This window comes from Qipengyuania flava, assembly GCF_011762005.1.
Lineage (GTDB): Bacteria > Pseudomonadota > Alphaproteobacteria > Sphingomonadales > Sphingomonadaceae > Qipengyuania > Qipengyuania flava.
This window is the reverse complement of the sequence record NZ_JAASQU010000001.1, coordinates 861,974-973,654: the sequence shown is the minus strand read 5'-3', so window position 1 is coordinate 973,654 and position 111,681 is coordinate 861,974. Positions and strand designations below refer to the sequence as shown.

At 63.2% G+C, this 111,681-nt stretch carries 110 protein-coding genes, 4 tRNA genes and 1 other RNA gene (1 of these 115 running past the window's edge); 77 read left to right on the top strand and 38 right to left on the bottom strand.

What is annotated here, in order from left to right; all coding sequences use genetic code 11:
* Nucleotides 1-163, bottom strand: partial view of a type II 3-dehydroquinate dehydratase gene (locus FHS69_RS04755; protein ID WP_166776725.1) — the 5' end (the start) only. It extends 272 nt beyond the left edge of the window; only the first 163 of its 435 coding nucleotides appear in the window; the start codon lies at nt 161-163; the stop codon falls past the left edge of the window.
* Between the two features lie 94 nt (nt 164-257).
* Between FHS69_RS04755 and FHS69_RS04750 the strand changes: the two genes are divergently transcribed.
* Nucleotides 258-689: a hypothetical protein gene (locus FHS69_RS04750; RefSeq protein ID WP_166776724.1), complete on the top strand. Its 432-nt coding sequence runs from the start codon at nt 258-260 to the stop codon at nt 687-689.
* A 75-nt stretch (nt 690-764) separates the two neighbouring features.
* On the opposite strand, the gene FHS69_RS04745 is transcribed toward FHS69_RS04750, so the two are convergent.
* From FHS69_RS04745 to FHS69_RS04735, 3 genes are all read right to left on the bottom strand, one after another.
* Nucleotides 765-1,178, bottom strand: a complete 414-nt coding sequence (locus FHS69_RS04745) for a 3TM-type holin (protein ID WP_166777064.1) — start codon at nt 1,176-1,178, stop codon at nt 765-767.
* 135 nt (nt 1,179-1,313) lie between these two features.
* Complete coding sequence (locus FHS69_RS04740) at nt 1,314-2,195, bottom strand: hypothetical protein (protein WP_208380077.1); 882 nt, start codon at nt 2,193-2,195, stop codon at nt 1,314-1,316.
* A gap of 98 nt (nt 2,196-2,293) precedes the next feature.
* Complete coding sequence (locus FHS69_RS04735) at nt 2,294-3,514, bottom strand: S8 family serine peptidase (RefSeq protein ID WP_166776723.1); 1,221 nt, start codon at nt 3,512-3,514, stop codon at nt 2,294-2,296.
* A gap of 78 nt (nt 3,515-3,592) precedes the next feature.
* On the opposite strand from FHS69_RS04735, the gene FHS69_RS04730 reads away from it, so the two are divergent.
* Both FHS69_RS04730 and FHS69_RS04725 read left to right on the top strand, forming a co-directional pair.
* Nucleotides 3,593-4,087 carry an RNA polymerase sigma factor gene (locus tag FHS69_RS04730; RefSeq protein ID WP_166776722.1) on the top strand — a complete coding sequence of 165 codons (495 nt, stop codon included), beginning with the start codon at nt 3,593-3,595 and terminating at the stop codon, nt 4,085-4,087.
* Entirely contained in the window at nt 4,084-4,776 is a 693-nt protein-coding gene (locus FHS69_RS04725) for an anti-sigma factor family protein (protein WP_166776721.1), read from the top strand. The genes FHS69_RS04730 and FHS69_RS04725 overlap by 4 nt, the downstream gene beginning before the upstream one ends.
* 142 nt (nt 4,777-4,918) lie before the next feature.
* On the opposite strand, the gene FHS69_RS04720 is transcribed toward FHS69_RS04725, so the two are convergent.
* Together FHS69_RS04720 and FHS69_RS04715 are read right to left on the bottom strand one after the other, a co-directional pair.
* Complete coding sequence (locus FHS69_RS04720) at nt 4,919-5,266, bottom strand: hypothetical protein (RefSeq protein WP_067469676.1); 348 nt, start codon at nt 5,264-5,266, stop codon at nt 4,919-4,921.
* A gap of 170 nt (nt 5,267-5,436) precedes the next feature.
* Nucleotides 5,437-5,513, bottom strand: a tRNA-Pro gene (locus FHS69_RS04715).
* A gap of 201 nt (nt 5,514-5,714) precedes the next feature.
* On the opposite strand from FHS69_RS04715, the gene yajC reads away from it, so the two are divergent.
* The 3 genes from yajC to secF are packed head-to-tail and all read left to right on the top strand — an operon-like array spanning nt 5,715 to nt 8,649.
* Nucleotides 5,715-6,041, top strand: a complete 327-nt coding sequence (gene yajC, locus FHS69_RS04710; protein ID WP_067469678.1) for a preprotein translocase subunit YajC — start codon at nt 5,715-5,717, stop codon at nt 6,039-6,041.
* 18 nt (nt 6,042-6,059) lie between these two features.
* Complete coding sequence (secD, locus tag FHS69_RS04705) at nt 6,060-7,658, top strand: protein translocase subunit SecD (RefSeq protein ID WP_067506681.1); 1,599 nt, start codon at nt 6,060-6,062, stop codon at nt 7,656-7,658.
* Nucleotides 7,659-7,671: 13 nt separating this feature from the next.
* Nucleotides 7,672-8,649, top strand: a complete 978-nt coding sequence (gene secF, locus FHS69_RS04700) for a protein translocase subunit SecF (protein ID WP_166776720.1) — start codon at nt 7,672-7,674, stop codon at nt 8,647-8,649.
* A 5-nt stretch (nt 8,650-8,654) separates the two neighbouring features.
* Here the strand turns inward: secF and FHS69_RS04695 are convergent, their stop codons facing one another.
* On the bottom strand, nt 8,655-9,842 hold the full coding sequence (locus tag FHS69_RS04695; RefSeq protein WP_341801676.1) for a glycosyltransferase: 1,188 nt from the start codon (nt 9,840-9,842) through the stop codon (nt 8,655-8,657).
* Between the two features lie 2 nt (nt 9,843-9,844).
* Nucleotides 9,845-10,417, bottom strand: coding sequence for a helix-turn-helix domain-containing protein (locus FHS69_RS04690; protein WP_166776718.1), 573 nt, complete (start codon nt 10,415-10,417; stop codon nt 9,845-9,847).
* A gap of 95 nt (nt 10,418-10,512) precedes the next feature.
* Between FHS69_RS04690 and FHS69_RS04685 the strand changes: the two genes are divergently transcribed.
* Nucleotides 10,513-10,989 carry a DUF6456 domain-containing protein gene (locus tag FHS69_RS04685; protein WP_166776717.1) on the top strand — a complete coding sequence of 159 codons (477 nt, stop codon included), beginning with the start codon at nt 10,513-10,515 and terminating at the stop codon, nt 10,987-10,989.
* A gap of 79 nt (nt 10,990-11,068) precedes the next feature.
* Here FHS69_RS04685 and FHS69_RS04680 read toward each other — a convergent pair whose 3' ends face one another.
* From FHS69_RS04680 to FHS69_RS04670, 3 genes are read right to left on the bottom strand one after another with little or no spacing between them, the layout of a single operon-like run.
* The gene (locus tag FHS69_RS04680; protein ID WP_425128215.1) at nt 11,069-11,647 is read right to left on the bottom strand and encodes a uracil-DNA glycosylase family protein; all 579 of its coding nucleotides are present in this window, start codon (nt 11,645-11,647) and stop codon (nt 11,069-11,071) included.
* A complete protein-coding gene (locus FHS69_RS04675) occupies nt 11,644-13,449 on the bottom strand; it encodes an ABC-F family ATP-binding cassette domain-containing protein (protein ID WP_166776715.1) in 1,806 nt (601 codons plus the stop codon). Before FHS69_RS04675 ends, FHS69_RS04680 begins: the two co-directional genes overlap by 4 nt.
* Nucleotides 13,450-13,491: 42 nt before the next feature.
* A complete protein-coding gene (locus FHS69_RS04670) occupies nt 13,492-15,051 on the bottom strand; it encodes an amidohydrolase family protein (RefSeq protein WP_166776714.1) in 1,560 nt (519 codons plus the stop codon).
* A 126-nt stretch (nt 15,052-15,177) separates the two neighbouring features.
* Here FHS69_RS04670 and FHS69_RS04665 point away from each other — a divergent pair, with 126 nt between their 5' ends.
* The 4 genes from FHS69_RS04665 to FHS69_RS04650 all read left to right on the top strand — a co-directional run bounded on the left by FHS69_RS04665 (nt 15,178) and on the right by FHS69_RS04650 (nt 18,465).
* Nucleotides 15,178-15,897 carry an SIMPL domain-containing protein gene (locus FHS69_RS04665; RefSeq protein WP_166776713.1) on the top strand — a complete coding sequence of 240 codons (720 nt, stop codon included), beginning with the start codon at nt 15,178-15,180 and terminating at the stop codon, nt 15,895-15,897.
* A gap of 68 nt (nt 15,898-15,965) precedes the next feature.
* Nucleotides 15,966-16,274, top strand: a complete 309-nt coding sequence (locus FHS69_RS04660) for a PepSY domain-containing protein (RefSeq protein WP_067469704.1) — start codon at nt 15,966-15,968, stop codon at nt 16,272-16,274.
* An 84-nt stretch (nt 16,275-16,358) separates the two neighbouring features.
* The gene (locus FHS69_RS04655) at nt 16,359-17,036 is read left to right on the top strand and encodes a response regulator transcription factor (RefSeq protein WP_067469706.1); all 678 of its coding nucleotides are present in this window, start codon (nt 16,359-16,361) and stop codon (nt 17,034-17,036) included.
* Nucleotides 16,987-18,465 (top strand): sensor histidine kinase, encoded by a 1,479-nt coding sequence (locus FHS69_RS04650; protein ID WP_425128214.1) that lies wholly within the window; start codon nt 16,987-16,989, stop codon nt 18,463-18,465. Before FHS69_RS04655 ends, FHS69_RS04650 begins: the two co-directional genes overlap by 50 nt.
* A gap of 6 nt (nt 18,466-18,471) precedes the next feature.
* Here FHS69_RS04650 and FHS69_RS04645 read toward each other — a convergent pair whose 3' ends face one another.
* A complete protein-coding gene (locus FHS69_RS04645; protein ID WP_067469708.1) occupies nt 18,472-18,768 on the bottom strand; it encodes a chorismate mutase in 297 nt (98 codons plus the stop codon).
* Between the two features lie 65 nt (nt 18,769-18,833).
* On the opposite strand from FHS69_RS04645, the gene FHS69_RS04640 reads away from it, so the two are divergent.
* The 8 genes from FHS69_RS04640 to FHS69_RS04605 all read left to right on the top strand — a co-directional run bounded on the left by FHS69_RS04640 (nt 18,834) and on the right by FHS69_RS04605 (nt 28,360).
* Entirely contained in the window at nt 18,834-19,850 is a 1,017-nt protein-coding gene (locus FHS69_RS04640) for a polyprenyl synthetase family protein (RefSeq protein WP_166776712.1), read from the top strand.
* A gap of 20 nt (nt 19,851-19,870) precedes the next feature.
* Nucleotides 19,871-22,297 carry an ATP-dependent helicase HrpB gene (gene hrpB, locus FHS69_RS04635; RefSeq protein ID WP_166776711.1) on the top strand — a complete coding sequence of 809 codons (2,427 nt, stop codon included), beginning with the start codon at nt 19,871-19,873 and terminating at the stop codon, nt 22,295-22,297.
* A 16-nt stretch (nt 22,298-22,313) separates the two neighbouring features.
* Nucleotides 22,314-22,592: an ETC complex I subunit gene (locus tag FHS69_RS04630; RefSeq protein WP_067469714.1), complete on the top strand. Its 279-nt coding sequence runs from the start codon at nt 22,314-22,316 to the stop codon at nt 22,590-22,592.
* 34 nt (nt 22,593-22,626) lie between these two features.
* An RNA gene (gene ffs, locus FHS69_RS04625) (signal recognition particle sRNA small type) lies at nt 22,627-22,721 on the top strand.
* A gap of 60 nt (nt 22,722-22,781) precedes the next feature.
* Nucleotides 22,782-24,623: a DNA polymerase III subunit gamma/tau gene (locus FHS69_RS04620; RefSeq protein ID WP_166776710.1), complete on the top strand. Its 1,842-nt coding sequence runs from the start codon at nt 22,782-22,784 to the stop codon at nt 24,621-24,623.
* Nucleotides 24,620-24,955, top strand: a complete 336-nt coding sequence (locus FHS69_RS04615) for a YbaB/EbfC family nucleoid-associated protein (protein ID WP_067469720.1) — start codon at nt 24,620-24,622, stop codon at nt 24,953-24,955. Before FHS69_RS04620 ends, FHS69_RS04615 begins: the two co-directional genes overlap by 4 nt.
* A 491-nt stretch (nt 24,956-25,446) precedes the next feature.
* Nucleotides 25,447-27,834, top strand: coding sequence for an endopeptidase La (gene lon / locus FHS69_RS04610; RefSeq protein WP_166776709.1), 2,388 nt, complete (start codon nt 25,447-25,449; stop codon nt 27,832-27,834).
* A 253-nt stretch (nt 27,835-28,087) separates the two neighbouring features.
* Nucleotides 28,088-28,360 (top strand): HU family DNA-binding protein, encoded by a 273-nt coding sequence (locus FHS69_RS04605; RefSeq protein ID WP_067469728.1) that lies wholly within the window; start codon nt 28,088-28,090, stop codon nt 28,358-28,360.
* 93 nt (nt 28,361-28,453) lie between these two features.
* Here FHS69_RS04605 and FHS69_RS04600 read toward each other — a convergent pair whose 3' ends face one another.
* Nucleotides 28,454-29,287 (bottom strand): V-type ATP synthase subunit E family protein, encoded by an 834-nt coding sequence (locus FHS69_RS04600; RefSeq protein WP_166776708.1) that lies wholly within the window; start codon nt 29,285-29,287, stop codon nt 28,454-28,456.
* A gap of 26 nt (nt 29,288-29,313) precedes the next feature.
* A complete protein-coding gene (rlmB, locus tag FHS69_RS04595; protein ID WP_067470011.1) occupies nt 29,314-30,102 on the bottom strand; it encodes a 23S rRNA (guanosine(2251)-2'-O)-methyltransferase RlmB in 789 nt (262 codons plus the stop codon).
* Nucleotides 30,103-30,244: 142 nt separating this feature from the next.
* On the opposite strand from rlmB, the gene FHS69_RS04590 reads away from it, so the two are divergent.
* A tRNA-Tyr gene (locus FHS69_RS04590) sits at nt 30,245-30,330 on the top strand.
* Nucleotides 30,331-30,378: 48 nt separating this feature from the next.
* Here FHS69_RS04590 and FHS69_RS04585 read toward each other — a convergent pair.
* A complete protein-coding gene (locus FHS69_RS04585) occupies nt 30,379-31,089 on the bottom strand; it encodes a Crp/Fnr family transcriptional regulator (RefSeq protein ID WP_166776707.1) in 711 nt (236 codons plus the stop codon).
* 96 nt (nt 31,090-31,185) lie between these two features.
* On the opposite strand from FHS69_RS04585, the gene FHS69_RS04580 reads away from it, so the two are divergent.
* The 3 genes from FHS69_RS04580 to FHS69_RS04570 are packed head-to-tail and all read left to right on the top strand — an operon-like array spanning nt 31,186 to nt 33,929.
* Nucleotides 31,186-32,328 (top strand): beta-ketoacyl-ACP synthase III, encoded by a 1,143-nt coding sequence (locus tag FHS69_RS04580; protein ID WP_166776706.1) that lies wholly within the window; start codon nt 31,186-31,188, stop codon nt 32,326-32,328.
* Between the two features lie 39 nt (nt 32,329-32,367).
* The gene (locus tag FHS69_RS04575; RefSeq protein WP_067469739.1) at nt 32,368-33,120 is read left to right on the top strand and encodes a phosphatidylserine decarboxylase; all 753 of its coding nucleotides are present in this window, start codon (nt 32,368-32,370) and stop codon (nt 33,118-33,120) included.
* Nucleotides 33,117-33,929, top strand: a complete 813-nt coding sequence (locus FHS69_RS04570; protein WP_067673172.1) for a CDP-alcohol phosphatidyltransferase family protein — start codon at nt 33,117-33,119, stop codon at nt 33,927-33,929. The genes FHS69_RS04575 and FHS69_RS04570 overlap by 4 nt, the downstream gene beginning before the upstream one ends.
* Here the strand turns inward: FHS69_RS04570 and FHS69_RS04565 are convergent.
* Nucleotides 33,913-34,227, bottom strand: a complete 315-nt coding sequence (locus tag FHS69_RS04565; RefSeq protein WP_166776705.1) for a hypothetical protein — start codon at nt 34,225-34,227, stop codon at nt 33,913-33,915. The two genes, FHS69_RS04570 and FHS69_RS04565, sit on opposite strands and share 17 nt — an antisense overlap.
* A 272-nt stretch (nt 34,228-34,499) precedes the next feature.
* On the opposite strand from FHS69_RS04565, the gene rpsB reads away from it, so the two are divergent.
* The 12 genes from rpsB to rpmE all read left to right on the top strand — a co-directional run bounded on the left by rpsB (nt 34,500) and on the right by rpmE (nt 46,045).
* On the top strand, nt 34,500-35,252 hold the full coding sequence (gene rpsB / locus FHS69_RS04560; protein ID WP_130586353.1) for a 30S ribosomal protein S2: 753 nt from the start codon (nt 34,500-34,502) through the stop codon (nt 35,250-35,252).
* 110 nt (nt 35,253-35,362) lie between these two features.
* A complete protein-coding gene (gene tsf / locus FHS69_RS04555) occupies nt 35,363-36,289 on the top strand; it encodes a translation elongation factor Ts (protein ID WP_166776704.1) in 927 nt (308 codons plus the stop codon).
* Between the two features lie 340 nt (nt 36,290-36,629).
* A complete protein-coding gene (pyrH, locus tag FHS69_RS04550) occupies nt 36,630-37,346 on the top strand; it encodes a UMP kinase (RefSeq protein ID WP_094063340.1) in 717 nt (238 codons plus the stop codon).
* Nucleotides 37,347-37,368: 22 nt separating this feature from the next.
* Entirely contained in the window at nt 37,369-37,926 is a 558-nt protein-coding gene (frr, locus tag FHS69_RS04545) for a ribosome recycling factor (protein ID WP_067469754.1), read from the top strand.
* A 136-nt stretch (nt 37,927-38,062) separates the two neighbouring features.
* Nucleotides 38,063-38,704, top strand: a complete 642-nt coding sequence (gene uppS / locus FHS69_RS04540; RefSeq protein ID WP_243844560.1) for a polyprenyl diphosphate synthase — start codon at nt 38,063-38,065, stop codon at nt 38,702-38,704.
* Complete coding sequence (locus FHS69_RS04535) at nt 38,691-39,404, top strand: phosphatidate cytidylyltransferase (protein ID WP_243844526.1); 714 nt, start codon at nt 38,691-38,693, stop codon at nt 39,402-39,404. The genes uppS and FHS69_RS04535 overlap by 14 nt, the downstream gene beginning before the upstream one ends.
* On the top strand, nt 39,401-40,552 hold the full coding sequence (gene dxr / locus FHS69_RS04530; protein WP_166776702.1) for a 1-deoxy-D-xylulose-5-phosphate reductoisomerase: 1,152 nt from the start codon (nt 39,401-39,403) through the stop codon (nt 40,550-40,552). The genes FHS69_RS04535 and dxr overlap by 4 nt, the downstream gene beginning before the upstream one ends.
* A 9-nt stretch (nt 40,553-40,561) precedes the next feature.
* A complete protein-coding gene (gene rseP / locus FHS69_RS04525) occupies nt 40,562-41,698 on the top strand; it encodes an RIP metalloprotease RseP (RefSeq protein ID WP_166776701.1) in 1,137 nt (378 codons plus the stop codon).
* Nucleotides 41,699-41,869: 171 nt separating this feature from the next.
* The gene (gene bamA, locus FHS69_RS04520; protein ID WP_166776700.1) at nt 41,870-44,569 is read left to right on the top strand and encodes an outer membrane protein assembly factor BamA; all 2,700 of its coding nucleotides are present in this window, start codon (nt 41,870-41,872) and stop codon (nt 44,567-44,569) included.
* A complete protein-coding gene (locus FHS69_RS04515; RefSeq protein WP_067673184.1) occupies nt 44,569-45,249 on the top strand; it encodes an OmpH family outer membrane protein in 681 nt (226 codons plus the stop codon). The genes bamA and FHS69_RS04515 overlap by 1 nt, the downstream gene beginning before the upstream one ends.
* A 21-nt stretch (nt 45,250-45,270) precedes the next feature.
* The gene (gene fabZ / locus FHS69_RS04510; protein ID WP_067503647.1) at nt 45,271-45,723 is read left to right on the top strand and encodes a 3-hydroxyacyl-ACP dehydratase FabZ; all 453 of its coding nucleotides are present in this window, start codon (nt 45,271-45,273) and stop codon (nt 45,721-45,723) included.
* Between the two features lie 94 nt (nt 45,724-45,817).
* Nucleotides 45,818-46,045: a 50S ribosomal protein L31 gene (gene rpmE, locus FHS69_RS04505; protein ID WP_067469774.1), complete on the top strand. Its 228-nt coding sequence runs from the start codon at nt 45,818-45,820 to the stop codon at nt 46,043-46,045.
* Nucleotides 46,046-46,132: 87 nt separating this feature from the next.
* Here rpmE and FHS69_RS04500 read toward each other — a convergent pair whose 3' ends face one another.
* Nucleotides 46,133-46,768: a prolyl hydroxylase family protein gene (locus FHS69_RS04500; protein WP_067503650.1), complete on the bottom strand. Its 636-nt coding sequence runs from the start codon at nt 46,766-46,768 to the stop codon at nt 46,133-46,135.
* A gap of 193 nt (nt 46,769-46,961) precedes the next feature.
* Between FHS69_RS04500 and FHS69_RS04495 the strand changes: the two genes are divergently transcribed.
* The 10 genes from FHS69_RS04495 to FHS69_RS04450 all read left to right on the top strand — a co-directional run bounded on the left by FHS69_RS04495 (nt 46,962) and on the right by FHS69_RS04450 (nt 55,120).
* Nucleotides 46,962-47,038: transfer RNA gene (locus FHS69_RS04495), tRNA-His, on the top strand.
* Nucleotides 47,039-47,090: 52 nt separating this feature from the next.
* Nucleotides 47,091-48,155, top strand: coding sequence for a Glu/Leu/Phe/Val family dehydrogenase (locus FHS69_RS04490; RefSeq protein WP_166776699.1), 1,065 nt, complete (start codon nt 47,091-47,093; stop codon nt 48,153-48,155).
* A 58-nt stretch (nt 48,156-48,213) separates the two neighbouring features.
* A complete protein-coding gene (gene ccmC / locus FHS69_RS04485; protein ID WP_067469782.1) occupies nt 48,214-48,936 on the top strand; it encodes a heme ABC transporter permease CcmC in 723 nt (240 codons plus the stop codon).
* Nucleotides 48,936-49,076, top strand: coding sequence for a hypothetical protein (locus FHS69_RS04480; RefSeq protein WP_166776698.1), 141 nt, complete (start codon nt 48,936-48,938; stop codon nt 49,074-49,076). Before ccmC ends, FHS69_RS04480 begins: the two co-directional genes overlap by 1 nt.
* Nucleotides 49,073-49,543 carry a cytochrome c maturation protein CcmE gene (ccmE, locus tag FHS69_RS04475; protein WP_166776697.1) on the top strand — a complete coding sequence of 157 codons (471 nt, stop codon included), beginning with the start codon at nt 49,073-49,075 and terminating at the stop codon, nt 49,541-49,543. Before FHS69_RS04480 ends, ccmE begins: the two co-directional genes overlap by 4 nt.
* Nucleotides 49,540-51,495: a heme lyase CcmF/NrfE family subunit gene (locus tag FHS69_RS04470; protein ID WP_166776696.1), complete on the top strand. Its 1,956-nt coding sequence runs from the start codon at nt 49,540-49,542 to the stop codon at nt 51,493-51,495. The genes ccmE and FHS69_RS04470 overlap by 4 nt, the downstream gene beginning before the upstream one ends.
* Nucleotides 51,492-52,016 carry a redoxin family protein gene (locus tag FHS69_RS04465; protein WP_166776695.1) on the top strand — a complete coding sequence of 175 codons (525 nt, stop codon included), beginning with the start codon at nt 51,492-51,494 and terminating at the stop codon, nt 52,014-52,016. Before FHS69_RS04470 ends, FHS69_RS04465 begins: the two co-directional genes overlap by 4 nt.
* Nucleotides 52,013-52,420, top strand: coding sequence for a cytochrome c-type biogenesis protein (locus tag FHS69_RS04460; protein WP_243844525.1), 408 nt, complete (start codon nt 52,013-52,015; stop codon nt 52,418-52,420). The genes FHS69_RS04465 and FHS69_RS04460 overlap by 4 nt, the downstream gene beginning before the upstream one ends.
* Complete coding sequence (locus FHS69_RS04455; protein WP_166776694.1) at nt 52,417-53,073, top strand: tetratricopeptide repeat protein; 657 nt, start codon at nt 52,417-52,419, stop codon at nt 53,071-53,073. The genes FHS69_RS04460 and FHS69_RS04455 overlap by 4 nt, the downstream gene beginning before the upstream one ends.
* A gap of 103 nt (nt 53,074-53,176) precedes the next feature.
* Complete coding sequence (locus FHS69_RS04450) at nt 53,177-55,120, top strand: potassium transporter Kup (protein WP_166776693.1); 1,944 nt, start codon at nt 53,177-53,179, stop codon at nt 55,118-55,120.
* A gap of 164 nt (nt 55,121-55,284) precedes the next feature.
* Here FHS69_RS04450 and FHS69_RS04445 read toward each other — a convergent pair whose 3' ends face one another.
* The 5 genes from FHS69_RS04445 to FHS69_RS04425 are packed head-to-tail and all read right to left on the bottom strand — an operon-like array spanning nt 55,285 to nt 60,574.
* Entirely contained in the window at nt 55,285-55,932 is a 648-nt protein-coding gene (locus tag FHS69_RS04445; protein WP_226697716.1) for an inner membrane-spanning protein YciB, read from the bottom strand.
* Complete coding sequence (gene ftsY, locus FHS69_RS04440) at nt 55,932-56,858, bottom strand: signal recognition particle-docking protein FtsY (protein ID WP_166776691.1); 927 nt, start codon at nt 56,856-56,858, stop codon at nt 55,932-55,934. The genes FHS69_RS04445 and ftsY overlap by 1 nt, the downstream gene beginning before the upstream one ends.
* Nucleotides 56,855-58,030 (bottom strand): MiaB/RimO family radical SAM methylthiotransferase, encoded by a 1,176-nt coding sequence (locus FHS69_RS04435; protein ID WP_166776690.1) that lies wholly within the window; start codon nt 58,028-58,030, stop codon nt 56,855-56,857. The genes ftsY and FHS69_RS04435 overlap by 4 nt, the downstream gene beginning before the upstream one ends.
* Nucleotides 58,027-58,836: a diaminopimelate epimerase gene (gene dapF / locus FHS69_RS04430; RefSeq protein WP_166776689.1), complete on the bottom strand. Its 810-nt coding sequence runs from the start codon at nt 58,834-58,836 to the stop codon at nt 58,027-58,029. The genes FHS69_RS04435 and dapF overlap by 4 nt, the downstream gene beginning before the upstream one ends.
* Before the next feature lie 46 nt (nt 58,837-58,882).
* Nucleotides 58,883-60,574, bottom strand: a complete 1,692-nt coding sequence (locus tag FHS69_RS04425) for a putative bifunctional diguanylate cyclase/phosphodiesterase (protein WP_306823373.1) — start codon at nt 60,572-60,574, stop codon at nt 58,883-58,885.
* A 146-nt stretch (nt 60,575-60,720) separates the two neighbouring features.
* On the opposite strand from FHS69_RS04425, the gene FHS69_RS04420 reads away from it, so the two are divergent.
* Nucleotides 60,721-61,128 carry an EVE domain-containing protein gene (locus FHS69_RS04420; RefSeq protein ID WP_067469813.1) on the top strand — a complete coding sequence of 136 codons (408 nt, stop codon included), beginning with the start codon at nt 60,721-60,723 and terminating at the stop codon, nt 61,126-61,128.
* A gap of 23 nt (nt 61,129-61,151) precedes the next feature.
* Here the strand turns inward: FHS69_RS04420 and FHS69_RS04415 are convergent, their stop codons facing one another.
* The gene (locus FHS69_RS04415) at nt 61,152-62,819 is read right to left on the bottom strand and encodes a thiamine pyrophosphate-binding protein (RefSeq protein ID WP_166776688.1); all 1,668 of its coding nucleotides are present in this window, start codon (nt 62,817-62,819) and stop codon (nt 61,152-61,154) included.
* Nucleotides 62,820-62,954: 135 nt separating this feature from the next.
* Between FHS69_RS04415 and FHS69_RS04410 the strand changes: the two genes are divergently transcribed.
* Nucleotides 62,955-63,149, top strand: a complete 195-nt coding sequence (locus FHS69_RS04410; RefSeq protein ID WP_067469820.1) for a hypothetical protein — start codon at nt 62,955-62,957, stop codon at nt 63,147-63,149.
* A gap of 9 nt (nt 63,150-63,158) precedes the next feature.
* On the opposite strand, the gene FHS69_RS04405 is transcribed toward FHS69_RS04410, so the two are convergent.
* The gene (locus tag FHS69_RS04405) at nt 63,159-64,496 is read right to left on the bottom strand and encodes an MFS transporter (RefSeq protein ID WP_166776687.1); all 1,338 of its coding nucleotides are present in this window, start codon (nt 64,494-64,496) and stop codon (nt 63,159-63,161) included.
* 114 nt (nt 64,497-64,610) lie between these two features.
* On the opposite strand from FHS69_RS04405, the gene pgsA reads away from it, so the two are divergent.
* Both pgsA and FHS69_RS04395 read left to right on the top strand, forming a co-directional pair.
* Nucleotides 64,611-65,204 carry a CDP-diacylglycerol--glycerol-3-phosphate 3-phosphatidyltransferase gene (gene pgsA, locus FHS69_RS04400; protein ID WP_067469826.1) on the top strand — a complete coding sequence of 198 codons (594 nt, stop codon included), beginning with the start codon at nt 64,611-64,613 and terminating at the stop codon, nt 65,202-65,204.
* 139 nt (nt 65,205-65,343) lie between these two features.
* On the top strand, nt 65,344-65,715 hold the full coding sequence (locus FHS69_RS04395) for a PilZ domain-containing protein (protein WP_341801664.1): 372 nt from the start codon (nt 65,344-65,346) through the stop codon (nt 65,713-65,715).
* 12 nt (nt 65,716-65,727) lie between these two features.
* Here FHS69_RS04395 and FHS69_RS04390 read toward each other — a convergent pair whose 3' ends face one another.
* From FHS69_RS04390 to rnd, 3 genes are read right to left on the bottom strand one after another with little or no spacing between them, the layout of a single operon-like run.
* Nucleotides 65,728-65,964 (bottom strand): hypothetical protein, encoded by a 237-nt coding sequence (locus tag FHS69_RS04390; RefSeq protein WP_130586368.1) that lies wholly within the window; start codon nt 65,962-65,964, stop codon nt 65,728-65,730.
* Nucleotides 65,965-66,010: 46 nt separating this feature from the next.
* Nucleotides 66,011-66,907, bottom strand: a complete 897-nt coding sequence (locus FHS69_RS04385) for a LysR substrate-binding domain-containing protein (protein ID WP_067469835.1) — start codon at nt 66,905-66,907, stop codon at nt 66,011-66,013.
* A gap of 7 nt (nt 66,908-66,914) precedes the next feature.
* The gene (gene rnd, locus FHS69_RS04380) at nt 66,915-68,117 is read right to left on the bottom strand and encodes a ribonuclease D (RefSeq protein ID WP_067469838.1); all 1,203 of its coding nucleotides are present in this window, start codon (nt 68,115-68,117) and stop codon (nt 66,915-66,917) included.
* A gap of 384 nt (nt 68,118-68,501) precedes the next feature.
* On the opposite strand from rnd, the gene FHS69_RS04375 reads away from it, so the two are divergent.
* From FHS69_RS04375 to FHS69_RS04335, 9 genes are all read left to right on the top strand, one after another.
* Nucleotides 68,502-69,212 (top strand): cupin-like domain-containing protein, encoded by a 711-nt coding sequence (locus tag FHS69_RS04375; RefSeq protein WP_166776684.1) that lies wholly within the window; start codon nt 68,502-68,504, stop codon nt 69,210-69,212.
* Between the two features lie 119 nt (nt 69,213-69,331).
* Nucleotides 69,332-71,119 (top strand): aspartate--tRNA ligase, encoded by a 1,788-nt coding sequence (aspS, locus tag FHS69_RS04370; protein ID WP_166776683.1) that lies wholly within the window; start codon nt 69,332-69,334, stop codon nt 71,117-71,119.
* Nucleotides 71,120-71,185: 66 nt separating this feature from the next.
* Nucleotides 71,186-72,172 (top strand): hypothetical protein, encoded by a 987-nt coding sequence (locus FHS69_RS04365; protein WP_166776682.1) that lies wholly within the window; start codon nt 71,186-71,188, stop codon nt 72,170-72,172.
* A 106-nt stretch (nt 72,173-72,278) separates the two neighbouring features.
* Nucleotides 72,279-72,515: an acyl carrier protein gene (locus tag FHS69_RS04360; protein ID WP_006834437.1), complete on the top strand. Its 237-nt coding sequence runs from the start codon at nt 72,279-72,281 to the stop codon at nt 72,513-72,515.
* Nucleotides 72,516-72,608: 93 nt separating this feature from the next.
* Nucleotides 72,609-73,868 (top strand): beta-ketoacyl-ACP synthase II, encoded by a 1,260-nt coding sequence (gene fabF, locus FHS69_RS04355; protein WP_151885617.1) that lies wholly within the window; start codon nt 72,609-72,611, stop codon nt 73,866-73,868.
* A gap of 1 nt (nt 73,869) precedes the next feature.
* A complete protein-coding gene (mltG, locus tag FHS69_RS04350) occupies nt 73,870-74,841 on the top strand; it encodes an endolytic transglycosylase MltG (protein ID WP_166776681.1) in 972 nt (323 codons plus the stop codon).
* Nucleotides 74,838-75,368 (top strand): 2'-5' RNA ligase family protein, encoded by a 531-nt coding sequence (locus tag FHS69_RS04345; RefSeq protein ID WP_166776680.1) that lies wholly within the window; start codon nt 74,838-74,840, stop codon nt 75,366-75,368. The genes mltG and FHS69_RS04345 overlap by 4 nt, the downstream gene beginning before the upstream one ends.
* A 26-nt stretch (nt 75,369-75,394) precedes the next feature.
* Nucleotides 75,395-76,090 carry a cyclic nucleotide-binding domain-containing protein gene (locus FHS69_RS04340; RefSeq protein WP_166776679.1) on the top strand — a complete coding sequence of 232 codons (696 nt, stop codon included), beginning with the start codon at nt 75,395-75,397 and terminating at the stop codon, nt 76,088-76,090.
* Between the two features lie 67 nt (nt 76,091-76,157).
* A tRNA-Met gene (locus FHS69_RS04335) sits at nt 76,158-76,234 on the top strand.
* A 12-nt stretch (nt 76,235-76,246) separates the two neighbouring features.
* On the opposite strand, the gene FHS69_RS04330 is transcribed toward FHS69_RS04335, so the two are convergent.
* Both FHS69_RS04330 and FHS69_RS04325 read right to left on the bottom strand, forming a co-directional pair.
* Nucleotides 76,247-76,534 carry a hypothetical protein gene (locus FHS69_RS04330; protein ID WP_166776678.1) on the bottom strand — a complete coding sequence of 96 codons (288 nt, stop codon included), beginning with the start codon at nt 76,532-76,534 and terminating at the stop codon, nt 76,247-76,249.
* Nucleotides 76,535-76,585: 51 nt separating this feature from the next.
* On the bottom strand, nt 76,586-77,254 hold the full coding sequence (locus FHS69_RS04325; protein ID WP_166776677.1) for an OmpW/AlkL family protein: 669 nt from the start codon (nt 77,252-77,254) through the stop codon (nt 76,586-76,588).
* Nucleotides 77,255-77,395: 141 nt separating this feature from the next.
* Between FHS69_RS04325 and FHS69_RS04320 the strand changes: the two genes are divergently transcribed.
* The 10 genes from FHS69_RS04320 to hemN all read left to right on the top strand — a co-directional run bounded on the left by FHS69_RS04320 (nt 77,396) and on the right by hemN (nt 87,529).
* A complete protein-coding gene (locus FHS69_RS04320) occupies nt 77,396-78,097 on the top strand; it encodes a helix-turn-helix domain-containing protein (protein ID WP_166776676.1) in 702 nt (233 codons plus the stop codon).
* A 79-nt stretch (nt 78,098-78,176) separates the two neighbouring features.
* Complete coding sequence (gene ccoN, locus FHS69_RS04315) at nt 78,177-79,850, top strand: cytochrome-c oxidase, cbb3-type subunit I (protein ID WP_166776675.1); 1,674 nt, start codon at nt 78,177-78,179, stop codon at nt 79,848-79,850.
* A gap of 13 nt (nt 79,851-79,863) precedes the next feature.
* Nucleotides 79,864-80,628 (top strand): cytochrome-c oxidase, cbb3-type subunit II, encoded by a 765-nt coding sequence (gene ccoO, locus FHS69_RS04310; protein ID WP_166776674.1) that lies wholly within the window; start codon nt 79,864-79,866, stop codon nt 80,626-80,628.
* Complete coding sequence (locus FHS69_RS04305; protein WP_063507159.1) at nt 80,625-80,789, top strand: CcoQ/FixQ family Cbb3-type cytochrome c oxidase assembly chaperone; 165 nt, start codon at nt 80,625-80,627, stop codon at nt 80,787-80,789. Before ccoO ends, FHS69_RS04305 begins: the two co-directional genes overlap by 4 nt.
* On the top strand, nt 80,779-81,690 hold the full coding sequence (gene ccoP, locus FHS69_RS04300) for a cytochrome-c oxidase, cbb3-type subunit III (protein ID WP_166776673.1): 912 nt from the start codon (nt 80,779-80,781) through the stop codon (nt 81,688-81,690). The genes FHS69_RS04305 and ccoP overlap by 11 nt, the downstream gene beginning before the upstream one ends.
* Nucleotides 81,677-83,260, top strand: coding sequence for a cytochrome c oxidase accessory protein CcoG (gene ccoG, locus FHS69_RS04295; protein ID WP_166776672.1), 1,584 nt, complete (start codon nt 81,677-81,679; stop codon nt 83,258-83,260). Before ccoP ends, ccoG begins: the two co-directional genes overlap by 14 nt.
* A complete protein-coding gene (locus FHS69_RS04290; protein WP_166776671.1) occupies nt 83,257-83,706 on the top strand; it encodes a FixH family protein in 450 nt (149 codons plus the stop codon). Before ccoG ends, FHS69_RS04290 begins: the two co-directional genes overlap by 4 nt.
* Nucleotides 83,703-85,826 carry a heavy metal translocating P-type ATPase gene (locus FHS69_RS04285; RefSeq protein WP_166776670.1) on the top strand — a complete coding sequence of 708 codons (2,124 nt, stop codon included), beginning with the start codon at nt 83,703-83,705 and terminating at the stop codon, nt 85,824-85,826. The genes FHS69_RS04290 and FHS69_RS04285 overlap by 4 nt, the downstream gene beginning before the upstream one ends.
* Nucleotides 85,823-85,978: a cbb3-type cytochrome oxidase assembly protein CcoS gene (gene ccoS / locus FHS69_RS04280; RefSeq protein WP_166776669.1), complete on the top strand. Its 156-nt coding sequence runs from the start codon at nt 85,823-85,825 to the stop codon at nt 85,976-85,978. The genes FHS69_RS04285 and ccoS overlap by 4 nt, the downstream gene beginning before the upstream one ends.
* A 237-nt stretch (nt 85,979-86,215) precedes the next feature.
* On the top strand, nt 86,216-87,529 hold the full coding sequence (gene hemN / locus FHS69_RS04275) for an oxygen-independent coproporphyrinogen III oxidase (protein ID WP_166776668.1): 1,314 nt from the start codon (nt 86,216-86,218) through the stop codon (nt 87,527-87,529).
* Between the two features lie 110 nt (nt 87,530-87,639).
* Here hemN and FHS69_RS04270 read toward each other — a convergent pair whose 3' ends face one another.
* Nucleotides 87,640-87,906, bottom strand: coding sequence for a DMT family transporter (locus tag FHS69_RS04270; protein WP_341801663.1), 267 nt, complete (start codon nt 87,904-87,906; stop codon nt 87,640-87,642).
* 275 nt (nt 87,907-88,181) lie between these two features.
* Between FHS69_RS04270 and FHS69_RS04265 the strand changes: the two genes are divergently transcribed.
* On the top strand, nt 88,182-88,607 hold the full coding sequence (locus FHS69_RS04265) for a PaaI family thioesterase (protein WP_166776667.1): 426 nt from the start codon (nt 88,182-88,184) through the stop codon (nt 88,605-88,607).
* A 305-nt stretch (nt 88,608-88,912) separates the two neighbouring features.
* On the opposite strand, the gene FHS69_RS04260 is transcribed toward FHS69_RS04265, so the two are convergent.
* Both FHS69_RS04260 and FHS69_RS04255 read right to left on the bottom strand, forming a co-directional pair.
* On the bottom strand, nt 88,913-90,907 hold the full coding sequence (locus tag FHS69_RS04260) for a TonB-dependent receptor plug domain-containing protein (protein ID WP_341801662.1): 1,995 nt from the start codon (nt 90,905-90,907) through the stop codon (nt 88,913-88,915).
* Between the two features lie 34 nt (nt 90,908-90,941).
* Complete coding sequence (locus FHS69_RS04255) at nt 90,942-91,562, bottom strand: cation efflux transmembrane domain-containing protein (protein WP_166776666.1); 621 nt, start codon at nt 91,560-91,562, stop codon at nt 90,942-90,944.
* A gap of 67 nt (nt 91,563-91,629) precedes the next feature.
* Between FHS69_RS04255 and FHS69_RS04250 the strand changes: the two genes are divergently transcribed.
* Nucleotides 91,630-91,944, top strand: a complete 315-nt coding sequence (locus FHS69_RS04250) for a MerR family transcriptional regulator (RefSeq protein ID WP_243844523.1) — start codon at nt 91,630-91,632, stop codon at nt 91,942-91,944.
* A gap of 202 nt (nt 91,945-92,146) precedes the next feature.
* On the opposite strand, the gene FHS69_RS04245 is transcribed toward FHS69_RS04250, so the two are convergent.
* Entirely contained in the window at nt 92,147-93,319 is a 1,173-nt protein-coding gene (locus tag FHS69_RS04245) for an alpha-hydroxy-acid oxidizing protein (protein ID WP_166776665.1), read from the bottom strand.
* Nucleotides 93,320-93,498: 179 nt separating this feature from the next.
* Here FHS69_RS04245 and FHS69_RS04240 point away from each other — a divergent pair, with 179 nt between their 5' ends.
* The 4 genes from FHS69_RS04240 to FHS69_RS04225 all read left to right on the top strand — a co-directional run bounded on the left by FHS69_RS04240 (nt 93,499) and on the right by FHS69_RS04225 (nt 98,684).
* Nucleotides 93,499-94,140 (top strand): TetR/AcrR family transcriptional regulator, encoded by a 642-nt coding sequence (locus FHS69_RS04240; protein WP_166776664.1) that lies wholly within the window; start codon nt 93,499-93,501, stop codon nt 94,138-94,140.
* A 96-nt stretch (nt 94,141-94,236) separates the two neighbouring features.
* The gene (locus tag FHS69_RS04235; protein ID WP_166776663.1) at nt 94,237-96,531 is read left to right on the top strand and encodes a TonB-dependent receptor; all 2,295 of its coding nucleotides are present in this window, start codon (nt 94,237-94,239) and stop codon (nt 96,529-96,531) included.
* A 3-nt stretch (nt 96,532-96,534) separates the two neighbouring features.
* The gene (locus FHS69_RS04230) at nt 96,535-97,458 is read left to right on the top strand and encodes an MBL fold metallo-hydrolase (RefSeq protein WP_243844522.1); all 924 of its coding nucleotides are present in this window, start codon (nt 96,535-96,537) and stop codon (nt 97,456-97,458) included.
* Complete coding sequence (locus FHS69_RS04225) at nt 97,455-98,684, top strand: cytochrome P450 (protein WP_166776662.1); 1,230 nt, start codon at nt 97,455-97,457, stop codon at nt 98,682-98,684. Before FHS69_RS04230 ends, FHS69_RS04225 begins: the two co-directional genes overlap by 4 nt.
* A gap of 61 nt (nt 98,685-98,745) precedes the next feature.
* Here FHS69_RS04225 and FHS69_RS04220 read toward each other — a convergent pair whose 3' ends face one another.
* From FHS69_RS04220 to FHS69_RS04210, 3 genes are all read right to left on the bottom strand, one after another.
* Complete coding sequence (locus FHS69_RS04220) at nt 98,746-100,665, bottom strand: flavin-containing monooxygenase (protein WP_243844521.1); 1,920 nt, start codon at nt 100,663-100,665, stop codon at nt 98,746-98,748.
* An 89-nt stretch (nt 100,666-100,754) separates the two neighbouring features.
* Nucleotides 100,755-102,380, bottom strand: a complete 1,626-nt coding sequence (locus tag FHS69_RS04215; RefSeq protein WP_166776660.1) for an AMP-binding protein — start codon at nt 102,378-102,380, stop codon at nt 100,755-100,757.
* Nucleotides 102,381-102,392: 12 nt separating this feature from the next.
* A complete protein-coding gene (locus FHS69_RS04210) occupies nt 102,393-103,571 on the bottom strand; it encodes an iron-containing alcohol dehydrogenase (RefSeq protein ID WP_166776659.1) in 1,179 nt (392 codons plus the stop codon).
* 115 nt (nt 103,572-103,686) lie between these two features.
* Between FHS69_RS04210 and FHS69_RS04205 the strand changes: the two genes are divergently transcribed.
* Nucleotides 103,687-104,835 (top strand): CaiB/BaiF CoA transferase family protein, encoded by a 1,149-nt coding sequence (locus FHS69_RS04205; RefSeq protein WP_166776658.1) that lies wholly within the window; start codon nt 103,687-103,689, stop codon nt 104,833-104,835.
* 84 nt (nt 104,836-104,919) lie between these two features.
* On the top strand, nt 104,920-105,357 hold the full coding sequence (locus tag FHS69_RS04200; protein ID WP_067504488.1) for a Ros/MucR family transcriptional regulator: 438 nt from the start codon (nt 104,920-104,922) through the stop codon (nt 105,355-105,357).
* 243 nt (nt 105,358-105,600) lie between these two features.
* Here the strand turns inward: FHS69_RS04200 and FHS69_RS04195 are convergent, their stop codons facing one another.
* Both FHS69_RS04195 and FHS69_RS04190 read right to left on the bottom strand, forming a co-directional pair.
* Complete coding sequence (locus tag FHS69_RS04195) at nt 105,601-108,723, bottom strand: PAS domain S-box protein (RefSeq protein ID WP_166776657.1); 3,123 nt, start codon at nt 108,721-108,723, stop codon at nt 105,601-105,603.
* 281 nt (nt 108,724-109,004) lie between these two features.
* On the bottom strand, nt 109,005-110,660 hold the full coding sequence (locus FHS69_RS04190) for a ShlB/FhaC/HecB family hemolysin secretion/activation protein (RefSeq protein WP_166776656.1): 1,656 nt from the start codon (nt 110,658-110,660) through the stop codon (nt 109,005-109,007).
* A 139-nt stretch (nt 110,661-110,799) separates the two neighbouring features.
* Between FHS69_RS04190 and FHS69_RS13780 the strand changes: the two genes are divergently transcribed.
* Nucleotides 110,800-111,681, top strand: an 882-nt coding sequence (locus tag FHS69_RS13780) for a FecR family protein (RefSeq protein WP_208380068.1), incomplete at its 3' end; no start/stop codon positions are given.

The window sequence follows — 111,681 nt, the reverse complement described above, 5'->3', positions numbered from 1 at the left end:
CGTGATTGGTCTGGCGAAAGTCGATCGCCAGCCCGAGCTCGCGCGCCTTCTCGCCCAGCATCGCCTCGATATCGGCGAGCGTATCGGAGCCGTAGATATCCGGCTCGCGCGTGCCGAGCAGGTTGAGATTGGGGCCGTTGAGGACGAAGACGGTGTCGGTCATGGGGGAGGGGTTAGCCGCTGGCCGCAATATGGCAAAGCGGAAGGTCGGCTCACGACCCGATTGCGGCTGAAAAACAAACAGGTACCTTAGCATCATGCAGACTATGCTTCGTCTTCTTGCGGCAGCTTCGATCGCAATGGCCACTGGTGCCTCCCAGGGCGGCACCCAATGGCTGCAGGGTCCGCCGCCTCCGAGCCTCGTGCATCCGAAACCAGGCCCTTACTATGTTTCTTTTGCTGAGGATGGCAAATTGCCTTCCAACCAAGTTGAGTTCATCAAGTACGTAGTCGATTCTTGGGCAGAACCTGGTTTGCAGGCTTTCTCGATTTGCTATTCCCAAGCACCGGACGAGCAACTCGATTGGGGGTTGGTGGGGGCCGCACTTCAAAACGTCTCAGGCGCCTTGAAAGACTCTGGCGCTCAGCTCGTAGTCGTTTCGGCCAGCAAGTTGTGCGATCAACGTTTGCCTAGAGCGCCGGTTGATCGAGCGCTGGTTAGAGTAATTGGCGTGATGCAAACTATATAGCACAAGATATCACCGCTGTGGCAGCGAAGCCTAGTTCCGACAACGAACGGATCCGTCCAATAGCAATTTTCGCAACTACTGATCGACGCCCTTGACCTTACCCCACTGGCGCGCGGCGGTGTAGCCGAGGTAGCCGGTGCCGAAGAGCGCGTAGAGCGCTTCGGGCAGGGCGGAGAGGTAGCGGGTCATGCCTTCGCCGATCGCGCGGGCGGCGAGGGGGTCGAAGGCGGCGATCACGCCCATCGGCACGCTTAACAGGATCAGCGCATACATGACATAAAGAAAACTTGGTCGCGCGCGGCTGGTCCATGGGTCGGCGCTCTGCGCTTCGGCGACGATCGCGGACAGGCGTGCCTCGATCTGCTTCAATTCCTGCGTACCTTCGAGTGCGAGCAGTTCTAGCTTGGCCCTAGCGCGCGCGTCCTTGTCGGGGATCACCTTGTCGATGATCGAGGCGAGGGGGCCGATGAGGGTTTCGAGCAAAGGCACGGGCATTCTCCGGTTTCTATCGTCAAATGCGAATAACCAAATTGGTTCGTGTAGGAAAATGCTGGCATCTGCAAACGAGCACGGGGCGGCCAGATCTGTGACCCGACCGCCCCGCAATATGGCTCGGTTTGCCTTTTAGCGGTGTGTTTCTTCTGCGGCGGGTTCCGTCGGAGCTTCGGCCGTCGCCGCCTCGTCAGGCGCGGTCTGGCCGCCCGACAGCGTGCCTTCGCCCATCACCAGCGCGGTGCCGTTCGCCGCGAAATGATTGGCGGGGAGTGCGAAGGCGCGACCCTTCGATTCGACCACGACCTGTTCGACCCGGCCGCGCGAATCGCTTACCAGCTGACGAACCTTGCCCACGGCCACACCCTGCGGGTTCATCACCGGCATACCGGGGGCGATAGCGACCGCGCCTTCGCCCGCAGCGGCGCCACTGCCTGCAGCCGCCAGCATTCCGTGCGGGAGGGCCGCAGAGCCGTTACCGCTTGCAGCGCCGCTGCCGGTGGCGGTGAGTGCACCCGCAGAATTCCTGGCAGTATTGGCAGTCGAACCCGCGCGCTGGACCGCATGCGTTCCCAACTGGCGCACCTGTGCGACGCTTCCCTGCGCGCGCGCAATGCCGCGACCCGCGAGATCGCTCACCGTGTCGGTCCCGACGAGCTGCGCATTGGCGCTGCCCGAGCCCGAAGCGGCGGCATTGCCCGACGCCGACTCGCTTGCTTCGCCATGTGGCGTGGTCAGGAGCTGGTCTGCCGTGGCGGTCATGCCCGTATCGAGCGAGCGCTCCAGCGAGACTTCGCCCGAGCGGCGATCGACATTCTCGCTGCCGCGGGTGCGCGTTTCCCCGCGCAATGTGCCGCGAGTGGTCGAGCGCAGCGTGCCGGTCGTGCCGTGCGTCACCGATCCGACGCTGCCGGTGACCTGGCCTAGCCCGGAGCCGGAGAGCAGCTGCGCCTGCGCCGCGGGAGCGAGGGCGATTGCAGTGAGCGCGGCGGCGCCAAGAAGATGCTTTTTCATGATGATGTCCTTTCCAATACAGGCGGAGGAGTGCGTGCCTGCTTCGGAAAGGAAAACGGATCGGTCCCGCGACCTAATCCATGCACATGCGATTTTTTTCAGTGCCCCCGGCAATCGCCGCATACGAGCCCGCGGCCGAACACGGGATCGACGCCCTTGCGGCCGAGATCCACGGCCTCGCGGTCGATTGCCTCGCGCCAGTCGCCGCCTTTCTGCAGTGCTTTGGCCAGCCGTGCGGCCACCAGCGGTGTGGCGAAAGAGGTGCCGCGCACGCGGATGCGTTTGTCTTTCGCATTGATCGCGCGAATGTCTGCCCCCGGTGCGGCATAGTCGAGATGCAATGCGCGGCCCGCCTCGATGAGCGCCCGACGCTTCCCATCCACTGCGGTGACCGCGACCACTCCGTCATAGCTTGCTGGATAGGCGGGCGGGGCAGCGGGGCCATCGTTGCCCACCGCCGCGACCACGACCACGCCGCGACGCCGCGCGGCGGCGATCGCGCGTTCGAGCACGGGGTTTTTCGGTCCCACCAGGCTGATCGTCACAACGCGGCTGCCTTCGCCGACCAGCCAGCCGAGGCCGCGGGCGATCGCCAGCGCGTTGCCGCCTGCCTTATCGGTGCCATAGACGTCCGCAACGCGGATCGGGCCGCCGTGCTCGGAGGCCAGCAGCGAAGCGACCGCGCTGCCATGATTGCTGGGATAGGGAGCGCCTGCCGCAAAGCCGCGCATGCCGGTGATCGCCACCGTCTTGCCCGGCGCCCCGTCGATCATGCCCACCGCGACCCCGCCGGGCGCGCTGCGGGATACGGCACTGGTGATGGCCAGCGCGGGTGTCTCGCCCGCGGGGAAATGCAGATTATCCGGCGCGAAGGTGGCCTCGGGGATGAGCGCGGAAAGATGCTCTTCGGCTTCGTCGAGATCGCGCCCGGCTGGCACCTGCAGGCGCGTGACGCTGAAGCCGAGTTCGGCCAGTTCCACCGTCTCGAGGATCCGGTAGCCCGCACCGCGCGCGGTGCGCAGCGCGTCCGCGCCGGCATCGATCAGCAGCAATTCACCGCGCCGCGCGGGTTCGCCGCGCGCGTCGCGCTCTATGCCCGACCGGTTGCTTCGCACCAGCCGATCGATCCGCTGGAGCCGGCTACGGGCCAGGTCGCGCGCCTGCCGCGCGGTGCGATCGAGCGTCTGACCGGTCAGATCGCCCACTTCGCCCAGCACGCTGCCCACGCGCGGTACTGCAACGCCCGGCAGCGCGACCTGCGCCGCAAGCGGTGCGCCGAGCGCGGCCAGCAACAGGAGAGGGAGGGAAAATCGGGCCATCGGTTGCCTTCCGTGTCGTATTTCGCATTAAGCATGGATGAAACGGGCGGTCTCGTCCGTTTAATCCACGGAAGGCAGATGACGCTAAACCCATCGTTCGAGCAGGACTTGCTGGCCTTGTTGCCCCGGCTGCGCCGTTTCGCAGTGGGGCTGTGCGGCAATCCGGCGGACGGTGATGATCTCTGCCAGATGAGTCTCGAGCGCGCGCTCGCCAATCGCGACAAGTGGCGCGAGGGTACGCGGCTCGACAGTTGGATGTATCGGATCATGCGCAATCTGTGGATTGACGAGGGAAGGGCGACGACGCGTCGCCGCGAAACTTTCGTGGCCGAGGAAGCCGGGCTGTCGGTCGGCGGCGATGGCGCGCAGGAAGCCGTGGTCGAGCTTTCGCTGGTCGACCGCGCGATGCAGCAATTGCCTGCCGACCAACGCGAGGCGGTGCTGCTGGTGATGGTCGAAGGCTACGGCTACCGCGAGGCGGCCGAGATCGTCGGTTGTCCCGTCGGAACGCTCAATTCGCGGCTGGTGCGAGGGCGCGACGCACTGCTCACACTGCTCGGAGAAAAAGCATGACCGTCACGCGCGAAGATATCGCCGCCTATGCCGATGGCGAACTGGCTCCCCAACGAGCGCTGCAGGTCGAGCAAGCGGTCGAGCGCGACCCCGAGCTGGCGCAGCAACTGGCCGCGCATCGGGCGCTGAAAGACCGGCTGGCCAGGCATTTCGCTCCCATCGCCGAGCAAGCCGTGCCCGAACACCTCTCGGCAATGCTGACCCGTGAAACCGCACCGGTGACGGATATCGCTGCCGCGCGCGAGAAACGCGAGGCACGGCGGCGTTCGCCGCATTGGGGCTGGGTCGCGGGCCCGGCACTGGCCGCGTCGCTGGCGCTCGCCATTTTCCTGCCGCGCAGCGGCACGCCCGAAGGTTATGCCGACGCGCAGCTCGCGGGCGCGCTCGATACGCAATTGGTGGCCGAACAGCCTGCCGGGGCGGACACGCGCATCCTGCTCAGCTTCCGGAACAGCGAGGGCGACTATTGCCGCGCGTTCAACGCGGCCTCGGGCAGCGGGATCGCCTGCCGCGATGCGCAGGGGTGGAAGCTCGAGGCGCTGGGCGCGGGCGAAGCGGAAAGCGCCAGCGATTATCGCATGGCGGGCGCCGATGCCGGCGCGATCATGGCGCAGGCGCAGAGCATGGCGGATGGGCCGGCGCTCGATGCGGAGGCCGAAGCGGCTGCCCGCACGGCCGGGTGGCAATAGCGCGCGGTGGTCGCGCAGGCCGGCAGCTCCTCGCGAAAAATCACTCGTCCAAGCAAAAAGGACCGGCGCGCGTGGCACCGGTCCTTCGAGTCGGGCGACCGTCCGGGGGGTGGGACGGGCACGGTCGCCTGTGGCTGCGCGATCAATCGACCAGATAGACGGTGCCCTGGCGATAGCCGCGTTCGGCCATGTCGTGGATATAGTCCTCGCGCTCGTGGCGCAGCTCGTGCGCATATTCGGACCAGGCGTCGCGGCGGTCCTCGATATCGCTCGCGCGGCGAAGATCGCTGGTGAGCTCCTTCTGCGCTTCGGTGACGTCGATGCGATAGTCGAACCAGAGATTGTTCTCGATCCCGGCGATCGGGGTCTTGAGTATCAGTTCCTCTTCGGCGCGCGCGATCTGCTCTTCGTAGAGCGCGGGGATCGCGGCCTGCGCGGCACCCGCGACGAGGCCGAGAGCGAGCAGCGGGAGGATGGCGGTGGTTTTCATCGGTGTGTCTCCGTCATGCCTGGGCCGGCACGCGCCGGCTGGTCGGAGGAGAAACGATTACCCGGCGCGGTTTAATCCGCGGCCGCCGCAAAAAAATGTGCAGATGCAAAGAAGCCCCCGCGTCAAGCGAGAACGGCCGGGGCCAATCGACGATGAAAGGGTAAGTCCACTGGTCGGGATGACTGGATTCGAACCAGCGACCCCCACACCCCCAGTATGGTGCGCTACCAGGCTGCGCTACATCCCGAAACCAGTGGAGGCGGCCCTATAGGGCGGGGATTCGGGCATGGCAAGCACAGTTCGCAGGCATTTCGTTGCCCCCGCATCGCAATGCTGCTAACCGCGCCGCACTTTCGCGGGACGGAGCGTCGCTGCGGCTTGAACAGGCCGCGAGCGCACTCCACCTGCGGGTTCGTCACAACGCCAATTTCCGACAGGTATTCCATCGATGATCGATCTTCTCGCCGCCGCCGGTAGCGCCGCCGCCGAGCCGCCCGCCTGGACCGGCTGGGTCCTCCCGCTGGGCATGCTGCTGATCCTGTGGTTCCTCATCCTGCGCCCGCAGATGCGCCAGCAGAAGCAGCATCGTGAGCGTGTGGCCGGGCTGAACAAGGGCGACGAGGTCGTCACCGCGGGCGGACTGGTCGGCAAGATCACCAAGGTCGAAGACCATTTCGTACATGTCGAACTGGCCAAGGGCATGACCGTGAAGGCGGTGCGCAACACGATCGGCGAAGTGCTGTCGTCGCGCGACAAGCCCGCTGCCAACGACTAAGACGGGACGCATATTTCCATGCTCGATTTCCCCACCTGGCGTAAGGTCTGGCTCTGGCTGGTAACCGCGCTGTGCGTGCTCGCTGCGCTGCCTTCGCTGCTTTCGGCGACTTCGATCCGCTGGCCCGACGTGCTCCCGCAGCCGATGGTCAATCTCGGCCTCGACCTTGCCGGGGGCAGCCATATCCTGCTCGAAGCGGATGCCGGGCAGGTTGCAGCGCAGCGGCTCGAGAACATGGAAGAGAACGTGCGCAACACCATGCGCAGCGCCGAACCGCGGATCCGCATCGGGGACGTCTCGACGCGCGACGGGCGGCTGAGCTTCGTGCTCGACGATCCGTCCCAGATCGACCGGGCGCGCGAACTGCTGCTGCCCTCGATCAATGGCACCGGGCTCGTGCGCGAGTGGGATCTCGCGGTCGAGGACGGCAATCGCATGATCCTCACGCCCACTGCGGAAGGCATCGATCAGGCTGTCAGCGATGCGATGGAAAGCGCCACCGAAGTCGTGCGCAAGCGTATCGACGAGCTGGGTACGCGCGAGCCGACCATCATCCGCCAGGGCGAGACGCGCATCGTGGTGCAGGTTCCGGGACTGCAGGACCCCGACCAGCTCAAGGCATTGCTGGGCCAGACCGCCAAGCTCGAATTCAAGCTGGTCGACCAGAGCGCGCTGCCGAGCGACGTGCAGCAGGGCCTCGCGCCGCCGGGATCCGAAATCTTCGCCTATGCCGACACCTCCGATTTCGCCGGCACCTCGGTCGCGGTCCGCCGCCTCGGCGGAATCCGTGGCGACAATCTGACCGGCGCGCAGCAGAGCTTCGATCCGCAAACCAACGAGCCGGTGGTCAACATCCAGTTCGATAGCGACGGCGGGCGTCGCTTCGCCAAGCTGACAACCGAGAATGTCGGCAAGCCCTTTGCTATCATCCTCGACGACACCGTGCTGTCCGCACCCAATATCAACGAACCGATCCGCGGCGGGACCGCGCAGATTTCGGGTGGTTTTTCGGTCGAGACCGCGAACCAGCTGGCCATTTCGCTGCGTTCGGGTGCGCTGCCCGTCGATCTCGCGGTGATCGAGGAACGCACTGTCGGTCCCGATCTCGGCGCGGACTCGATCAAGCGCGGCATGCTTGCCATGGGCGTCGGCTCGCTGCTGGTCATTTTCCTGATGATCGCCAGCTATGGGCGGTTCGGCGTTTATGCGACGGTCGCACTGGTCATCAACGTTGCAATGCTGCTCGGCATCATGGCAGCGCTCAGCACGACGCTGACACTGCCGGGTATTGCGGGCTTCGTGCTGACGATCGGCGCAGCGGTCGACGCCAACGTGCTGATCAACGAGCGTATCCGCGAGGAACGCAAGCGTGGGCGCCGCGTGATCGCTGCAGTGGAGAACGGCTATAACGAAGCCAGCCGCGCGATCTACGACGCCAACATCACCAACTTCATTGCCGGCGTGCTGCTGTTCCTGTTCGGCTCGGGTCCGATCCGCGGCTTCGCGGTGGTGCTGATCATCGGGCTGTTCACCAGCGTCTTCACTGCGGTCACGCTGACCCGGATGTGGGTCGCCGGCTGGCTGCGCAAGTCCAAGCCCAAAGACATCGTGCTGTAAGGAGGCGGGAAAGATGAAACTGCTCAAACTCGTCCCTGACGACACCAATATCGCCTTCCTCAAGTGGCGCGTGCCCTTCTTCGCGATCAGCGTGCTGCTGATCGCGGCGAGCTGGGCGCTGGTCTTCACCAAGGGGCTCAACTACGGCGTCGATTTCGCCGGCGGTCTCGAAGTTCGCGCGACCTTCACGCAGACAGCGGAAGCTCCCGTGGGCGATCTGCGCGATCAGGTCGCAACGCTCGGCTATGGCGACCCGGTGGTTCAGCGCTTCGGCGAGGACAACCAGGTTTCGATCCGCGTGCGCCTGCCCGACGAGGTCTCGGCCGACAAGGAAGCCGCGCAGGCGGCGGCCAACGACATCGTCGAGACGCTGCAGGCCGAATATGACGACTTCCGGCTCGACGGAAACGACAATGTTTCGGGCAAGGTCTCGGGCGAGTTCCGTCAGACCGCGCTCTACGCGCTGCTGGCCGCAATGGGCGCGATCGCGCTGTATATCTGGGTCCGGTTCGAATGGCAGTTCGGCGTAGGCGCGCTGTTCGCGCTGTTTCACGACGTCAGCCTGACGCTGGGGATGTTCGCGCTGTTCCAGCTCGAGTTCAGCCTCCAGATCATCGCGGCTATCCTCGCGATCATCGGCTATTCGCTCAACGATACGATCGTCATCTACGACCGTATCCGCGAGAACCTGAAGAAGTACCGCAAGATGGAAGTTCCTGCCTTGCTCGACCTCTCGGTCAACGAGACGCTGGCGCGCACCGTGATGACTTCGTTGACGCTGCTCGTGGCGCTGCTGCCCTTGCTGCTGTTCGGCCCCGCCAGCCTGTTCGGCATGGTCGCTGCGATCACGCTGGGTCTGTTCGTGGGGACCTACAGCTCAGTCTATTCGGCCGCACCGATTCTCGTCTGGCTCGGCGTTACCAGCGACAGTTTCGTCCCGCGCGAAAGCGCTGCGGACGAACAGGAAAAGAAAGCCCGCGGGCTCGTCTGACCTGATCAGCGCAGGAGGCTGTCGTAATAGGCGGCCAGCCTCCTGCCGTTGGTTTCCCAGCTGAAATCGTCGACTGTCGCCGCTACGGCTTGCGGCGTGCGCGGGTTCTCGGTCACAAGCCTGATGCCGTCGCGCACGGCGCGGCAATTGCGCGCCACGATGACGCCTACCTCGGGCGCAGTCACCACTTCGCGCGCGCCTCCGGCATCGGTGATGACCAGCGGGGTGCCGCAGGCGAGCGCTTCGATCCACGCATTGGCAAGGCCTTCGCTGGCGGAAGGCAGCACCATGGCGTCCGCCGCGCTGAGGATAGGGGGCAGCATGGCGGGTTCGAGACTGCCCAGGAAATGCACGCGATCGGCCACGCCCACCTCTCTCGCCAACGCGCGCAGGCTTGCCTCGTCTTCCCCCTTGCCGACCAACAGCAGCCGCGCTTGCGGCAGATCGGCCAGCGCCTGGATGACCAGTCCCTGGCCCTTGCGTTCGATCAGCGCACCGACGCTGGCGAGCAGGGTCTCGTCCTCGCGCAGCGGTAGGTCGAAAGTTGCCGCCAGCCGCGTCCGGAGCCCCGCATGGTCGAGCGGGCGAAACAGGTCCCGGTCGAGCCCTGTGTAATGGATCGTGATCGCTTCGCGCGCGATGCCCAGTGTCGCCATGTCGTCGGCCAGCGCTTCGCATACGGCGAGCACGCCTGCAGCCGTGGAAGCGGTGCGCTGCAAGGCCTGGCAGCCATATCCGCGTGCGCCCCAAAAATGGATATCCGCGCCGCGCGCCTTCACCGACAAGGGCAGGTCGAGATCGCTGGCGATGGCCATTGCCGCGGGCCCATCGGGATAGAAGAATTGCGCGTCCACGAGGTCGAACGGGTTTTCGGCATGCAGCTGCCGCACCAGCGGGAGGACCGAACGCGCGATAAGGCGCGGGTTGAGCCGGCCGCCGATCTTGGGAAGCAAGCGGAAGACGGGGCGGTGAACCGGAAAGCCGAACTCGCGCCCGTCCTGCGCGGCGCGGGCAAGCGCGCGATAGCGCCCGAAGGTGATCGGCGGCAGTCCGATCGGGTTGACCAGAGTCACATCCCAATGCGTTTCCTGCTGCAGCGCTTCGAGCGACTTGGCGACGAATATGCCGAAGCGCGGATGCGCGGCATTGGGAAACAGCGTCGATAGCGAAAGGACGCGCTTGGTCTTGGTCACAGTCACAGCCGACGCACCAGCATTTCCGCCACGCCGATCCAGGCGGGGTTCTCGATCACCTGTTGTTTCTCGCCATGGCCAGGCGGCAACAGGCCGACAAGCGTTCCCTGGCGATCGATCAGCCGTCCGAAGGCGAAGCGACCGCCCTTGCGCGGAACCAGCACATCGCGGTTGATCGCGCGGGCCCCGTCCGCCGGATCGATCTGGCGCAGCCACAATTGGTCGCCCGGGCGGTATTCGCCATGCGGGTAGTCGATTGCGAGCACGATAAGGGGCCGTTCGCCGCCGAGCTGGGTGGGCAGGATGGCATCGCTCGTCTCGGGCGGCGCCTCGGCACCCTCGCGCGCGAGCCGCGCAACGATCTGCGGCTGTTCGGCCGCCTCGCTGCGGACAAGCATCTCGAGATCGACTTCGAGCGCGGCGGCGATCCGCTCCATCCATTTGAGCGAGAGATTACGCATCCCGGTTTCGAGCCTGCCGACCGTCTGCGGCGTAGTGGGTGGGACGCAGGCAGCGGCGAGGTCGGCCAGTGTAAGGCCCTTCTGGCGACGGATGTCGCGGATGCGGTTGATCACGGCTTGCCCCCATGGATAACCGATTTGGTTTTCTCTCTTTCCTACATGAACCGAGATTGCGCAAGGGGAACGTCGATCGGGCAAGAGGAGCACCCATGGACCGCAAGTTTGTCGAACGCGAATTGACACCTGCCGGGCCGCGGCGCCGGGGAGCCCCCAAAGCCGGCGCGCGCAGCGTCACGGTCAACCTCGGCGAAAGTCCGCTCGGCTGGTTGCATGCGCGCGGCCATTTGAGCGATCGCCAATTCGACGCGGGCGAAAGGCTGCGCGCCGATTATGAACGCGCTGAGCTGGCACCGTCCGTGACCATGCGCTGGGATCCGGTGCGGGTGGATGGCGGAGGCGGGGCGGATTGCCTGATGCCGGGCGAGCGGCAGATCGCGGCGCGGGAGCGTTTCGATGGCGCGATGGCGCAGGTGGGCAGGGGACTGTCGGATATCCTGTGGCGCGCGGCCTGTGCAGGGGAAAGCCTCGCGACGGCGGAAAAGGCGCTCGCTTGGCCCGCCCGCAGCGGTAAGCTGGTGCTCGGCCTCGCGCTCGACCGGGTCGCCGATTTCTACCGGATAGGCTGAAAGGTGCCGGTGTCGCTCGGATTTCGCATTGCACCGTGTAACACCCGGTCCATGTCACGGGATCGGGCCTCGGCGTTTCCTAAATATGCCGCGCGATCGCCTCGCGCAGGACCGGTAGCACTTCGGCCTCGAACCACGGGTTCTGCCGCATCCACAGCGTCGAGCGCCAGGCCGGGTGCGGCAGCGGGATCGCGTGCGGCAGGTGGTCGCGAAAAGCGCGCACGCGTTCGGTCATCGAGAGCTTGCGGGTCTGCGGCAGGTAGTGTGCCTGGGCATAGGTGCCGACCAGCAGCGTCAACCGGTCGTCAGGCAGTACGTCGAGCACGCGGGCGTGCCATTGCGGAGCGCATTCGCGGCGCGGGGGCTTGTCGCCGCCGCTCGCCTTGCCGGGATAGCAGAACCCCATCGGGACCAGCGCCACGCGCGCCGGGTCGTACATTTGCGCCTTGGTCAGACCGGTCCATTCACGCAGCCGGTCGCCGCTGGCGTCGTCCCACGGGATGCCGCTTTCATGGACCTTCGATCCGGGCGCCTGGCCGATGATAAGCAACCGCGCGGTTGCCGAAAAGCTGGCCACGGGACGCACGCCGTGAGGCAGGTGCCCGGCACAGGTGCGACAAGCGGCGATCGCGGCGCGCAGCTCCTCTTCGGGGCTCACGCCTCGATCTGTTCGGCCAGTTCCAGCCATCGCTCCTCGGCCGCGTCCTTCTCGGTCCGCGCGTTCTCGATCCCCTTGGAGATATTAGCGAAACGCTGCGGATCGGCGGTGTAGAGTTCCGGATCGGACAGGATGGCCTCGCCCTTGGCAATGGCCGCCTCGAGTTCCTCGATCCGCGCAGGCAGCAGCTCGTAGTCGCGCTGGTCCTTGTAGGAGAGCTTGGTCGACTTGGGGGCCGGCGGTGGGGGCGGGGCGGGCTTGTCCGCCGGCTTGGCAGCCTTCGCCTTGCCCGCGACCGGCTCGCGGCGCTTGCGTTCCCAGTCCTCATAGCCGCCCGCGACCACGTCGATCCTGCCGCTGCCGTCGAGGCCCAGCGTGATCGTCACCGTCCGATCGAGAAAGTCGCGATCATGGCTCACGATCAGCACGGTGCCTTCGTAATCGGCGATGACCTCCTGCAGCAGGTCAAGCGTCTCGAGGTCGAGGTCGTTGGTCGGCTCGTCGAGCACCAGCAGGTTCGACGCCTTGGCGAATTCGCGCGCCAGCAGCAGTCGGCTGCGTTCGCCGCCCGACAGCACGCCGACGCGCATATCGACGATCTTCGGGTCGAACAGGAAGTCCTTGAGGTAGGCCTGGACATGCTTGCGATTGCCGCGCACGTCGATCCAGTCGCCGCCTTCGGCCAGCACCTGTCGCACGGTCTTGTCGGCGGTAAGCAGCTGGCGCTGCTGGTCGATCATCACCCCTGTCAGCGTCTTGGCGATCTCGACGCTGCCGCTGTCGGGTTCGAGTTCGCCCGTCAGCATCTTGAGCAGCGTGGTCTTGCCCGCGCCATTCGCACCGACGATGCCGATCCGGTCACCGCGCTGGATGCGCAGGCTGAACGGCTTGATGATTGTGCGATCGCCATAGGACTTGCTGATGTTGTCCGCGGTGATGACCGACTTCGACTTGAAGTCCTCTTCGGTTGCCAGCTTGAGCTTCGCCGTGCCGCCAGCCGATATCATCGAGGCGCGTTGCGCGCGCATCTGCCACAACTTCTCGAGCCGGCCCTGATTGCGCTTGCGCCGCGCGGTCACGCCGCGTTCGAGCCAGTGCGCTTCCAGCTTGAGCTTGGCGTCGAGCTTCTCCGCCGCGCGTGCTTCCTCGGCGTAGACCTGCTCTTCCCACGCCTCGTAGCCGCCGAAGCCGACTTCCTTGCGTCGCAGATTGCCGCGATCGAGCCACAGCGTCGAACGCGTCAGGCGCTTGAGGAACGTCCGGTCGTGGCTGATCACGACGAAGGCGCCGCGATAACGCTCGAGCCAGCCCTCAAGCCAGTCGATCGCGCCGAGGTCGAGATGGTTGGTCGGCTCGTCCATCAGCAGCAGGTCGGGGTCCTGCGCCAGCGCGCGTGCGATCGCTGCGCGGCGCTTCTCGCCCCCGCTTGCGCCCTTGGTCTCGCGCGACATCTCGATGCCGAGCTGCCCGGCGATCGCTTCGACCTCGTGCTCCTGCGGGGCGTGCTCGCCCGCCAGTGCCCAATCCATCAGCGTTGCATGGCCGGTGAGATCAGGATCCTGTTCGAGCAACACCACTCGTAGCGCGGGCTTGGTCTTGCGCTGCCCGGCATCGGTTTCGACGCGCCCGTCGATCATGCGGAACAGCGTGGTCTTGCCAACGCCGTTGCGGCCGATCAGCGCGATGCGGTCGCGCGGACCGATATGCAGGTCCAGCGGGTCGTGATCGGGTCCGCCGAACAGCCATTTGCCGCCCTGCTGCAGGGCCATGCCTTCGAGGCTGAGGATGGGAGGCTGTGCCATAGGCCGCGCGAGGTAGGCGCGCTTGGCCCCCGCCGCAAGCCGTCAGCGCGTAGCGCGCTGCTCCTCGACCATGCGTGCGACGTCGGCAAGCAGCGCCGGCGCATCGAAGAGGATACCGTCCTTGACGGTCCAGCGTACGCCGCCGACCTGCTCGATCGCACCGGTTTCGCGGTTGAGCCGCGTGTGCCCGGTGCCGTAGAGCACCTTGAGATTGGCCAGCGGATTCTCGGGCACGATCACGAGGTCGGCCAGTTGGCCCACGGCGATCCTGCCCATCGGCGGCTCCTTGTCCATCGGTTCGTAGAGCGAACGCGCACCGTCCAGTGTGGCCGCACGGATCACGGCGAGCGGGGAAAGACCCGCTTCGCGCAACATCTCGAGCTCGCCGATATAGGCGAAACCCCACGTCTGGTAGATATAGCCCGGATCCGAACCCGCCGTCACACGACCGCCGCGATCGTGGAAGTCTTTCACCAAGTCGAACCATTTGGCGTAGAACCCGCGCCAGGCGACCTCGTCTTCGCTGGTCCAGTCCTTGTAATAGCTGCCATGATTGGTCGCGCTGGGAGCGTAGAAATTCATCAGCGAGGGCAGGGTGTAACGTTCGTGCCAATCGAAGGTGCGCGCGCGCATCACATCGCGGCTGGCGGAATAGATGTTGAAAGTGGGGCTTAGTGTTACGCCTTCATCCACCAGCAGGTCGACATATTCGTCCCATTTGGCCTCGCCCGGTTCGACCGCCTGCGGGGCGAGCCGTGCGACCCAGCCGAAGCGCGACTGCTCGTCGAAATAATTGTAGTCTTCCGGATAGTAAGGCAGCCCGTCCTTCAGCAGGCTTTCGAAATGGCCGTAGAAATGGGTGACGTCGTCCAGGCCGAGTTCCACCGCCTTGCGCGCGTTCACTTCGGCGACGCCGGTCTGCGCGAGATGCGCCACCGTGCCCATCTGCAACTTCTCGGCTTCGTCGAAGGCGGCCGCGAAAACCTCGGGCGAGGAGCCGTTGAAGAACTTCACGCCCCAATAGCCCTGCGCTTTCGCCCAGCGCACCCATTCGCGCGCCTTGGCCGGGGTGTCGGGCCCACCGCCAGCCCATTTGTCGCCGAACACCGCATAGGGAATCAGTCGCGGCGCGGTGATCGTGTTGGCCGCGCTGCGGCGCGCGTCCGCGATATCGGGTGTGCCCGCCCCGAAATAGAAACTCACCCCGCGCACCGTGGTTACGCCATGCGCCAGCCAAAGCTTGTAACCATAGGACGGGTTGGGCGCTTTCGCAGCGTCGCCATTGTGACCATGCACATCGACGAAACCGGGGAGCGCGTACATGCCATTCGCATCGACCACGCGCTGAGCGGTTTCGAGTTCGCCCGCTGGTGCACCACCCGGATAAAGCGCCGCGATACGGTTGTCTTCGATCACGATGTCGATCGGGCCGGCGGGCGGAGCGCCGCTACCTTCGATAACGGTCGCCCCGCGGATTATCAGCTTGCCGAAGGGGCCTTCGCCTTCGCCCGCCGGGCGATCAGGCACCCGTTCCATCTGCGCTGCCAGTGGTTGCGTGGCGAGGGCGGCGAGTGCCGCCAGTGCGATCTTCAAGGCTTTCATCGGTTCCCCCTTCGCTCGGCCACCGGATTCCACCCGGGCGATACCGGGGTTTGCGGGAACCCTTGCGTTCAGCAAGCCGTAAAGCTGCAAAGCAGATAGTCCGTCCGACCAATGAGGAGCAAGCCCATGATCCGTTTTGCAATTCCCGCTCTCGCCGCCACCGGTATCGCCGCCAGCGCCCACGCCGCAGAAGTACAGGTGCAGGCACAGGGGCCGGTGGTCGAGCTGTCGGTTTCCGAAACTGTCGATGCCAAGCCCGACATCGTCAAAATCGGCGCGGGGGTGACCAGCCAGGCGGACACGGCGGTCGAGGCCATGCGGCTCAATGCGCGCGAGATGACGGCGGTGATCGATCGTATCAAAGCGCTGGGTATCGACGAGGACGATATCCAGACAACCGGCATCAACCTCAACGCGCAGTATGATTACGACCAATCGACCCGGCGTCAGGTTTTCCGCGGCTATCAGGCATCGAACCGCGTGAGCGCGACGCTGCGCGAGGTCGAACGCGCCGGCGAAGTGCTCGATGCGCTTGTCGCCGCGGGTGCGACCGATATCAATGGCCCGAGTTTCTCGCTGGAGAACGACGAGGGGCCTCGCGCCCAGGCCCGTCGCGCCGCCTTCGACAGCGCACGCGAACGGGCACAGGAATATGCGCAATGGTCGGGATATACCGGTGTGCGCCTGCTCGAGGTGAATGAATCCGTCGTCCGCGGCGGACCCGTCCCCTATGCCAAAGCGGATGGCCGCATGATGGCCGAGGCCTCAGCCGCGCCGACCCCGGTCGAACCCGGACTGGTCGGGACGCAGGTCTCGCTTACGGTCAAATTCGAGATGACGCGCTGAACTCGTCTTGGCGGGTCGGCAGGCATTCACCCCTTGTTCAATGCCCTCGGGCTAGGCACACAGGCATCATGTCGCGCATTTTCGCATCCCTTCTTGCCTTCGGTCTCATCGCCGGGCCGATTGCTGCCGAACCCGCTTTTGCGCAGCAGCGTCGCTCCGAACAGGGCGAGGCGCGACGCGAGATGAATGCCGGGAACATCATGGAGTTGCGCGATATCGAGGCGCGGATCCTGCCGACCATGCGCGGGGCCGACTATCTTGGTCCCGCCTATGACTCGGCCGCGATGGCCTACCGCCTGAAGTTCATCAAGGATGGCCGGGTCATGTATGTCGATGTCGATGCCCGCACCGGCAAGGTCCTGCGGCGCAGCCGCTGATTTGCGTCGCGGTGGCCCCGTTCAGGTTGACGCGTTCACCTACATGAACGAAACGCGTCACAAACAATCCGAGGACGGACATTTATGCGTATCCTGATCGTCGAGGACGAGCCCACCCTGGGCCAGCAGCTCAAGTCGACGCTCGAGCAGAACGGCTATGCGGTGGACCTGTCCACCGATGGTGAAGACGGGCACTTCCTTGGCAGTACCGAAGAATACGACGCGGTAATCCTCGATCTCGGTCTGCCCGAGATCGACGGGCTGACCGTGTTGGGCATGTGGCGCAAGGAAGGCCGCAAGTTCCCCGTCCTGGTGCTCACAGCGCGCGACAGCTGGTCTGACAAGGTCGCGGGGCTGGACGCGGGCGCGGATGATTATCTCGCCAAGCCATTCCAGACCGAGGAACTGATCGCTCGCCTTCGCGCGTTGATCCGTCGTGCGTCAGGCAACACCTCCTCCGAATTGACCGCGGGCGACGTCCGCCTCGATACCCGTTCGGGTCGCGTCACGCTCAAGGGCGAACCGGTCAAGCTGACCGCGCAGGAATACAAGCTGCTGAGCTATCTGATGCACCACAAGGGCAAGGTGGTCAGCCGCACCGAACTGATCGAGCATATCTACGATCAGGATTTCGACCGCGATTCCAATACGATCGAGGTCTTCGTTACCCGCATCCGCAAGAAATTGGGTGCGGAAGTGATCACGACGATCCGTGGACTCGGCTACAGCCTCGACGACCCCGCCGACCAGCCGCGCGCCTGATCCGGCGTCGGAGCAGCGGCTGGCGGTCGGGCAAACCCCGTCGACGGATGCTGCTGCCGACGATCCGGTAATTATCGCGAAGCCGCCCGCGCGCCGCAGCCTTGCGCGCCGCATGATGGCGATCGCCGCGGTCTGGATCGGGGTACTGCTGCTCGCGGGTGGCTTTGCACTCGATCGCACGCTGGTACGCTTGGTCGAGGACAATTTCGACGAGCAGCTCGAATATGTGCAGACCGCGCTGATCACTTCCGCCGAAATCGACAGTTTCGGTGACGTGCAGCTTTATCGATCGCTAGGCGACCAGCGGTTTCTCGAACCCAATAGCGGGGTCTATTGGCAGATCACTGGCGAGGGACACCAGCCATTCCCCAGCCGCAGCCTGTGGGACCGCAGTCTCAAGGTCCAGGGCGATCATTTCGACAACGAGCCGCATTTCTACAATTCCGACCAGTTCGAGGATGAACCCCTGCGGATCGTCGAACGTACCGTTATCCTGCCCGACAGCGATACGCGCTGGACCTTTGCCGTGGCTTCGGCGCGGGGCGAGCTGGATTACCAGATCATCCGTATCCGTTCGATCCTGGTATGGAGTTTCGCGGTCCTCGGGCTGGGGCTGATGGCCATGGCGATGCTGCAAAGCTGGTATGGTCTTTCACCGCTGCGGCGTGTGCGCGATGCGATCCAGGCAATGCGCACCCAGGGCACCAACCGGATTACCGAGCCGCTGCCAATCGAGGTCGAGCCGCTGGTCGACGAGATCAACGCCCTGCTGACGCATACCGAACAGCAGGCCGAGGAGGCGCGCATGCATGCGGGCAATCTCGCGCATGCGCTCAAGACGCCATTGACGGTTCTGACCAATGCCGCGACCGCACATGATCCGCGTCTGTCAGATCTCGTCTGCCGCGAGACCAAGACCATGCAACGCCATGTCGAGCACCATCTGGCGCGCGCGCGGGCGGTGGGCCGACGTGCAAGCGGGCATGCACGCGCGGAAGTGTGGCCGAGCGCCGAAAGCGTATTGCGCGCGGTAACCCGGATCTACGATCAGACGCGTTTCGACCTCGACGGCAATCGTGATGCCGCCGTGACAATGGAGCGGCAGGATCTCGACGAAATTCTTGGCAATCTGATCGAGAACGCCGCAAAGTACGGCGGTGGAAGCGTTTTCGTGACGATCGACGCCGACCGTAGCGCCGAGCAATGCATCATTTGGATCGAAGACGACGGCATGGGCATCCCCGAAAGCGAACGCACGCGCATCTTCGATCGCGGTGCACGGCTCGATACGGGCAAGCCGGGGACCGGGCTGGGTCTCGCAATCGTGCGCGACGTGATCGAAATCTATGGCGGGTCGGTCGAGCTTGGCGAAAGCGAGGACCTGGGCGGTCTGCTGGTCAGCCTGAGCCTGCCGCGCAGCGCGCTTTGAAGAAAGTCACCGCCCGGCCGCGCGTTCATGGTGCCGGATCACCTCATCGATGATGAAGCGCAGGAATTTTTCGCTGAATTCGGGGTCCAGTTCGCTGTCTTCGGCGAGCCGCCGCAGCCTTGCGATCTGTTCCTTTTCGCGGTTCGGATCGGCTGGCGGCAGCGTCACCTTCGCCTTGTATTCGCCGACAGCCTGCGTGATCCGGAACCGCTCGGCGAGCATGTGGATCAGCGCGGCATCGATATTGTCGATGCTCTTGCGAAAGCCGGCGAGAACCGGGTCGGGCGTGGGTGCGTCGGACATGCGGGCAGGCTAACAAGAAATCGACGCTTGCCAAGAAAGCTTGCGCAGACCATGGCCAAGCCGAAATGTCTGCCGACGTAATTACATTGCCGCGCAAGGAGCCCGAAGGATCGATCGAGCCGATGCTGGCTCTCACCGCTCCGGGCATGAACCAGGTCAACCAGGTCATCCTCGACCGGATGCAAAGCGAGGTGCCGCTGATTCCGGCGCTTGCGGGGCATCTGATCTCGGGAGGAGGCAAGCGGCTGCGCCCGATGCTGACGCTCGCGGGGGCGGAACTGGTCGGCTACAGCGGCAACCGGCATTACAAGCTGGCCGCGGCGGTAGAGTTCATTCACACCGCGACCCTGCTGCACGACGATGTCGTCGACGGCAGCGATCTACGCCGCGGCAAGGCGGCCGCCAACATCATCTACGGCAATCCCGCGACCGTGCTGGTGGGCGATTTCCTCTTCAGCCGTTCGTTCGAGCTGATGACCGAGGACGGCAGCCTCAAGGTGCTCAAGATCCTCTCTGGAGCATCCGCGATCATTGCCGAAGGCGAGGTCGACCAGCTGACCGCGCAGCGCAAGATCGATACCAGCGAAGAGCGCTATCTGCACATCATCCGCGCGAAGACCGCCGCGCTGTTCGCCGCCGCTAGCCGTATCGCCGCAGTCGTCGCCGAGTGCAGCGACGAGCAGGAGCAGGCGCTCGACGAATACGGCCGCAACCTCGGGGTTGCATTCCAGTTGGTCGATGACGCGCTGGATTACGATTCCAATGCCGCCGCCATGGGCAAGGATCGCGGCGACGATTTCCGCGAAGGCAAGATGACGCTGCCGGTGATCCTCGCTTATGCGCGGGGAAGCGCGGATGAGCGCGAGTTCTGGAAGGCCGCGATCGGCGGGTTCAAGACCAGCGACGCTGATCTCGATCATGCGATCGAACTGATCGACCGCCATCACGCGGTGGACGACACCAAGGCACGCGCGCGGCATTTCGCGCAGCGTGCAATCGATGCGCTGTCGATCTTCCCCGACAGCAGCGCGCGCCAGGCGATGACCCAGGCGGCGCTGTTCGCCGTGGCACGCGGCTACTGATCCGTTCTGGGGGCGCCGGCATGGCCGACCTGCCGATCCTCTCAGTCATCCCCGAATTGCTCGATGCCTTGCGCGAGCAAGGATGCGGCGTGCTGGTCGCGCCACCGGGGGCAGGCAAGACCACCGCGGTTGCTCCCGCGCTGCTGGAACAGGGTTGGTGCAGCGGCACGGTCATCCTCACGTCGCCGCGTCGTGTCGCCGCGCGCGCCGCCGCCGAACGCATGGCGCAGACGTTGGGCGAAAAGCCCGGCGAAACTGTGGGGTATGTGACGCGGCTGGACAGCAAGCGCTCCGCGCGCACACGCGTCCTCGTCGTGACCGAAGCGATTTTCGTGAACATGATCCTTGCCGATCCTGAACTTGCGGGCGTTTCTGCGGTGCTGTTCGACGAAGCGCACGAACGCCATCTGGACAGCGATCTCGGACTGGCGCTGGCATCGGAAAGCCGCGCCGTCCTGCGCGAAGACCTTCGGGTTCTGGTCATGTCGGCGACCATCGACGGCAGCCGCTTCGCCGAATTGCTGGGTGATCGTGCACAGGTCATCGAAAGCGAAGGCCGTGCCTATCCGCTGGAGATCGAATGGCTGGGATCGTCTCCGCAGCTTCCTGTCGAGGATGCAATGGTCGAGGCCATCGTAACCGCCTGGCGCGAGCAGAAGGGCGACATCCTCGGCTTCCTGCCCGGCGTGCGCGAGATCGAGCGTGTTCGCGAACGGCTCGAAAAGAGGCTGCCGGACGCGCTATTGTTGCCATTACATGGGCAGGTCGAACCAGCAGCGCAGCGTGCCGCGATCCGCCGGGATCCGGACGGACGCCGCCGGATCGTGCTGGCAACAGCGATTGCCGAAACGTCGTTGACCTTGGACGGGGTGTCGGTGGTGGTCGATGCGGGCCTGTCGCGGCGGGCCGAGTTCGATCGCGCTGCCGGGACCACGCATCTCGTCACGCACCGGGCGAGCCAGGCGGCAGCGGCACAGCGAGCGGGTCGTGCGGCCCGGCAAGGCCCCGGGGTCGCCTATCGCCTTTGGGAAGAAGGGGGCCATGGCGGTCGGCCACCCTATGATCCGCCCGAAATGGTCACCGCCGACCTCGCTCCGCTCGTCCTGTCGCTCGCGCAATGGGGGACCGCCGATCCAGACAGCCTTGCGTGGCTCGATCCGCCGCCCGCAGCCTCGGTCGATGCCGCTCGCTCGACACTTTCGGCGCTGGGTGCGCTCGACGAGGCGGGGCGGATAACCGAGCGCGGTACCAAGCTCGCGCAACTCCCGCTCGATCCGCAGGGCGCAGCGACCATCCTGTTCGGTGCAGAGCGTGGTGATGCTGAACGCGCGGCAAAAATCGCCTTATTGCTGCAGGAACGGTCGCTGGGAGGACGTGGCGAAGATCTCGACGTGCGCCTGACGCGCTGGAATGGCGAACGCGGACGCAAGGCGGAGGCCAGCCGCAAGCTGGCTTCGCGCTGGGCGCGGCGGGCGCAGGATCTGGTTGATGTGAAGAGTGCGGGGCAGGCGCCGCCGCCCGGAATTCATCTCGCTGCCGGTAGACCCGAGTTTATCGCCAAGCGCCGCGATGCACGGGGAGAGCAGTGGATTGCTGCAGGCGGCCGGGGCTTCGTGCTCGACCCGACCTCGACGCTGGCGCGGGCCGATTTCATCGTTGTGGGGGATGCGCAGGGGCAGGCAAAAGGCGCGCGAATTACAGCAGGCATTGCAGTCGGCGAGGGCGAGCTCGAACGCTGGTTTCCCGAGCGGATAGAACGCCGCAAGCTGCTCCGCTGGACCGGCGAAAGGGTCGAGGCGCGCGTGGAACGCAGGCTCGGAACAATCGTGCTGGCGCAGGGGCCCGACCCGGAACCGGACAGTGACGCGATTGTGGACATGCTTGTCGATAAAGTTCTGGAAAACCCGGCAAGGCTGGTTCCGCAGGATCTTCTCGCACGCGCTGCCTATGCCGGACTCGTTCAGTTCTCGCCAAGCTCGTTGCAAGAGTCTGCGTCGGTTTGGCTGCGCCCGCTGCTGGAAGGCAGGCGCGACCTCAAACTGTCCGGCGGCAAGCTTGCTGACGCCTTGCTCGGCGTGCTCGATTGGGAAAGTCGCAAGAAGCTCGACCGCGTAGCTCCGCGTGAATTCATCTCTCCTGCGGGGACATCGCATCGCATCGATTACGCGAGCGAGGATGCACCGAGCGTGGAGGTGCGCGTGCAGGCGCTGTTCGGGCTCGAAAGGCATCCCGTGATCGGTGAGGTGCCATTGCTGCTCAAGCTGACCAGTCCGGCCGGGCGCTCGATTCAGGCAACGCGCGATCTGCCAGGTTTCTGGCGCGGCAGTTGGGCTGATGTGCGTAAGGAGATGAAGGGGCGCTATCCCAAGCATCGCTGGCCGGAGGAACCGTGGGCCGAGGCGCCGAGTTTGAAGACCAAGAACGCCTTTTCAAAATCGGGAGGCTGAATTAGAGGCTTCGGTCATGTCTGCACGAATCTACCAGCGCCCGAAGAACGCCATGCAGTCGGGCAAGGCACGGACCGATGAATGGGTGCTCGAGTTCGAGCAGTCGGAGGCGCGCCATGCCGATCCGCTGATGGGCTGGACGGGCAGCGGCGATACGCAGGCCCAGGTGCAACTGACCTTCCCGAGCAAGGAAGAGGCCAAGGCTTACGCCGAGAAGTACGGCATCGTTGCACGCGTTCACGCGACCCCGCCAAAGAGCCTCAAGCTCCAGGCATACGCAGACAATTTTCGGTAATTGATTTTCTTCTCCGACGGCGCCATATGGCGCGCCGGGAGTCGGTCGGACGTTTGCGTTCGCTCACCGGGTCAGGTCCGGAAGGAAGCAGCCCAGGTGGATTGCGGCGGGTCGGCCGGCTCCTCTTACCCCCACAATTCGTCGGTTTAGCGGCATGACTTTTGTCACGCCAATGCCTACCTAGTCACCATGGGCGATTCACCGGACAATCCTGACGGCCTCCCGTGGGAGACCGCATCCGAAGAGGACGAGGCGCCGAGCGCTGCGGAGCTCGAGGATGCGGGGCAGGAATCGATGTTCGGCGGTCCGCCACCAGCGACATCTGCAGGCGAAACCCTGGAAGAACCGGCCGAACAGGCAGTTGCGGCATCGCAGCCGAGCGATGCTCCCGAAAGCGCTCAGCCAGAGCCCGCGCAGCCTTATCGTGTCCTAGCGCGCAAGTATCGGCCTCAAACCTTCGCCGAGCTCATCGGTCAGGAAGCAATGGTCCGCACGCTGGCCAATGCGATCGCGCGCGACCGATTGGCGCATGCCTTCCTGATGACCGGTGTTCGCGGGGTCGGCAAAACCTCTACCGCGCGCCTCATCGCCAAGGCGCTCAATTGCATCGGTCCCGACGGGCAGGGTGGCCCGACGATCAGTCCATGCGGTGTATGCGAACCGTGTCGTGCAATTGCCGAGGGCCGCCATATCGACGTGATCGAGATGGACGCGGCGAGCCACACGGGCGTGGACGATGTGCGCGAGATTATCGAGGCGGTTCGTTATGCGGCCGTTTCCGCGCGTTACAAGATCTACATCATCGACGAAGTTCACATGCTCTCGCGCAATGCGTTCAACGCCTTGCTCAAGACGCTGGAGGAACCCCCGGCGCATGTGAAGTTCCTGTTCGCCACGACCGAGGTCGAAAAACTGCCGGTGACCGTGCTCAGCCGGACCCAGCGTTTCGATCTGCGACGCATTCCTGTCGAACTGCTCGAGGCGCATTTCGCGGAAATCTGCCGCAAGGAAGGCGTCGAAGCCGAGACAGAGGCGTTGCATATCGTCGCGAATGCTGCCGAAGGTTCGGTGCGCGACGGCCTGTCGATCCTCGATCAGGCGATCGCGCATGCCGATCTCGATACCGACAGCAAGGTGACGGCTGAACGCGTACGCGACATGCTCGGTCTCGCGGACAAGAGCGCGCAACGCAGGCTGTTTGCGCATATGTTGAATGGCGAGGGCAAAGCGCTGCTGTCTGCCATTGACGAGCAATACGCACTCGGGGTCGAGCCGCTTGCCTTGTTGCGGGCACAGATGGATCTGGCGCATCGCATCACGGTTGCGCAGGTGTCTGGTGGCGAAGCGGAGGGCGTCAGCGCGGACGAGCGCGAGCAATTGGGCGACTGGGCCACCCGCTTGCCTGCCGGCCAATTGCACCGGCTGTGGCAATTGCTGCTCAAGGGGCACGAGGAAGTGCGCCTCGCCCCCGATCCGCTGGTCGCGCTGCGTATGGCGTTGCTGCGGACGCTGCATGCCGGGCAAATGCCCGATCCCGGTCGCCTCGCGAAGAAACTCGAAACGCTTGGCCAGTCCGGTCCGGCTCCGGCGCCGAGTGAAACTGGCGCGACACCTACGGATGCATCTCTGCAGGGGAGCCTGGATTGGGGCGAACTCGTCGAGGCGATCGACGCTTCGGGCATGATGCAGGAAGCCAGCATCATGCGGTTGCAGGTCCGTGTGGTCGAATTGTCCGATGGTTTGCTGCGTTACGGCCGAGACGCCAAGTTCAGCGATGATATCGGGAATGTCCTGCGCGATACTTTGCACCGGCACACCGGGAAGCGTTGGAGCGTCGAGGAAGTGCCTGGTGGCGCAGGGGCCCCCTCGCTGGTCGAGCTTATCGAAGCAGAGCGCGAACAGGCCGCCGCAGCGACGCGATCGCATCCGCTGGTGCGTGCGGCTTTCGATGCTTTCCCCGAAGCTGAATTGATCGACAATGGCGGCGCGGCTCCCCAGCGCCGCGAAATTCCATGGAGTAGAAACGCATGAATATGGAAGAAATGCTCGCACAGGCGCAGAAGGCTGCGGAAACTATCCAGAAGCAGATGGGCGACGCGCAGGCGAAACTCGATGAAATCGAGGTTGAAGGAACCGCAGGTGGCGGCCTGGTCAAGGTGCGTGCGACTGCAAGGGGCCGGATCCTCGGGGTCTCCATCGATGAGAGCATGATGAAGCCCGAAGAGAAACAGATGGTCGAAGACCTGGTTACCGCTGCGTTCAACGACGCCCGCGACCGTGCCGATCGCGTTTCCGCGCAGGAAATGGAAAAGATCCAGCAGGGTGCAGGGATCCCCGCCGGCTTCAAACTGCCTGGAATGTAAGACGCTCTGCTCGTCTTCCGGCGCCTACCCGATGATAGTGCCTATGCAGCGTCAGGCACCATGATCGGGCAGGCTCCAGCCCACCTGTAGTTTGCTGACAATGGGTCTGGTCAAGCTTCGCGCGGGTGTGCGCGACGCGCAGGATTGACGTCGCGGTTGCTGTCGAACACCCGCCAGCCCTGTTTGTCGCGAATGAGCGGCTTCTCGCAGCGCTCGCAATTGGTGCGGAAGTTGACCCCATCGTCCCACACTCGTCGTCGATTTACCCGATGACCGCTGACTTTGCAGATAAGCGAATCAAACATCTATCTGACTCCAAAGGAAATGCAATTTCCTCTCCCGCTCAGGTCAGATGGTTAACCTATGTTAACGCGGATTCGATTGTAATCATGCGCCATCCACAGAGTTTCCGCGGTGATGTTGCGTTGTGGGACAGCGCTTACCATATTCCTCGCGAAAGGCCGGTGCCCGGCCGCGATTGGATTTGATTGATGGTTGAGACCTACCCCCTTCTTCCCCTCCGCGACATCGTCGTCTTCCCCGGCATGGTGGTCCCGCTTTTTGTCGGACGTGACAAGTCGGTGGCGGCGCTCGAGGCGGCCATGGAAGGCAGCAAGGACATCTTCCTGCTCGCGCAGCTCGATCCGGGCTGCGACGATCCCGAACGCGATGACCTGTTCGATGTGGGCGTGATCGCGCAGGTCCTGCAATTGCTCAAGCTGCCCGATGGCACCGTGCGTGTGCTCGTTCAGGGCACCGCGCGTGCCGCGCTCGATCGGCTCGAGCCACGCGGCGACCATGTCGAAGCCGTGGTCGAAGTGAAGGATACTGTCACCGCATCGGGCAGTGAAGTGGTGGCCATGATGCGGCAGGTGGTCGAGCAGTTCGGCGATTATGCCAAGCTGAACAAGAAGCTGGGCGAAGAAGCCGCCGAACAGCTCGGCGACATCGATGACGCGGGCGAGCTGGCGGATACCATTGCCGCCGCAATCAACGCCAAGGTTTCCGACAAGCAGGCACTGCTCGTCGAACGCGACCCGCTCAAGCGGCTCGAGATGGTTATGTCCTTCATGGAAGGCGAATTGTCGGTGCTGCAGGTGGAGCGGCGCATCCGCGGGCGCGTGAAGCGCCAGATGGAAAAGACCCAGCGCGAGTATTATCTTAATGAGCAGCTGAAGGCGATCCAGAACGAGCTGGGCGGTGATGACGACGGCAGCAACGAGATTGCGGAGCTTACCGAAAAGATCGGCAAGACCAAGCTGAGCAAGGAAGCGCGTGAAAAGGCGGAAGCCGAGCTAAAGAAGCTCAAGGCGATGCAACCGATGAGCGCCGAAGCCACCGTGATCCGTAATTACCTCGACGTGTTGCTCGACCTGCCCTGGGGCAAGAAGAGCAAGGTTAAGAAGGACATCGGCGAAGCGCAGAAGGTCCTTGATGCGGACCATTACGGGCTTGAGAAGGTCAAGGACCGGATCATCGAATATCTCGCGGTCCAGGCGCGCACGCGCAAGCTGAAGGGACCGATCCTGTGCCTCGTCGGTCCGCCCGGGGTCGGCAAGACCTCGCTCGGCAAGAGCATTGCCAAGGCTACGGGGCGGGAATTCGTGCGCCAGTCGCTCGGCGGCGTACGCGACGAAGCGGAGATCCGGGGCCACCGCCGGACCTACATCGGCTCGCTACCGGGCAAGATCGTGACGAATCTAAAGAAAGCGGGCAAGATCAACCCGCTGTTCCTGCTCGACGAAATCGACAAGCTCGGCCAGGATTTCCGCGGCGACCCGGCTTCCGCTCTGCTCGAGGTGCTCGATCCCGAACAGAACAACAAGTTCCAGGATCATTACCTCGAACTCGATCTCGATCTGAGCGACATCATGTTCGTGACCACCGCGAACAGTCTCAAACTTCCGCAGCCGCTGCTGGACCGGATGGAGATCATCCGGCTCGAAGGCTATACCGAGGACGAAAAGGTCGAGATCGCAAAGCGTCACCTGCTGCCCAAGCAGATTGCAGAACATGGGCTGAAGAAGGGCGAGTTCGAGCTCACCGAGGACGGTCTGCGCGATCTGATCCGCTATTACACGCGCGAAGCGGGTGTCCGCACGCTCGAACGCGAACTGGCGCGGCTGGCGCGTAAGAGCCTGCGCAAGATACTCGAGAAGGAAGTGGAAAGCGTTTCGATCACGCCCGACAATCTCAGCGACTTCGCGGGTGTCCGCAAGTTCAAGCACGGCATGGGCGAGGAGGAGCCGCAAGTCGGCGCGGTGACCGGTCTCGCCTGGACCGAGGTCGGGGGCGAACTGCTCACGATCGAGAGCGTCACCACGCCGGGCAAGGGCGAGATCAAGACCACCGGCAAGCTTGGCGACGTGATGAACGAAAGCGTTGCCGCGGCGTTCAGCTTCGTCAAGGCACGCGCCCCGCATTACGGGATCAAGCCCAGCCTGTTCCATCGCCGCAACATCCATATCCACCTGCCCGAGGGCGCAGTGCCCAAGGACGGGCCCAGCGCGGGTGTGGGCATGGTGACCTCGATTGTCTCTACCTTGTCGGGCGTGGCGGTGCGTCCCGATGTCGCGATGACCGGCGAAGTCACATTGCGCGGTAGGGTGCTGGCGATCGGCGGCCTCAAGGAGAAGCTGCTGGCTGCGCTGCGCGGCGGCATCGCCAAGGTCTTGATCCCCGAGGAGAACGTCAAGGACCTCGCGGAAATTCCCGACAATGTGAAGGACGGGCTTGAAATCGTTCCAGTTTCGCATGTCGACGAGGTGCTTACCCATGCGCTTTGCAGCATGCCCGAGCCGATCGAGTGGACCGAGGCGGACGATCTGGCTGCGCAACCGGATCATGCCCAACGGCCGGCTTCGCCCACCGCACACTGACAAATGATGTGCTGCATCGCAGCGACTCGGACCGGGGACGCCAGGCACCGCCTGCCGTTTCTCCGGTCGCGAGCACGGCTATGCCGATGGTGAATGGGAGCTTCACCGTAAATCCGTCGCAAATGTCCTGAAATCCGCCAAATTCAGCGGAATTTGCCTTTGACACCGCGTGGAAAAAACTCTCAATTCGTCCGCCTTCACCGAGGCGATTCAGCCAATACCTTTCTACGATAAGAACAAGGGGGTTTTACTCATGAACAAGAACGATCTGATCAGCGCAGTTGCCGATTCCAGCGGCCTTTCGAAGAGCGACGCTTCGAGCGCCGTCGAAGGCGTTTTCGACGCCATCACCAAGGCCCTGTCGAGCGGCGATGAAGTGCGTCTGGTCGGTTTCGGCACGTTCTCGGTCGCGAAGCGCAAGGCTTCGACCGGTCGCAACCCGCGCACTGGCGAACCGATGACGATCAAGGCTTCCAACCAGCCGAAGTTCAAGGCCGGCAAGGGCCTCAAGGATTCGGTCAACTAAGCCAAATTTTCCTGGTCGTCGCCCCGCCTCGCGGCGCCAAGACGGGATCGAACTTCGCCGCGCTTTCCACCCGGAAAGCGCGGCGTTTTCGGTTTACCGGTCGAATGCAATCAATGCCGTGGGTGGTTGATGCGTTGCTGGGCCAATGGTCCATTCGAGCGCTTGGCCCTGCGCGTGCGGGGCAGGGCCTTCGTCGGTATTGTTGGCCAGAATGCGACCGCTGGTAACGAGGGTGAAGGTGCCTTCGGGCCTGACGATGCGCGGAGCCTCGCCGGAAGCGTCCGCTTCCGCCAGCGCCATCTTGGCGATCGAGGCGCTTCCGAACATCGGATTGTCCTTGGCGCGTGAGAAATAGCCGGGTGCGTCAACCCGGACCTTGCCATCTTCGCGCAGATTGACGCTGACGAAAGGCGTGGCACCCAGCATGCCTTCCAGCGTGGGGAAAACGAAGTCATGCGTCAGCGTGCCTTCGACCGCGAATTCGACATCGAACAGTCCTTCGCCGATGTAGGATACACGCTCCCAACCGCGTTGCCGCTGCATCCGGGCCGCGATCTCATCGGCCGCGGCGGGATCGTTGGGATCGATATCGCCCAGCAGAACCCGCATCTCTTCCGCCTCTCGCCGCGCCGTCGCCCGCCGTTCTTCGGCCTCGGCGTCCCACTGGGCGCGCTGCTCCTCGACTTCGGCCGAGGTGCATTCGCGGATGTCCCATTCATCATCGTAGCACTCGGCCTCGAAAACCTGCTCATCTCCTTCGGCCATTTTCGCGAGCTTGCTCAGCGCCAGCATCTCGATTTCGCCTTCATAGGTGAAGGCGAAACGGTCATTATCCAGCAGGTGCAATTCACTGACGAACCGCCCCGGCGACAAAAGGCAGCCGGTCAGCAGCAGCGGTGCGCACAGCACGATCAAGAGACGTTTCATCGTATTCCCCCCGGTTTGGTAAACCCTCAGCGCGTTGCCACAGCATAGAGCGCGATCGCTCCGGCATTCGACACGTTGAGACTTTCGATCTGATCGCCGATCGGCAGCTTGGCGAGCGCGTCGCAATGCGCCTCGATATTGTGGCGCATGCCTTCCCCTTCGGCGCCGAGCACCAGCGCTACGGGACGTTCGGGCAGGGCCTCGGCGAGCGTGGCCTCGGCCGCCCCGGTCAGTCCGATCCGCCAGTATCCTGCCTCGGCGATCTGTTCGAGCGCACGCGCCAGATTGACCACCCGTATCCAGGGCACCACCTCGAGTGCCCCTGAAGCGGCCTTGCCGATGACACCGCCCTCGGGCGGGGCGTGGCGGTCCTGCGTGATCAGCGCCGCAGCGCCGAACGCTGCAGCGGATCGCAGGATGGCGCCCACATTATGCGGGTCGGTAACTTGGTCGAGGACGACCAGCGGCCGCGCGGGATCGCCGTCCAACACCTCATCGAGATGCCGGTCCTCGAGCGGGGCGCATTCGAGCACGAGGCCCTGATGCGGTGCATCCTTCGCCACTAGGCGGGCGAGATCGGTCACATCCGCATATTCCAGCGGAAAATCGGCGGGAAGCTCCCCGTCGAGCGTCTCGATCGCTTCACGGGTCGCCCAGAGCTTGCGGTGTACGCGTTCGGGGTTCTTGAGCGCGGCTTCGACCGCATGACGGCCCCACAGCCTGACCTGTCCGGCGCTCGCCCGTCCGCTGCCGCGGCCACCCTTCATCCGGCCGGCTCGGCCCCTGAGTGCGCGTTTGCGTTCGCCTTTCGCCATCAAATTCGTCCTGTCTGCATGATTGTGTGCGGCCTGTGCCAGCGAGGGCATTGACAGGCAAGCATCGCTTCGCCAAAGGGGCGCCTCTCGGCACGGGATCGGGCTTCCGATCCCTCGGTTTCCTTAGCGAAATGGCCCGTGTGGACAGGTGGCCGAGTGGTTAAAGGCAGCAGACTGTAAATCTGCCCGCGCAAGCGTACGCTGGTTCGAATCCAGCCCTGTCCACCACCGCCATTCGCTACATCCCACAACGCATCGCCGGATTTCGGGCCGTCATCAGCCCGCCAGTTCTTCGAGCTCTCGTCTGTCCCGCAAAACGATCTCCCGGCGCGAGGGGGTGTCGATCAGGCCGGCGCTGCGCAGGCGCGAAAGCTGGCGGCTGACGGTTTCGATGGTCAGGCCGAGCACGTCGGCCATCTGTTGTCGTGAAAGCGGGAGGGTGACGAAAGTTTCGCCGCCAACGCCTGCCTTCCCCAGGCGATCCGTGAGTTCCAGCAGGAAGCTGGCAACTTTCTGCCCGGCGTTCATCCGGCCGAGCAGCATCATCCACCGGCGGCTACGGTCGAGTTCGGTCAGCGTGCGCTCGAGCAATTTGTGCTCGAGCCGCGGATGGTCGCGGGCGAAGCGGTCGAAATCCTTGCGCTCGAATACGCAGATTTGCGCCTCTGTCAGCGCCTCCACCCCATAGGGGGCGGTTTCGCCGAACGGGCGACCGAGAAAGTCGGATGGATAGGCGAGCCCGAGGATCTGCTCGCCGCCATCGGCCGAATGCGATGCCAGCTTGAGCACGCCGTCGATCACATTGGCGACGAGGACCGCCTCGTCGCCTTCCCACATAAGTTGTTCGCCTGCTTCGAGCTGGCGCCGGCGACCGATGCCGTTGAGCAATCCGATTTCATCATCGTCGAGATCCGCGCAGATGGCACGATTGCGAATGGCGCAGGCGTCGCAGAAATTCGTCGGTCGGGTGGCCGGGAGATGTTCCATGCTTCGGGACTAGGGGCTGCCTCGCGATCTGCCAAGCCGGGGTTTGGCGGCTTGGCGGAACTTGCGGGAACGGGGGAGCGCGCCTAATCAGCCAGCATGAGTCACAACAAGACCTTGGCCGGGCGCCCTGTCATCTCTTCCACCGGGCTGTTTACACCGGCGGAAACCATCACCAACGAAGAGCTCGTCGACAGCTTCAATCGCTATGTCGAACGGTTCAATGCCGAGAACGCCGATGCGATCGCGGCAGGGGACACGGCGGCGCTGCAACCGAGTTCGGTCGAATTCATCGAGAAGGCCAGCGGGATCAAGGCGCGCCACGTGATGGCGAAGGAACCGATCCTCGATCCGGGCACGATGGAGCCGCGCCTGCCCGAGCGTTCGAACGAGGAATTGTCGTTCATGGCCGAGATCGGCGTGAAGGCTGCGCGCCAGGCGCTGGAGCAGGCCGGGCGCGATGTGGCCGACGTCGATGCAGTGCTGTGCGCCGCGTCGAACATGGAGCGCCCCTATCCGGCCATGGCGATCGAGATCCAGCAGGAACTGGGCATCGAGGGTTTCGCCTTCGATATGAACGTCGCGTGTTCGTCGGCGACCTTCGGTATCCAGACTGCGGCGGACTACATCCGTTCGGGCAACGCGAAGAGCGTGCTGGTCGTCAGCCCGGAAATCACCAGCGGTCATCTCAACTGGCGCGACCGCGACAGCCATTTCATCTTCGGTGATGTTGCGACGGCGGTGTTGGTCGAAGATGCCGCCATCGCGCCCGGCACGCATTGGGACATTCTGGGTACGCGGCTCAAGACCGTCTTCTCGAACAACATCCGCAACAATTTCGGTTTCCTCAACCGTGCCTCGCCCGAAGGCGAGGGCAAAGCCGACAAGCTGTTCGTTCAGGAAGGCCGCAAGGTCTTCAAGGAAGTGGTGCCGATGGTCGCCGAAATGATCGTGACCGAAGCGGAGCGGCTGGGTATCGACCCGCAGGCATTGCGGCGGTTGTGGCTGCACCAGGCGAATGCGGGCATGAACCGGCTGATCGCCCAAAAAGTGCTCGGCCATGAAGCCAGCGCGGACGAAAGCCCGACCGTGCTCGACACCTATGCTAACACGTCCAGCGCGGGATCGATCATTGCTTTTCACAAGCACAATCGCGATCTTGCCGATGGCGATACGGGGCTGATCTGCAGCTTCGGTGCCGGTTATTCGGCCGGTGCAGTCTTCGTGCGCAAGGTCGCGTGATACCTTGTGAGGCGGCAGCGCACCCACTAGGTGTCTGCAATGGCAGGTGACCTCCTCGATAATCGTGGCCGCGGCGATGTGCGTTGGTCGTGGCCCCCGATTCATCCCGAAGGACGCAAGTTCGGCGCCGTCACGGTGGTCGTCAGCCTTATCTTCCTGCTCGGGCTCGACTGGGAGATTGTCGGCTGGCCGCTTCTGCTGCTTTCGCTGGGCGTCTTCGCCTTCTTCCGCGACCCCGAACGAGTGGTGCCGCAGGACGAACGGCTGATCGTCTCCCCCGCGGACGGGCTGGTGTCATTGATCGCCGAGGTCGAACCTCCGTCCGAACTGGTGGTGGATGACGGGAGCGGGCATGCCGGACTTCAGCCGGGCAAGGTCACGCGCATTTCGATCTTCATGTCGGTCTTCGATGTGCACATCAACCGTTCGCCGATCGCGGGCACCGTACGCCGGGTGATCTACATCCCGGGCAGTTTCGTAGACGCGGGCCTCGACAAGGCAAGTGAGGAAAACGAACGGCAGCACGTGCTGATCGAACGCACCGACGGGCTCAAGCTTGGCTTTACGCAAATCGCCGGGCTTGTCGCCCGGCGGATCGTGCCTTTCGTCAAGCCGGGCGACATGCTGGGCGTTGGCCAGCGTGTCGGCCTCATTCGCTTCGGCAGCCGGGTGGACGTGTACCTTCCCGCGGGAACCGACCCCAAGGTGCTGCTGGGCCAAAAGGTCATCGCGGGGGAAACCGTTCTGGCAGAAGTGGGATCGCAGCAATTGCTCGAAGGCGTATCGCAATGAACGACACCGGCTCTCCTCCCGACGGCGGCGCGCGTCTCGGCCCCAAGGCCACCGAAGACGAACAACCGGCAGAGGTTCACACGCGCGCGCTGACACTACGCGCGATGATCCCCAACGCGATCACCGCTGCAGCGCTTTGTTCGGGGCTGACCGGTATCCGCTTCGCAATCGACGAACAATGGGGCGCGGCGGTGGTAGCGGTCATCCTCGCCGGCGTGCTCGACGGGATCGACGGCCGGATCGCACGGGCGCTCAAGGCGCAGTCGCGCTTCGGTGCCGAACTCGACAGTCTTGCCGATTCGCTCAGCTTCGGCACGGCTCCGGCAATCATCGTGTTCCTGTGGTCGCTCTCCGCCGAACCGCGGCTCGGCTGGTTCGCCGCCTTGGCGTTCGCGATTTGCTGTGCGCTGCGCCTGGCGCGCTTCAACGCGCAGATCGATGTCGAGAACCAGCCGCACAAATCGCTCGGCTTCCTGACCGGTGTTCCGGCGCCGCTTGGCGCGGGGCTGGCATTCGCGCCCTTTTACCTGTGGATGGCGACCGGTCTCGACGAGTTCCGCAACCCGATCGGCGTCGGGATCTGGCTTGCCGCTATTGCGCTGCTCATGATTTCGAACATGGCCACGCCGAGCTGGACGTCGCTGCGCCCGCGGCGCGGGATCAGGCTCGAGGTTCTGGCCTTTGTAGGATTGCTGTTCGCCGCCTTGCTGGTTGAGCCATGGTGGACGCTCAGCGCGATCTGCGTCGGGTACCTGCTGCTCCTGCCGTATTCGCTGCTGCGTTACGCGCGGTTCAAGCGGCGCGGCTGACCCCTGTCACCGAGGCGCGCAAGCCGCCCGAGCGAGCCGCAGGCAGCGGATTGTGGGAGCGATATGCCGGACGAAGCGCGGGCAGCGTCGCCGGTCCATCCTTGAGTTCGCGCCGCAGCTGACCGAACGCCGACCACCAGCGCAATCCGCTGTCTGCAAGCGTGGCAACCGAGGCCAGGCCGATGACGGTAAGAAGCGCGATGAAGAACAATGCGAACATTTCGAAATCTCCAAGCCCGGTGTCGACAAGGGTGTTGGCAGCCCGGGGAAAGTCCTGTGGAAAACGCGTCTCGGCCACCGAGCGTTCCGGCGATGGGACTTGTGTTCTCTATTTGTTCCTGCCTGTCAAACGCTTTTTGCGCCAGAAATCCATTTTATTGCGATGAATTGAGTCTGGATTCGGCCGACAAACAGCGCTAAGGGCGCGCGGTCCGCAGCGAATGGGTCGATTCCCGACCGGTTCCACGCGGGCAAATCCACATGGAAGGCGCACATACCGGTGCCCGCCGCAGGACATGACCGCATTCGGGTTCCAGCTTTCCAGAGGCATAACCGGAAAGGAATATGATTATGGCGGCTCCTACCGTCACGATGCAGCAATTGATCGAGGCCGGCTCGCACTTCGGCCACCAGACCCACCGTTGGAACCCGCGCATGAAGCCGTACATCTTCGGCGCGCGCAACGGCATCCACATCATCGACCTGTCGCAGACCGTTCCGCTGTTCGCGCGCGCGCTCGACTTCATCCAGCAGACCGCACGTTCGGGCGGCAAGGTGCTGTTCGTCGGCACCAAGCGCCAGGCGCAGGACGCGATTCGTGAAGCCGCGCTCGCTTCGGGCCAGCACTACGTCAACCACCGCTGGCTGGGTGGCATGCTGACCAACTGGAAGACGATCAGCGAACGCATCAAGTACCTCAAGTCGCTCGACGAGCGCCTGGCTGGCGACACTGCGGGCCTCACCAAGAAGGAAGTCCTCGACCTGACCCGCAAGCGGGACAAGCTCGAACTGTCGCTTGGCGGTATCCGCGACATGGGTGGCATTCCCGACGTGATGTTCGTGATCGACGCCAACATGGAAGACCTCGCGATCAAGGAAGCCAACGTTCTCGGCATCCCGGTCGTCGCCGTGCTCGACACCAATGTCGATCCCGAAGGCATCGCATTCCCGATCCCGGGCAATGACGACGCCGCGCGCGCCATCCGTCTTTACTGCGATGCAGTCGCCAATGCGGCCAAGAGCGGCAAGGGCGACGGCGTGCAGGATTCGGGTGCCGATGTCGGCGCGATGGAAAACCCGCCCGAAGAAACCGCGGCGGCCTGAGCCCTCCAGTGAACGGGCGCCATCATGCGCCCGTCACATAGCGGAGTTACGCGCCGGGCCGCTCCCCAGCTGGCCCGGTGCCCGCACATCATTTCAAGAAGGAAAAGACCATGGCTGCATTCACTGCTGCTGACGTAAAGGCTCTGCGCGAGAAGACCGGCGCAGGCATGATGGACGCCAAGAAGGCCCTCGAAGGCGCCAATGGCGATATCGAAGCCGCGGTCGACGCACTGCGCGCCAAGGGCCTCGCCACCGCCCAGAAGAAGTCGAGCCGTACCGCGGCCGAAGGCCTCGTCGGCGTGGCCGTCGAAGGGACCAAGGGCGTTGCCGTCGAAGTGAACTCGGAAACCGACTTCGTCGCCAAGAACGACAAGTTCCAGGACTTCGTTCGCAAGACCACGCAGGTCGCTCTCGGCACCTCGTCGGACGACGTCGAAGCGCTCAAGGCCTCGGCCTATCCCGACGGTGGCACCGTCGCCGACAAGCTGACCGACAACGTCGCGACCATCGGTGAGAATCAGCAGGTTCGCCGCATGAAGACCGTTTCGGTCACCAATGGCGTGATCGTGCCCTACGTGCACAATGCCGTGTCGCCGGACCTCGGCAAGATCGGCGTGCTCGTCGCGCTCGAAAGCGAAGGCGATGCCGCCAAGCTCGAGGAACTGGGCAAGAAGCTGGCCATGCACATCGCTGCAGCTTTCCCGCAGGCGCTGACCGCAGAAGGCCTCGATGCCGACGTGATCGAGCGCGAGCGTGCGATCGCGAAGGAAAAAGCTGCCGAAAGCGGCAAGCCCGAGAACGTCCAGGAAAAGATGGTCGAAGGCGCGATCGCGAAGTACGCCAAGGAAAACGCGCTGCTTAGCCAGGTCTTCGTGATGGATAACAAGACCCCCATCGCGCAGGTCGTCGAAGCAGCAGGCAAGGAAGCCGGCGCGAAGGTCGAACTGGTCGATTACGTCCGCTTTCAGCTTGGCGAAGGCATCGAGAAGGAAGAAGCCGACTTCGCTGCAGAAGTCGCTGCCGCCGTCGCGGGGTAAATTGTGAACGGTTCGTAGCAAGGGGCTGGAACTACAGCCTAATCTATGAGCTATTACGTGGGCCCGTCTTTTTTACGGGTCGCTTGTATTCGGGAGCGGTCGTCGGACTTCGGTTCGGCGGCCGTTTTCGTATGTATCGCGATTCGGAGCATTGCGCAGTGTTGGCGGGTTATGGTTCCAATGGTCGCGATGGGCTGCCGAGTTCGTGACGCGGCCGACCGTTCTGCGAACTCGTTTGCGCGCGAAGCGTCCCGCGACTCGCAGCGCTTCGCGGTTGGCCCACTTGGCAGCGCGGCCAAGGCGCTCTAAGGCCGCGCAAACTTCTGCTTAGCGAGAACCCATGCCCCTATCGACGATGAAACGTGTCCTCCTGAAGCTCTCGGGCGAGGTGCTGATGGGCGACCAGCAGTTCGGCATCGATCCCGCATTCGTCATGGAACTGGCGAAGGAAGTGAAGACGGCCAAGGAAACCGGGCTCGAAATCTGCCTGGTTATCGGGGGCGGCAACATCTTTCGCGGCATGGCCGGCGCGGCGCAGGGAATGGACCGCGCGCAGGCCGACTACATGGGCATGCTGGCGACGGTAATGAACGCACTGGCAATGCAGAGCGCGCTCGAACAGCTTGGCGTGCAGACGCGCGTGCAGAGCGCGGTGCAGATGGATCAGGTATGCGAACCGGTTATCCGCCGCCGTGCCGAACGCCATCTGGAAAAGGGCCGGATCGTGATCTTCGCCGCAGGCGTGGGCGCCCCCTATTTCACCACCGACAGCGGTGCCGCATTGCGTGCCGCCGAAATGAATTGCGACGCGCTACTGAAGGGCACCAGCGTCGATGGCGTCTATGACAGCGATCCCAAGAAGAATGCCGGAGCCACCCGTTTCGAAACGGTGAGCTATGGCAAGGTGCTGGCCGACGACCTCAAGGTCATGGATGCCAGCGCGGTCGCGCTGTGCCGCGACAACAACATTCCGATCGTCGTCTTCTCGATCCGCGAGAAGGGCAATCTCGCCCGCGTGCTGAGCGGCGAGGGCGTGCAGACGATCGTCAAGAACTGAGCGAACAGTAGAGGAAGCCGCCATGGCCAAGTACGACAAAGCCGATATCGAGCGCCGCATGAACGGGGCGGTCGACAGCCTCAAGAGCGATCTCGCCGGGCTGCGCACCGGGCGCGCCAACACCAGCCTGCTCGATCCGGTAATGGTCGAAGTGTATGGTTCGATGATGCCGCTCAATCAGGTGGCAACGGTCAGCGCGCCCGAACCCCGCATGCTCAGCGTGCAGGTCTGGGACAAGGCCAATGTCACCGCGGTAGAGAAGGGCATCGCCAAGGCAAATCTCGGGCTCAACCCGATGGTCGATGGCCAGAACGTGCGTCTGCCGATGCCCGATCTGACCGAGGAACGTCGCAAGGAACTTGCCAAGCTCGCCGGTCAGTATGCCGAGCAGGCCAAGATCGCGATCCGCAACGTCCGCCGCGACGGGATGGAAGCGCTCAAGGACGACGAGAAGAAAAAGGAAATCTCCGAAGACGAGCGCAAGCGCGGCGAGGACGAGGTCCAGAAGCTGACCGACAAATATGTCGCCGATTGCGACACCGCCGCAGCGCAGAAGGAAAAGGAAATTCTCACGCAGTGAGCGGTCCACGCCGCAACTGTGTTCGCCGCGAGCGCGCTCGGACGTCGGTTATTCCCGCGTGTCCGGACCGCGCCGGCCAGATTTGGATCATCTCGTGACCACTCCCGACAAAGTCGCACGACACGTCGCCATCATCATGGATGGCAATGGTCGCTGGGCCAAGCGCCGCCACCTTCCTCGCGCCATGGGCCATCGGAAGGGAGTCGAGGCGGTGCGCGAACTGGTGCGCAGCCTCAAGGATACGCCGATCGAGTGTCTCACGCTCTATGCATTCAGTTCGGAGAACTGGAAGCGACCCGAGGAGGAAGTCGACGATTTGATGAACCTGATGCGCAAGTTCATCAAATCGGATCTGCCCGAATTCATCGCCAACGATGTCCGGCTGCATATTCTGGGCGACTGGCGCGCGCTCGCGCCGGATATCGTCGCCATGCTCGAGGACGCGATCGCGCAGACCGCCAAGGGGACGCGCACGCTGGCAGTGGCGCTCAATTATGGAGCGCATGCGGAAATCGTGCACGCCGCCCGCAAGGCAGCCGCGGAGGGCGAGATCGATGAGCAGGCAATCGAACGGCACCTGTTCAGTGCGGAAATGCCGCCGCTCGACCTGCTGATCCGCACCAGCGGCGAGGTGCGCCTGTCCAATTTTCTCTTGTGGCAGGCGGCGTATGCGGAAATGCTGTTCCTCGACGTCCTCTGGCCGGATTTTACGCCCGATCACCTGAAGCAGGCGCTGGCCGAGTACGCCGAGAGGGAGAGGCGCTTTGGCGGACGCTGACAAAGTCGCAGAATCGCCCGCACGCAAGAACGCCGATCTGCCCGTGCGCGTGCTTTCCGCGATGGTAATGGTCGCGCTGGCGGGGGGCGCGCTCGTCGCTGGCGATCCCTGGTTCGGCTGGTTCGTCCTCGCCGTGGTGCTGGCCACTCTGGTCGAATTCGTGCTTCTGGTGGTCAAGGCGACCACCAATATCCCCTACCGCTTCGCGGCATTGCTGGCGGGAACGGTCTATATCGGGCTGGCAGGATATCTGCTTGCCCTCTTCCCGTTGCCGGTCGTGGTGGGCGTTGTCGGCGTGGTGATCTGCGTCGACACTTTCGCCTATTTCTTCGGACGGACTCTGGGCGGACCCAAGATCGCGCCTGCGATCAGCCCATCCAAGACGTGGGCGGGGCTGCTGGGCGGAATTGTAGGGGCAACTGTCTGGATTGCAGCGTGGTTGCAATTGGGCCCGCGTGCCTTGCCTGACGAGCTTGCCGCACCGATCGAAAACACCAGCGCTGCACTGATCCTTGGCGTGGGGGCGCTGACCGCAGTGGCTGCGCAGGCGGGCGACTTTCTTGAAAGCTGGCTCAAGCGCAAGGCGGGGGTGAAGGACAGTTCGAAACTGATTCCCGGCCACGGCGGGGTCTTCGACCGGACCGACGGGATGATCCCGGTCGTGCTGCTGGCTGGTGCGCTGCTGGCGGGTGTCCGATGAGCCGCAGTCTGTCGATTTTCGGCGCGACCGGTTCGGTGGGAGAGCAGACGCTCGATCTCGTCCGGCGCAATCGCGCGGACTGGAACGTCGTTGCGCTTACCGCCAATTCCAATGTCGCTGCATTGGCGGATGCCGCGCGCGAATTCGCGGCCGAGGTCGCGGTCGTAGCGGACGAGCGTCACCTGGACGATCTGCGTGATGCGCTTTCGGGCAGCGGGATCGAAGCCGCCGCGGGGCGCAGTGCGCTCTGCGAAGCCGCCGCGCGCCCGGTCGACATGACCGTGGCGGCGATTGTCGGATGCGCGGGGCTCGGCCCGGTGATGGCAGCGATCGAACAAGGCGGCACGATCGCTCTCGCCAACAAGGAGGCGCTGGTTTCCGCGGGCGATGTGATGACCGCGGCGGTCGACCGGCATGGCGCCACGCTTCTCCCCGTCGACAGCGAGCACAATGCGATCTTCCAGTGCCTGCAGGGTGGCGAACTGGCCGACGTCCGCTCAATTACCCTGACCGCTAGCGGTGGCCCGCTGCGCCTGGTCGAGGATCTGTCGGCGGTCACACCCGAACAGGCGATCGCGCATCCCAACTGGGACATGGGCGCGAAGATCAGCGTGGACAGTGCGAGCATGTTCAACAAGGGCCTCGAACTGATCGAGGCGCATCACCTGTTCCCGGTCGGTCTGGATCGCATCCGTATCGTGGTGCATCCGCAGAGCGTGATCCATTCGATGGTCGAATATCGCGACGGCTCGACCCTGGCGCAGCTTGGTCCCTCGGACATGCGCGTGCCGATCGCTTCATGCCTCGCGTGGCCCGCGCGCATGGATACGCCGATGGCGCCGCTCGATCTTCCCACGATCGGCGAAATGAGCTTCTTCGCCCCCGACGAAGTGCGCTTTCCCGCCACGCGCCTTGCACGCGAGGCCGCCGAAGCGGGCGGGGCGGCTCCCGCAGTGCTCAACGCCGCCAATGAAATTGCCGTGGCGGCCTTTCTCGACCGTAAGATCCCGTTCAGCCGGATCGCGCTATTGGTGGAGGATGTCCTCAACCAGGGTGACTTGCCGTCGCCCCCGCAAACGCTCGAAGATGTGTTGCGGGTGGACGAAGACGCCCGCACCCTCGCAATGCGTATGCTGGAGCCTGCCTGACCCGTGGAAATGAACCTGCCCCTGTGGATCTATTACGTGCTCGGCTTCCCGCTGTTGCTGGGCCCGCTCGTGACCATCCACGAACTCGGCCACTATCTGGTGGGCCGCTGGTTCGGCGTGCATGCCGAAGCGTTTTCGGTCGGTTTCGGCAGGGAAATCTGGGGCTTCACCGACAAACGTGGCACGCGCTGGAAGCTGAGCGCGCTGCCGCTGGGCGGCTATGTCCAGTTCAAGGGCGATATGAACCCCGCGAGCATCCCCGATCCCGATGCAGCCTCACGGGCGAGCGCTGAGGAGCGGGCTGGAAGCTTCCATCATGCCGCTTTGTGGAAGCGCGCGCTGATCGTATTCGCGGGGCCGGCCACCAATATCCTGCTTACGCTCGCGATCTTCGCGGGCTTCTTCACGCTCTACGGCAAGCCGGTTCCCGGCGACGCAGCGGAGCAATTGACCGTTGCCGAATTTGCGGAAATCTCGCCCGCGCGTGCTGCCGGAATCGAAGTGGGCGACCGGATCGTCGCGATCGAGGGCGAGCGGATGGAGGATTTCCGCGACGTTCAGGATTCGATCATGCTCTATCCCGGCCGGACGCTCGACGTCACGGTCGAGCGCGACGGGGCGGAGCGCATCTTCGAAGTCCCCGTCCGCAGCGTCGAGATGGAGGATCGTTTCGGCAACGTGTCGAAGGTGGGCCTGATCGGCATCGCCTCGGGGGCGGCCTCGTTCGATTTCGAGCCGCAGGGTCCGATCGCCGCGCTCGGTCTGGCGGTCGATCACTCGCTCGGCATTGTCGACATGATGGTCACCGGGATCGGGCAGATATTTACCGGCGAACGCTCAGTCCAGGAACTAGGCGGACCGGTCAAGATCGCCAAGTTTTCGGGTGAGCAACTCAGCCTCGGAGCGATGGCTTTCATCAATTTCGCAGCGCTGATTTCGCTTAACTTGGCATTCATCAACCTCCTGCCAATTCCGGCGCTCGACGGTGGGCACCTGGCTTTCTACGCGGCAGAAGCAGTCCGCCGGAAGCCGGTTGGTCCCCGCGGAACCGAAGTGGCGTACCGCGCTGGCGTGGCTCTCGTGCTCATGCTGATGGTGTTCGTCACGATCAACGATCTGGTGAGCCTGCCGATTTTCGGCAGATAGCCGGGGAAAGGGAGCGGGAAACCGGCGATTTGCGGTGGCAAAGCTTGATCGGCGCAAGCGCATGGGGCAGGGGACGGCAGGGCCGCTCCGCACCTTGTGGCCAATAGCCGATCGGGAGCTGCTGAAGCCGGGTCTGCTCTGTGTATAACGAGGACGGGAAACTCCTTGTCGATGACTGATTTTGCTCCTGCCGCCACGCGACGCAAGAACCCTGCCGCGCGGCTGGCGATCGGCCTGCTCGCGGGCACCGTGCTGGCCGGCATCCCCACCGTGGCATCCGCGCAGGAAGAGGGCTCCGAGACCGAGGCCGCTCCGGCCGCAACCGCGCAGCGCGACGTGGTTCGCACCATTGCCGTCAGCGGGGCGCAGCGGCTCGAGCCGCAGACTATCCTGTCTTACATCAAGCTGCGTCCGGGCGACGTGTGGACCCAGGCTGCGGGCGATAACGTTCTCAAGGACCTCTACGCGACCGAGCTGTTCTCGAATGCCAGCGTGGTCAACAACGACGGCAACGTCGTGATCGACATCGTCGAGAATCCGGTGATCAACCGCATCATTCTAGAGGGCAATCGGCGGATCAAGAACGACAAGATCCTGCCGGAAATCCGCCTTTCACCGCGTCAGATCTTCACGCGTTCGAAAGTGCGTGCCGACGTTGCGCGGATCATCGAGCTCTACAAGCGGCAGGGACGGTTCGCCGCCACGGTCGAGCCGAAGATGGTGGAGCTTTCGCAGAACCGCGTCGATATCGTGTTCGAGATCAGCGAAGGGCCGAAGTCCAAGGTCCGCCAGATCAACATCATCGGCAACGATGCGTTCTCCGATGGCGAACTGCGCGGCGAAATGCTCACCAAGCAGGCGCGCCTGACCAGCTTCCTCAGCTCGAACACCAGCTACGATCCCGATCGCCTCGCGTTCGACCAGCAGAAGCTGCGCCAGTTCTACCTGACCGAAGGCTATGCCGATTTCCGTGTCGTCTCGGCGGTGGCCGAACTGACGCCCGATAAGCGCGATTTCATCATCACCTATGTGGTCGAGGAGGGCGAGCGCTACAAATTCGGCGAAGTCGACGTGGAATCGCAGATCCGCGACTTCGACGACGATTCCATGACCGCGCGCCTGCCGATGCAGGGGGGCGACTGGTACGATGCCAAGCTGGTCGAGGATACGGTCGAACAGCTCAGTGAACTGGCCGGGACCTTCGGCTACGCTTTTGCCGACGTCCAACCGCAGTTCAGCCGCAATCAGGACACGCTGACGATGGATGTCAGCTTTGTCCTGCGCGAGGCGCCGCGCGTCTATGTCGAGCGCATCGACGTCAACGGCAATACGCTGACGCAGGACAAGGTCGTCCGGCGCGAATTCCGTCTGGCCGAAGGTGATGCCTTCAACTCGCTGTCGGTGGCGCGTTCGACCGCGCGCATCAATTCGCTGGGCTATTTCCAGGAGAACTTCGAGATCAACCAGGTCGAGGGCAGTGCTCCCGACCGGATCGTGCTCGAAGCCAATGTGGAAGAGCAGGCGACCGGCGAACTGCAGCTTTCTGCGGGTTTCTCGAGCCTCGAGAGCTTCATTCTCGCGGGTTCGATCCGCCAGCGCAATTTCCGCGGTCGCGGGCAGACCATCGGCCTCAGCCTCAACTATTCGCGTTATTCGAAATCGGCGCAGGTCAGCTTTTCCGAGCCCTACGTCTTCGACCGGAACATCTCGGCGGGCGTCGATGTCTATCGGCGCGATTACGACAACGATTATTACGACACCGGCTCGGCAAGCTATGCCCAGTCAACCACGGGTCTGCAGATCCGCGCGGGCGTGCCGCTGACAGAATATGTGACCGCTGTCGGCAGCTACACGTTCAACTACGACGACGTTACGCTCGACGAGGGGCTGTACTTCTCCGACCGTGACGGTGACGGGATTGCCACTTGCGATCCGATCCGCGCCAGCCGTTACCTGTGCGAAGCGATCGGCGAACGGACCAGCTCGATCCTCGGCCTGACCTTCAATTACAACACGCTCAACAGCCGCCTGCGTCCTACGCGCGGCGAAACCGTGAGCTGGACGACCGAGTTCGCCGGTCTCGGCGGCGATGTGAAATACCTTCGCTCGCGGGCGCGCGCGGCCAAATACTGGCCGGTGCTCGGCGGCTTCGTCTTCTCGCTCGCAGCCGAAGGCGGCTGGATCCGCAGCCTCGAAGACAATGGCGTCGCGGGACAGGACGATGTGCGCCTGACCGACCGCTTCTTCCTCGGCGAACCGCAAATGCGCGGCTTCGACATTCGCGGCGTCGGTCCGCGGATCGTCCGTCTGCAGTATATCGACGACGATGGCGACGACAGCACGCCGCTGGTCCCGCAGGATATCGAGACTGCACTCGCCAGCGACCAGCGCGTTGACGACTCGCTGGGCGGCAAGGCCTATTATCTCGGCCGCGCCGAACTCGAGATTCCGCTGGGCAGCGGTGCTCGCGAAATGGGCTTGCGCCCGTCGATCTTCCTCGATGTCGGTTCGCTGTTCAGCGTCACCCGTCCGGTCCTGCAGGATTACCCTGACGGGCTCCAAGCAACCGATACCAACGGCAACCTGCTGTACCTGCAGCCGGGTGTCGATGATGAGGGCAACGATATCATCGAGACGGTCACCAACCGTTTCGCCGCCGATGGATCCGAAAACGAACGCAGTGTCATCCCTGGCACATTCTTCCGTGAAGTGTTCCTCGGTGACAGTCCTTCGCCGCGTATTTCGGTTGGCCTCGGCGTCAACTGGAACTCGCCCTTCGGTCCCTTCCGGATCGACGTGTCGCACACGATCAAGAAACAGCTCGGTGACGACCCTAAGACCTTTTCCTTCAACGTAGGAACGCAATTCTGATGAAACGCTTCGCCAAGACCATCGCCGCCGTCGCGCTTGCCGGCACTGCGGCCATCGCCACGCCCGCCGCCGCTCAGGTCGCAGGTGGCATTGCCATCAGCAGCCCCGAGGCCGTGATCGTGCGCAGCCAGGCCCGCATCAATGCTTACCAGCAGATCGACCAGCAGTATTCGGCGCAGATCCAGCAGATTCGCACGCTGCGCCAGGAAATGCAGACGCTGCAGCAGAGCCTCGACACCGATGGCAACGGCCAGCTGAGCCAGGCCGAAGTGCAGGCCAACCAGTCGGTCGTGCAGCAGATCCAGCAGAAGGAGCAGCAGCTCAACCAGGCTTCGCAGCCGATCGTGCTCGCGCAGGCCTATGCGATCGAACAGCTGATCAACGATTACCAGAACGTCCAGCAGCAGGTCGTGCAGCAGAAGAACATCCAGTTGCTGCTCAACCCCGATGCAATCCAGTGGGCGCCCGATGCGGCCAACGTTACCAATGATCTGGTCGCTGCGCTCAACCAGCGCGTCCCGACCGTGCAGATCACCCCGCCGCAGGGCTGGCGCCCGCGTCAGGAATCGCTTTCGGCACAGCAGACGGTGTCGCAGGTCCTGCTCGGTGTCGCGCAGCAGCAGGCTGCCCAGCAGGCCGCTCAGCAACAGCAGCAGACCGCGCAGCCGACCGGCCGCTAAGTCCAGGACAGGGGCAGGGTGATGAGCGATACGGGTTTCGACGTCGTCGAGGTGCTGAAGCGCCTTCCGCACCGCTATCCTCTGCTGCTGGTCGATCGGGTCAAGGAGCTGGTGGTCGACGAACGCATTCATGCGATCAAGGCGGTCAGCTTCAACGAGGACTTCTTCCAGGGCCATTTCCCCGGTGCACCGATCATGCCCGGCGTGCTGCAGATCGAGGCGCTGGCACAGGCTGCGGGCGTGCTCGCGGTCGAGAGCCTCGGCCTCGCCGGATCGGGCAAGCTGGTCTATTTCATGGCGATCGACAACGCCAAGTTCCGCGCGCCTGTTACTCCGGGTGTACTGCTCGACCTCGAAGCCGAATTCGTGCAGAAGCGCGCGCGCGTCTGCAAGTTTGCTGGCAAGGCAAGCGTGGATGGCAAGGTGACCTGCGAAGTGCAGTTCACCGCGATGATCGCCGACGCACCCGAATAAGGTTGCCAATACGGGCGCTCGCCGCTATGCGCGCGCCTTTCCCAATCACAGCTGGACCGGTCGGAACCGTTCCGAAGCTAGAAGGACGTTTATCATGAAGGCCGAAGGTCACCCCGATTACCACATGATCACGGTCAAGATGACCGATGGTACCGAATTCCAGACGCGCTCCACCTGGGGCAGCGAAGGCGATACGCTGTCGCTCGAAATCGATCCGACCAGCCACCCGGCTTGGACCGGTGGTACCAAGCAGCTTCAGGAAGGCGGCCGCGTCGCAGCCTTCAACAAGCGTTTCGGCGGTCTCTCGCTCAAGAAGAACTGAGCGCGTCCAGCCAAGTGGCTTATTCGAAAAGGGCGGTCCCGCGGGGCCGCCCTTTTCTTTTGGCGATTGGGCGGGGCGGGATTGTGCTCACCAGCCCCAGGGTTTCTCGCGATACCATTTGGTTATCACGTATTTCCGCCCGCGGCGCACCTTCATCCCGTGGTGGATCGTATTAGGATTTTCGCGCTGGTCGGGGCGGCGGTTGTTCCAGCAGAGCAGCTTGCCGACCTCAGGTTGGAAGGTCTTGCCCAGCGCTTTGAATCGCGTCGCTCCGCCGGCCTCGACTTCGTTGAGATAGATCATGAAGGTCCATGTCCGCTGCCCGGCGACCGAACAGTAGCGATTCCAGTCGGCGCCCCCGGGATTGAAATAGTCGCAGTGCGGTTTGAATTCCTGGCCTACGTCGTAGCGCTGCCCCTGGAGCGGCTCGCCATGCGCCGGATCGATACCATTGAGCGCGAACAGCTGTTCTTCGAGCGAACGGACCGCTGGTTCCGCGGCATCGAGATCGCAAGTCTCGCTGGTTCGGAAATAGCGATCGTCGCCCGCGTCGGCGAGCGTGGAGGGGCGGCGATCCTGCTCTATCAGCTCGATAAGGCGCGCGGCGAGATCGGGCGTGACGAATGCACGCAGCTGAAGCAGCTCCGCCTTGTCGCTTGGCAGGCGCTGCATCCCTTGCCGCTCGAGCAACCGTGCGCTCGAAGATTCGCCGGAACTTGTCATGGATCAGGAGGATAGCGGGCGGCGTCTGCGCAGCAACCGCGTAAGAAAATTACGCACAGTCGGGGAATGTGCGTTTTTCGCTTCCCATTCACGGTTCATTGTGCAACAGGCACGCGCCGCTGCGCAGGGCCGCTTGACGCTGTCTTCCGCATGCGTATCAGGCCCCCTTCCCGGGCGGTTCCGGGGGCATATGGCGATCGTAGCTCAGTTGGTTAGAGCGCCGGTTTGTGGTACCGGAGGTCGCGGGTTCGAACCCCGTCGATCGCCCCATTTTCTGCCCTTTGCGCTGGCCGTCCATCAATGATTTTGGGGACGTGCAGGCATGACGGCTTTCTGGACCGAAGCGGATTTCGACGACCATGAACTGGTCCAGGTGGTGCGTGACGCCAAGAGCGGTCTGACCGCGATCATCGCGTTGCATTCGACTCACCTCGGCCCCGGCGCGGGCGGTACCCGATTCTGGCACTATGCCGAGCCGACAGACGCGATGCGGGATGCGCTGCGCCTATCGCGTGGCATGAGCTACAAGAACGCGATGGCGGGCCTCCCCATGGGTGGTGGCAAGGCAGTGATCCTTGCAGATAAGGATCGTTCCAAATCACCCGAACTGTTGGCGGCCTTCGCCGATGCGGTCGAAGCACTCGGCGGGCAGTATGTGACCGCAGAGGATGTGGGAATTTCCGAAGCCGACATGGCCGCAGTGGCTCAGCGTACGCAGTTCGTCTCCGGCCTTCCGGTCGAGGGCGAGGATGCTGCCGGTGGCGATCCTGGGCCTTTCACTGCGCTCGGCATCTTCTTGGGCATCAAGGCCGCGGTAAAGCACAAGCTCGGCAAGGACAGCGTCGAAGGCGTTCACGTCGCGGTGCAGGGCACCGGTAGCGTGGGCGGCGGAGTCGCCCGCTTGCTGGCCAAGGACGGCGCAAAGCTGACCTTGTCCGATATCCACGAGGACCGCGCGGCCGCGCTGGCCGAGGAATTGGGAGCGGATACCGCGGCGCCCGATGCGATCATGTCGGTGGCGTGCGATGTCTTCAGTCCCAACGCGTTGGGTGCGGTGCTCGATGACGAGGGCATCGCGCGGCTCGACTGTCAGATCGTGGCGGGTGGAGCGAACAACCAGCTGAAGCGCGCCGAGCACGGCCCGCTGCTTGCCGAGCGCGGGATCCTCTACGCGCCGGACTATGTCATTAACGCCGGCGGCATCATTTCGGTGACGCTTGAATATCTGTGCCGCCGCGATCGCGCGCCTTGCGACATCAACGAGGTGCGCAAGCGCATCGCGCTAATCCCCGGTCGGCTTGAACAAATCTGGCAGGAAAGCGACGTTAGCGGCGCCTCACCCGACCAGGTTGCCGATCGCATGGCACAGGAACTGATCGGTCGCTGAACTGCGCCCTTGCGAGGCCGGTTGAGCGCTGCCAAAGCAGTGCCGGACGGTAATTTCGATGCATGGCTTCGCCAATCCAAAGCGCTTCCTGTCGCTCGCTAACTGGTTGACCCCGCTGCTGCTGGTGGTCGGCCTGGTGCTGAGCGCGGGCGCCTTGTACTGGGGCCTGTTCGAGGTGCCGCCCGACCGCCTGATGGGCGAGACGGTGCGGATCCTGTTCCTGCATGTCCCGGCCGCTTGGCTGGGAATGGGCGGTTGGACCGCGATTGCGCTCTCGAGCCTTGTTTTTCTCGTCTGGCGACACCCGCTCGCGGCGCTAGCCGCGCGAGCGGCGGCGCTTCCCGGACTGGTGTTCACCGTGGTGTGCCTCGCCACCGGATCCATTTGGGGGCGCCCGACCTGGGGCACCTGGTGGGTCTGGGATGGCCGGCTGACCAGCATGCTGGTGCTGGCCTTCCTTTATTTCGCCTATATCGCACTGGCACAGGCCGCCGAACGCGAAGGCGTTTCGCCGCGCATTCCTGCGCTGTTCGGCCTGCTGGGCGCGATCAACATCCCCATTATCAACCGCAGCGTGGTATGGTGGAACTCGCTTCATCAACCGCCCAGCATCACGATGGGCAAGAGCGCGATCGACCCCGAGTTTCTGATCCCCTTGCTGGTAGCTGTGGCGGGCTTCTCGTTGCTGTTCGGCGGAGTGGTGCTGGCGCGAATGCGCGCCTTGCTGGCGGATGTTCAGGCCGAGGCCCGGTTGCGCCGCCGCGCAATGGAGGCGGTGTGATGCGCGAGGCGCTCGACCAGTGGGACTTCGTGATTGCCGCCTATGCTGTGGGAATTCTGGGCACGCTCGCCATGATCGCCTGGGCGTGGGCCGACATGAAACGCGCCGAAAAACGCCGCGAGGAAAGCCGCAGGAAATGAACGCTCTCAAACCCAAACACCAGCGACTGGTCCTGGTCGTGCTCGCACTGGTGGCGCTGGTGGGCGCCGGTTTGTTGGCTGCCTATGCCCTGCGCAATCAGGCGAGCTATTTCTACCTGCCCGAGCAGATGCTGCAGGATCCACCCGCAATCGGGCAGGCGGTGCGGCTCGGCGGCATGGTCGAGCCCGGATCGCTGCAGACCGCAGCCGACGGGATTACGCTGACCTTCGCGGTTACCGGAAAGGACGAAGCGCGCGTTCCCGTGCGTTTCAGTGGGATCGCGCCCGACCTGTTCGTCGAGGGTTCGGGTGTAGTGGCCGAAGGCCGCCTGGGCCCCGATGGCACTTTCTTGGCCGACAATCTGCTGGCCAAGCATGACGAGAACTACGTCCCGCGCGAACTGCAGGAGATGGAGCAGCACGAGGCCGCAAAGATGGCGCGGGAAACCACGGTCGGGCTCGAATGATCGCCGAACTCGGCCTCGCCGCGCTGTGGCTCGCCGCTGCGCTCGCCGCGTTGCAGATGGCGGCTGGCTTTCTTGCCCTGCGTGACGCGGCGGACGGTGCCCTCGCGGGGTTGATTCGACCGGCGGCGATCGTTCAGGGCGTGCTGGTGACGCTGTCCTTCGCCATGCTCGTCTGGCTGTTCGCGGTCACCGATCTCTCGGTCAAGCTGGTGGCTTCCAATTCGCATTCGATGAAACCGCTGGTGTTCAAGCTGTCGGGTACCTGGGGCAATCACGAGGGCTCGATGTTGCTGTGGGTCATGGTGATGGGCCTTGCCGGCGCGCTGATCGCGCTGGTCGAGCGACGTCTGCCCGAGCGCACGATGAATGCGACACTGGCGGCGCAGGGCGTCGTATCGCTCGGCTTCTACGCCTTCCTTCTGCTCAGTTCGAACCCGTTCGAGCGGTTGCCCGTACCCGCCACCGAAGGAATGGGCCTAAACCCGCTGTTGCAGGACATCGGTCTCGCCTTTCATCCGCCCACGCTCTACCTTGGCTATGTCGGCCTGTCGGTCGCTTTCAGCTTTGCCGTCGGCGCGCTGCTCACACGGCAGGTCACCCCCGATTTCGCTCGCGCGATGCGACCCTGGGTACTGGGCGCCTGGGTGTTGCTGACCATTGGCATCACCGCCGGATCCTACTGGGCCTATTACGAGCTCGGCTGGGGCGGCTGGTGGTTCTGGGACCCGGTGGAGAATGCGTCGCTGATGCCCTGGCTGGCAGCCACCGCGCTGTTGCATTCGGCCAGCGTCCTGGCCAGCCGCGACGCGCTGCGCACATGGACCATCATGCTCGGCGTGGTTGCCTTTTCGATGAGCATGGTGGGGACCTTCCTCGTGCGGTCGGGGATCTTGACCAGCGTTCATGCCTTCGCGGTCGATCCCGAGCGCGGGACCTTCATCCTCGCGCTGCTGGGTATTTTTATCGGCGGGGCGCTGCTGCTGTTCGCACTGCGCGCCAACACGATCAGCGAGGGCGAACGCTTTGCGCTAGCCAGCCGTGAGGGCGCATTGGTCTTCAACAACGTCATGCTCAGCGCAATTCTCGCAATCGTCTTGCTCGGCACGCTGTATCCCTTGCTTACCGAGGCATTCGACGTGCGCGTCTCCGTCGGCCCGCCCTATTTCAACCCGGTGGGAGCGATCTTCACGATCCCCATGCTCGTGGTAATGGCGGTCGGCCCGCTGCTGCGCTGGCGACAGGATCGGATCGACCGGATCGGCAAGGAGATCGCGCTGTTCGCGGCGCTGGTTCTTGCAGCGTTGATTCTTACCAGCTTGCTTGCGGATATCGCATTGCTCCCGCTGCTCGGCTTGGCACTTGGAGTGGGGCTGGCGGTTGCGTCGCTCATGCCCTTGCGCAGACGCAAGCTCGCGCGCACTCCGCTGGCGACCTGGGGGATGGTCACAGCGCATTTCGGCATCGCGGTCGCGCTGATCGGCATGGCGAGTGAAAGCGCCTTCACCAGCGAGCGTCTGGCTGCGGTAGAAGAGGGCGGCAGCACAAGTGTCGGTCCGTGGACCGTGGTGCTGCAGGGCGTCGAGCCTGTTGCAGGGCCGAACTGGACTGCAATTCAGGGCCGGGTCTCCGCCAGCTATGACGGCGGCGAGCCGGTAGTGCTGACCCCGCAGTCACGCAATTTCTGGGCCCCGCCGCAGCAAACCACCGAGAGTGCGCTGGTGACGCGCTGGAATGGCCAGCTCTACGCCGTGGTGGGCGATCGCTCGCCGGACGGGCGCTGGCAATTGCGGCTGTGGTGGAAGCCTTTCGTGACGCTGATCTGGTATGGCGGCCTGCTGATCGCATTGGGCGGGGTGCTGGCGCTCGTGGGCCGCGTGTTGAGCGACTTGCGGCATCGCCGGCTGGCCGCGCGGATCGCCGACCGCCGGGCCGACCGCGAGGCATTGTCATGAACTGGCGCCTCTGGATCCCGCTGTTCGCCTTCGCCGCGTTCCTCGGCCTTGCCGCCTACCAGCTGACGCAGCCGAAGGACGAATTCGTCGAGAGCCGCATGGTCGGCGAGAGCTTACCCTATTTCGAGCTTCCCCCCGCCATGGCGGGGGTCAATGGCATCGGCTCGACCGATTTTGCGGATGGTGAGCCCCGCCTGTTGAATATCTGGGCCAGCTGGTGCCTGCCCTGTATCGCCGAAGCGCCGCATCTCGAGAATCTGAAGCGTCAGGGTGCCGATATTGTCGGTGTCGCAATTCGCGACCGGCCCGAAGATGTGGCCCGTTTCCTCGCGCAGCACGGCAATCCCTATTCCCGGATCGGACGCGACGATCTTTCCGAAGTGCAATTGGCGATCGGCTCATCGGGGGTGCCCGAGACCTTCGTCATAGATGGCCAGGGTGTCATCCGTTACCAGCACATCGGGGATGTCCGCGCGAGCGATGTTCCGGTGCTGCTGGCCGAATTGGAGAAGGCCCGTTGATCCGCGCTCTCGCTTTCGCAGCTGCCTTGGTGGTCGCGCTGCCGGTGGCAGCGCAGCAGACCATGCCGCCGGCACCTTTTGCCTATCGTCAGCTGGAAAACCCGGCGCAGGAACAAGCGGCGCAGGAATTGATGGAAACCTTGCGCTGTCTCAAGTGCCAGTCGCAATCGATCGCCGATAGCGATGCACCGATGGCGGGTGACATGCGCCACCAAGTTCGAACGCGCATCGCGGCGGGCGAGAGCCCGGACCAAATCCGCGATTGGTTGACGAAGCGCTATGGCGATTACGTCAGCTACAAGCCCACTGTCAGCACGACCACCTGGCCGCTCTTCGCGATTCCCTTGCTGCTGGTGCTGCTGGCCGGGGCGATCCTTCTGCGCCGTTTCGGGAAACGCAAATGAGCTGGCTGCCGATCCTCCTGCTGGCAGCCGTCACTTTCGTAATGGCAGTGTATTGGCTGAAGCTTGCGCGCAGCCTGTGGATGCTGTTCGGTTCGGCCATGCTCTTCGGGCTCGCGGGCTATGCGCTGCAGGGCAACCCGGGGTTGGCTGGCGCACCGTCGGAGCCGGTCGCGGAAGATAATACGCAGACCGGCGAACTGATGGTGGAGGCGCGGCGCGAATTCTATCCCGCGGGCCGAATGCCCTCGCGCTTCGTCGTAACGGCCGACGCCTTTACCCGTCAGGGCCAACATGGGCAGGCGGCGAACTTCCTGCGCAATGCGGTTGCGGAGAACCCTTCGGACGGCGAGGCCTGGGTGGCGCTGGGCAATGCGCTGGTCGAGCATGCCGACGGTCAGCTCACAGCCGCAGCGCTCTATGCCTATTCGCAAGCCGAACAGGTGGCGCCGGAAAACCCGGCGCCGACCTATTTCCTCGGCCTTTCCTTCCTGCGCGCAGGCGAGCCCGGAAAAACGCTCGGCTTGTGGCGTGAACTGCTGGAAACGGCACCTGAAGAAGCGGAATGGCGTGAACCGTTGGCCGCGCGACTCGCACGTCTCGAGACGATGCTGGGTATGCCACCGGCCGAATCTCCTAACCAAAGCGAAGACTAATCAAGCGCTTAGAGAGCGTGTTGCGAGTGCGAAGCCATGCTGCTAACGCCCGCGACTTCGCCATACAGGCCGAGTGACACGATGTTGTCGGAACCAATCCCACATGAATGATACCGCGCCAGCGCAAGACCCGGTCCCCGAAGGTGTATCCGCCAAGGAAGGGCATGGGCATGGCCATAGCGGGTCGCGCACTGCGCTGGCCGTGGGGGCTATCGGTATCGTCTTCGGCGATATCGGTACCAGCCCGCTCTATGCGTTCCGCGAAACGTTTGCCGGAGCGGCGAGCATCGCAATCGACCGGTTGCACGTACTCGGCGTTGTAAGCCTGATTTTTTGGTCGATGCTGATCGTGGTGGCGATCCAGTATGTGACGATCCTCATGCGCGCCGACAACAAGGGGCAGGGCGGCAGTCTCGCCCTGGTCGCGTTGCTCAGCCGTCATATCGGCAAGTCGAGCTACGGTTGGCTGGTTGTGCTGTTGGGTGTGTTCGCCACTTCGCTGTTCTACGGCGACAGCATGATCACGCCCGCGATTTCGGTTCTCTCGGCGGTGGAAGGGCTGACCGTCGTCAACCCGGGCCTCGATGCATTGGTGATCCCGATCGCCCTGGTGCTGCTGATCTTCCTGTTTCTGCTGCAAAGCCGCGGCACGGCGAAGGTAGGTGCGCTGTTCGCCCCCGTCATGATCGTCTATTTCGTCACGATCGCGGGTCTGGGTCTCAACCAGATCATTCAGAACCCCGATATCCTGTGGGCGCTCAACCCCTATTACGCGGTAATGTTCTTCGTCACCGACGGGGCGGTGGCGTTCTTCGCGCTCGGCGCGGTCGTTCTGGCCGTGACCGGTTCCGAAGCGCTCTATTCGGATATGGGACATTTTGGTCGCGGACCGATGCGCCTGTCGTGGTTCGGTTTCGTGATGCCGTGCCTGCTGCTGAATTATTTCGGCCAAGGCGCGATGATCGCCGGACTGCCGCCCGAACAGGCAGTCGAGGTGGTGCGCAACCCGTTCTTCCTGCTCGCCAGCGAGGAATTCCGCCTGCCGCTGGTCATTCTTGCGACGGTCGCGACCTTCATTGCCAGCCAGGCGGTCATTTCGGGCGCCTTCAGCATCACGCACCAGGCGATGCAGCTCGGTTTCATGCCGCGCCTGTCGATCCGCCATACGAGCGAGACCGAAGCCGGACAGATCTACATTCCCGTGGTCAACTGGGCGCTGATGGTTGCAGTGATCATCCTCGTCCTCACTTTCCAGACGTCCTCGAACCTCGCGGCTGCCTACGGCATCGCGGTTACCGGGGCGGTCACGATCGATACCTTGCTAATGGGCGTGCTCTTCGTCGGCGTATGGAAATGGAAATGGTTCATCGCGTTACCGGTGGTGGCCTTCTTCCTGATCGTCGATGGTGCCTATTTCGCAGCCAATCTCGCAAAGGTCCCCGATGGGGGGTGGTTCCCGCTGGTGGTAGGCCTCGTGGCATTCACGCTACTCACGACGTGGGCGCGCGGCCGCAAGCTGATGCGCGACCGGATGAGCGAAACCGCGCTGCCGATCGAAATTTTTGCCAAGAGCGCCAAGAACTCCGCCACCCGGGTGCCGGGCACTGCGATCTTCATGGCAAGCCAGACTGCGGGCGTTCCCAGCGCGTTGCTGCACAACATCAAGCACAACAAGGTGCTGCACGAACGCGTGGTCATCCTGACCGTGCTGATCGCCGACACACCCTATGTCGACAGCGACCGCCGTTGCGAGATCCACGATCTGGGCGACGGGTTCTATCGTGCGGTGCTGCATTACGGCTTCATGCAGGAAACCAATGTGCCGCAGGGCCTCAAGGAGATGGAGCGCTGCGGCGGCGAGTTCGACATGATGCACACCAGCTTCTTCCTGTCGCGGCAGACACTGCTGGCGAGTGACAAGCCCGGCATGCCGATCTGGCGCGAGAAAATCTTCGCATGGATGCTGCGCAATGCGGCAACCGCGATGGACTTCTTCAGGCTGCCGACCAACCGCGTGGTCGAACTGGGCAGCCAGGTCGAGATCTGACGCGGGTAGGGTGCCGTTGGCGCCGTACAGCGGCTTCGCGATGATGGCTGGAACGCGCGCTTGCTAAAGCGTGCATCCTGTCATGCCGGATCATCGCTATGAGGGCCGATGCTTTGCCGCGAAAGCAAGACTTCAAGCTTGCTTCAACTTGTGTGATCAGTCGGTCATGCCGTCGGCGGTTCGTCCTTCACGACCTCGTCACGATCTTCCAGCGCCAGCCCATGCTTCAGCAGCATGGGTATCTGCGTGAAGGTGAACAGGAAGCTTAGCGGCATGAACACCCACAGCTTCGCCCACAGCCAGCTTTCGAAGCTCAATTGCATGCGCAGGACTTCGTTGAGCCCCGCCATGAACACGAAGAAAATGCCCCAGTTGCGTGACAGCTTGAGCCAGCCCTGCCGGTCTACGCCCTCGAATGCGGCCTCGAGCAGGATTTGCAGCAGCGCCTTGCCGCGCAGCCAGCCGCCGATCAGCAGGACGCCGAAAAGCAGGTAGATCGCGGTCGGCTTGATCTGGATAAACTTCTCGTCCTGCAACCAAATCGTGAGCCCGCCGAAGCCCACGATCAGCGCGGTCGACAGGATCAGCATCGGGCTGACGTGCCCGAATTTGAACTTGCTGAACACCAGCGCCACGACCGCTGCGACCATGAAGGCGATCGTGCCGTAGATGACGGCTGCAATTTCGCCGAAGGTCGATGTCTCGGGCGGTTGGTAGAACTTGTAGACGCCGAGGAAGACGAGCAGCGGCCCATAATCGACGAGGATGTTAAGCCAGCCCGACTTGGGCTTGGGCTTGCCTTGTTCGTTCATCATGCGACCCCTGCAATGACACGCGCGACCAGATCGGGATCGAACGGGCGCAGATCGTCGATTTTCTCGCCCACGCCGATGGCATGGATCGGCAGGCCGTATTGTTCGGCCGCCTGTACCAGAACGCCGCCGCGCGCGGTGCCGTCGAGCTTGGTCATCACCAGCCCGGTAACACCCGCCACTTCCTTGAATACGTCGATCTGGCTGAGCGCGTTCTGGCCATTGGTGGCGTCGAGCACCAGCACCACGTCATGCGGTGCTTCGGGGTTCAGGCGCCCGAGGACTTTGCGGATCTTCGCCAGTTCGTCCATCAGTTCGCGCTTGTTCTGCAAGCGGCCGGCCGTGTCGACGATCAGCGCATCGGTACCGACATCGGTCGCCTGCTTGACCGCGTCGAACACGATGCTCGCCGGATCGCCGCCTTCGGGACCGCGCACGATCGGCACGCCGACACGATCCGCCCAGGTCGCCAGCTGGCCGATCGCGGCGGCACGGAACGTATCACCCGCGGCCAGCATCACGGCGTAATCGTCTTCCTGAAACAGGTGGGCGAGCTTGGCGATAGTGGTGGTCTTGCCGCTGCCATTCACCCCGATGACCAGCAACACCTGCGGGCGCGGAAATGCCGTGATCTCGAGCGGCTTCGCCACGGGCCGCAGGATCGCGGCGATCTCTTCCGCGACCGCTTCCTTCAACTCGCGCTCGCTGATCTCGAGACCGAAACGCTTCTCCGCCAGCTTCGCGCGGATCCGCGCGGCGGCCGACGGCCCGAGATCGGACAGTATCAGCGCATCCTCGACATCGTCGAGCGTGGCATCGTCGAGCTTGGCGGTGCCGACCACTTCGGTGAGATTGCTGGTCAATTTCTCGGAAGTCTTGCGAAAACCCCCGAACAGCCGGTCGGTCCAGCTTTGCTTGTCGGTCATTCTAGAAGGCCATTCTCATGCTTGGACGGCGTCACGGTCACGATGGTGCCCGGGACCGTGCCGTCGGGCAGGCCGCAGCGGGCGAAATGCGGGGTGTAGCCGGTGCCGTCGCGTTCTGCGAGCACCGAGTGGGGCGAGCCGATCAGCGAAGCCAGCCAGTGATCGCGCACCTCGCGCGCTGTTTCCCGCAGCTCGGCGGCGCGGCGCTTGATCGTGGCGCGATCGAGCTGGGGCATGCGCGCGGCTGGCGTGCCGGGGCGCGGCGAATAGGGAAACACGTGGCAGTGAACGATCTGCAGCTCGCGGATGATCGCGAGATTCGCCGCGTGATGCTCATCTGTCTCGGTCGGAAATCCGGCAATCAGATCGGCGCCAAGCGCAAGGTCGGGCCGGTGCTGCCGGAGCCGGGCGACCAGGTCGAGCGCGTCCGCGCGAAGATGCCGGCGCTTCATCCGCTTGAGGATGAGATCGTGGCCGTGCTGCAACGAGAGATGGAGATGCGGCATCAGGCGCGGCTCATGTGCGAACAGGTCGAACAGCAGCGGGTCGATCTCGATGCCGTCGAGCGAGGACATGCGTAGCCGCTGGAGCTGCGGGAAGGTGTCGAGCACCGCGGCGACCAATTGCCCGAGTGGAGGCCGCCCGGGCAGGTCGTGTCCCCAGGATGTGACATCGACCCCGGTCAGCACGACTTCGGGCGCGCCGTGGGCAATATGGCGTTGGACCTCATGCAGCACTTTTTCGATGGGAAGCGAGCGGCTCGTGCCGCGGCCCTGCGGGATCACGCAGAAGGTGCAGGCGTGGTCGCAGCCGTTCTGCACCGCGATAAAGGCGCGCGTGCGGTTCTGGGGGGCGGGGGGCGCATCCGCAGGCACGTTCCAGGCGCGCGCATCGAGCTTTGCCGTATTGGCGACGAGGCCGTCGACCTCGGGCATGGCAGCAAGCTGGTCGCGTTCGATATCGGCCGCGCAGCCGGTCACCAGCAGGCGGGCATCTGGATTGGCGCGGCGCGCGCGGCGGATCGCCTGACGGGTCTGCCGCACGGCTTCGCTCGTGACCGCACAACTGTTAATCACGACGAGGTCGCGTTCCTGCGCCAGCATCGCGCCGATCTGCTCGCTTTCGGAAATGTTGAGTCGGCAGCCGAGCGAGATGACCTGCGGTTCGCTCACGCGTAGTCGCTCCATTCGAAGCTGCCGCGATAGGCCTCGCTCGCAGGCCCGGTCATCACGATGCGGTTGTCGGATCGCCACGCGATAGTCAGATCGCCGCCGGGTAAGCTGACGGTGACCTCGCGTTCGACCAGGCCGCGCCGCATCGCATGTACCGCAGTGGCGCAGGCACCGGTCCCGCAGGCGCGCGTGAGACCGGCCCCGCGTTCCCATACACGCAAGCGGATATGCTCGCGGTCGATCACGCTCGCGACGTTCACATTCGCCTTCTCGGGAAACAGCGGATCGTTCTCAATGTCGGGTCCGATCGTGTCGAGCGGGACAGCGTCCACGTCGCCGACGAAGAATATGACATGCGGATTGCCCACATTCACCGCACCCGGCTGGTCGAGACCGTCCCAGCCCACCGGCAGAGCAGCGGTATCCATGGCATAGGCCAGCGGGATTGCGTCCCAGTCGAACCGCGGTTCGCCCATATCGACGCTTGCCCCGCTCCCGCTGGGTTCGACTGCGATGAGACCGCCATCGGTTTCGACCCGCGCAGGGGCGCCATGCAACAGTGCGACCGCGCGGCTGGCATTGCCGCATGCCCCGACTTCGCTGCCGTCATTGTTGAAAATCCGCATACGGAAATCCGCAGCCTCGCTCGCCGTGAGCAGGATCAGCTGGTCGCAGCCGATCCCCGTACGCCGGTCCGCGATGGCGCTGGCGGTGGCCTGGTCGATGTCAGGCAGTTGCCGCGAACGTGCGTCGAGCACGACGAAGTCGTTGCCCAGCCCGTGCATCTTGATGAAATCGACACGCATCCTGCGGCGCATCTATGCACTCGCCGCTGCAGCGTCCAGTACCGTGTCACCCGGCGCGTTTATCGCCACCCTGGCGCTTCTCGGTGGCGGTGAAATCGACCTTAGTGACATTTGAGTGCCGGTCCTTGGCCAGCAGGTCTTGCCGTCCGAGCCTTTCGAGCACCATTCCCGCGGGTTCGGGGCGGCCGTAATGATAGCCCTGGCCCTTCATCTTGCCCATCCGCTTGAGCGTCTCGAGCACGACTTCGTTCTCGATGCCTTCCGCGGTCACGGGCAGGTTCAGCCCGTCGCTCATGGTCAGGATAGCGTCGACCAGCTTTTCGCCGTGTTCTTCCTGCTTGAGTTCGGAAATGAACGCACGATCGATCTTCAGCCGGTCGAACGGCAGGCTGCGCAGTTGCGACAGGCTGGAATAGCCGGTGCCGAAATCGTCCAGGCTGACCCGTACTCCCTGATTGCGCAAGCTGCTGATCATCGAACGGACCATGCCGACATTCTCATGCAGGCAGCTTTCGGTAATCTCGATATCGAGCCGGCAGGCAGGGAAATTGTGACGTACCAGTAGCTTGAGCAGCTTCTGGGCGAACCACGGATCACGCATCTGCACCGGCGAGATATTGACCGAGAGGGTAAGTTCGGCGTCCCATTCCTTGGCATCTTCGAAAGCGCAGGCGATCAGCGCTTCGCTCATTTCGCCGATGACGCCGATTTCCTCGGCGATGGGAATGAAGATGTCGGGTCCGACGACTCCCATTTCGGGCGATTCCCAGCGCGCCAGCATTTCGAAGCCGACCAGCTTCCCGCTTTCGAGGTCGATCTGCTGTTCGTAATAGGGGCGGAACTCGCCATTGGCGATGCCGCGACGGATGCCTGCTTCCAGTTCGTTGCGGAAGCGCAGCTCGTTTTCCATCTGCGGTTCAAACCAGTAGAAGCGGTTCTTGCCCTGCTTCTTGGCGTGGTACATCGCGATATCCGACTTGTGCATCAGCCGTTCGGCCGCATCCTCGCCATCGCGCGCATTCTCCATCTGCGTGCTGGAGGCGATCCCGATCGACATGGTGACATCGACCGGTGTGTCTCCATATTCGACCGGCCGTGCGACATGTTCGATCATGCGCGTGGCGAGCTGGTCGACGCGGTCGGGCACCTTGGGGTGGTACGGCACGACGCAGATGAATTCGTCGCCACCCAGTCGGGCCAGGATGCCGCCGTCGGGCAGCAGTCGTTGGATCCGCGCTGCGGTGTTGCGCAGCACTTCGTCACCCGCTTGATGACCATGCAGATCGTTGACCTGCTTAAAGTTGTCGAGATCCACCGCGATTGCCGCCAGAGCCTGCTCGCGCCGTTCGAGATGTGTCAACAGGTCGCCCAGCGCAGCAGTGAAGCTGCGGCGGTTGTAGCAGCCGGTGAGGTGGTCGATATCCGCTAGCCGGCGGGCTTCTTCTTCCGATGCGCGACGCGACTTGAGCTCTTCGGTCAGCGCCTTGTACCGGTGCCAGCCGAGCAGGATAAGCGCGATGTTGAGCAGCAAGGCATTGGTCAACGCGGCATCGAGCGACGCCGCCTCACCCTGCCAGGCATCGATCAGATTGGGCAGGACCACGCCCGCGGTGCCCACGAACAGGATGATCGCGGCAAAGGCGATCCCCAAGGTGACCATGTCGTGCTCGCGGCGAGCGGGCTTCGCGCCCGGCTTGGCGGCTCGGCGGTCGGTGGTCCTGGCAGTCTTTGCGGTCAATCCCGCCCCCTGGGTTCGATTTGCCACTCTGGCTTAGGGCGGGTCGCCTAAAAACAGGTTAACTGGGCGTTTCGCAGGGCTGGCCAATGACGAGCGCAGCCGCTACCCGCGCGGTAACCCAATCTATTCACGGAGACGCTTCCGCGATGCGTTACTGGCTGATGAAATCCGAACCATTCAAGTACAGCTGGGACGATCTTGTCGCAGAGGAAGAGGGCACGTGGGACGGCGTGCGCAATCATCGCGCGAAGAACAATCTGGCGGCGATGGAAGTCGGCGACCAGTGTTTCTTCTACCATTCGCGGGAAGGGCTGGAGATCGTCGGCATCTGCGAGGTCAGCGTGGCGGGCATCACCGATCCGACCGACCCGGAGGGCAAGTGGGCGGCGGTCAAGGTCAAGCCCAAGACCAAGCTGCCACACCCGGTCACGCTCAAGCAGATCAAGGCCGAACCCAAGCTGGCCGATTGTGAGCTGGTAAAGCTGTCGCGCCTGTCGGTGGCGGAAATCAAGCCCGACGAATGGTCGGTCATCTGCTCCATGGCGGGAATCTGACCCGGTCCTAAAAGGACTGAGGCCTAGCGGGCGCGTAGCCCGCTGACACTCGCTCCACTGGCTGCAAGCTGCTCGATATCGATGGTGCAATGGATGAGGCGAATGCCGCTGCGTCCCTGCGCAGCGATAAGCGCTTCCTTGAATTGCTCGGTCGTGGCGGCGTGCGTCGACCATGCGCCATAGGCTGCGCCCAGCGCGGCGAAATCGGGATTGGCGAGCCGGGTGCCGCTGATCCGTTCTTCGCCGGGGAATTCGCGCTCTTGGTGCATCCTGATCGTGCCATAGGCGGAATTGTCGACCACGATAACGATCAGATCGGCACCATGCTGTGCAGCGGTTGCCAGTTCCTGGCCGTTCATCAGGAAATCGCCGTCGCCCGTAACGGCTACGACGGTGCGTTCCGGGTGGCGGAGCGCTGCCGCGACCGCGGCCGGAACACCATAGCCCATCGCGCCGCAGGTCGGCGCCAATTGCGTGGGGAACCCCTCGTAGCGCCAGTAACGGTGCCACCAGCCCGAAAAATTGCCCGCGCCATTGCAGATGATCGTGTCCGCAGGCAGCGTGTCGCGCATGAACTGAACCGCCTGGCCCATGTCCAGCGCGTGATCGTTGGGGTGCGCTGTCGCCCATTCTTCCCATTCCGCATGTGCCTGTGCACCCGCGTCGAAATCAATCACCGCGCTCTCGTCCCACAGGGCCGCGCTTTCGGCGAACTCGTCCATGCTTGCGCAAATGGCGAGGTCGGCGGGGTAAACGCTGTTCAACTCGTCGGCATCGGGATGGACATGCACCAGCTTGCGATCGGGCGCAGCAAGCGGTGGCACGGTGTATCCGTCGGTGGTCGCTTCGCCCAGTCGGGCGCCGACCGCGAGTACGAGGTCGGCTTCGCGTACCCGGTTCACGAGTTTGGGGTTGGGGCCATAGCCCAGATTGCCCGCATAGACCGGGCTCGAGGGCGCTATTGCGTCCTGCCGACGGAAAGCGGTGGCAACCGGAAGCCCAAGCCGTTCGGCAAATAGCTGAAAATGTGCCCGGGCCTTCGCATTCCAGCCCGCACCACCGATAATCGCGATCGGCGAGGCGGCATCGGCGATCAGCGCCATCAGCGCCTGCATCGCGTCGGGGCAGGGGGCCTGCGCCGGGCGCTCCACCCGCGGGCGCGGAAAGGCGCTCGTAGCGCGGCTCAGCATGTCTTCGGGCAGGGCGAGAACCACGGGGCCGGGGCGGCCCGAAACGGCCATGGCATAGGCCCGCGCGACATATTCGGGGATGCGATCGGCGGAATCGATCCGCGCAGCCCATTTCGCAATTGGCCCGAAGAAGGCGGTGAAATCGACTTCCTGGAAGCCTTCGCGATCACGCATCTCGCTGTCGACATCGCCGATGAACAGGATCATCGGCTGCGAATCCTGCCGTGCGACATGCACGCCGATGCTGGCATTGGTCGCCCCCGGCCCGCGCGTGACAAACGCGATGCCGGGCCGACCGGTCATCGCCCCGTCGGCGCAGGCCATGAAGGATACTCCGCCTTCCTGCCGGCAGGTCACGAGTTCGATTGCATCCTGCCGTCCGAGCCCGTCGAGCACCTGGAGGAAGCTTTCCCCGGGCACGGTGAAAATGCGGTCGCATCCCTGTTCGATGAGACAATCGACAAGCAGTCGGGCGGCTGGGGGCGTGTCGGGCGCAGTCATGCTGCGGCGGTTACCGCGCCGTGCGTGCGGGCGCAATCGCCGTACCCCTCCGGTGGCGCGACGCAGGCGTGCCGATTGGGGACAACTCGAATTCGACGGGATACAAAATGGTTAAGAAAGCGTTAACCCTGCCGTATGCGACGCGCCTTAGTCCTGACCAACGAGTCCGCCCGCCACTGGTTTCGCGCCAGCCTGCCGCAACGGCGCTCGGCGTTTGCCGATGTGCCCGCTACCGGCGCTGTCGACTGGCGACTGACCGCGCAGGATGTCCGCGGCATGGCGACGACCTATTTCGCCACCTTCGCGGCAGTGTTCGCCTTCATCATCTGACCTGGCGGCTCAGATGCGCATCGCGGCGGCCAGTTCGGCCGCCGCGTTTTCCGCTGCCACCAGGCGCTTGCCGAGCCACGCCGAGAACAGGCACATACAAGCGCATAGCAGCACCTGCTCGGTGATAGGAATGCCCACCGCGCTCATTCCCATGGCGACCAGCGAGCCGGCGACCATCGCGCCCGAATTCACGATGTTGTTCGCGGCAATGGTGCGCGATGCCTTGTCGGGAGACACGCGGGTGGTGAGAAAGGCGTAGAGCGGCACGACGAACATGCCCCCGGCGATCGCGATCCCCAACAGGCACAACAGCAGCACGGTAGCCATCGGCCAGGCGATAAACTCCTGGACGCTCAGCAGGCTGGTGGGCTGGTCCGCTTCCCACAGCTTGGCAACGACATAGAAGGCCACCACGAACACGCCCATCACGATAACCGAGATCGGCGAATAGCGCGCCGAGACGCGCCCCTTTAGCAGCGCGTTGATCGCGACCGAGCCGATCGCCACCCCGATTGAGAATACCACGAGGAACAGGCTCGCGACCTCGGGGCTGGCCATGATGGTGTTCTTCGCCAGCGGCGGGAACTGGATGAACAGCACAGCGCCGATCGTCCAGAAGAAGCTGATCGCGAGGATTGCGTAATAGACCTCAGCATTGTGCATCGTGTCGCGCACCAGCTTCACCGAAGCGCGCAGGATATGCCAGTCGAGCTTCTCGACCTCGCCCATGGGCGGGGCGGGGGGGACCTGACGACTGACGAGATAGCCGATGCAAGCGGTCACGATGATGCCGATCGCCGCCCAGCCGGTATGCTCTACTGCCAGAGGGCCAGCGAGGATCGTGCCCGCGAGGATCGCGATATAGGTTCCTGCCTCGACCAGCCCGGTGCCCGCCAGCACCTCGTCCTTCTTGAGGTGCTGGGGCAGGATCGCGTATTTGATCGGCCCGAGGAAGGTCGACTGGACCCCGGTGAGGAACAGCGCCAGCAGCAACAGCGGGATCGCGACCGCATGCACCAACGTCCCCTGCCACGCCATGTAGAGACCCGCCGCGCCAATGCACATCAGGCCGATTTCGCACAATTTCACCGTGCGGATGATCCGCGCCTTGTCGCGCATATCGGCAAGTTGCCCGGCCAGCGCCGAAAGAAGGAAGAAGGGCAGGATGAACAGGCCGGAAGCCAATCCGCTGAAGGTCGCCTCGGTGCTTTCGTCGTTATAGACCGCGTAGACGACAAACAGGACCATAGTGGTCTTGTAGAGGTTGTCGTTGAACGCGTTGAACAGCTGCGTGACGAACAGCGGCAGGAACCGCCTGCGGCGCAGCAAATGCGTGGATGTAAACATGTCCCCCCGGGGCGAAACCCATTCGTGCCGGCGAGTCTAATGCTATCGCCATGGCGGACAAGGAAATTGAGCGGCTTTTGCGACGGGACGATTGCCGCTAGGCAAGCGCGCACGATGCTGACGCTGCCCAATATCCTCACGCTATCGCGCATCTTCGCGATCCCGCTGCTGGCCTACTTCCTATGGTGGCCGGGCTGGGAAATGGGCTACCTGCTCGCCTTCGGGCTTTATTGCCTGATGGGGGTGACCGACTATTTCGATGGCTATCTCGCGCGGACCAGCGGGACGGTATCGAAGCTGGGCATCTTCCTCGACCCGATCGCCGACAAGATCATGGTTGCGGCGGTGATCCTCGTGCTTGCGGCGCAGGGTGTGCTGCGCGGGCCGTATGTAGGCGATGCGCACGTGATCGCAGGCCTGATCATCCTGATGCGCGAAATCGCGGTTTCGGGGTTACGCGAATTCCTCGGGCCGTTGCAGGTCTCGGTGCCGGTGTCGAAGCTCGCCAAGTGGAAGACGACTTTCCAGATGGTTTCGCTCGGTTCGCTGATCCTGGGGCAGGGACTTCCCGGATGGACCATCGCCCTGGGCGAGATCGACGCCAATGTCCCGCACACGGTCGGCCTCGCCACGCTCTGGGCTGCAGCCGTGCTGACTGTTATCACCGGTTGGGACTACCTGCGCGTCGGTCTCAAGCACATGGATTGATCAGTTGCTCGATCTGCAGGATTGGTCCCGCAAAACCATCCTCGGCGCGCTAAGGCATTTGCCGTAGCTTCGATTTGACGAACAATTTGCTGCGGGATGCGAATACCGTCGTGGGATCATACGACGGGAGGACCCAGCGGTGTACGCGGAAGAGAAGCGGGCGGAATCGCGCTATGAATTGTCATCGAAGGCCAGATTGCGCCAAGGCAAGGTCCGGCATCCGGACGCAATCGTGCTCGACCTCTCGCAATGTGGCTGCCTGATCGACCATCGCCATTTTCATCTCACACTCGGCACCATCACGGTTACACTACCGGGCTTCGAAGCCTTTAGCGGCCTGGTGAGATGGATTGAGGGACAGACCGCCGGTGTGTGGTTCGATCGACCGCTGCACCCCGCGATCGTGGATCATATCACCGGGCTGTTTCCGCGCGAGCGGCCTATGGCGCGTGCGAACACGATGATCTCGCACGCATGTCTGCAGGGCCGCCCCCGTTCGGTCCTGCTCTAAGGCATCGACGGATCAGTATCCGCCCGGCGGATCGCTGGCGGGGAAACTTTCGTCGAGATCTTCATCGACTTCGGTCCATTCGCCATCGCATCCGTCGCGCATCGCGCCGGGCCCAGCATCGCGGACGTCGGTATGGAAATCATGCGGCTGGCCTTCGGCATAGGCGGCATTGCGCGAGCCTGACTTGCCAGAAAGCAGCTTCGTGCCGAGATATCCGACCAAGCCCAGTCCGATCAATCTCCAGAACATGGCGTTTGTCTCCTGATGCCAAGCCACCCAAGCGCTCGCTGGCATTCTAACCGGCGCGCAGCTCTTCGGCCAGCAATTCGAAATCGGCGCGGCGGGGAGAGTTCTTGCGCCAGATCAGGGCGATCTCGCGCGTCGCCGTCTTGCTCTTGAGCGGGCGGGCGACGACCTGCGTCCCGTCGAGGATCCCCGCGTCGACCGCCATTTTGGGCAGCATGGTGAGGCCGAGGTCATTGTCGACCATCTGCACCAGCGTGTGCAGGCTGGTCCCGATCATCGTGGCGGACGCGCGCATTTCCGGCCGGTTGCAGGCCGCGAGCGCGTGATCCTTGAGGCAGTGTCCATCCTCGAGCAGCAGTAGCCGGCCCTCGTCGATCATGCTCGGCGGGACGAAGTCGGGCGGGTCGCGCGGATCGTCCTTGGGAAAGGCGACGTAGAGTTCGTCATCGCCGATATGCGCCATTTCCACCTCGCCCGTGGCGAAGGGAAGCGCCAGCAGCACGCAATCGACCCGGCCATGCTGCAGCGATTCGACCGCGTCGTGGCTCGTTTCCTCCCGCAGCAGCAGCTCGAGGTCGGGCCGTTCGCGTCGCAACCGCGGGAGGAAGCGCGGCAGCAGGAAGGGGGCGATGGTGGGGATCACGCTCATGCGCAACTGCCCGGCGAGCGGCTTGCCGGCAGCCTGCACCAGATCGGCGAGTTCTTCCGCCTCGCGCAGGATGCGATGCGCCTTGTCCACGACCTGATTGCCAAGCGCAGTGAAGCGCACCACGCGGCGGCTGCGTTCGACCAGAGTTACACCGAGCAGCGATTCCAGTTCGCGGATGCCGGCCGACAACGTCGATTGCGACACGAAACTTGCATCCGCCGCACGACCGAAATGGCCATGCTCGTGCAGCGCAACCAGATATTGCAGCTGCTTGAGCGTGGGGAGGTAGGTGCTCACGCGCGCGCTATTCCGCGGCCTGCGCTTCGACCATGCCCGCGTGGAGCTCATCGACATGGGTCATCAGCAGGCGTCCGTCCTTGACCGCGAAGGCAAGGCGTCCCTCGACCAGTTCGAGCGCATCCTTGCCGAACACGTCGTAGCGCCAGCCTTCGAGTATCTTGAGGTCGCGCACGCCCGCAGCGAGAGCTTCCATCTCGTCAGCGCGGGTCAGCAGCCGCGCTGCGACATCGATCTCGCGCGCACGGATCTTGAGCAGCAGCTTGAGCAAATCAGCAACCAGCGCGCCTTCCTTGCCGAGCGGAGCGCCACGCTTGGGTTTTTCGGGCATCTCGGATTTGGGCAGTGGTTCTGCCTTGTCCAGTACCTTGAGAAGACGCTTGCCTATATCGTTGTCTTTCCACGCGTTTGACAGGCCGCGCACCTTGGTGAGATCAGCCTGCTTCTTCGGCGGATGGCTAGCGATATCGGCCAGCGTTTCATCGCGCATGATGCGGCCGCGCGGGATGTTCTTGTGTTGGGCTTCGCTCTCGCGCCACGCGGCGAGCGCCTTCAGCCGGCCCAGCACCGCAGGATTGCGCCCGGGCGAGCGAATACGCTTCCATGCGATCTCGGCATCGTTGGCGTAGTTTTCCGGATCGGCCAGCTTTTCCATCTCGGCATCGAGCCAAGCACCGCGGCCGGTCTTGATCAGCTTTTTCAGGATGCGGGGGAATATCTGCGCCAGATGCGTCACGTCGCCGATCGCATATTCGATCTGGCGTTCGGTCAGCGGGCGACGGCTCCAGTCGGTAAAGCGCGCACCTTTGTCGATCGTCAAGCCGAGCCAGCTCTCGACCAAATTGGCATAACCGATCTGCTCCGACTGGCTGATCGCCATCATCGCGATCTGTGTGTCGAAGATCGGCTGCGGGGTCTTTCCAGTAAAGTTGTAGACGATCTCGACGTCTTGCCCGCCGGCATGGAAGACCTTGAGCACTTCGTCATTGTCGCACAGCAGTTCCCATAGCGGAGAGAGATCAATGCCCTCGGCCAGCGGGTCCACCGCTGCCGCCTCCTCCTCATTGCCGATCTGCACCAGGCACAGCTCGGGCCAATAAGTGTTCTCGCGCATGAATTCGGTATCGACGCAGACGAAGTCGCTCTTCGCCAGCCGCTCGCACAGTTCGGCGAGCGGTGCGGTTTCGGTAATCAGTTCGTGTATTTTCATCGTGTCTTTTCGTTGCTTGCGGGCGGAGTGCCGCCCTCGGGCCGTGGCCCATTTTGTGGTGCGGGTTCGTCCCGCGGGGGCAGGCTAGCCGCTTTCGCACACCGCCTGCAATCGCATGCGCTGTACTGTGCACCGCTATGCTGGCCGCCGCTTTAGACTTGCCATGATGGGGGTCAAGCAGGTCTTAACGCCTGGCTGCTATCCGCACCGCCATGAGCCGGATGGAACTGCAGCACGCGTTCGAACAGGGCGCTGCCACGACGCGCTTCGAACGCGCGCCACTGTGGCAGGCATATCCGCAATCCGCGCAATCGATAACGCACTCGCTCCGCGCAATCGATAACGCACTCGCTGTCCGCCGATCCCGTGTTCGACTGGGGTAGCTTGGCCGACATCCTTGCCAACGGTGACCGATCATTGATCGAGGTACGCGAGGACACGCCCGGGGGTCGTTTCAAGGTTCGCCGCGACCTGCCCACCGACCTGCGGCCCATGGTGGCGGAACTGGCAGGGGCGCGGCGCTGGATCATGCTGCGCGAATTGGACCGGTGGCCCCAATTCGCACCATTGGTCAGCGACATTCTCGCCGCGATCGAGCCGGTCGTGCAACTGCGCACCGGACCAGTGCTGCGCCCGACCGCCTTTCTCTTCGTCAGCTCGCCGGGGCTGGTGACCCCACTGCATTTCGACCCCGAATTCAATATCCTGTTCCAGATCGCGGGAAGCAAGCGGTTCACCCTGCTGCCCGAGGAGGCCGGTTTGCCGTCGCGGGCGGACAACGAGCGGTATCATCGCTGCGGCGACAATCTGCTCGAATGGTCGCCGCATATGGCGGATCAGGCGATGCATTGCGATCTCGTGCCGGGTGCCGCGCTTTATGTCCCGTTCAAGGTCCCGCACACGGTGCGGGTAGGGGATGTGCCGTCGATATCGCTGTCGATTACCTGGCGCTCGCGCGACAGCCTCATGCAGGACGATGCCTGGGCTATGAACGGCGTGCTCGCACGATGCGGGATGCGGGCTCCGCCTCCGGGCGAGAGGCCATGGCTACGCGCCGGCGTACTGCGCGCCTTGCGGCGCGCGCGGATTGCCTAGTCCGCAACCAGACGAATCTTGACAAAACCGCCCTCGATGGCTGTTAGGGGCGCGCTTTTGCGCGGCGCCTGCTTGCGCGCGCGGTTTCATTCCATTTCGGCAGAAAGATCGACCTTTTCATGCACGCCTATCGTACCCATACCTGCGCCCAGCTGACCAAGGACAATGTCGGCGACACCGTTCGCCTGTCGGGCTGGGTGCACAACAAGCGCGATCATGGCGGCGTGCTGTTCGTCGATCTGCGCGATCATTACGGCATTACCCAGATCGTCGCGGATGAAGACAGCCCGGCGCTGCCGATCCTCGACCGGATCAAGCTGGAATCGGTGGTCACCATCGACGGCACGGTCAAGGCGCGCGCGGATGTGGCGGTCAATGCAAACCTGCCGACGGGAGAGATCGAGGTCTTCGCGCGCGAGGTAAGCGTGCAGAGCCGCGCGGAAGACCTGCCGCTGATCGTGAATTCAGCGGAGGACTATCCGGAGGAAACGCGCCTCAAGTATCGTTTCGTCGACCTGCGCCGCGAGCGGGTGCATGCCAATATCATGCTGCGCAACCGAGTTATCACCTCGCTGCGCCGCCGTATGACCGACCAGGGTTTCAGCGAGTTCCAGACGCCGATCCTCGGCGCCTCGAGCCCCGAGGGCGCACGCGACTACCTCGTGCCCAGCCGCCTCCACCCGGGCCGCTTCTACGCGCTCCCGCAAGCGCCGCAGATGTTCAAGCAATTGCTGATGGTCGCCGGCTTCGATCGCTATTTCCAGATCGCGCCGTGTTTTCGCGACGAAGACCTGCGCGCAGACCGCAGCCCCGAATTCTACCAGCTCGACTTCGAAATGAGCTTCGTCACGCAGGAGGACGTCTTCCAGGCTATCGAGCCTGTGCTGGCGGGCGTGTTCGAGGAATTCTCGGGCGGCAAGAGCGTGACCCCGGCTGGCGAATTCCCGCGCATTCCCTACGCCGAAGCGATGCTGAAATACGGCAGCGATAAGCCCGATCTGCGCAACCCGCTGATCATCTCGGACGTGACCGAACACTTTGAGACTTCGGGCTTCGGCCTGTTCGAGAAGATCGTGGGCGGCGGCGGGCGCGTGCGCGTGATCCCCGCGCCGAACACGCATGAGAAGAGCCGCAAGTTCTTCGACGAGATGAACGACTGGGCACGACGCGAGGGTTTCGCCGGGCTTGGCTACGTCACTCGCAAGGGCGGCGAATTTGGTGGCCCGATCGCCAAGAACCACGGCCCCGAAGGCATGGAAAAGCTCTATGCCGAACTCGGCCTGGGCGAAAACGACGGCCTGTTCTTCGCGGCGGGTAAGGAAAAGGACGCCGCCAAGCTGGCGGGCGCCGCGCGCACCCGCGTGGCCGAAGAGCTGGGCCTGATCGAGGAAGGCTGCTTCAAGTTCTGCTGGATCGTCGATTTCCCGATGTTCGAATATGACGAGGACGCGAAGAAGATCGACTTCAGCCACAACCCGTTCTCGATGCCGCAGGGCGAGATGGACGCGCTGGAAAACCAGGACCCGCTCGAGATCAAGGCGTGGCAGTACGACATCGTCTGCAACGGATACGAGCTGTCTTCGGGCGCAATCCGGAACCACCGTCCGGACATCATGTACAAGGCTTTCGAGATCGCCGGCTACGGCCAGGCCGATGTCGACGAGAACTTCAGTGGCATGATCGAAGCGTTCAAGCTGGGTGCGCCGCCGCACGGCGGTTCGGCCCCCGGTATCGACCGCATCGTGATGCTGCTGGCGGACGAGCCGAACATTCGCGAAGTGATCGCCTTCCCGCTCAACCAGAAGGCGCAGGACCTGATGATGGGCGCGCCCAACCTCGTCAGCCCGCGCCAGCTGCGCGACGTGCATGTTCGCACTGTGGAAGCTCCGAAGCCTGACAATAGCTGACGCAATCGTTCATGACAGCGTCACCGCGCTGATCTAGCCTCCCCCTCGCAAACACGGGGGGAGGGAATGCGGACATTTGCAGGTTTTGCGCTGGCGGGATTGGCGCTCGCCGTTCCGGGAACAGTCACCGCTGAAGTGCTGACCGTCGAAGGCGTCTATGCAGCACGCCAATCCGGCGCGGTCGAAGTTCGGGAGATCGCCGTCGAGCGGTTCGGCGGCGATGTGGGCGAGGAACTGGCGATCGCGCTGGCGGATCGGCTCGAGGCCGTCCGTCTCGATCGCGAGCCCTACTTCACGATCCTCGCGGGACAAGCGCGCCGCTACGGCGACAGCACCGGCGAGACCGCAGCGAGAGATTATGGCGCGGCGATCATGCGCGGGACCGCGAGCGGCGAAATCCTCGACATCAGAGACGGCACCAAGAAGCGCACACGCTGTGTCCGCCGCGACGAGCGCAAGAAATGCGTCGAGGAAAAGGTCGAGGTCTATCGATGTCGCAAACTTGCGGTCCGCTTCGATCCGTCGGTCCGGCTGATCGCGCGCGAAGGCGGCACGCTCTATGCGGCGAATGACACCCTGGCCCGGACGCAGCGCTATTGTGACGACGATAAGAGTGAACCGTCAGCCAACGCCATGATGCAGGAGATGGTCGACGAATTCGCGGTCCGCGTGCGGTATGATCTCGCGCCCGAGTACCGCCGCGAGAATGTGCGGATCATGGAAAGCAGGAAAGGGCTGGAGCGCGAGGATTCCGCAAGTTTCAAGGATGCGGTACGCCTCACCAAGACCGACCAGGCGGAGGCCTGCGGGCAGTTCGAGGCGCTGCTCGCCGCCAATCCCGACCACGGCTCGCTATTGTTCAACGCCGGGCTTTGTGCCGAGCGCGAGGACCGGCTTGAAGATGCAATACCGCTCTACGAACGCACACTGGCGGGCAGCAATGGCCGCGACTACGCGCGCGCCGGGCTTGATCGCGTCGCCAGCCGGCTCCGCGCGGAGAGGCAATTGGACCGCCGCTACCCGCCGGATTCTCCTGTCGAAGCCGCGAATTGAGAAGAGGGGCTTTGCCGGGCATGTGTCGGCAGCCTCTTGCGCTTGCCAGCGGCACTCATTAGGGCGGCAGGCAATTCACAAACCCCCAAATCTGAGAGGGACAAAAATGAGCGATACTGCCGACCGCGTGCAGAAGATTGTCGTCGAGCACCTCGGCGTCGAGGCCGACAAGGTCACCCAGGAAGCCAGCTTCATCGACGATCTCGGTGCAGACAGCCTCGACATCGTCGAGCTGGTGATGGCTTTCGAAGAAGAGTTCGGCGTTGAAATCCCCGACGATGCGGCTGAGAAGATCACCACCGTCGGCGACGCGACCAAGTACATCGAAGAGCACAAGGGCTAAGCCCAGCGCTTTCGATTTCCCGCCGTCGTGCGGGACCGGACAGGCCCGACCCGATAGCGGGCCGGGCCTGTTGTCTTATCTGCGGAGAATTGCATGCGTCGTGTGGTCGTTACCGGACTGGGCCTCGTCACCCCCCTTGGCGGTGATGTGGAGACCTCTTGGAAGAACCTGATCGCGGGCAAGAGCGGGGCGGGGCAGATCACCCGTTTCGACACCGAGGGCCAGAAATGCACCATCGCCTGCGAAGTGAAGCCCAAGGATCACGAAGACGGTTTCGATCCCGACAAGCGCGTCGATCACAAGGTTCAGCGCCAGGTCGATCCCTTCATCGTCTATGGCATCGATGCCGCCGGACAGGCGCTCGAGGACGCGGGTCTCGACGACATGGACGATGCGCTCAAGCTGCGCACGGGCGTCTCGATCGGGTCGGGCATCGGCGGCCTGCCGGGGATCGAGAAGGAAAGTATCGTGCTGCATGAACGCGGCCCGGGCCGCGTCTCGCCGCATTTTGTCCACGGCCGGCTGATCAATCTCATCAGCGGCCAGGTGTCGATCAAATATGGGCTGATGGGCCCCAACCACGCGGTGGTCACTGCCTGTTCGACCGGCGCGCATTCGATCGGCGATGCCGCGCGTATGATTGCGCTGGACGATGCCGATGTCATGCTGGCGGGCGGTGCGGAAAGCACGATCAACCCGCTCGGCGTAGCGGGCTTCGCGCAGGCGCGCGCTCTCAACATGAGCATGAACGACCGTCCGACCGAAGCGAGCCGCCCCTATGACCGCGACCGCGACGGGTTCGTCATGGGTGAGGGCGCGGGCGTGGTGGTGCTCGAGGAATACGAGCACGCCAAGGCCCGCGGTGCGACGATCTATGCCGAAGTGGTCGGCTACGGCCTTTCCGGTGATGCCTATCACGTCACGGCGCCCCATCCCGAGGGCAAGGGCGCGGAACTGGCGATGCGCATGGCGCTGAAGAAAGCCGGTCTCGCTGCCGGCGATATCGATTACGTCAATGCGCACGGCACCTCGACCATGGCCGACACGATCGAACTGGGCGCGGTCAAGCGCGTGCTGGGCGACGATCTTAGCGGCGCATCGATGAGCAGCACCAAATCCGCCATCGGCCACCTGCTCGGCGGCGCGGGCGCGGTGGAGGCAATCTTCTGCATTCTCGCGATCCGCGACCAGATCGTCCCGCCGACGCTCAATCTGGACAATCCGGACGAGGGTACCGAGGGTGTCGATCTCGTGCCCAAGCAGGCCAAGCAGCGCGAAGTGAAGGCGGCGCTCAACAACAGCTTCGGCTTCGGCGGGACCAATGCCTCGCTGATCGTCAAGAAGGTCGACTGACGTGAAGAAAGCCGGGTGCCTCCTCGCGGGCGTCCTCTCGCTGGTCCTGGCCATCGGCGCGATCTGGTTCCTCGCCGGTTGGTGGGGCAGTTCCGAGATCGAGGAGGACACCAGTTTCATCGTCCCAGCGGGCGCCAGTCTGACCTCTGTTGCGGACAAGCTCGGAGAAGAAGGGCTGATCGCCGACCCCGAGGGTTTCCTGCTTCGCGCCAAGTTGCTCGGATCGTCCGACCCGATCATGGCGGGAGAATTTCTGCTGCCTGCGGGGGTGAGCAATGCGACCATCCTCGATACTTTCCAGCATGGCGAGGTGATCCGTCGCTTCGTGACCATCCCCGAGGGCCTGCCCTCGGTCATGGTTCACGAACGGCTGATGGCGGAAGAACACCTGACGGGCGAAATCCCGGTCCCGGTCGAAGGTTCGGTCCTGCCCGACACTTATGATTTCGAGCGCGGCGAGGCGCGCAGCACAGTGCTCGCGCGGATGCAGGCCGCGATGCAGAACTATCTCGCCGAAGCGTGGCCCAAACGCGCTTCGGACATCGCGGTCGACAATATCGCCGATGCCGTGATTCTCGCTTCGATCGTGGAAAAGGAAACCGGCGTGGCGCGCGAGCGCCGCATGGTCGCGGGCCTCTACTCCAACCGGGTCAAGGATGGCATGTTGCTCCAGGCAGACCCGACGATCATCTATCCCATCACCAAGGGAAAGCCGTTGGGACGACGCATCCGCCAGTCGGAAATCGCGGCCATCAACGATTACAATACCTACACGATGGTAGGCCTGCCGAAGGGACCGATTACCAATCCCGGGCGCGAGGCGATTGCGGCGGTGCTGAACCCGGCAGAAACAAGCGCGCGCTATATGGTCGCCGATGGAACCGGAGGGCACGCTTTCGCGGAAACGCTGGACGAGCATAACCGGAACGTCGCCAAATGGTTCGAGATCCGCCGTAAGCGCGGGGAAATGTGACCGCACCCGGTGACGTCCCGCTGATCGTCACAGCGCAATTGCCGCGCGAATTGCACGCGCGCTTCACCGCCCTGCGAACCGCACATTTCCCGCCCGAACGCAACTATCTCGAGGCACATGTCACGCTGTTCCACGCGCTGCCCGCGATGTGCGAGCGGGAAGCGTGCACGCTGTTCAAGCGGCTGGCCGCCGAATTTGCCTCGGTGGAGGCGCGCGTCGAGGGGATCATGCCGCTGGGCGGCGGCACCGCGATCAAGCTGTCGAGCCCGGCCATGCTCTCGCTCCGCGACCTGATCGCGGAGCATTTCCGCGGCATGCTGACGCAGCAGGACCAGCATCGGCCGCGCCTGCACGTAACCATTCAAAACAAGGTGACGGGCAAGGAAGCCAAGGCGCTGCAGGCCCAGCTTGCGGGCACCATCATGCCGCAACCATTCGCCTTCCACGGTCTGGAACTGTTCCGTTATCGCGGCGGCCCATGGGAACCGGTAAAGGCATTTGCATTCCGCGGGCGAGCCGCGCCATAAGGGCGCAACCGGGGGAGTATGTGGCAATGGCGGGACTCGCTGGATTGTTGGCTTACGCGGCCGCGCTGGCGGCGATCGGCGCGATGGCGGCCACTTCGATCCGCCAGCTGCGCTATATCATGCTGCTCGCCGGGATCGGCGGCTGCGCGCATTTCGCGCTGATCGGGCAGATCGGCTGGGCAATCATCGCCTTCGTCTTCGTTGCGGTCAACGCGATCCAGATTTCGGTGCTGCGGCGACGCGCGCGGCGCGGCGCCATGCTCGAGGAAGAGGTCGGCCTGTTCGATCGGCTGCTCGGCATAGAGGATCCCGGACGGCAGCAAAGATTGCGCGACCTGATGCAGTGGCGCGACGTGGAAGCAGGCGCGGTGCTCATGCGACAGGACCAGCCCGACCCGCCATTGGTCTATGTTGCGCGTGGGGCAGCGCGCGTCGAATGCGACGGCCGGGTGGTGGGGACCTGCGGCCCGCAAGAATTCCTCGGCGAAATGAGCCTTGTCTCGGGCCAGACTGCTTCGGCTACGGTAATCGTCACCGAGCCCACCCGCGTGGCGACTTTCGACCGCGACGCGCTGGCGCATTATGCGCGCGCGGTGCCCGAGGTCGACACCGCATTGACACATGCCCTCAACCGCGGCCTCGCGGCCAAGGTGCGGCGAATGAACGAGGCCGCAACGCAGCCCGGTGACAAAATCGCACCCGAGCCGCAATTGCGCGGTTGACCGCGCGCGCCGACCGCCCTAAACGCGCCGCCTGCCGAGCGGGCTAGTGCCCCGGCAGGCCTTTCGGGGCGGAGTAGCTCAGGTGGTTAGAGCAGCGGAATCATAATCCGCGTGTCGGGGGTTCGAGTCCCTCCTCCGCTACCAAGTTGAAACTTCTCACGCGTCACATGCGCCGAAGAACTCGTCGATCTCCGTATCGCTGGTATGGGAGGGGATGGTGATCGTTTCGTCGCCATAAGATACGCTAAGCGCCGCTCCTTCGCTATAGGCTTTCATTAGGGGGCCCTGCGGGGCCGTGGTTACTTCTACCGCCATTCCAAGCTGGGTCTCGCGTGTCTTAATCGAGAGTTGCTGGTCGAGGTTTCCGGCTTTGAGCGTCACCGTGTCTAGTTGTTGCGAGACGACTTCCGGGCGATTGAATGACACCAAAACCGTCTCGCCCATGGCCCGGGGGCCAAGGCTCTCAGGTTACAGGCTACTTCTGCCTGGCTTGGTTCAGAAACGATAGCTTACGCCAGCGCTCAATACCCAAGGGTCGAGCTTGTGCTCGGTTTCGATCGCCAGCGTATCACCGGCATACCAGCGCGCGGTCGTGTCGACGAAGTAGCGCTTAGCGTCGATCGTCAGGCCGAGACCGCTGTCGCCAAGTGCAAAATCGGCCCCTGCCTGAAGCACGAGGCCGAATTCGTCCGATAGCGTGGTGCGCGTTACCCCGAGCGGAATGGTCTCCGCCCCCGGTTCGACATCGACCCACCAAAAATAAGTGGCCCCGGCACCGAGATAGGGTTTCACACCGCCGAGATCGAAATGGTACTTCGCGGTGAAGGTCGCGGGGATGACCTTGGCGTCGGACACCAGTTCGGCACCCGGCAGTCCGGCCACCGCATCGACATCATGCTGCGTCACGCAGCAGATCGTCTCGATCGAGAAATTCGGCGACGCGAAATACTCGATTGCCAGCGTGGGTACGAAATTGTCGCTCGCCTCGGTCTGCGTCGCGGCGGGAAGGCCCATGATATCCGTGTTGATATCGGTGATTTCGCCATCGGGTGCGACAAGGGTGCCGAGCAGCTTTACCTGCAGCTTGCCATCGTTGTCCGCGGCCTGGGCAGGTGCGGCGAACATTGCCGTACCGGCCAGCGCAGCTACCAGTAACTTTTTCATTCGATCGTCCTCGAGCGCGGCAGTGGCCGCCCCATGCGGCCCAGGGATGTTGCAGCGCTCAGACGCCTGTGGCGCGGAAAATTTCTGCGGGCATTGATCTGGGTCAAGGAAGCGCCGGCCTATCGGGGCGAGGGCGGCTTCATGATTACACCAGCCGAACCCTTCCAGCGATTTGCCAACCGGATACTCCCCGCAAATCTGTCGGATACCGTATACTTCCGGTTCCAGGCGCTCGGCCGATCGAGCCAGCTCGCCAAAACCCATTCGCTGGATTTCGCGGGGGCGGGCCAGCAGATCGTCTTTGTGGTCGACGGGGCCATCAAGCTGGTGGCGCACGCGTCAGCGTCGCGCGACCAGATCGTCGCTTTCCAGTTCGCCGGCGAGGTCTTCACTGTTCCCGGGCCCGACAATTATTCCTACTCCGTCAGCGCGCTCAAGGACTGCGACATTCTGGCTTTCGACTCGGCCGAATTCCTCCGGCTGGCATCGAGCGAAGCGGGGGTCCTTCACCATTTGCTGGAAAACACCACGCTTTCGCTGCGCCGGTGCCGCGAGAAGACGATCGCGCTCGGCCGCAAGACGGCGGGCGAACGCATTGCCGTGTTCCTGATCGGGATGGCCGAGCGGATCGGGGCCGAGCAGGACGGCCGGCTGGTTCTCGAATTGCCGATGTCCCGCCGTGATATCTCGGACAGTCTCGGGCTCACAATCGAGACCGTCAGCCGTCAGCTATCGAAGCTCAGGGACGACGGGGTGATCGAGACGGTGGGCCGTTCAGGCGTGATTTTGAATGCCGTGGAGAGCCTCCGTGACCGGGCGGGCTTCCTGCGCGAGGCCGCGTGAAATCTTTTCCGAATTTGATCTGGGTCAATGATCTTCGTGGGCGGTCCGCTTAACCCCCTGCAAAAGGACGGAGAATTCTATGCAAGCGGAAACGGCGCTGGGCCGGGTGGGCCTGTGGTTCCTGGTCATGCTGGCTGCGATGGCGGCGGCGCTGGGCGCGGCGGACAGCGGTTTCGCGGCGCACGCCTGGATTATCGCGGCCCTTGGCTTCGTGATGATCTGGGTCAGCGCGTCGCGGTTCGACCCGCTCGGCAAGGCGCGGGGCTTCTTCAAGCTTCCCGACGGACCTTCGCGGTATGACGACGATCCCATTCGCTGGGGTGTCATCGCCACGATGTTCTGGGGACTTGCGGGCCTTCTGGCGGGTGTTTTCATCGCCGCTCAGCTGGCGTTCCCGCAGCTCAATTTCGAACCCTATCTCAACTTCGGTCGACTGCGCCCGCTGCACACGAGCGCGGTGATATTCGCTTTTGGCGGCAACGCGCTGCTGGCGACCAGCTTCTACGTCGTGCAGCGCACCTGCCGTACGCAGCTGGCGTTTCCCAATCTCGCGCGGTTCGTCTTCTGGGGCTATCAGCTGTTCATCGTGCTGGCAGCGACCGGCTATCTGCTCGGGATTACCCAGTCGCGCGAATATGCCGAGCCCGAGTGGTATGTCGACCTGTGGCTCACGATCGTCTGGGTCGCTTACTTCGTGGTTTTCGTGGGCACGCTGGCGCGCCGCAAGGAACCGCATATCTACGTCGCCAACTGGTTTTATCTCGCCTTCATCGTCACAGTGGCGATGCTCCACATCGTCAACAACCTGGCGATGCCGGTGAGCCTCCTGGGCACCAAAAGCTATAGCGCATTCGCTGGGGTGCAGGACGCGCTGACGCAGTGGTGGTACGGCCACAACGCGGTCGGCTTCTTCCTTACCGCAGGCTTTCTGGCGATGATGTATTACTTCGTCCCCAAGCAGGCCGAGCGCCCGGTCTATTCCTACCGGCTGTCGATCATCCACTTCTGGTCGCTGATCTTCCTCTACATCTGGGCGGGCCCGCACCACCTTCACTACACCGCGTTGCCCGACTGGGCGCAGACGCTGGGCATGGTCTTCTCGATCATGCTGTGGATGCCGAGTTGGGGCGGCATGATCAACGGGTTGATGACGCTCAACGGGGCGTGGGACAAGGTCCGCACCGACCCGATCATCCGCATGATGGTAATGGCGCTCGCCTTCTACGGCATGAGCACCTTCGAAGGACCGATGCTGTCGATCAAAAGCGTCAACAGCCTGTCGCACTACACCGACTGGACCATCGGCCACGTGCATTCGGGCGCGCTTGGCTGGAACGGCATGATCACTTTCGCCTGCGTCTATTTCCTCGTGCCCCGGTTGTGGAAGCGCGAACGGATGTATTCGCTGCGCATGATCAACTGGCACTTCTGGCTCGCAACGATCGGCATCGTTTTCTACGCCGCGAGCATGTGGGTTGCGGGCATCATGCAGGGCTTGATGTGGCGCGAATACGGGCCTGACGGTTATCTGGTGTGGTCCTTTGCCGACAGCGTCGCCGCCATGTTCCCGATGTATGTCATGCGCGCCGCGGGTGGCCTGATGTACCTCGGCGGTGCCCTTATCATGTCCTACAATATCTGGATGACGCTGGCCGGAAAGCAGCGTGTCGAAGCTCCGCTCAACGACGCTGCCTACGATCCCGAAGCGGATCGTCCGATCGTCAACCAGCCCAGCGCCGTTCCGGCCGAATAGGATCACCCAAGCCATGACCGATCCCATCGTCGAAGAAACCGTCAAGGGCCACAAGCGGCTCGAGCGCAACATCACCCTGCTGGCCATCGGCACTTTCGTGACCGTAGCCATCGGCGGTCTCGTCCAGATCACGCCCTTGTTCTATCTCGACAATACCATCGAGGAGGTCGAGGGCGTGCGCCCGTACACCCCGCTCGAACAGGCAGGGCGCGACATCTACATCCGCGAGGGTTGCTACGTGTGCCATAGCCAGATGGTCCGCCCGTTCCGTGACGAGGTGGAGCGCTACGGCCATTACAGCCTCGCTGCCGAAAGCATGTACGACCATCCGTTCCAGTGGGGCTCCAAGCGCACCGGACCCGACCTGGCGCGCGTGGGTGGCCGCTATTCCGACGAATGGCACGTCCAGCACCTCGAGGATCCGCAGAGCGTGGTGCCCGAAAGCGTCATGCCGCAATACGGCTTCCTCAAGGAGACTGAACTCGAAATCGGCGATCCCGAAGCGACCATGGTGGCGCTCATGCGGGTGGGTGTGCCCTATACCGAGGAAGACTTGGCGAATGCCGAGGCCGATATGCTCGCGCAGGCGGATCCCGATCGCGATCCCGGCGATCTCGCGGCGCGCTATCCCAAGGCGCAGATCCGCGATTTCGACGGCAATCCCGACAAGCTGACCGAGATGGATGCGCTCATCGCCTATCTGCAGATGCTAGGCACGCTCGTCGATTTCGACAGCGCCGCACCGCTCGAGGAACTGGCCGAGGAGAAGGGCCGATGAGCATCTACGAAACCCTGCGCCACTTCGCCGACAGCTATGCGCTGGTGCTGATGCTGGCGCTGTTTGTGGGTCTGTGCGCCTGGCCGTTCCGACCCGGCGCGAAAGAACGCAATCGCGACGCAGCAAACCTGATCTTCGAAGGAAAAGCCGATGGCGAATAAGCGCATCGACCAACCGACCGGCACGCCCACCGTCGGCCATGAATGGGATGGCATCGAAGAACTCGATACGCCGCTGCCGCGCTGGTGGTTGTGGACCTTCTATCTGACGATTGCCTTCGCGGTGGGCTATGTGATTGCCTATCCCGCCTGGCCCATGATCGACCGGGCGACCGAGGGCGTGCTGGGCTGGTCGAGCCGGGGGGAACTGGCAGAGGAAATGAGCGCTGCCGACCAGGCCCGCGCTACCATGCGCGAGCAGCTGGCCCGCATTCCTATCGAACGCCTGCCCGAGGACGGCCCGCTGATGCAGCAGGCGGTTGCCGGCGGCGCAGCCGCGTTCCGCGTCAATTGCGTGCAATGTCATGGTTCGGGCGCGGCGGGCAGCCAGGAACTCGGCTATCCAAACCTCAATGACGACGACTGGCTGTGGGGCGGCGATCTCAAGGCGATCGAATACACGCTTGCACATGGCATTCGCCAGGCCGGCGACGACGAGACCCGTAGCAGCGTCATGCCGCCCTTCGCGGGCGCGTTCGATACCGCCCAGCTCAATGCCCTGACCGATCACGTCCTCGCCTTCAGCGGCAAGGCCGAGAGCAATCCGGTGGGGGCACGGATCTATGCTGACAATTGCGCTGCCTGCCACGGCATCCGCGGGGAAGGGGACCGGGCGCAGGGTGCACCCACTCTCAACGATGCGATCTGGCTGCGGGGTAGCAGCCGTGAGGCGATCAAACAGCAGATCCTCGACCCGCGTATGGGCATGATGCCCAAGTGGGAGGGCCGGCTCGATCCGGTGACGCTGAAGATGCTGGCTGCCTATGTACACTCGCTCGGGGGAGGCGAAGACTTCGTGGAAGTTGCCGAGGATCCCGAGGTAGCGGTCGATGAACAACCCTGAAGACAACAGGCCACCGGGGGAGCGCGACTGGTCGGTAGTCGTCGAGGACGGTATCGCCAAGAGCAACCAGCCGGTCTCGAGTGCGGTTGCCGATCCTGCGGCGACGACGCGTCGCCACGAACCGCACGAACCCGCGCGAGAGCACCTGCCCGAACGGCTCTACGAGCCGCGCAAGGCAGTGCACAACAAGCGGATCGACGGGCCTTTCCGCCGGTTCAAATGGCTGGTGATGCTGGTCACCCTTGGGATCTACTATGTAACGCCGTGGATCCGCTGGGACCGCGGTCCCTACGCGCCCGATCAGGCCGTGCTGGTGGATCTCGCCAATCGCCGCTTCTACATGTTCAGCATCGAGATTTGGCCGCACGAATTCTACTTCGTGGCCGGGCTGCTGATCATGGCGGGGATCGGCCTGTTCCTCGTGACCAGCGCCGTGGGTCGCGCATGGTGCGGCTATGCCTGTCCGCAGACGGTGTGGACGGACCTTTTCCAGCACGTCGACCGCTTCGTCGATGGTGATCGCAATGCACGCATCCGCCTTGACGCGGCACCGTGGACCTGGAGCAAGGTGGCGCGCCGCGCCTTCAAGTGGAGCATCTACCTGTTCATCGGGTTCTGGACCGGTGGCGCGTGGATCATGTATTTCGCTGATGCGCCCACGCTGGTCGAGGATTTCTGGCGCGGCGAGGCGGCATCGGTTGCCTATATAACGGTCGCGGTGCTGACACTGACTACGGTCACGCTGGGCGGCTTCATGCGCGAACAGGTGTGCATCTACATGTGCCCCTGGCCACGCATCCAGACGGCGATGATGGACGAAAAATCGCTGCTGGTGACCTACAAGGACTGGCGCGGCGAGCCGCGCGGAAGCGTCAAGAAGGCAGCGAAGAACCCCGACCGGTTCGGCGACTGCATCGATTGCACCCAATGCGTGCAAGTGTGCCCGACGGGGATCGATATCCGCGAAGGACCGCAGATCGGGTGTATCACCTGCGGGTTGTGCATCGATGCCTGCGACCGGGTCATGGACGATATCGGACGCCCGCCGGGTTTGATCGATTATGCGACGCTCGAAGATTGCGAGCGCGAGGCAGCCGGCGAGGCCGTGAAATCGCCCTGGCGCACGCTGCTGCGGCCGCGCGCGATCGCCTATACGATGATCTGGGCTGGGATCGGCGGAGCACTGTTGTTTGCGCTGGGTACGCGCAGTCATACGGAACTGACCGTCGCCCCCGATCGCAACCCGCCCTTCATGCTCATGTCGGACGGGTCGGTGCGCAACTCCTACACGCTCAAGATCCGCAACATGGAAAGCCGCCCGCGCGCCATGGAGATTGCGGTCGAAAGCCTGCCCGGCGCTCTCATGTGGACGGACACGATCAACCGCGACGAGGCCTCCGCCACACAGCGGGTGACAGTGCCGGCCGATCTCGTGCGGGCAGTGCGCGCCTATGTCGCCGTACCGGCTGGCACCGCCGCGCAGCAATTTGAATTCCGTATCACCTCGCTCGATGAGCAACGCGAAACGGATGTGGTGGAAACGCGCTTCGATGCGCCGGAGGATGAATGATGCGCCGGGAGTTCACAGGACGGGACATGGCCATGATCATGGTCGCCGGTTTCGGGGTCGTGGTTGCGGTGAATTTCTACATGGCCTCGCTCGCCATCGGCGGTTTCGGTGGCGTGGTGGTCGAGAACTCCTATGTCGCGAGCCAGAAGTTCAATGGCTGGCTCGAGGAGGCGCGCGAGGGCCGCAAGCGTGGCTATACTGCGCAGATGGCGCGCGCCGCGGACGGCAGGCTGATGGTAACGACGCAGGGTGTGCCGCCGGCGGCACGCGTCTCTGCCGATTTGCGGCGACCGCTCGGCCGGCCGCAGGACATGTCCTTGCAGCTGGGGCAGGCGGGGGCGGGCAGCTATATCTCGGCCGAAACCCTGCCCGAGGGCCGCTGGATCGCGCGCGTTAGCATCGCCGTAGGTGACCAGCGCTGGATGGATGAAGCGGAAGTGCAATGAATGCCCCGCTCGCACTCGACACGCAGGGTAGCATGCCCTTGCGCGACAGCCGGTTCACCGTGCCGGGGATGCGCTGTGCCGGGTGCATATCGAAGATCGAGCGCGGGCTGGCGAAGCTCGAAGGTGTCGACGCGGCGCGGGTGAACTTCTCCGCCAAGCGTGTCGCCGTCCGTCATTACGCGCGGCTGGGTGAGAATGACCTCGTCGAAGCGATCGCTGCCATCGGGTTCGAGGCCCAGCCGGTGGCCGACAATCCGATGGCGCGCGACGACCGCGAAGCGGCGGCGCTGATGCGGGCGCTCGCCGTGGCCGGCTTCGGCATGATGAACATCATGCTGCTTTCGGTCAGCGTATGGTCGGGCGCGGAAGGGGTCACGCGCGACCTGTTCCACTGGCTGTCGGCGATGATTGCCGTGCCGGTGGTGGCCTATGCCGGCCGGCCCTTCTTCGCGAGCGCAGCCATGGCACTGCGCCACCGACGCACCAACATGGACGTGCCGATCTCCATCGGGGTCCTGCTGGCGACGGGCTTGAGCCTCTACGAGACCATCGCGGGCACGGGCCATGCCTATTTCGACAGCGCGGTCATGCTGCTGTTCTTCCTGCTTGCCGGGCGCGCGCTCGACGCGACGATGCGCAACCGGACGCGCGCAGGGATCGGAGCCCTGCTATCGCGGATGGGTCGCAGCGCGATGGTCCTCGATGAGAGCGGAGCGCATCGCACCGTCGCTGCGGAGGATCTCGAGCGGGGCATGCTGATGATCGTCGCGGCGGGCGAGGCGCTCGCAGCCGATGGCGTGATCGAGGAAGGCGAGACGACGCTCGACAATGCCATGCTGACCGGGGAAAGCGCACCGCAGGCGGCACGGGCCGACGATACGGTTTATGCCGGGGCGATCAATCTTGGGAATGCAGTGCGCGTGCGGGTGACAGAGGCCGCTTCGGATACGGCGCTCGCGGGGATCGCGCGGCTCATGGACGAGGCGGGCCAATCACGCAGCCACTATGTCCGCATCGCGGATCGCGCATCGCGGTTTTACGCCCCGGCGGTGCACTCGCTTGCGCTGCTGGCCTTTGCCGGATGGATGATCGCCGGGGCGGGATGGTACCAGTCGCTGGTAATCGCGATTGCGGTGCTGATCATCACCTGCCCTTGCGCAATGGGGCTCGCGGTTCCGGCAGCTCAAGTCGTGGCGTCAGGGGCGCTCGCCAGGAACGGCCTGCTGGTCAAGGATGGCAGCGCGCTGGAACGGCTTGCCGAAATCGATACCGCGCTGTTCGACAAGACGGGCACGCTGACCGTGGGCGAGCCGGTGCCCGAACTGGGCCATCTTACCGACCGGCAGGCAGCGATCGCCCTGGCACTTGCCCGCACCAGCCGCCATCCGCTGAGCAAGAGCATCACCCGCGCGCTCGAAGGGCGCGGCGTGCAACCCGTCGACTTGTCGGGTGTGCAAGAAACGGGCGGCAACGGTGTCTCCGCTGTCTTCGGCGGTATCGCAGTGGCGCTCACCCGCCCCGATACCGGCGGGTTCCGTATCGCTACCGGACTGCGCATCGGCGACGAGGTCACGAATATCGCGTTCGACGACCCCGTTCGGCACGATGCCCAGGTGACATTGGACGAACTTGCCGCTGCGGGCATTGAAAGTACGGTGGTATCGGGTGACAGGGCGGCGCCGGTGAGCGCGGTCGCCGGCGACCTGGGGCTCGAGTGGAAGGCCGAACTTCACCCCGACGCCAAGCTTGCGCATATCGAAAAACTCAAATCGGCCGGGCATTACCCGCTCATGGTGGGGGATGGCATCAATGACGGCCCGGCGCTGGCCGCGGCGCATGCCTCGATAGCCCCGGGCAGTGCCAGCGACGTGAGCCAGCAGGCAGCGGATGCGGTCTTCCTCGGCCGGTCACTGCGCCCTGTCGTGCTGGCGGTACGGGTCGCCCGCCGGACCATGCGGATCGTGCGCCAGAGCTTCACTTTCGCGATCGTCTACAATGTCTTTGCCGTGCCGCTGGCGCTGGCCGGTTTTGTAACACCCTTGATCGCAGCGGTGGCGATGTCGCTCAGCTCGCTCGTGGTAGTCGGCAATTCGCTCAGGCTTGCCAGAGCGGCGCAATGAGCGGCCTCGCCTTCCTTATTCCGATTGCACTGGGGCTCGGCATGCTCGGGCTCACCGCGTTCTTCTGGGCCATGAAGCGCGGCCAGTTCGAGGACCTCGATGGCGCAGCGCAGCGTATACTGATCGACGAAGAGGACGAGGACGAACGATGAACGGCCCCGTTCTCTCCGGTATCCTCGTGCTGTTGCCGCTTGCGGTCGGGCCGCTGCCGCAGCCCGCGCGAACCATCACAGCCAAGCTTTGTAACGGGGGGGCGGTGGAAATCCCCATCGATCGTAAGCCAGCGCGCGAGGAACCTTGTACTGTGAAGGCGTGCCATGCGAGATCATGCCGCAAGAGATTTGATCTGGCGCAATGACGCGCACGGCGGGTAGCCTCACTAGGCCCACATGTGGACATACTACTCCGACCTGCTCGCCAAGCCTGTGCCCCGTTACACGAGCTATCCCACCGCCGTCGAATTCGGCGATATCGACACCGGCCTGCATAGGCGCGCGCTGGAGGAGGCGGAAGGCGACATCTCGCTCTACGTCCACATCCCGTTCTGCGAGAAGATATGTCACTATTGCGGATGCAACACGGCTACATCAGGCCGGCGTCAGCGGCTCGAGACCTATCTGGCTGCACTCCACCATGAGATCGAGCTGGTCGCTGCGCTGCTGCCGGAATCTGCCCGAATCGCGCGGGTCGCCTTCGGAGGGGGCAGTCCGAACGCCATCGAGCCTGACGACTTCCAACGTCTGGTCGACAGCCTGCTTGCGAACCTTCATGTGTCCAATCCGACCTTCTCGATAGAGCTCGATCCGCGAACCATCACGCGAGAATGGGCCGACGTGATCGGACGGGTCGGCATCGAACGCGCAAGCCTGGGCGTTCAGACCTTCTCGGCCCAGTGTCAGGAGGCGATCGGCCGGGTGCAATCGGAGGATTGCATCGTCCAGACCGTCGACTGGCTGCGCGGGGCGGGGGTGACGTCGCTCAATTTCGATCTGATGTACGGACTGCCGGGTCAGACGATGCACGATCTCGAAGACAGTTTGCAGCGTACCCGCGTGCTCGGCGCTGACCGGGTCGCGCTGTTCGGCTACGCCCATGTGCCGCATATCGTGCCCCGGCAGCGGGTGATCGATGGCAGCAACCTGCCAGACCAGCGCAAGCGCTTCGCCATGGCCGAGATGGGATACGCCTATTTCGCGACGCATGGCTACGCGCCGATCGGTTTCGACCATTTCGCCAAGCCGGGCGGGGACCCGCTTGCCCGCGCGGCGCTGGACGGAACCCTGCGGCGTAACTTTCAGGGGTTCACCGACGATCCCAGCGACATCCTGATCGGGCTGGGCGCATCGGCGATCAGCAGTTTTCCGGAACTGCTTGCACAGAACGAAAAGAACAGCGGCCGCTATCGCATGCTCAGTTCCCGATCGGCCCTGTCGGCAAACAGAGGCGTGATCCGAACTGCTGACGACCGTCGCCGCGGGGCGATAATCGAGAGGTTGCTTTGTCGTGGGAGGGCGCAACTGAGCACCGACATCCTGAGCTCGGTCGGTAAGGCGCTGCAGCCATTCGCCGAGCGCGGGCTGGTGTCGATAACCGGTCATCGGCTCGAGATACTGCCTGAGGGCCTGCCCTACGCTCGCACGATAGCATCTCTCTTCGATGCGCACCGGCAACCGATTGCGAGACAGTTTTCGTCGGCAGTCTGACGGGAGGGTCGCCGAGGCGGAAGGCCCCGCCCGAATAAGGTGAGGATAGCAACGTCCGTTTTCACCGAACCGTGACCATGGAGGAACGACGGAAATTGGAGCGAAACCGGCTAGTTCGCCAACTTCAGGGTTGCGACCCCAGCGATGATCAGAACGACACCCAAGTATCGCAAGAACGATGTTGGATCGCCGTAAGCAATTACACCCACGAAGAACGTGCCTGCCGCCCCGATACCAGTCCACACTGCGTAGGCGGTGCCAAGCGGGATCTGCTTCTGGGCATACCAAAGCAACGCCCCACTAAACATCATGAAGAGCACGGCAATTGCAATTCCGGTGATCCGGGTCGCAGGCTCTTGCGCCATTTTCAGCCCCACGGGCCGCCAATCTCAAACAGGCCGGCAAGAACGAGCAATATCCAAGCCAATCCAGGCCTCCCAGTAACAATCGATCGGGCGAAGTGGCGCTCTTCGATGGGCGCACAGAACTTTTCTCTCCCGGTACGTGGGCGCGGTAGCGGTTGTCTTCAACACCAGCTTCGGCAAAGGGCGAAGCGGAATGATCGCTACCGCGCGAATGGACGTTGCAGCTCAATACTCGGTGCTCATGCACACGCAGGTAGTCTCAAGATGGAAAGGGAGAGCCAGGCGCAATGGCGACCGAAACGGATATATCGGCAGAATTGACCGCGCGTCAGGAAGGGATGCTTCCCGGCCAGCTGAAACTGGTTTGGAAAGAGGTAATCAATGGCCGGGCGCACGGTAGCTTCGTTGTCGCAAAGCAGCACCTAGCGCCAAATGGATATCTGCACGCTGCGTCGATAATCGCATTGGCAGATTCCGCTTGTGGCTACGGTTGCATGGCCTCGCTCCCGGACGGGGCCGCCAATTTCACTACGATCGAGCTGAAAGCGAACTATCTCGGATCCGCGAAACTTGGCGACACTGTCACTTGCGCGGCCACTCTCAAGCATGGAGGAAGGAGCACGCAAGTGTGGGATGCCGAAGTGGTAAATGCTGCGTCGAGCAAGACGATAGCGTTGTTCCGCTGCACTCAGATGATACTCTACCCTCGCTGAACAAAGATCAGACGGGCCGGGGCGGCGTTTGGGTCCGTGAGAGTCAATGCGAGACCTTTGAGTAAACTCCGAAGTCCATTCCGGCTAGGCGCAAAGTCATGAGTCGATCTTGCGGCCCCCCTCTCCGGGGGCAGAGCAAGGGCCAGCACTTCCCGCCTGCGGCTAGATATGAGTCGGCGGCGATTGTTATCGCGATCCATCCCCAATTGGGAATAATGGTGGAGATGGACTTGGTCGCGAGCGACCATTTTCGCTTCGTCTTGCTGTGAACCGCAGGACACTTGCCTTAGGAAGCCTTCTCCGATTCAGTGTCCGCCGAACCGCAGCCGGATGCCGCCGTTGAGGATGAAACCTTCCAGCGGTGCCCATGCATCGACTGTCCATTGCCCGCTGGCTGCGCGCTGCGGCAGCAGAAGCGGGTCGTATTTCGTCTGGCGTACGTCGAGCAGATTTTCCGCATTCGCGAACAGGCTGATCTTGCCGATCGTGATCTCACCGAGAATGCCCAGATGCAGATAGGGGCGAGAGCGCGTTCGATAGGGATTGTCTTCGAGCGCCTGTTCGCCTGTGTAATAGGCCTCTATCCCAATCCGGCCCTTGCCATGCTCCTCCCACATGCCGACTAGGCCGGCCGTGTGCTTGGGTGTCAGCGGAACTTCGCGGCGGCCATTACCTGATGCTTCGGGTTCGGTCGCATCGACGAAGACGTAACTGCCGGTCACCGTAAAACCATCCTGCTTGAAACGGAGCAGGATTTCGGTTCCGCGAACGCGTGTCGTGCCGTCAATATTGACCAGCTCAACCCTGTCAGTCGCGATCTCGCGAAGGCGCGTGGCATTCTCGATATCCGCACCAAACAGCGTCAGGTTGGCCTCCCAGGGGCCGTCGGCATAGCCAAGATCGAGCGATGCGGTTTGCGCCGTCTCCGCTTCGAGGTCCCCTAGCGGCCTGAGCCGGGAAAGACCCGCTGCTGCAATCGCATCGACAAAGGGAGTCGGCGCGAAGAACCCACCGCCAAGCGAACCGCGGATGGTCCAGTTGCCCGGACGGTAAAGCGCGGAAAGCCGCGGGCTGAACTGTGTTCCGAACTCGTCATGGAAATCGACACGCGCGCTCGCAGCTAGCGTCAGGTCGAGCGTTGCTTCCTGTTCGAGCTGCGCGAAGACGCCCGGAACATCGTAGGTGTAATCGAAGGCCGGAAATGTCTCGGACCGGAATCCATCGGACTGGAAGGCGATGCCGCCGATCCACGAGGTTGCGCCGCTGCCGCCCGAAACCGAGGCTTCGCCGAAAAGGCTGGTGTGGTGGTCATCTTCGACGACTGCGCCGTAACGATGCAAATGGTCTTGGCGCATGGCCGAAGCGCGCAGGTTGAGCGTCGCAGAGTCCGAAAGGGGTGTTGCCGCGACCAGCCCTGCATCGAAACGCTCGGTATCCTGCGTCTGCGGATACGCTGTGCCATCGGGCACCGTCCTGCCGGGCAGCGTGCCGCCCACCCGGTCTTCGGTCATTGCGCCTATGGTCAGGTAGACCGATGACCCGTCATCGCCGTCCCATTGGAACCGCGGCCTTGCAGTCAGCCGGTCGTAAGCGGCCATGTCGTACCAGCCGTCGCCATCGAGGTCCTGCCCGCTCTGGCGGTGCGCACCGGCGGTGAGCGAAAGTCCTGTAGTCTCGTTCAGTGGTGCCGCAGCATAGGCGGTCAGGTCCTGTCCGCCCCGCGTCGTGACATTTCCCAGCACTTCGGCTTCGAATTCGTCGCGGGGGCGCTTGGAAATGAGGTTGATAACGCCGCCCAGAGCAGAGGCGCCGTAGAGCGCCGAGGCCGAACCCTTGATGACCTCCACCTGACCGAGATCGGTCGGCGGGATCTGCAACAGACCCAGCGATGATGCCTGCCCGCCGTAAAGCGGGAGGTTGTCGGCAAGCAGTTGTGTATATCGGCCTTCCAGGCCCTGGATGCGAATATTTGCTGCACCGAGGGCGGGCGAGGTCACTTGTACGCGGACACCGCCGGTCTCGTTGACCAGCATCGCGATATTGCCCGGACGCATGATCGCCTTCTCTTCGATTTCCTCGCCGGCGATCACCTCGACACGGATCGGCTCGTCTTGCACTCGTCGACCCGAGCGCGTTCCCTGGACGATGATTTCATGATTATCCTCTCCGTGTTCAGCTCTCGCTTCGGCCTGGGCATGGTCATCCCCGACCGACCCCGCGTCCTGGGCGGCGGCGGGCATCGAGAATATGAAAGGGGAGGCTGCACCGAGCAGCAGCGCGGCGCGCATGGCGTTGGTCACGATTGGTCTTTCTTCTTGGAATTGATGTGAGAGCTTATCCGTGTGCGAGCTCGCGCCGCGCCTTCCGGAAGATCTCTGCGGCGGCCCATAAGGCTAGGCCTGCCATAACGCTCGCGATCAGCAGATCAGGCCATGCTTGTCCCGTGCCGCACACGCCGAGCGCCGCGCCGAGAACGGCTATATTGCCGAGTGCGTCGTTGCGCGAGCAAATCCAGGCAGAGCGCATGTTCGCGTCGCCCTCGCGATAGCGGAACAGCATGACCGCCACGATCACATTCACGAACAGAGCCAGAGCGCCGATCATACCCATGGCCTGCGGCTCCGGATTCGACCCTCCAATCAGTCCGTAGAGCGCGGAGCCGACCACCCACAGCCCAAAGGCCAGCATTGTCGCCGCCTTCAACAGAGCGGCCTTCGCGCGTGATGCCAAGGCCATGCCCGCAACGCCAAGGCTGATGGCGTAATTGGCAGCATCCGCAAAGAAATCCAGCGCGTCGGCTTGGAGCGCGCGGGAATCGGCGGCAACACCGGCGATTATCTCGACCACGAACATCGCTGCATTGGCGACAAGCGCGATCCACAGGATCGCACGCCAGCGCGGATTATTGTGCGGGTTCTGGTTCGGTTCGGGTGTCTGGCAGCAGGATTTGCCCATGCCGCGCTCCTTGCAACGTTCGAGTCGCAGGCACATATGCACCTTGTAGCAGCTACAAGGTCAAGTAATGCGTATCGGCGAACTGGCACAGGCAACCGGCACAAAGGCGGAAACCATCCGCTATTATGAGCGAGAAGGCATTCTCCCATACGCAGATCGAACCGACAGCAACTATCGCGACTATTCAGAAGATCACTTGGCGACGCTCACCTTCGTGCGGCGGGCGCGCGAGCTTGGCTTCAGCATGGCGCAGGTGCGCGAGTTGCTGGCGTTGTCCGATCGCGACGACAAGCCATGCCAGGATGTCGATCGGCTTGCGCGATCCCAGATTGACGTGGTGCAAAGGAAGATTGATGATCTCACCGCGATGCGAGACGAATAGAGCCGCATGCTCGCAACCTGCGATACCGACAAGATCGGTCAGTGTCGGATCGTGGAGAGCTTGGCGAACGGAGCGCGAAGTTGATAATCGGAGGGTCGGGATTCCCAGCTGCAACTCGCATGGATTATTTTAGGTAGGCACGTTTACAACCCGCCCCCCCCCCCCGGGACTATCGCGGTTCGGTTGTCTTCTTTCGCGCGGGTTATGCAATGTCTGCTCGACAATGCGCTCCAGCGGCGCGGATCGCGTCTATGTCGGGGTATCCGTTAACCGCCATCAGCAGGTCGGCTTCGGCCAATATCGACGACAGCACATGTGCAGCGCCGCGCGCACCTCCGATCGCGAGGCCGTAGGTGTAGGGGCGCCCGATACCTACTGCGGTTGCGCCCAACGCTATCGCCTTCACCACGTCGGTCCCCGACCGGATCCCGCTGTCGAACAGCACCGGGGTCGATCCCGCGCCCGCGACGACATCGGGTAGCATGTCGATCGCGGCGATGCCCCCGTTTGCCTGTCGCCCACCGTGGTTCGAGCAGTAGATCGCGTCCACGCCGAGATCGCTTGCCTTTCGCGCGTCATCGCCGTGACAGATGCCCTTGAGCACGATCGGCATGGAGGTGGCTTCGCGAAAACACGCGATATCATCCCATGTGAGTACCTGTCCGAAAACCGAGGTCCACATTCGCACAGCCCCCATCAGGTCGTCTTCTGGCGGCGCATCCAGCAGCGACCTGAAAACCGGGTCGCTGAAGTAGTTCTCGAGCACCTTGCCGCGCAGCTGCGGGAAACTGGCCGTGTTCAGGTCACGCGGTCGCCAACCGGTAAGCCAGGTGTCGAGCGTGATGACCAGCGCCCGGTAGCCTGACTGTTCGGCGCGTGAGATCAGGCTCTGCGCCAGATCCCTGTTCTTCGGGGTATAGAGCTGGAAGAAGGAGGGGGTTTCACCAGCCGCCGCGCGCACTTCCTCGAGCGGGCTGTTGGACAGCGTCGAGGCACAGAACGGTACGCCCGTTTCTGCAGCCGCTTGCGCGGCGGCAATATCGCCGCGACGGTCTTGCGACATCTCGCCGTTCAAACCGATGGGCGCCATGAAAATGGGCGAGGGCAGCCGGAGGCCGAACAGTTCGATGGACAGGTCACGCTCCGAGCAATCGACCAGCATCCGGGGCACCATTCCCCAATCATGAAATGCCTGCGCGTTGCGATCCTGCGTATGTTCGTCGCCGCACCCACCCTGAACGTAATTGAGCAGGGAGGGAGAAATGGCGCTTTGTGCGCGTTCTTGCAGCGTCGCGAAATCGACCGGGAAATCGGGCAGGATGCCGTTCAACCCAGCATTATAGATCGCGTTCTGCATGTCGCCGAAATGTGCCAATTCCCGTCTCCCGATGTAGTGTCGACACGATAGGCCCAAGCGCCCGATATACCAAGGACCGAAAAAAACTACTGGTCAGTAGATGGGAATCTTGGCATGAAGGGTGTGCACGGTGGATACATCCCGCCGGCAGGGGAGACGGAATTGCTTGGCCTTTCGACATCGGCAATGGTGTGCGTATGCCTGCTCTAGCAGAGGATGAGCGCGTGCCCGGCAAAGCGTCGAAACCTTCGATCAAGAACGAATTCACAGCGTTCAAGACCAATCGCATCGTCGAGGTTGCGAGCCATCTGTTCTACGAGCGCGGTTACAGCAGTTGTACTCTCGACCACGTTGCGGAGCGGCTCGGCGTAACCAAACCGTTCCTCTATTCCTATTTCAAGAACAAGGAGGCGATCCTCGCGGCGATCTGCGAGGTCGGCATCAGCGAATCGCTGAGCGTGCTCGAACGCACCCTGGCGGGCGAGCATGCCGACCACCGCGCCTTGCTGGCCGAAGTGGTGCGGCAGGTGGGGCGTATCGTAATCGACCGCCAGGAATATGTCGTCGTCTACCAGCGCGAGATGAAGCATTTGAGCGCCAAGGATCACGAACGCATCCTGCGGCTGCGGCATTCGTTCGACCATCAGATCGCCGAGCTCATTCGCGAAGGTGTGGAGGCGGGCGAATTTCGCGAGGATACTGACTCCTTCGTGGCCGTCTGGATCGGCGGTTTGATCAGCTGGATTCCCACCTGGTATTCGCCGCAAGGCCAGAAGTCCGCCGAAGACGTTATCGACCAACTCGTCGATGCCGCCATGCGACTGGCCGGCGCAGAGTAAGTTTCACGACATGAATGCGATGTCCAAAAAGACCTGACCATACATTAAGATACTGATCGGTAGATTATAAATGCCGTCGGTATGAAGGGAGAGAACATGACACAGATCAGCTTTGCGCGGGGCCTTCTTGCTGCCACTGCGATTTCGTCCTTTGTCGTCGCCGGGCACGCGTCGGCGCAGGAGTCGGGCGGCGTCGCCGGAACTGCGCCTGCCAGCACCGGCGAAAACGTGATCATCGTCACCGCGACCAAGTCGGGTCAGTCGCTTGAGGATACGGCAGCTGCGATCTCCGTTCTTGGTGCAGACGATGTCGGTGCCGGCGGCATAGAGGATGCGGGCGATCTGGCGGCTGCCGTGCCCAATGTCTCAGTGGGCGATCAGTTCGGGGTCAACCGGACTTTCATCCGCGGGATCGGGCTGACCAGCATCGATCTCGGAGCCGACGGCGCGGTCGCCTTCCTGCAGAATGGCGCGATCAACAGCCGCCCGGCGGCGCAGCTCAGCGGTTTCTACGATATTGCGCAGATCGAAGTCCTGCGTGGCCCGCAGGGCACCACCTACGGCCGCGGAGCGACCGGCGGCGTCATCAACATCGTCACCGCGCGTCCGACCTCCTACTTCGAAGGGTATGCGCGGGCGACCTACGGCAATTACGACGCGGTGACGCTCGAGGGCGCCGTGGGCGGCCCGATCGCGGGTGACGCGCTGGCATTCCGCGTGGCGGGAAAATACGAGAGCCGGGACGGTTTCGGCGAGAACCTCGTGACGGGCAACCCGGTCGACGACCGCGACGCCTATGCCTTTCGCGGATCGCTGCAGGCAAACCTGACTCCCGATCTGGAGGTGCTGGTGGTCGCGGACCATTTCCGCGAGGATGATTACAATTACGGATTCCATTATTTCGGACCCACCGTGGTGCCCGAAGCCGCGCTACCCGGCCCGTTGCTGGGCGGAGACACGATCAACGACTACTATGCCGATCTCGGCCGGCCGGTCGATAATCGGAACCTCTATTCGAACGAGGACGCTATAAACGATCGCAAGGGCACAAGCGTCCAGGGCATCGTGACCTTCGATCGTGGTGATTTTTCGCTCACTTCCACGACCGCCTATCGCACATTCGAACGGTTCAATCGCAACGATCTCGACGTCAGCGATGCCAATGCCTTCGGTCAGAACAACTATATCGAAGATAGCGAGTCCTTCAGCCAGGAGCTGACTTTCACGGCTGATCTCGGGACCATCTCGCTGCTCGGCGGTGCGATGTATTTCGAGGAAGAACTTTTCGGCGAAGTTCGCGTGCCGACGATCAACCTTGCGCAGTATTTCAATATTGCGCTCGGCACCAATCTTCCCGCCGATCTGTTCGACGGAGGGAATTACCTGCAGAGCGGTACGGTAAAGACCGAGGCCGTCGGCGCCTATCTCGAAGGCGCGATCGACATCACGCCCAGCCTGACTTTCACTGCCGGCGCGCGCTACAATTGGGAGAAGCGTTCGGGTACCGGCCGGTTCACCTTCGATGCGCAGGGCATCGACATTCCCACCGACAAGAGTGGCGATTGGGATGCGATCACGCCGAAGTTCGTGCTCGAATACGAAACGGCGGGCGGTACGCTGTTGTACGGCAAGGTCACCAAAGGCTTCAAGTCGGGCGTGGTGAACATCGGCAGCGTAAACTCGGTCATCGATCCGGAAGATGTCTGGAGCTACGAACTCGGGCTTCGCGGCGAAACCGTGGATGGCGTATTCGGTTACAGCGTGTCGGCGTTCTATTACGACTACACCAATCTGCAGATCGGTTTCGTCAACGAGAACAGCATCGTCGAGACGATCAACGCCGCATCGGCGCGCAATTACGGGCTTGAGGTGGAAACGACCATCCGCCCCGCTCCGAATACGACGTTCCGGATCTTCGGCACATATCTGAACGCCAAGTACTCCGATTTCTGCAACGGCTATTATGGTGCTGGCGACCCGACCCGCCGGCAGTTCCCGACCTGTGCCGACCAGCCGGGCCTGTCCGACCTTTCGGGCAATCGCCTGGCGAATGCCCCCGAGTTCACGGTCGCGGTCTTCGCCGATCACACCGTCGATCTGGGCACTAGCGGCACCATCGACCTGTCGGCGGACCTCAACTTCCAGGACGAAGTGTTCTTTACCGAATTCAACAATCGCGACGCGCGCCAGGAGGCTTTTGCAATGGCCAACGCCAGCGTCACCTACCGTTCCCCGGACGAAAGGTGGTCGGTCGCGGTCTGGGGCAAGAACATCTTCGACAAGTACGCGCTCGCCAACACGATCGTCACGGCACCGCTCTACGGTTTCGTATCGGTTGGCTCGCTGCGCCCACCACGGACCTATGGTGTCACGCTGGGGATCGACTTCTAGAGCTTGGGCGCGGACATGGCAGAAGCATTCCGCATCGGCCGCTACAAGGTCCATCGCATTGAAGAGTGGCAGGGCGGGTTCAGCCCGCCCGAAGCCCTCTTCGCCGAGTTCGAGGCGCAGGCGTTCGCACAGGTTGCGGACGCTTTCGAGCCGGACTGCCTGCGGGAAGGCATGATCTATGGCTATCTGCAAAGCTGGCTGATCGACACGGGCGATATGCGCGTGCTGGTGGATACCGGGGCGGGCAATGGGAAGCAGCGCCCCGGGATCCCGATCTTTGGGGATCTCGATACCAGCTTTCTAAGCCGGCTGGCCGATGCCGGATATTCGCCCGAGGACATCGATACGGTGTTCTGCACGCATCTCCATATCGATCACGTCGGGTGGAACACGCATTTGCAGGATGGGGAGTGGGTGCCGACCTTTCCCAATGCAACCTATTGCCTCCCGGCCGTCGACGACAGCGCCTGGAACCCCGATGGGGACCAGTACCGGACAATGTCCGGGGCCCACGTTAATGCGAATGTCTACGAAGACAGCGTCGTCCCCGTCCTTGCCAGAGGCAGGTGCCGGCTGGTTAACGATGGCGAGGCTATTGGTGCGGGGATGACCGCAGTCCACGCACCGGGCCATACTCCGGGTCACATGGTGCTGGAAGTGTGCGACGACGGGGACATGGCTCTGTTCACTGGCGACATCCTGCATCATCCGATGCAGGTCTATCGCCCCGATTGGAACAGCGTCTATTGCGAGGACCGCAACCAGGCTGCGGAAACCCGGCTCAAGGTGCTGAACCGGGCAGCAAACAATGATGCGCGAATTGTACCGGCCCATTTCGGGGCCCCGCATTCGATCTTCGTCGAACGCCTGCCGGACGGGCGGTTTCGGCCCCAAAATGCCATTCGAATCCGAGGAGGATGTCCATGAGTAGCTCTGCCGTACCGTCTTTCTCGCCCGATGCTCCGGAAATCCACGCCGATCCCTATCCGGCATTCGGGCGGTTACGCGAACTCGACCCGCTTCATCGTTCCGATCTGGGCTACTGGGTCGTCAGCCGCCACGAGGACGTCCGTTCGGTGCTGATGGACCGCCAGGGGTTTGGCCAAGGCGATTTTGTCGAGAACATCAGGCTGTTCTACGGTCCGGATTTCGACGTCATGGGGCAGCGCGCGTACAAATGGCTGTCGGAAGTATTCCTGATGCAGGACCCGCCGCATCACACCCGCGTTCGTGGATTGGTCACGGGCGCCCTGAACGCGAAGCGCGTGCGGGCAATGGAGTCGCGCATCCGCCAGATCGCGGACGATCTGATCGACGCGATGCTGGCGTGGGGCAGGGCTGAATTCATCAAGGATTTTGCCTACCAGCTACCCGTGCGGGTCATGTGCGACATGCTCGGGATCGACCCGGGCGATCCGCGCTTGCCCGAGGTCATTGATGCGATCGCACGCAGTTTTATCGTGTTCGAAGCGCGCGCGCTGACCGAGCAGGAACTGGCGGAGGCCAACGAGCAGATCGGCGTGTTGCAGGCATTCTTCGAGGAGCTCTTTGCCGATCGGATGGTAAATCCCCAGGACGACCTTGCTACCGCGCTCGTCCAGTCCGGCGGACAGGAAGACGTGCTCTCGCACGAGGAGCTCGTTACCGTTGCCATAGGTCTGTTCGGTGCAGGCTTTGAAACCACCGCCCACATGTTGGGCAATGGCATTCTCTCCTTTGCGCAAAACCGGCAGCAATGGGCAGCGTTGGTGGCCGATCCGCGCAATCGCTCGGCAGCCGCGGTCGATGAGACACTGCGGTTCGAAAGCTCGCTCATCGCCACTTATCGCACGGCGCTGGCCGAAACCCAGATCCGTGGAGAAACCATCTACCCCGGCGAGAAAGTCCTGACATTGATCGGTGCCGCCAATCGCGATCCCCGCCTCTTCGATGACCCCGACCGGTTCGATATCGGGCGCGACGCGCGCAAGCATCTGAGCTTTGGCGGCGGCATTCATTTTTGTGCAGGCGCGGAACTCGCACGGCTCGAGGGGCGCATCGCATTCGAACAGCTGGCAGAGCAAATGCCCGATCTCGAGGCCGATTGTGCGGCGCCGGAATGGCGGCCGGGATTTCTATTTCGAGGCCTCAGCCGCCTTCCCATCACCTGGTAGATCGAACAGAAGGATCGAGGCCGCTCTCGTCGCTCACAGCGCGAGAGCGGCTTCCCATGTTCTAGGCAGCTCCGCTGCTTTCTTGCCGGTGGTCGAACTGCAGATCCGCTTCATCGGGGGAGCGGGTCATCCTCCAGAAGGCATCGTTGCGCCACGGGGTGATCGCCACGACGCGGCCCTGTGAATTGCGGTACCAGTTCTCGGTTCCGGGATGCGTCCAGACCAGCCGGTCATGTGCGTCGTCGATGCGGCGGCTGTAGTCCGTATATGCGGTTTCCTTGACCTCCACGGTCGAGGCTTCCTGTGCCTCCGCACATTGAACGACCTGACCGGCGAAATGCATCTGGTTCTCGATGTTGCGGATCATGCTGCCGCCATGACCCGAGCCGACGTTGGGTCCCAGCAGGATGAAGAAGTTCGGGAAGCCCGGAACGAGCGTCCCGAGATAGGCCGATGCATTGTCTTCGCCCCAATGGTCGCGCAGCAATTGCCCTTCGCGGCCGACGATGTCGTAGGACCCGAGAACATTGGTGGTTTGAAAGCCGGTAGCGAGAATGATGACATCCGCCTCGACAGTTTCTCCCGACGACGTGAACAGCGTATTGCCATCCACTTTCGCGAGATGTTCTGGAATGAGGTCGACATGCGGCTTCTTGATCGTACGGAACCAGCCGTTGTCGAGCAGCATGCGCTTCGCGAAAGGCGGGTATTCGGGCAGCACACGTTCGATCAGCTCGGGGCGATCCTGCAATTGTTCTTCGACGTAGCGGGTGAACACGCGGCGGTGCGCGTCGTTGATCTCGTTTACCGCGCGCTCGGGATGCTCCCACTCGGGATCGCGGAACAGCGTTCCGTGCACTCTGTCGTTGAAAGTCCAGGACAGTCGCTGCTCGAGCCATGCCCGGTAGAGGGGAACGACCTGCATCAGATAGCGTACGCCTTCGGGTACCTTCTTGCGGAACTGCGGGAAGGGGGCCGCCCATTGTTTCGACCGGGCAAATATGGTCATCCGGCTCACCTCGTCGGCGATCGCCGGGGCGACCTGCATGCCCGATGCGCCATTTCCGATGACGGCAACGCGCTTGCCTGAAAGGTCTGCCTCCGCCGGCCAGCGACTGGTGTGGTAAACCTCGCCCGCGAACTCATCGAGGCCATCGATTTGCGGGTACTTCGGTATGTTGAGAATGCCCACGGCGCTGAACAGATAGTCGGCGCTGTGGGTCTCGCGCTTGCCGTCCGGGGTGGTGATGGTGACATCCCATTGGTCGGTCGCCGTATTCCAGCGCGCCTCTTCGACATGCGTCCGGAAGCGGGCCTTGTCGTATAGTCCGAACTCGAGTGCGGTATCGAGCAGATAGCCTTCGATTTCGTCGCGCAGTGGGAAATACATCGACCAGTCGTTCGGCCGACATGAGAATGTGTATGTGAGCGAAGGGGTGTCGACGCCGCAGCCGGGATAGCGGTTTTCGAACCAGGTCCCCCCGAAATCCTCGTTCTTTTCGAACAAGGTGTAATCGATGCCGAGCTTGCCGAGTTCGATACCGGCGCAGATCCCCGATACGCCCCCGCCGATCACGATGGCAGTCTTATCGACCGCGATCGCCGCTTCGGCGGTCGGTTCAAGATCGTAACCCATGCCTGCGGCTACGATGTCGCCGTATTCCTCGGGAACGTGCTCGGTCATGGCGACCGAAAGCATTTCGGCAAGGCGAAGGTTGTTGGGGCGCTCGATCGCCAGCGGCTTGCCCGCGAGCCAGGCTTCGATCGCTTCTTCTGCCGCCGTCCGGATCTGCGTCTGGACTTCGTCGGGGAGCTGACCGCTGTCATTGTCGTCGAGCCCGGGAGAGCGCCCCGGCGCGAAGGGCTCTTGAAGCCAGGTTGCTTCGCCCGTCATCTGGTACAGCACCATCAGCAGCGCGGGAATATTGGCGTTGGCGATCCCGTCCTTGAGCAGGGTACGGTTCACCTCGGCGGCAGGCATGGGGGGATTTGAGAGCGGTGATTGCATTGAAATACGGATCCTGCATCGACCGGATGGCGGCCTTGTGAAACGTGGTGAAGCTGGCTTGGCTAGGCGCTGAACTTCTCGCGCCTGACGCGCAGGCCCGCCGCTTCCCGATCCCATGTGTCGGAGGTGACCCCTTCCTTGCGCAGGTCGGCCTTCATGACCTTGGCCGACGGGGTCTTGGGAAGTTCGTCGAGTATCCGGATGTACCGGGGAACCATGAAGTAAGGCATGGTATCGATCAGGAATTCGGCGAGTTGGCGCGCCTCGAGTTTCTGTCCCGGAACCGGGGCGACGATAACCATCACCTCGTCTTCAGAGAACTCGCTCGGTACCGCCACCGCTGCTGCCTCGCGGACCGCGGGATGGCTGCAGACATCGGCTTCCACCTCGAAAGAGGAGATGTTCTCACCGCGTCGCCTGATTGCGTCCTTCACGCGGTCGACGAAATAGAAGTAGCCTTCCTCGTCACGGCGGAAGGCGTCGCCTGTATGGAACCATCCGTTGCGCCAGGCCTCCGCAGTGGCTTCGGGATTGGCGTTATAGCCGCTGTTCATGGCCCACGGCCGATCGGTCCGCACCAGCATTTCGCCGATTTCGCCGATCGGTACTTCACAATCGTTGCGATCGACCAACCGGACATCCACACCGTCGCGGACGCGCCCGCAGGTACCGATCTTCTTCGGATTGGCTTCCGACACGATCGGCGAAGAAATCTCGGTCATGTTGAAGATGGTGTAGATATCGACCCCGAAACGCTCGGTGAAGGCCGGCGCGTCTCCCGTCAGCGGGACCATGAAGGCCTTCTTGACCGTGTGATCGCGATCATCGGGTCGCGGTTCGGCTTTCAGCAGGAATGTGGCCATGACTCCCAATAGGAACACCACGGTCGATTGGGTCGCCTTGGCAACCGCCCAGAAGTCCTCGGTCGAGAAATTGTCGATCATGGCGACCGACGCGCCCCGGGCCAGCATGACGAACGGCGGTCCCATGCCACCGATATGGAAGATCGGCGCGACGCACATGTAGCGGTCGTTCTCGTCCACCATGGGCCAGGATTCGGGGCCGGCATTGGTGAACATATGGAGATAGGACGAGAGAACGCCTTTCGAGGGGCCGGTCGTGCCCGAAGTGTAGATGATCGACTGGATATCCCACGGCTCGATGGGCCGCGCGAGCTCGAGTGTCTCGTCTGCGGCAGCTGCCAGTTCGTCGAATCGCTGGATCGGCCGTGGCACTTCGGGGACTTCAATGCCCGTCGTCACGACCAGCCGTTCGACGCGACCGAGATCGATTTCGGACAGGCGAGGGACGAGATCCGGATGGACCAGCAACACGCGCGCGCCGGAATTGGCGATCACATGCTGCAGAAGCTGGCCCCGATATGCCGTGTTAAACGGGACGAAGACCGCGCCGATGTAATTGATGGCATAGAACGCGATCAGCGCGTCCGGACCGTTGGGAAGCCATACGGCGACATGTTCGCCCTGTTCGATCCCCATCGCCCGCAGACCGGCGGCCTTGGTGCGGACCTTGTCGCGCAGTTCGGCAAAGGTCCACTCCTCGCCATCGGCGAATACGACATGCGGCTGGTCCGGGCGCTCGTTCGCCCAGCGATCGAGCAGGTAACGCAGGACGCATTCGTCGCGGTTCGGAATGCGCGCATCGGTGAAGTCACGTTCGCGGGTCATGCGTTCCATTCCTCAGGCTGCCAGTCGCAGGATCTGCATCACATCATCGGCGGTGCGTATGGGGCGGGGATTGGTGCGCCCCCAGATGTCGAGCAGAGTGTATTCCGAAATCTGCTGGAAGCGGCTCTCGTCGACCCCGACCTCGGCCAGCGTGCGCGGCATGCCAAGCCCGCGGATGAAGGCATCGAGAGCCTCGGCGGCGGTATCTTGCGTGTTGCCGAGCACTGCCAGCGTGCGTGCCTGGCGACTATCGTCGTGCTCGGCGTTCCACTGCAGGACGTAAGGGGACATCACGCAGGAGCAGTAACCATGCGGCACATCGCAGGTGCCGCCCAGAATATGACCGATCGCGTGGCTTGCCCCCATCGGCACGCCACCGATGATGCTGATCATCGATTGCCATGCGCCGATCTGGCACTTCAACCGCCCCTCCATATCGGCGGGATCCGCCTTCACGCGGGGCAGGCCTTCGACCAGCAACCCCAGCGCGCTTTCGGCCAGACCGTTGGCGAAATCATTCGATTTGTCGGACGACAGCGTCTCGACCGCGTGGTCGACCGACCGAACGCCGGTCGAAAGCCACAACCACTCGGGTGTGTGCACCGTGATCCGCGGATCGAGAACGACCATGACCGGCGCCATGTCGCGATGCTCGTAACCCTGCTTGTGCTGGGTCGCCTCGTCGGTCGCGCCGGACAGCGCGTTGAACTCGCCCCCGGAAAGGGTGGTGGGTACGCAGATTACGGGCACGTCGGGGCCCGCCGTGATCGGGTTCACGACCGCACCTTCCTCGGTGACATAGGTGCGAAGCGGCTCGAAATCCTCGATGCTGCGGACGTCGTGTTTGAGCAGTAGCGCCACGATCTTGGCGGCGTCGGTGACCGACCCGCCGCCGATTGACACGATGAGATCGGCCCGGGCGTCGCGCGCGGCATTGGTCGCCGCAAGGACATCGGTCCGCGGTGCATGCGAGGCTATCCCGCTGAAGGTCGCCGCATGACGGTCTCCCAGCGCATTTGCGATTTTCGCGATCTCGTCGGTTTCCTGCCGGAGCGTCTTGGATGCCAGCAGAAAGACACGGGATGCGCCCATGGCGTCGGCCTGCTCGACGAGGACCTCGGCTGCCGGATTGCCCATGGTAACCCGCTCGGTGCGCGTGAAGCGCAACTCGCTCGGTGTGAAACTCGTCATTCAAACCTCTCCTCACCCACCGCCCGCTGTTTTGCGGATCGATAATTTGATAGTGACATTCAATCGAGCTACTGGCTAGTATATTTTTCAACTTATCAGAATATCGAGGGTGGCGATGGAGAAACAAAGGTTTGGCGATGGCCGTCCGCCCGAGAACGCGGCGATGCCTCTCGCGGGTACGAAGGTGCTCGAGTTCTCGGGGCTGGGCCCGACGCCATTCGGCGCAATGCTGCTGGCCGATTTGGGTGCCAGCGTTCTGCGAATCGAGCGGGCCGGCGCGGTGAACCCGCTTGGAGGAGACCCACGATTCGATTTCATTTATCGGGGTCGCCCTTCGATGGCGGTCGATCTCAAATCGCCTGAAGGGCTGGAGCGCGTGCGTGATCTGGCTGGCGCGGCCGATGTCCTCATCGAAGGCTACCGACCAGGAACGATGGAACGTCTCGGCCTCGGCCCGGATACACTTTGTGCTGACAACGAGCGGCTGATCTACGCGCGGATGAGCGGTTGGGGACAGGATGGTCCGCTGAGCGGCAAAGCCGGTCACGATATCAACTACCTGGCTTTGAGCGGCGCACTCTTTCCCCTCGGGCCTAGCGATGCGCCGCCGGTCCCCCCGCTGAACTATGTCGGCAATTTCGGGGGAGGGGGCACTTTTCTCGCGATGGGCGTGCTCGCTGCGATGCAGGAACGGCAGCGCTCCGGCACAGGGCAGGTGCTCGATGTCGCCATGATCGATGGCATCAGCGTCCTGATGACGCAATTGAGTGGCTGGATGCAGATGGGCCAATGGTCGGCCGGGCGCGGCGGCAACTTGCTCGATGGCAGCGCCTATTTCTACCGCTGCTATGCGACCCGCGATGGTCGGCATATAGCGGTGGGCGCGCTCGAGAAGCCGTTTCATGATGCCTTTGTCTCGGCCCTCGGTCTCGATCCCGAAGACTGGAACGATCACCTGGAACCAAGCCATTGGGCGATCCGCGGTGACAGGATCGCAGCGATTGTTGCGGGGGAAATCCTAGAGCACTGGCTGACGGTTTTCGACGGTGTCGACGCCTGCGTGTCCCCCGTGCTGAGCGTTGATGAGGCCGCCCGTGATACGGGCGGTACCAAGCGGGGCTCTTGGGTGCGCGACACGCGATCTTTCCAGCCCTTTCCGGCGCCTCGTTTCTCGCGTTCGCCGGTCCGTCAACCGAGCCCCACGCTTGATAATGCAGAGCTCGAAAGGGTCCTGCACGCGTGGCGCGCAGAGGCCGCAGCCTGAAGAAGAGACGAAGGGGCGCATGCACGAAGCAAGCCCTCCGACAAGCAGACAAAGAATGGCCACCGGCCGGAGAAGGATGATACGATGACAATGAATACCGACGAGCAGGCGATGAAACTGGTGGCGCTAACGTCCGAAATCGTCGCTGCGCATGTGGCCAACAACGCGGTCGCTGTCGAAGAGGTCGCGACGCTGGTCTCCAACGTGCATACGGCCCTCGCAGGCCTCGGGGCGGACGCCGCGAAGGAAGAGGCGCCCGTTCCGGCCGTCCCGATCCGTTCCTCGGTGAAGCGCGATTACATCGTCTGCCTCGAGGATGGACGGAAGCTGAAGATGCTGAAGCGGCACCTCAGGAAAGCGTACGATCTCTCGCCCGACGAATATCGTGCGCGCTGGAACCTTCCTTCGGACTATCCGATGGTGGCGCCTGCCTATGCGGAAAAGCGCCGGGATCTCGCGAAGAAAATCGGCCTCGGCAAAGGCAATACACACAAGCGCGGGCGTCGCCCCAAGTCTGGTTGAGCTAGGCCAGAGCGTATGTCCCCTACTGGATAAGCGGACCCGAGTGGCGCAGCGACGGACAAGTTGCTCGGAGCTCAAAAACCGCGCGCAAACGCCGGTACCGTTTATTGGCAGCTCCGGTTGCGAGGTGCGAGGGTGCCCCGATACTCTCGGATATCGGTACATCCTCGCCCTTATGGCATTCGTCTCAATGCCCGATCCAGAAGGTCGCAAACGGTATCCTGGCGGGTTGGGGAGGGACGATCAGGCTACCCGGTTCAATTCTTCGAATGCCGTCTTGGCCAAGGCCATTCGCTGGTCCGCGTCTCCTGCCGATTTCATCCCCCGCTCGACCTCCGATGCCATGCGACCGAGCCGTACTTCCCCGAAATGTGACGCGATGCCAGCCAGTTGGTGCAATGAGCTTGCGACTTCCTCCCAGCGGCTGTCGATATTGGTGATCGCCAGATCCGCCAGCATTTCACGCACGGCATCCTTTAGGGTTTGGTAGTTCTCCGCGAGGTCCGAGATGTCCAGCGCGTCACCCGCATCGCCATCAGGCTTTGCGGCTGCAGCTTCACCCTTCCTGGCAAACCTTTCGACCGCCTTCACGAGATCGCACATCTGCAGCGGCTTCGCGAGATGGCCTTGCATGCCCGAAGCGAGACACCGTTCGATGTCCTCGGGATAGGCGTTAGCAGTCAACGCAACCACCGGCAGTTTCGCTGCATTGAAGCCGCGAGCTCTCAATTCCCGAGTGGCGCTGATACCGTCCATGAGCGGCATTTGCAGATCCATCAGGACCATCGCGAACTGGTCGCCATGGGCTTGCGCCGAGGCGACCGCATCCAGCGCTGCCTTGCCGTCCCCGACGATGTGGGGCTCGTAGCCTGCATTGCGACACAAGGCTTTGATAAGGCGCTGATTGATCTCGTTGTCTTCGGCTATCAGTAAACGCAATGAAGGGCGGTCGACCGCTGGTTTCTGCGCGTCGGGGTGGGGGTCTCCTTTGGGCGCTTCAGGGGCCTCTGCCGCGACCAGCGGCAGGACGACCGTGAATGTCGTTCCCTTGCCAGGTGTGCTCGTTACCGAGATATCGCCTTCCATCATGTCGACCAATTGCCTGCTTATGGTCAGGCCAAGGCCGGTGCCTCCAAAACGACGCGCGATCGTCCCATCGGCTTGCGTGAAATGCTTGAAGATCGCGTCGAGCTTTTCGGACGGGATGCCGATCCCTGTATCGATCACGTCGATCGCCAGCTTGCGACCACTGTCGATTTGCTTGGCGACGAGGCGGACACCGCCGTCCTCGGTGAACTTTATCGCGTTCCCAAGGAGGTTGAGCACGATCTGGCGCAATCGAAGCGCATCGCCCACGATGTAGGGCGGTATCTCGGGAGCGAAGTCGATCTCGACACTCAGCCCCTTTTTCTCGGCGACTGGCTCCATGAGTTTGACGATGCCGTTCAGCTTGTGGCGCAAGTCGAACGGGTCGTTGGAGATACGCATCTGGCCAGCCTCGATCTTCGAGATGTCCAGAATGTCGTTGAGAAGGCGCATCATCGCACGACCAGAATCGGCGATCAGCTGGACATAACTGCGCTGCTCCTCGTCGAGCTCCGAATGCTGGAGAAGGTCGGTGAACCCGAGTACACCGTTCATCGGTGTGCGGATCTCGTGGCTCATATTGGCGAGGAAGGCCGATTTGGCCATCGCAGAATCCTCGGCCCTGCGGCGGGCTTCGCGCAGTTCCAATTCGAGCTGGCGTGCTTCGGAAACATCAACCGCTGCGCCGTAATATCCCTTGACCCTTCCATCCTCATCGAACTCGGCGGAGTTGTAAGTCTCCATCCAGACATGGCCGCCATCGGCGCTGTGGAATTGGATGAGGCGCTTGCGCAAATCGCCGGGAGCAAAGTCTTGAAACGGCGGATTCTCTTGCAAGGGTTTAAGGTCGGCCACCGCGTCCAGCCAACCTCGGCCCAGCATTTGCTCGACTGTCATACCGACCTTCGCTGCCCATCCCGGATTGATGTAGGTCAGCTCGCCAGCGGCATTTGCACGGAAAATTCCGACGGGTGCAGACTCGGCCAGCAGGCGGAACCGCGCCTCGCTGTCTTTCAGCTCGTTCGCCTGCTTAACCTCCAGCGAAATATCGCGGATGTTTCCGATGGTGCCGAGGAATGCCCCGTCGGTGCCGCTCAGTCGCTTCACGCCGACTTCGATGTAGTGACATTCGCCAGATTTGTCGAAGAACCGCTGCTGGAGAGTAGCCTCTTCGAGGTCGCCGCTGGCGATGCGGGGATAAATCACATGTGTCGCCGCGAGATCTTCGGGATGCAGGAATGCGGTCGTCGGCTTGCCGAGGCTTTCCTCGATCTTGTAGCCGGTCAGGGTTTCCCACGCGGGATTGAGGCTTGACCAGCAACCATCGGCATCGGCGCGAAATATGACGTCTCGAATGTTATCGAGAACTTCCTGTTTCTCGTCGCGCTCCAGACGGAGTCGCAAACGGTCGCGGTTCCGTTGCGCGAGGAGTGCCGCGACGGGAAAGCCGATCGCGAAATTCGTGGCCAGGAATGCCTGGTATGCCACCAGCTGCAATTCCGAGCCCCCGCGGACGAGAACTATGGGCCCCAGTCCGATGGCAGTTGCGGCAGACGAGATTGCCGTGATGAGCAGCGTTGCGACGGCGGTCCCGACAAGGCCGGTGCGAAACGCGGCATACAAGACCAGCGGGGACGTAAGGAACAGGAACGGGAAGGTGGTCTGCGTGAAGATGAGCATCGTGCCGATGGTCACCAAGGCCACCATGACCATCCATTCCAGCAGGTCTCGGGTCTGCGGCGACTTGCGTTCGCGCCACGCGCCAAGGAATACGAGCGTGACCGGCAGGATTATTATGAGGCTGAGTGCATCTGCTATGAGCCATCGCTGCCCATCTGCCAAAGAGAACCCGGTACCGGTATCGGCAAGCACCACGCTTGCAACAATTGCGGATGCGAAGGATGCGACGACAGAGGCGAGGATAAGCACTGCATAGGTGTCGACCTCGGCGAGATCGAGCGCCGCGTCCTTCACCTTGCGCACCAGCAGAACAAGGGTGGCAATCTCGACGGAATTCGCGATCGCAAGCCCCAGCGCGATGCTCCAATCGTCGCCAACCAGACGATTGACAGCGATGTTCGCGAGCAGACATCCCAAGATGTAGAATGGCGCGGCGCGCGTCCGGCTATAGATGAGCCATGCGGCCGCAACCGCATTCGGCAGCCATAGCATCGCTATGCGTTCGTTTCCTCGCGTGAGAGCAATGCCGGTATAAGCAAGGATTCCGAAAAGCGATGCCAGCACCAGAACGAACGCAGCTTCCTTGCGCAGCAACTTCACAATCCTGCCTCCCTCTTCGCGATCGACATGGCTTACGAACGGTTAACAGCGTGCTTACGCCATAGACAGGGAAATGAGGGGGCTGGGTGCCTTCACGCCTGTGAAGCCGGCGACAGCCAATGGCGTGATCGACAGTCCTGCCCAGCGCTAGCCTCGGAAGTTAGGGCAGCCGGCGCACCCTCAATTACGCGGGTAGGCAAGGCGCCGGGGCGAGGGGCGAAGGCCGTCGCCTCATTGGATCGTCCGACGCTAGCTTTCCGATTTTACACAGGCACCAAAGGCTACAGGGTCTTGCGCAACTTCAAGTTGAGGCGAGGATTGTCGTCATCCGTGTCATAACGCGGGCCGCTGAGCGGCATAGCCAGTTCAACATCGAAATCGAGACCGCTGACGATGTCGGTCCTCAACCCGCCGCCTGCAGAATACAATTCGCCAGTACCCCGCCCGTTATCGATATTTCCGACATATCCGCCATCGGCATACGCATAGAACTGCATGTTATCGAGCAGGCCGAGCGCGTCCTCCCAATCATAGCGCAACTCGCCCGACCCCATGATGCCTTCGTCGCCCGAACGCTGGCTATAGGGGTAGCCGCGCAAGAATCGGTTGCCGCCAAGCCCGAGGTCTTCGGTCGAAAGCAGCGGTGCACTTGCGATCTGTCCGCGTGCAGCAAGCTCCATGCTGAAGCCCGAGCCCAACTCGCGCTCCCAATCCGCCCATGCATAAAGGCTGCTGAACACCGCTGACGCATCGTCGCGGGAGGCGAGTGGATCACCCCGCTCGGTTGCGCCGAGGACCGACAGCCCCTGTGAATAGGTCACCCGCGCACGATAGCGCCCGCCGGCGGCAGCGCCCGCCATGAAAGCGCCGAGCCGCACAACCGGAATACGATCGTGGCGGTCGAGTGCGCCGTCGCGCTCGCGGCGGATATCCCGGAGCTGCAATTCGGCCTCGCCCCACAGGCTGAAATTGCGGCGCCTTAAGAAGGGGTGGCGCAATTCGATGCCCAATCGGGTCGAACGCCCGGTAACGTCGTCGTCTGCGAGATAGGCGCCCGGATCGGTTCTCGAATGCGAAACGACGATGCCTGCTTGTGTGCCGTTCGAGCTGATCACCGCTTCGTATTTGAGCTTGGCATATTGCAGTTCGCCCGGTTCGAAGGGAGTGGTTGCCAGCGTTATGTCGACCTCGTCGGTCGGCGTGAGCAATCCGTTGAAGTCGGCATCGATACGCAGCCGCTCGGGGCCTACGGGCGCCGTCCCGTCATTCTCGAACACCACGGCACCGCTGGCGCGCGATCGCCGCGCCTCGAGAACCAGCACGCCTCGATCGGCTTCACGTTCGAAATAGGCCCGGCGCACCCGCACGCCTGAAATATCGTCTGCCAGCAGCAAGTGCCGTTCGAGCCGTGCCTTCGTCACGGGGCGGCCGTTCAGCAACGGGGCAAGCTGGCTGCGGATGGCGGCATCGTCGTCACCGTCGATCCTGATCCGGTCGATCCGGCCTTCGTCGACGCGGACGCGAAGCACACCCGCGCGCAATGACTGCGGCTCGATCATCGCGGTCGCGAACACATAGCCCCTGGCCTGGGCGCGCGCTGCCACTTCGCTGGCGAGGGTATTGAGTTGCTCGCCGTTCAGGTCACGCGCGGCGTATCGCTCGATAATGTCCACGAAGTCGACGACCGACAATTCGACCAATCCTTCGAGCGAGATCGGCCCGACATTGTATATACCGCGGCCAAGGCTTTGTCGGTCGTCGGTGCGCGGTTCGATTTGCGTAGCGGATGGGGTTTCGCGAGATGGAGAGACGCTTCTTTCCTTCGCGTCGATAGCCGCGGCTTCATCGATCGGAGCGCGCGTTTCCTGCGCATTCGCGGGCAGAGCAAACGCCAGGCTGATCGCTGCCGCTAAGTTGGGGGAAAATGGGTAACGCACGCGTAAGGCACTCCGGATGAAGCACCAGCACTAATGCGCCAGGCATTAATTTTCGGTTGAATTACCATGTGTTTAACCATGTTTGATTGCCATATTGGAACATAGCGGTGCGAGATGGGATGCTAATAGGAGACCCATCTTGCTGACTCGGAAAATCCTCAGAACTGCTCCGCTCGCCCTCTTGCTCGCCAGCACGAGCGTCCACGCACAGGTCGCCTGGACGGTCAGCGAAACCGACGGTCGCGTGGCCATTCGCGACGAGAGCGGTGAAAGGCCGGCGCGTCGCGGCGCGAAGATTGCGGCCGGCGGTACGATAGAAACCGGGGCGAACGGCTCGGCCGTTATCGTGCGCGAACGTGAATTTGTTACCGTCCGGCCCAACACACGCCTCAAGGTGCCACAACCTTCCGAGGAGCGTTCGGTAATCCAGATCGTACAGGACTGGGGCAGCGCGATTTTCAATATCGGCAAGCAGCCCGATCCTCATTTCGGGGTCCGTACGCCGACCCTCGCCGCGGTGGTGAAGGGAACCAGCTTTTCGATCACGGTCGATGGCACGGGTTCTTCCATGCAGGTTACCGAGGGCGCGGTCGAAGTATGGACCGGCGATGGTGGCGCGCGCGATCTCGTGACCCCGGGCGAAGTGGCCATGGTCGGCGCGGATGATCCGTTCCGCCTGACGATCATGGGCGATGAAACGCGCACCCTGGATTCACCTGCGCGCGATCACGGGACACCGCCTCCGCCGGCTGCACCGCTCCCGGCCGCGACAATGCCGGTTGCGATCACGAATGCGACAGCGGGAGAAATTGCCTCTGAACAACCGGTCATCGAGACCCCGTTCACGAGCGAGCCGACCGATCTGGAGGACACGACCGAGGGCCTGGTTTCGGGTGAGATCGCGGCGGTGACCGACGAATTCGTGGCCGATCTGTCGCAGGAAGAGAGCGAACCCGAGCCCGAGCCCGAACCCGAGCCCGAGCCTGAACCAGAGCCGGAGCCGGAGCCGGATGGCGACGAC

Excerpts from the sequence above, each read along its gene's own strand:
- FHS69_RS04750 (WP_166776724.1), top strand. The coding sequence starts at position 258 with ATGCAGACTATGCTTCGTCTTCTTGCGGCAGCTTCGATCGCAATGGCC.
- FHS69_RS04740 (WP_208380077.1), bottom strand. The coding sequence starts at position 2,195 with ATGAAAAAGCATCTTCTTGGCGCCGCCGCGCTCACTGCAATCGCCCTC.
- FHS69_RS04735 (WP_166776723.1), bottom strand. The coding sequence starts at position 3,514 with ATGGCCCGATTTTCCCTCCCTCTCCTGTTGCTGGCCGCGCTCGGCGCA.
- FHS69_RS04730 (WP_166776722.1), top strand. The coding sequence starts at position 3,593 with ATGACGCTAAACCCATCGTTCGAGCAGGACTTGCTGGCCTTGTTGCCC.
- FHS69_RS04725 (WP_166776721.1), top strand. The coding sequence starts at position 4,084 with ATGACCGTCACGCGCGAAGATATCGCCGCCTATGCCGATGGCGAACTG.
- FHS69_RS04720 (WP_067469676.1), bottom strand. The coding sequence starts at position 5,266 with ATGAAAACCACCGCCATCCTCCCGCTGCTCGCTCTCGGCCTCGTCGCG.
- yajC (WP_067469678.1), top strand. The coding sequence starts at position 5,715 with ATGATCGATCTTCTCGCCGCCGCCGGTAGCGCCGCCGCCGAGCCGCCC.
- secD (WP_067506681.1), top strand. The coding sequence starts at position 6,060 with ATGCTCGATTTCCCCACCTGGCGTAAGGTCTGGCTCTGGCTGGTAACC.
- secF (WP_166776720.1), top strand. The coding sequence starts at position 7,672 with ATGAAACTGCTCAAACTCGTCCCTGACGACACCAATATCGCCTTCCTC.
- FHS69_RS04685 (WP_166776717.1), top strand. The coding sequence starts at position 10,513 with ATGGACCGCAAGTTTGTCGAACGCGAATTGACACCTGCCGGGCCGCGG.
- FHS69_RS04675 (WP_166776715.1), bottom strand. The coding sequence starts at position 13,449 with ATGGCACAGCCTCCCATCCTCAGCCTCGAAGGCATGGCCCTGCAGCAG.
- FHS69_RS04670 (WP_166776714.1), bottom strand. The coding sequence starts at position 15,051 with ATGAAAGCCTTGAAGATCGCACTGGCGGCACTCGCCGCCCTCGCCACG.
- FHS69_RS04665 (WP_166776713.1), top strand. The coding sequence starts at position 15,178 with ATGATCCGTTTTGCAATTCCCGCTCTCGCCGCCACCGGTATCGCCGCC.
- FHS69_RS04660 (WP_067469704.1), top strand. The coding sequence starts at position 15,966 with ATGTCGCGCATTTTCGCATCCCTTCTTGCCTTCGGTCTCATCGCCGGG.
- FHS69_RS04655 (WP_067469706.1), top strand. The coding sequence starts at position 16,359 with ATGCGTATCCTGATCGTCGAGGACGAGCCCACCCTGGGCCAGCAGCTC.
- FHS69_RS04645 (WP_067469708.1), bottom strand. The coding sequence starts at position 18,768 with ATGTCCGACGCACCCACGCCCGACCCGGTTCTCGCCGGCTTTCGCAAG.
- FHS69_RS04640 (WP_166776712.1), top strand. The coding sequence starts at position 18,834 with ATGTCTGCCGACGTAATTACATTGCCGCGCAAGGAGCCCGAAGGATCG.
- hrpB (WP_166776711.1), top strand. The coding sequence starts at position 19,871 with ATGGCCGACCTGCCGATCCTCTCAGTCATCCCCGAATTGCTCGATGCC.
- FHS69_RS04630 (WP_067469714.1), top strand. The coding sequence starts at position 22,314 with ATGTCTGCACGAATCTACCAGCGCCCGAAGAACGCCATGCAGTCGGGC.
- FHS69_RS04620 (WP_166776710.1), top strand. The coding sequence starts at position 22,782 with ATGGGCGATTCACCGGACAATCCTGACGGCCTCCCGTGGGAGACCGCA.
- FHS69_RS04615 (WP_067469720.1), top strand. The coding sequence starts at position 24,620 with ATGAATATGGAAGAAATGCTCGCACAGGCGCAGAAGGCTGCGGAAACT.
- lon (WP_166776709.1), top strand. The coding sequence starts at position 25,447 with ATGGTTGAGACCTACCCCCTTCTTCCCCTCCGCGACATCGTCGTCTTC.
- FHS69_RS04605 (WP_067469728.1), top strand. The coding sequence starts at position 28,088 with ATGAACAAGAACGATCTGATCAGCGCAGTTGCCGATTCCAGCGGCCTT.
- FHS69_RS04600 (WP_166776708.1), bottom strand. The coding sequence starts at position 29,287 with ATGAAACGTCTCTTGATCGTGCTGTGCGCACCGCTGCTGCTGACCGGC.
- rlmB (WP_067470011.1), bottom strand. The coding sequence starts at position 30,102 with ATGGCGAAAGGCGAACGCAAACGCGCACTCAGGGGCCGAGCCGGCCGG.
- FHS69_RS04585 (WP_166776707.1), bottom strand. The coding sequence starts at position 31,089 with ATGGAACATCTCCCGGCCACCCGACCGACGAATTTCTGCGACGCCTGC.
- FHS69_RS04580 (WP_166776706.1), top strand. The coding sequence starts at position 31,186 with ATGAGTCACAACAAGACCTTGGCCGGGCGCCCTGTCATCTCTTCCACC.
- FHS69_RS04575 (WP_067469739.1), top strand. The coding sequence starts at position 32,368 with ATGGCAGGTGACCTCCTCGATAATCGTGGCCGCGGCGATGTGCGTTGG.
- FHS69_RS04570 (WP_067673172.1), top strand. The coding sequence starts at position 33,117 with ATGAACGACACCGGCTCTCCTCCCGACGGCGGCGCGCGTCTCGGCCCC.
- rpsB (WP_130586353.1), top strand. The coding sequence starts at position 34,500 with ATGGCGGCTCCTACCGTCACGATGCAGCAATTGATCGAGGCCGGCTCG.
- tsf (WP_166776704.1), top strand. The coding sequence starts at position 35,363 with ATGGCTGCATTCACTGCTGCTGACGTAAAGGCTCTGCGCGAGAAGACC.
- pyrH (WP_094063340.1), top strand. The coding sequence starts at position 36,630 with ATGCCCCTATCGACGATGAAACGTGTCCTCCTGAAGCTCTCGGGCGAG.
- frr (WP_067469754.1), top strand. The coding sequence starts at position 37,369 with ATGGCCAAGTACGACAAAGCCGATATCGAGCGCCGCATGAACGGGGCG.
- uppS (WP_243844560.1), top strand. The coding sequence starts at position 38,063 with ATGGATGGCAATGGTCGCTGGGCCAAGCGCCGCCACCTTCCTCGCGCC.
- dxr (WP_166776702.1), top strand. The coding sequence starts at position 39,401 with ATGAGCCGCAGTCTGTCGATTTTCGGCGCGACCGGTTCGGTGGGAGAG.
- rseP (WP_166776701.1), top strand. The coding sequence starts at position 40,562 with ATGAACCTGCCCCTGTGGATCTATTACGTGCTCGGCTTCCCGCTGTTG.
- bamA (WP_166776700.1), top strand. The coding sequence starts at position 41,870 with ATGACTGATTTTGCTCCTGCCGCCACGCGACGCAAGAACCCTGCCGCG.
- FHS69_RS04515 (WP_067673184.1), top strand. The coding sequence starts at position 44,569 with ATGAAACGCTTCGCCAAGACCATCGCCGCCGTCGCGCTTGCCGGCACT.
- fabZ (WP_067503647.1), top strand. The coding sequence starts at position 45,271 with ATGAGCGATACGGGTTTCGACGTCGTCGAGGTGCTGAAGCGCCTTCCG.
- rpmE (WP_067469774.1), top strand. The coding sequence starts at position 45,818 with ATGAAGGCCGAAGGTCACCCCGATTACCACATGATCACGGTCAAGATG.
- FHS69_RS04500 (WP_067503650.1), bottom strand. The coding sequence starts at position 46,768 with ATGACAAGTTCCGGCGAATCTTCGAGCGCACGGTTGCTCGAGCGGCAA.
- FHS69_RS04490 (WP_166776699.1), top strand. The coding sequence starts at position 47,091 with ATGACGGCTTTCTGGACCGAAGCGGATTTCGACGACCATGAACTGGTC.
- ccmC (WP_067469782.1), top strand. The coding sequence starts at position 48,214 with ATGCATGGCTTCGCCAATCCAAAGCGCTTCCTGTCGCTCGCTAACTGG.
- FHS69_RS04480 (WP_166776698.1), top strand. The coding sequence starts at position 48,936 with ATGCGCGAGGCGCTCGACCAGTGGGACTTCGTGATTGCCGCCTATGCT.
- ccmE (WP_166776697.1), top strand. The coding sequence starts at position 49,073 with ATGAACGCTCTCAAACCCAAACACCAGCGACTGGTCCTGGTCGTGCTC.
- FHS69_RS04470 (WP_166776696.1), top strand. The coding sequence starts at position 49,540 with ATGATCGCCGAACTCGGCCTCGCCGCGCTGTGGCTCGCCGCTGCGCTC.
- FHS69_RS04465 (WP_166776695.1), top strand. The coding sequence starts at position 51,492 with ATGAACTGGCGCCTCTGGATCCCGCTGTTCGCCTTCGCCGCGTTCCTC.
- FHS69_RS04455 (WP_166776694.1), top strand. The coding sequence starts at position 52,417 with ATGAGCTGGCTGCCGATCCTCCTGCTGGCAGCCGTCACTTTCGTAATG.
- FHS69_RS04450 (WP_166776693.1), top strand. The coding sequence starts at position 53,177 with ATGAATGATACCGCGCCAGCGCAAGACCCGGTCCCCGAAGGTGTATCC.
- FHS69_RS04445 (WP_226697716.1), bottom strand. The coding sequence starts at position 55,932 with ATGAACGAACAAGGCAAGCCCAAGCCCAAGTCGGGCTGGCTTAACATC.
- ftsY (WP_166776691.1), bottom strand. The coding sequence starts at position 56,858 with ATGACCGACAAGCAAAGCTGGACCGACCGGCTGTTCGGGGGTTTTCGC.
- dapF (WP_166776689.1), bottom strand. The coding sequence starts at position 58,836 with ATGCGTGTCGATTTCATCAAGATGCACGGGCTGGGCAACGACTTCGTC.
- FHS69_RS04420 (WP_067469813.1), top strand. The coding sequence starts at position 60,721 with ATGCGTTACTGGCTGATGAAATCCGAACCATTCAAGTACAGCTGGGAC.
- FHS69_RS04415 (WP_166776688.1), bottom strand. The coding sequence starts at position 62,819 with ATGACTGCGCCCGACACGCCCCCAGCCGCCCGACTGCTTGTCGATTGT.
- FHS69_RS04410 (WP_067469820.1), top strand. The coding sequence starts at position 62,955 with ATGCGACGCGCCTTAGTCCTGACCAACGAGTCCGCCCGCCACTGGTTT.
- FHS69_RS04405 (WP_166776687.1), bottom strand. The coding sequence starts at position 64,496 with ATGTTTACATCCACGCATTTGCTGCGCCGCAGGCGGTTCCTGCCGCTG.
- pgsA (WP_067469826.1), top strand. The coding sequence starts at position 64,611 with ATGCTGACGCTGCCCAATATCCTCACGCTATCGCGCATCTTCGCGATC.
- FHS69_RS04390 (WP_130586368.1), bottom strand. The coding sequence starts at position 65,964 with ATGTTCTGGAGATTGATCGGACTGGGCTTGGTCGGATATCTCGGCACG.
- rnd (WP_067469838.1), bottom strand. The coding sequence starts at position 68,117 with ATGAAAATACACGAACTGATTACCGAAACCGCACCGCTCGCCGAACTG.
- aspS (WP_166776683.1), top strand. The coding sequence starts at position 69,332 with ATGCACGCCTATCGTACCCATACCTGCGCCCAGCTGACCAAGGACAAT.
- FHS69_RS04365 (WP_166776682.1), top strand. The coding sequence starts at position 71,186 with ATGCGGACATTTGCAGGTTTTGCGCTGGCGGGATTGGCGCTCGCCGTT.
- FHS69_RS04360 (WP_006834437.1), top strand. The coding sequence starts at position 72,279 with ATGAGCGATACTGCCGACCGCGTGCAGAAGATTGTCGTCGAGCACCTC.
- fabF (WP_151885617.1), top strand. The coding sequence starts at position 72,609 with ATGCGTCGTGTGGTCGTTACCGGACTGGGCCTCGTCACCCCCCTTGGC.
- FHS69_RS04340 (WP_166776679.1), top strand. The coding sequence starts at position 75,395 with ATGGCGGGACTCGCTGGATTGTTGGCTTACGCGGCCGCGCTGGCGGCG.
- FHS69_RS04330 (WP_166776678.1), bottom strand. The coding sequence starts at position 76,534 with ATGGGCGAGACGGTTTTGGTGTCATTCAATCGCCCGGAAGTCGTCTCG.
- FHS69_RS04325 (WP_166776677.1), bottom strand. The coding sequence starts at position 77,254 with ATGAAAAAGTTACTGGTAGCTGCGCTGGCCGGTACGGCAATGTTCGCC.
- FHS69_RS04320 (WP_166776676.1), top strand. The coding sequence starts at position 77,396 with ATGATTACACCAGCCGAACCCTTCCAGCGATTTGCCAACCGGATACTC.
- ccoN (WP_166776675.1), top strand. The coding sequence starts at position 78,177 with ATGCAAGCGGAAACGGCGCTGGGCCGGGTGGGCCTGTGGTTCCTGGTC.
- ccoO (WP_166776674.1), top strand. The coding sequence starts at position 79,864 with ATGACCGATCCCATCGTCGAAGAAACCGTCAAGGGCCACAAGCGGCTC.
- FHS69_RS04305 (WP_063507159.1), top strand. The coding sequence starts at position 80,625 with ATGAGCATCTACGAAACCCTGCGCCACTTCGCCGACAGCTATGCGCTG.
- ccoP (WP_166776673.1), top strand. The coding sequence starts at position 80,779 with ATGGCGAATAAGCGCATCGACCAACCGACCGGCACGCCCACCGTCGGC.
- ccoG (WP_166776672.1), top strand. The coding sequence starts at position 81,677 with ATGAACAACCCTGAAGACAACAGGCCACCGGGGGAGCGCGACTGGTCG.
- FHS69_RS04290 (WP_166776671.1), top strand. The coding sequence starts at position 83,257 with ATGATGCGCCGGGAGTTCACAGGACGGGACATGGCCATGATCATGGTC.
- FHS69_RS04285 (WP_166776670.1), top strand. The coding sequence starts at position 83,703 with ATGAATGCCCCGCTCGCACTCGACACGCAGGGTAGCATGCCCTTGCGC.
- ccoS (WP_166776669.1), top strand. The coding sequence starts at position 85,823 with ATGAGCGGCCTCGCCTTCCTTATTCCGATTGCACTGGGGCTCGGCATG.
- hemN (WP_166776668.1), top strand. The coding sequence starts at position 86,216 with ATGTGGACATACTACTCCGACCTGCTCGCCAAGCCTGTGCCCCGTTAC.
- FHS69_RS04265 (WP_166776667.1), top strand. The coding sequence starts at position 88,182 with ATGGCGACCGAAACGGATATATCGGCAGAATTGACCGCGCGTCAGGAA.
- FHS69_RS04255 (WP_166776666.1), bottom strand. The coding sequence starts at position 91,562 with ATGGGCAAATCCTGCTGCCAGACACCCGAACCGAACCAGAACCCGCAC.
- FHS69_RS04250 (WP_243844523.1), top strand. The coding sequence starts at position 91,630 with ATGCGTATCGGCGAACTGGCACAGGCAACCGGCACAAAGGCGGAAACC.
- FHS69_RS04240 (WP_166776664.1), top strand. The coding sequence starts at position 93,499 with ATGCCTGCTCTAGCAGAGGATGAGCGCGTGCCCGGCAAAGCGTCGAAA.
- FHS69_RS04235 (WP_166776663.1), top strand. The coding sequence starts at position 94,237 with ATGACACAGATCAGCTTTGCGCGGGGCCTTCTTGCTGCCACTGCGATT.
- FHS69_RS04225 (WP_166776662.1), top strand. The coding sequence starts at position 97,455 with ATGAGTAGCTCTGCCGTACCGTCTTTCTCGCCCGATGCTCCGGAAATC.
- FHS69_RS04220 (WP_243844521.1), bottom strand. The coding sequence starts at position 100,665 with ATGCCTGCCGCCGAGGTGAACCGTACCCTGCTCAAGGACGGGATCGCC.
- FHS69_RS04215 (WP_166776660.1), bottom strand. The coding sequence starts at position 102,380 with ATGACCCGCGAACGTGACTTCACCGATGCGCGCATTCCGAACCGCGAC.
- FHS69_RS04210 (WP_166776659.1), bottom strand. The coding sequence starts at position 103,571 with ATGACGAGTTTCACACCGAGCGAGTTGCGCTTCACGCGCACCGAGCGG.
- FHS69_RS04205 (WP_166776658.1), top strand. The coding sequence starts at position 103,687 with ATGGAGAAACAAAGGTTTGGCGATGGCCGTCCGCCCGAGAACGCGGCG.
- FHS69_RS04200 (WP_067504488.1), top strand. The coding sequence starts at position 104,920 with ATGACAATGAATACCGACGAGCAGGCGATGAAACTGGTGGCGCTAACG.